Annotated in this window: 101 protein-coding genes and 1 riboswitch (2 of these 102 only partly in view); of the genes, 39 read left to right on the top strand and 62 right to left on the bottom strand. The window is 69.1% G+C overall.

The genetic code is table 11. The features are described 5' to 3' along the window. The 7 genes from HXX10_RS00445 to HXX10_RS00475 all read right to left on the bottom strand — a co-directional run. Nucleotides 1–118 carry the 5' end (the start) of a mandelate racemase/muconate lactonizing enzyme family protein gene (locus HXX10_RS00445; RefSeq protein ID WP_296519368.1) on the bottom strand. Its footprint begins 1,049 nt before the window's first position, so the window shows 118 of its 1,167 coding nt (coding positions 1–118); it begins with the start codon at nt 116–118; its stop codon lies off the left edge, out of view. Nucleotides 119–338: 220 nt separating this feature from the next. Next, the gene (locus tag HXX10_RS00450; protein ID WP_296519369.1) at nt 339–2,639 is read right to left on the bottom strand and encodes a xanthine dehydrogenase family protein molybdopterin-binding subunit; all 2,301 of its coding nucleotides are present in this window, start codon (nt 2,637–2,639) and stop codon (nt 339–341) included. A gap of 38 nt (nt 2,640–2,677) precedes the next feature. Beyond that, nucleotides 2,678–3,193, bottom strand: coding sequence for a gluconokinase (locus HXX10_RS00455; RefSeq protein ID WP_296519370.1), 516 nt, complete (start codon nt 3,191–3,193; stop codon nt 2,678–2,680). Then, nucleotides 3,190–4,569, bottom strand: coding sequence for a GntP family permease (locus tag HXX10_RS00460; protein WP_296519371.1), 1,380 nt, complete (start codon nt 4,567–4,569; stop codon nt 3,190–3,192). Before HXX10_RS00460 ends, HXX10_RS00455 begins: the two co-directional genes overlap by 4 nt. 184 nt (nt 4,570–4,753) lie before the next feature. Continuing rightward, nucleotides 4,754–5,737, bottom strand: coding sequence for a caspase family protein (locus HXX10_RS00465; protein ID WP_296519372.1), 984 nt, complete (start codon nt 5,735–5,737; stop codon nt 4,754–4,756). A gap of 413 nt (nt 5,738–6,150) precedes the next feature. After that, nucleotides 6,151–7,110, bottom strand: coding sequence for a D-2-hydroxyacid dehydrogenase family protein (locus tag HXX10_RS00470; RefSeq protein ID WP_296519373.1), 960 nt, complete (start codon nt 7,108–7,110; stop codon nt 6,151–6,153). 155 nt (nt 7,111–7,265) lie between these two features. Further along, the gene (locus HXX10_RS00475) at nt 7,266–7,484 is read right to left on the bottom strand and encodes a hypothetical protein (protein ID WP_296519374.1); all 219 of its coding nucleotides are present in this window, start codon (nt 7,482–7,484) and stop codon (nt 7,266–7,268) included. Nucleotides 7,485–8,125: 641 nt separating this feature from the next. On the opposite strand from HXX10_RS00475, the gene ettA reads away from it, so the two are divergent. After that, the gene (gene ettA / locus HXX10_RS00480; RefSeq protein WP_296519375.1) at nt 8,126–9,778 is read left to right on the top strand and encodes an energy-dependent translational throttle protein EttA; all 1,653 of its coding nucleotides are present in this window, start codon (nt 8,126–8,128) and stop codon (nt 9,776–9,778) included. 104 nt (nt 9,779–9,882) lie between these two features. Here ettA and HXX10_RS00485 read toward each other — a convergent pair whose 3' ends face one another. The 4 genes from HXX10_RS00485 to HXX10_RS00500 form a co-directional block, all read right to left on the bottom strand. Continuing rightward, entirely contained in the window at nt 9,883–10,272 is a 390-nt protein-coding gene (locus HXX10_RS00485; RefSeq protein ID WP_296519376.1) for a type II toxin-antitoxin system HicB family antitoxin, read from the bottom strand. A gap of 26 nt (nt 10,273–10,298) precedes the next feature. Further along, nucleotides 10,299–10,469 carry a type II toxin-antitoxin system HicA family toxin gene (locus HXX10_RS00490; RefSeq protein WP_367141918.1) on the bottom strand — a complete coding sequence of 57 codons (171 nt, stop codon included), beginning with the start codon at nt 10,467–10,469 and terminating at the stop codon, nt 10,299–10,301. A gap of 113 nt (nt 10,470–10,582) precedes the next feature. After that, complete coding sequence (locus HXX10_RS00495) at nt 10,583–11,554, bottom strand: PDR/VanB family oxidoreductase (protein WP_296519377.1); 972 nt, start codon at nt 11,552–11,554, stop codon at nt 10,583–10,585. A 7-nt stretch (nt 11,555–11,561) separates the two neighbouring features. Then, a complete protein-coding gene (locus HXX10_RS00500; RefSeq protein ID WP_296519378.1) occupies nt 11,562–12,638 on the bottom strand; it encodes an aromatic ring-hydroxylating dioxygenase subunit alpha in 1,077 nt (358 codons plus the stop codon). A 330-nt stretch (nt 12,639–12,968) separates the two neighbouring features. Between HXX10_RS00500 and HXX10_RS00505 the strand changes: the two genes are divergently transcribed. Continuing rightward, nucleotides 12,969–13,541, top strand: a complete 573-nt coding sequence (locus tag HXX10_RS00505; protein ID WP_296519379.1) for a TIGR00645 family protein — start codon at nt 12,969–12,971, stop codon at nt 13,539–13,541. A gap of 40 nt (nt 13,542–13,581) precedes the next feature. On the opposite strand, the gene HXX10_RS00510 is transcribed toward HXX10_RS00505, so the two are convergent. The 4 genes from HXX10_RS00510 to HXX10_RS00525 form a co-directional block, all read right to left on the bottom strand. Next, nucleotides 13,582–15,015, bottom strand: coding sequence for an MFS transporter (locus HXX10_RS00510; RefSeq protein ID WP_296519380.1), 1,434 nt, complete (start codon nt 15,013–15,015; stop codon nt 13,582–13,584). A gap of 351 nt (nt 15,016–15,366) precedes the next feature. Beyond that, nucleotides 15,367–16,278, bottom strand: a complete 912-nt coding sequence (gene prpB, locus HXX10_RS00515; protein ID WP_296519381.1) for a methylisocitrate lyase — start codon at nt 16,276–16,278, stop codon at nt 15,367–15,369. A gap of 51 nt (nt 16,279–16,329) precedes the next feature. Next, entirely contained in the window at nt 16,330–17,631 is a 1,302-nt protein-coding gene (locus tag HXX10_RS00520; protein WP_296519382.1) for an MFS transporter, read from the bottom strand. A 53-nt stretch (nt 17,632–17,684) separates the two neighbouring features. Beyond that, nucleotides 17,685–18,572: an amidohydrolase gene (locus HXX10_RS00525; RefSeq protein WP_296519383.1), complete on the bottom strand. Its 888-nt coding sequence runs from the start codon at nt 18,570–18,572 to the stop codon at nt 17,685–17,687. A gap of 155 nt (nt 18,573–18,727) precedes the next feature. Between HXX10_RS00525 and HXX10_RS00530 the strand changes: the two genes are divergently transcribed. After that, on the top strand, nt 18,728–19,678 hold the full coding sequence (locus tag HXX10_RS00530) for a LysR family transcriptional regulator (protein WP_296519384.1): 951 nt from the start codon (nt 18,728–18,730) through the stop codon (nt 19,676–19,678). Nucleotides 19,679–19,702: 24 nt separating this feature from the next. Here the strand turns inward: HXX10_RS00530 and HXX10_RS00535 are convergent, their stop codons facing one another. Then, nucleotides 19,703–20,464: an IclR family transcriptional regulator C-terminal domain-containing protein gene (locus HXX10_RS00535; protein WP_296519385.1), complete on the bottom strand. Its 762-nt coding sequence runs from the start codon at nt 20,462–20,464 to the stop codon at nt 19,703–19,705. 174 nt (nt 20,465–20,638) lie between these two features. Here HXX10_RS00535 and HXX10_RS00540 point away from each other — a divergent pair, with 174 nt between their 5' ends. From HXX10_RS00540 to HXX10_RS00555, 4 genes are all read left to right on the top strand, one after another. After that, nucleotides 20,639–21,106 carry a MaoC family dehydratase gene (locus HXX10_RS00540; protein ID WP_296519386.1) on the top strand — a complete coding sequence of 156 codons (468 nt, stop codon included), beginning with the start codon at nt 20,639–20,641 and terminating at the stop codon, nt 21,104–21,106. Between the two features lie 8 nt (nt 21,107–21,114). Next, nucleotides 21,115–21,555 (top strand): MaoC family dehydratase, encoded by a 441-nt coding sequence (locus HXX10_RS00545; protein WP_296519387.1) that lies wholly within the window; start codon nt 21,115–21,117, stop codon nt 21,553–21,555. Between the two features lie 191 nt (nt 21,556–21,746). After that, the gene (locus HXX10_RS00550; RefSeq protein ID WP_296519388.1) at nt 21,747–22,715 is read left to right on the top strand and encodes a tripartite tricarboxylate transporter substrate binding protein; all 969 of its coding nucleotides are present in this window, start codon (nt 21,747–21,749) and stop codon (nt 22,713–22,715) included. Nucleotides 22,716–22,763: 48 nt separating this feature from the next. Then, nucleotides 22,764–24,020 carry a CaiB/BaiF CoA-transferase family protein gene (locus HXX10_RS00555; RefSeq protein WP_296519389.1) on the top strand — a complete coding sequence of 419 codons (1,257 nt, stop codon included), beginning with the start codon at nt 22,764–22,766 and terminating at the stop codon, nt 24,018–24,020. On the opposite strand, the gene HXX10_RS00560 is transcribed toward HXX10_RS00555, so the two are convergent. Further along, on the bottom strand, nt 23,989–26,295 hold the full coding sequence (locus HXX10_RS00560) for an aconitate hydratase (protein WP_296519390.1): 2,307 nt from the start codon (nt 26,293–26,295) through the stop codon (nt 23,989–23,991). The two genes, HXX10_RS00555 and HXX10_RS00560, sit on opposite strands and share 32 nt — an antisense overlap. 118 nt (nt 26,296–26,413) lie before the next feature. On the opposite strand from HXX10_RS00560, the gene HXX10_RS00565 reads away from it, so the two are divergent. After that, nucleotides 26,414–27,373 (top strand): LysR family transcriptional regulator, encoded by a 960-nt coding sequence (locus tag HXX10_RS00565; RefSeq protein WP_296519391.1) that lies wholly within the window; start codon nt 26,414–26,416, stop codon nt 27,371–27,373. On the opposite strand, the gene HXX10_RS00570 is transcribed toward HXX10_RS00565, so the two are convergent. Beyond that, nucleotides 27,351–28,145: a M15 family metallopeptidase gene (locus HXX10_RS00570; RefSeq protein WP_296519392.1), complete on the bottom strand. Its 795-nt coding sequence runs from the start codon at nt 28,143–28,145 to the stop codon at nt 27,351–27,353. The genes HXX10_RS00565 and HXX10_RS00570 overlap by 23 nt on opposite strands. Nucleotides 28,146–28,532: 387 nt before the next feature. On the opposite strand from HXX10_RS00570, the gene HXX10_RS00575 reads away from it, so the two are divergent. Next, nucleotides 28,533–29,789 (top strand): lytic murein transglycosylase, encoded by a 1,257-nt coding sequence (locus tag HXX10_RS00575; protein ID WP_296519393.1) that lies wholly within the window; start codon nt 28,533–28,535, stop codon nt 29,787–29,789. 39 nt (nt 29,790–29,828) lie between these two features. On the opposite strand, the gene HXX10_RS00580 is transcribed toward HXX10_RS00575, so the two are convergent. From HXX10_RS00580 to HXX10_RS00590, 3 genes are all read right to left on the bottom strand, one after another. Continuing rightward, the gene (locus HXX10_RS00580) at nt 29,829–30,179 is read right to left on the bottom strand and encodes a hypothetical protein (protein WP_296519394.1); all 351 of its coding nucleotides are present in this window, start codon (nt 30,177–30,179) and stop codon (nt 29,829–29,831) included. Between the two features lie 668 nt (nt 30,180–30,847). Further along, on the bottom strand, nt 30,848–31,249 hold the full coding sequence (locus tag HXX10_RS00585) for a hypothetical protein (protein ID WP_296519395.1): 402 nt from the start codon (nt 31,247–31,249) through the stop codon (nt 30,848–30,850). Nucleotides 31,250–31,438: 189 nt separating this feature from the next. Then, nucleotides 31,439–31,831, bottom strand: a complete 393-nt coding sequence (locus HXX10_RS00590) for a hypothetical protein (RefSeq protein ID WP_296519396.1) — start codon at nt 31,829–31,831, stop codon at nt 31,439–31,441. A gap of 102 nt (nt 31,832–31,933) precedes the next feature. On the opposite strand from HXX10_RS00590, the gene HXX10_RS00595 reads away from it, so the two are divergent. Both HXX10_RS00595 and HXX10_RS00600 read left to right on the top strand, forming a co-directional pair. Next, complete coding sequence (locus tag HXX10_RS00595) at nt 31,934–32,200, top strand: PepSY domain-containing protein (RefSeq protein ID WP_296519397.1); 267 nt, start codon at nt 31,934–31,936, stop codon at nt 32,198–32,200. Then, entirely contained in the window at nt 32,197–34,977 is a 2,781-nt protein-coding gene (locus tag HXX10_RS00600) for an ATP-binding protein (protein WP_296519398.1), read from the top strand. The genes HXX10_RS00595 and HXX10_RS00600 overlap by 4 nt, the downstream gene beginning before the upstream one ends. 35 nt (nt 34,978–35,012) lie before the next feature. Here the strand turns inward: HXX10_RS00600 and HXX10_RS00605 are convergent, their stop codons facing one another. Beyond that, complete coding sequence (locus HXX10_RS00605) at nt 35,013–36,131, bottom strand: ATP-dependent RecD-like DNA helicase (protein WP_296519399.1); 1,119 nt, start codon at nt 36,129–36,131, stop codon at nt 35,013–35,015. A 276-nt stretch (nt 36,132–36,407) separates the two neighbouring features. Between HXX10_RS00605 and HXX10_RS00610 the strand changes: the two genes are divergently transcribed. Continuing rightward, nucleotides 36,408–38,186 (top strand): diguanylate cyclase, encoded by a 1,779-nt coding sequence (locus HXX10_RS00610; RefSeq protein ID WP_296519400.1) that lies wholly within the window; start codon nt 36,408–36,410, stop codon nt 38,184–38,186. An 82-nt stretch (nt 38,187–38,268) separates the two neighbouring features. On the opposite strand, the gene HXX10_RS00615 is transcribed toward HXX10_RS00610, so the two are convergent. Together HXX10_RS00615 and HXX10_RS00620 are read right to left on the bottom strand one after the other, a co-directional pair. Next, complete coding sequence (locus HXX10_RS00615) at nt 38,269–38,736, bottom strand: DUF1203 domain-containing protein (RefSeq protein WP_296519401.1); 468 nt, start codon at nt 38,734–38,736, stop codon at nt 38,269–38,271. A gap of 150 nt (nt 38,737–38,886) precedes the next feature. Beyond that, nucleotides 38,887–39,633 carry a hypothetical protein gene (locus HXX10_RS00620; RefSeq protein WP_296519402.1) on the bottom strand — a complete coding sequence of 249 codons (747 nt, stop codon included), beginning with the start codon at nt 39,631–39,633 and terminating at the stop codon, nt 38,887–38,889. Between the two features lie 247 nt (nt 39,634–39,880). On the opposite strand from HXX10_RS00620, the gene HXX10_RS00625 reads away from it, so the two are divergent. Both HXX10_RS00625 and HXX10_RS00630 read left to right on the top strand, forming a co-directional pair. Further along, nucleotides 39,881–40,546 carry a hypothetical protein gene (locus HXX10_RS00625; protein WP_296519403.1) on the top strand — a complete coding sequence of 222 codons (666 nt, stop codon included), beginning with the start codon at nt 39,881–39,883 and terminating at the stop codon, nt 40,544–40,546. A 118-nt stretch (nt 40,547–40,664) separates the two neighbouring features. Beyond that, entirely contained in the window at nt 40,665–41,060 is a 396-nt protein-coding gene (locus HXX10_RS00630) for a VOC family protein (protein WP_296519404.1), read from the top strand. A 13-nt stretch (nt 41,061–41,073) separates the two neighbouring features. On the opposite strand, the gene HXX10_RS00635 is transcribed toward HXX10_RS00630, so the two are convergent. Beyond that, a complete protein-coding gene (locus HXX10_RS00635) occupies nt 41,074–41,625 on the bottom strand; it encodes a hypothetical protein (RefSeq protein WP_296519405.1) in 552 nt (183 codons plus the stop codon). A gap of 280 nt (nt 41,626–41,905) precedes the next feature. Between HXX10_RS00635 and HXX10_RS00640 the strand changes: the two genes are divergently transcribed. Then, nucleotides 41,906–42,901 (top strand): NAD(P)/FAD-dependent oxidoreductase, encoded by a 996-nt coding sequence (locus HXX10_RS00640; protein ID WP_296519406.1) that lies wholly within the window; start codon nt 41,906–41,908, stop codon nt 42,899–42,901. Here the strand turns inward: HXX10_RS00640 and HXX10_RS00645 are convergent, their stop codons facing one another. From HXX10_RS00645 to HXX10_RS00680, 8 genes are all read right to left on the bottom strand, one after another. Next, nucleotides 42,902–43,438, bottom strand: coding sequence for a carboxymuconolactone decarboxylase family protein (locus HXX10_RS00645; protein WP_296519407.1), 537 nt, complete (start codon nt 43,436–43,438; stop codon nt 42,902–42,904). A 139-nt stretch (nt 43,439–43,577) separates the two neighbouring features. Further along, complete coding sequence (locus HXX10_RS00650; protein ID WP_296519408.1) at nt 43,578–45,302, bottom strand: thiamine pyrophosphate-binding protein; 1,725 nt, start codon at nt 45,300–45,302, stop codon at nt 43,578–43,580. A 94-nt stretch (nt 45,303–45,396) separates the two neighbouring features. Then, nucleotides 45,397–46,650: a phosphatase PAP2 family protein gene (locus HXX10_RS00655; protein WP_296519409.1), complete on the bottom strand. Its 1,254-nt coding sequence runs from the start codon at nt 46,648–46,650 to the stop codon at nt 45,397–45,399. Nucleotides 46,651–46,697: 47 nt separating this feature from the next. Continuing rightward, nucleotides 46,698–47,303, bottom strand: coding sequence for an NUDIX domain-containing protein (locus tag HXX10_RS00660; protein ID WP_296519410.1), 606 nt, complete (start codon nt 47,301–47,303; stop codon nt 46,698–46,700). A gap of 95 nt (nt 47,304–47,398) precedes the next feature. Beyond that, nucleotides 47,399–47,929: a CvpA family protein gene (locus HXX10_RS00665; protein WP_296519411.1), complete on the bottom strand. Its 531-nt coding sequence runs from the start codon at nt 47,927–47,929 to the stop codon at nt 47,399–47,401. A 74-nt stretch (nt 47,930–48,003) separates the two neighbouring features. After that, complete coding sequence (locus tag HXX10_RS00670) at nt 48,004–48,399, bottom strand: hypothetical protein (protein ID WP_296519412.1); 396 nt, start codon at nt 48,397–48,399, stop codon at nt 48,004–48,006. A gap of 35 nt (nt 48,400–48,434) precedes the next feature. Then, on the bottom strand, nt 48,435–48,887 hold the full coding sequence (locus HXX10_RS00675; protein WP_296519413.1) for a hypothetical protein: 453 nt from the start codon (nt 48,885–48,887) through the stop codon (nt 48,435–48,437). Continuing rightward, nucleotides 48,884–49,090 carry a hypothetical protein gene (locus HXX10_RS00680; protein ID WP_296519414.1) on the bottom strand — a complete coding sequence of 69 codons (207 nt, stop codon included), beginning with the start codon at nt 49,088–49,090 and terminating at the stop codon, nt 48,884–48,886. The genes HXX10_RS00675 and HXX10_RS00680 overlap by 4 nt, the downstream gene beginning before the upstream one ends. Before the next feature lie 220 nt (nt 49,091–49,310). Between HXX10_RS00680 and HXX10_RS00685 the strand changes: the two genes are divergently transcribed. Together HXX10_RS00685 and HXX10_RS00690 are read left to right on the top strand one after the other, a co-directional pair. Next, nucleotides 49,311–49,745 carry a hypothetical protein gene (locus HXX10_RS00685; RefSeq protein ID WP_296519415.1) on the top strand — a complete coding sequence of 145 codons (435 nt, stop codon included), beginning with the start codon at nt 49,311–49,313 and terminating at the stop codon, nt 49,743–49,745. A 93-nt stretch (nt 49,746–49,838) separates the two neighbouring features. Next, nucleotides 49,839–50,204, top strand: coding sequence for a hypothetical protein (locus HXX10_RS00690; protein WP_296519416.1), 366 nt, complete (start codon nt 49,839–49,841; stop codon nt 50,202–50,204). 136 nt (nt 50,205–50,340) lie between these two features. Here HXX10_RS00690 and HXX10_RS00695 read toward each other — a convergent pair whose 3' ends face one another. After that, nucleotides 50,341–50,586 carry a DUF2188 domain-containing protein gene (locus HXX10_RS00695; protein WP_296519417.1) on the bottom strand — a complete coding sequence of 82 codons (246 nt, stop codon included), beginning with the start codon at nt 50,584–50,586 and terminating at the stop codon, nt 50,341–50,343. Nucleotides 50,587–50,875: 289 nt separating this feature from the next. On the opposite strand from HXX10_RS00695, the gene HXX10_RS00700 reads away from it, so the two are divergent. Beyond that, nucleotides 50,876–51,541, top strand: coding sequence for an ankyrin repeat domain-containing protein (locus tag HXX10_RS00700; protein WP_296519418.1), 666 nt, complete (start codon nt 50,876–50,878; stop codon nt 51,539–51,541). A gap of 104 nt (nt 51,542–51,645) precedes the next feature. Here the strand turns inward: HXX10_RS00700 and thiC are convergent, their stop codons facing one another. The 5 genes from thiC to tsaA all read right to left on the bottom strand — a co-directional run bounded on the left by thiC (nt 51,646) and on the right by tsaA (nt 61,510). Then, nucleotides 51,646–53,613: a phosphomethylpyrimidine synthase ThiC gene (gene thiC / locus HXX10_RS00705; protein ID WP_296519419.1), complete on the bottom strand. Its 1,968-nt coding sequence runs from the start codon at nt 53,611–53,613 to the stop codon at nt 51,646–51,648. 44 nt (nt 53,614–53,657) lie between these two features. After that, nucleotides 53,658–53,816, bottom strand: a riboswitch (TPP riboswitch). A gap of 211 nt (nt 53,817–54,027) precedes the next feature. After that, a complete protein-coding gene (locus HXX10_RS00710; protein WP_296519420.1) occupies nt 54,028–56,697 on the bottom strand; it encodes an EAL domain-containing protein in 2,670 nt (889 codons plus the stop codon). Between the two features lie 194 nt (nt 56,698–56,891). Continuing rightward, nucleotides 56,892–59,600 (bottom strand): EAL domain-containing protein, encoded by a 2,709-nt coding sequence (locus HXX10_RS00715; RefSeq protein ID WP_296519421.1) that lies wholly within the window; start codon nt 59,598–59,600, stop codon nt 56,892–56,894. A 351-nt stretch (nt 59,601–59,951) separates the two neighbouring features. Beyond that, entirely contained in the window at nt 59,952–60,614 is a 663-nt protein-coding gene (locus tag HXX10_RS00720; RefSeq protein ID WP_296519422.1) for a L,D-transpeptidase, read from the bottom strand. A 344-nt stretch (nt 60,615–60,958) separates the two neighbouring features. Then, on the bottom strand, nt 60,959–61,510 hold the full coding sequence (gene tsaA / locus HXX10_RS00725; RefSeq protein WP_296519423.1) for a tRNA (N6-threonylcarbamoyladenosine(37)-N6)-methyltransferase TrmO: 552 nt from the start codon (nt 61,508–61,510) through the stop codon (nt 60,959–60,961). Between the two features lie 262 nt (nt 61,511–61,772). Here tsaA and HXX10_RS00730 point away from each other — a divergent pair, with 262 nt between their 5' ends. From HXX10_RS00730 to HXX10_RS00755, 6 genes are all read left to right on the top strand, one after another. Then, nucleotides 61,773–62,768, top strand: a complete 996-nt coding sequence (locus HXX10_RS00730; RefSeq protein WP_296519424.1) for a metalloregulator ArsR/SmtB family transcription factor — start codon at nt 61,773–61,775, stop codon at nt 62,766–62,768. Then, the gene (gene metF, locus HXX10_RS00735) at nt 62,769–63,716 is read left to right on the top strand and encodes a methylenetetrahydrofolate reductase [NAD(P)H] (protein ID WP_296519425.1); all 948 of its coding nucleotides are present in this window, start codon (nt 62,769–62,771) and stop codon (nt 63,714–63,716) included. 193 nt (nt 63,717–63,909) lie between these two features. Continuing rightward, nucleotides 63,910–64,224 (top strand): hypothetical protein, encoded by a 315-nt coding sequence (locus tag HXX10_RS00740; RefSeq protein WP_296519426.1) that lies wholly within the window; start codon nt 63,910–63,912, stop codon nt 64,222–64,224. Beyond that, nucleotides 64,221–67,976, top strand: a complete 3,756-nt coding sequence (metH, locus tag HXX10_RS00745) for a methionine synthase (protein ID WP_296519427.1) — start codon at nt 64,221–64,223, stop codon at nt 67,974–67,976. The genes HXX10_RS00740 and metH overlap by 4 nt, the downstream gene beginning before the upstream one ends. Before the next feature lie 19 nt (nt 67,977–67,995). Then, nucleotides 67,996–68,691 (top strand): VTT domain-containing protein, encoded by a 696-nt coding sequence (locus HXX10_RS00750; RefSeq protein ID WP_296519428.1) that lies wholly within the window; start codon nt 67,996–67,998, stop codon nt 68,689–68,691. Nucleotides 68,692–68,839: 148 nt separating this feature from the next. Then, nucleotides 68,840–72,001 (top strand): N-6 DNA methylase, encoded by a 3,162-nt coding sequence (locus HXX10_RS00755; protein ID WP_296519429.1) that lies wholly within the window; start codon nt 68,840–68,842, stop codon nt 71,999–72,001. 10 nt (nt 72,002–72,011) lie between these two features. On the opposite strand, the gene HXX10_RS00760 is transcribed toward HXX10_RS00755, so the two are convergent. From HXX10_RS00760 to HXX10_RS00775, 4 genes are all read right to left on the bottom strand, one after another. Next, nucleotides 72,012–72,614 (bottom strand): cysteine hydrolase family protein, encoded by a 603-nt coding sequence (locus HXX10_RS00760; RefSeq protein ID WP_296519430.1) that lies wholly within the window; start codon nt 72,612–72,614, stop codon nt 72,012–72,014. Between the two features lie 201 nt (nt 72,615–72,815). Further along, nucleotides 72,816–73,064, bottom strand: a complete 249-nt coding sequence (locus HXX10_RS00765; protein WP_296519709.1) for a hypothetical protein — start codon at nt 73,062–73,064, stop codon at nt 72,816–72,818. Next, the gene (locus tag HXX10_RS00770) at nt 73,033–73,497 is read right to left on the bottom strand and encodes a protease inhibitor I42 family protein (RefSeq protein WP_296519431.1); all 465 of its coding nucleotides are present in this window, start codon (nt 73,495–73,497) and stop codon (nt 73,033–73,035) included. The genes HXX10_RS00765 and HXX10_RS00770 overlap by 32 nt, the downstream gene beginning before the upstream one ends. A gap of 94 nt (nt 73,498–73,591) precedes the next feature. Next, nucleotides 73,592–74,899, bottom strand: a complete 1,308-nt coding sequence (locus HXX10_RS00775; RefSeq protein WP_296519432.1) for an amidase — start codon at nt 74,897–74,899, stop codon at nt 73,592–73,594. A 183-nt stretch (nt 74,900–75,082) separates the two neighbouring features. Between HXX10_RS00775 and HXX10_RS00780 the strand changes: the two genes are divergently transcribed. Then, nucleotides 75,083–76,540 (top strand): extensin family protein, encoded by a 1,458-nt coding sequence (locus HXX10_RS00780; RefSeq protein WP_296519433.1) that lies wholly within the window; start codon nt 75,083–75,085, stop codon nt 76,538–76,540. A 232-nt stretch (nt 76,541–76,772) separates the two neighbouring features. Here the strand turns inward: HXX10_RS00780 and HXX10_RS00785 are convergent, their stop codons facing one another. From HXX10_RS00785 to HXX10_RS00795, 3 genes are read right to left on the bottom strand one after another with little or no spacing between them, the layout of a single operon-like run. Then, a complete protein-coding gene (locus tag HXX10_RS00785; RefSeq protein ID WP_296519434.1) occupies nt 76,773–77,510 on the bottom strand; it encodes an SDR family oxidoreductase in 738 nt (245 codons plus the stop codon). A gap of 26 nt (nt 77,511–77,536) precedes the next feature. After that, a complete protein-coding gene (locus tag HXX10_RS00790; protein ID WP_296519435.1) occupies nt 77,537–78,532 on the bottom strand; it encodes an aldo/keto reductase in 996 nt (331 codons plus the stop codon). A gap of 44 nt (nt 78,533–78,576) precedes the next feature. Continuing rightward, on the bottom strand, nt 78,577–78,972 hold the full coding sequence (locus HXX10_RS00795; RefSeq protein ID WP_296519436.1) for a cupin domain-containing protein: 396 nt from the start codon (nt 78,970–78,972) through the stop codon (nt 78,577–78,579). Nucleotides 78,973–79,091: 119 nt separating this feature from the next. On the opposite strand from HXX10_RS00795, the gene HXX10_RS00800 reads away from it, so the two are divergent. Further along, a complete protein-coding gene (locus tag HXX10_RS00800; protein WP_296519437.1) occupies nt 79,092–80,003 on the top strand; it encodes a LysR family transcriptional regulator in 912 nt (303 codons plus the stop codon). On the opposite strand, the gene HXX10_RS00805 is transcribed toward HXX10_RS00800, so the two are convergent. Next, nucleotides 79,993–81,963: a tetratricopeptide repeat protein gene (locus tag HXX10_RS00805; RefSeq protein ID WP_296519438.1), complete on the bottom strand. Its 1,971-nt coding sequence runs from the start codon at nt 81,961–81,963 to the stop codon at nt 79,993–79,995. The genes HXX10_RS00800 and HXX10_RS00805 overlap by 11 nt on opposite strands. Nucleotides 81,964–82,113: 150 nt before the next feature. Then, entirely contained in the window at nt 82,114–82,701 is a 588-nt protein-coding gene (locus tag HXX10_RS00810) for a hypothetical protein (RefSeq protein ID WP_296519439.1), read from the bottom strand. Nucleotides 82,702–83,024: 323 nt separating this feature from the next. Between HXX10_RS00810 and HXX10_RS00815 the strand changes: the two genes are divergently transcribed. The 5 genes from HXX10_RS00815 to HXX10_RS00835 all read left to right on the top strand — a co-directional run bounded on the left by HXX10_RS00815 (nt 83,025) and on the right by HXX10_RS00835 (nt 89,313). Further along, nucleotides 83,025–84,005, top strand: a complete 981-nt coding sequence (locus tag HXX10_RS00815) for a tripartite tricarboxylate transporter substrate binding protein (RefSeq protein ID WP_296519440.1) — start codon at nt 83,025–83,027, stop codon at nt 84,003–84,005. Between the two features lie 8 nt (nt 84,006–84,013). Further along, a complete protein-coding gene (locus HXX10_RS00820; RefSeq protein WP_296519441.1) occupies nt 84,014–84,769 on the top strand; it encodes an MBL fold metallo-hydrolase in 756 nt (251 codons plus the stop codon). Further along, entirely contained in the window at nt 84,766–85,791 is a 1,026-nt protein-coding gene (locus HXX10_RS00825; protein ID WP_296519442.1) for an Ldh family oxidoreductase, read from the top strand. The genes HXX10_RS00820 and HXX10_RS00825 overlap by 4 nt, the downstream gene beginning before the upstream one ends. Nucleotides 85,792–85,948: 157 nt before the next feature. Then, the gene (locus tag HXX10_RS00830) at nt 85,949–88,162 is read left to right on the top strand and encodes a PAS domain S-box protein (RefSeq protein WP_296519443.1); all 2,214 of its coding nucleotides are present in this window, start codon (nt 85,949–85,951) and stop codon (nt 88,160–88,162) included. Nucleotides 88,163–88,308: 146 nt separating this feature from the next. Next, the gene (locus HXX10_RS00835) at nt 88,309–89,313 is read left to right on the top strand and encodes a TIM44-like domain-containing protein (protein WP_296519444.1); all 1,005 of its coding nucleotides are present in this window, start codon (nt 88,309–88,311) and stop codon (nt 89,311–89,313) included. A gap of 79 nt (nt 89,314–89,392) precedes the next feature. Here the strand turns inward: HXX10_RS00835 and HXX10_RS00840 are convergent, their stop codons facing one another. The 7 genes from HXX10_RS00840 to HXX10_RS00870 all read right to left on the bottom strand — a co-directional run bounded on the left by HXX10_RS00840 (nt 89,393) and on the right by HXX10_RS00870 (nt 96,887). Further along, on the bottom strand, nt 89,393–90,655 hold the full coding sequence (locus HXX10_RS00840; protein WP_296519445.1) for an FAD-dependent oxidoreductase: 1,263 nt from the start codon (nt 90,653–90,655) through the stop codon (nt 89,393–89,395). 78 nt (nt 90,656–90,733) lie between these two features. Further along, nucleotides 90,734–92,080 (bottom strand): YeeE/YedE thiosulfate transporter family protein, encoded by a 1,347-nt coding sequence (locus tag HXX10_RS00845; RefSeq protein WP_296519446.1) that lies wholly within the window; start codon nt 92,078–92,080, stop codon nt 90,734–90,736. 67 nt (nt 92,081–92,147) lie between these two features. Further along, the gene (locus HXX10_RS00850; protein WP_296519447.1) at nt 92,148–92,375 is read right to left on the bottom strand and encodes a sulfurtransferase TusA family protein; all 228 of its coding nucleotides are present in this window, start codon (nt 92,373–92,375) and stop codon (nt 92,148–92,150) included. Nucleotides 92,376–92,833: 458 nt separating this feature from the next. Then, on the bottom strand, nt 92,834–94,189 hold the full coding sequence (locus HXX10_RS00855; RefSeq protein ID WP_296519448.1) for an MFS transporter: 1,356 nt from the start codon (nt 94,187–94,189) through the stop codon (nt 92,834–92,836). Nucleotides 94,190–94,303: 114 nt separating this feature from the next. Then, on the bottom strand, nt 94,304–95,506 hold the full coding sequence (gene pcaF, locus HXX10_RS00860) for a 3-oxoadipyl-CoA thiolase (protein WP_296519449.1): 1,203 nt from the start codon (nt 95,504–95,506) through the stop codon (nt 94,304–94,306). A 23-nt stretch (nt 95,507–95,529) separates the two neighbouring features. After that, complete coding sequence (locus HXX10_RS00865) at nt 95,530–96,183, bottom strand: 3-oxoacid CoA-transferase subunit B (RefSeq protein ID WP_296519450.1); 654 nt, start codon at nt 96,181–96,183, stop codon at nt 95,530–95,532. A 26-nt stretch (nt 96,184–96,209) separates the two neighbouring features. Next, nucleotides 96,210–96,887, bottom strand: a complete 678-nt coding sequence (locus HXX10_RS00870; RefSeq protein WP_296519451.1) for a 3-oxoacid CoA-transferase subunit A — start codon at nt 96,885–96,887, stop codon at nt 96,210–96,212. Between the two features lie 415 nt (nt 96,888–97,302). Here HXX10_RS00870 and HXX10_RS00875 point away from each other — a divergent pair, with 415 nt between their 5' ends. The 4 genes from HXX10_RS00875 to HXX10_RS00890 all read left to right on the top strand — a co-directional run bounded on the left by HXX10_RS00875 (nt 97,303) and on the right by HXX10_RS00890 (nt 100,979). Next, nucleotides 97,303–98,040: an IclR family transcriptional regulator C-terminal domain-containing protein gene (locus HXX10_RS00875; RefSeq protein WP_296519683.1), complete on the top strand. Its 738-nt coding sequence runs from the start codon at nt 97,303–97,305 to the stop codon at nt 98,038–98,040. 15 nt (nt 98,041–98,055) lie between these two features. Then, a complete protein-coding gene (locus tag HXX10_RS00880) occupies nt 98,056–99,126 on the top strand; it encodes a maleylacetate reductase (protein ID WP_296519452.1) in 1,071 nt (356 codons plus the stop codon). Nucleotides 99,127–99,304: 178 nt separating this feature from the next. Then, nucleotides 99,305–100,240: a dihydrodipicolinate synthase family protein gene (locus HXX10_RS00885; protein ID WP_296519453.1), complete on the top strand. Its 936-nt coding sequence runs from the start codon at nt 99,305–99,307 to the stop codon at nt 100,238–100,240. Between the two features lie 304 nt (nt 100,241–100,544). Further along, nucleotides 100,545–100,979, top strand: coding sequence for a CBS domain-containing protein (locus HXX10_RS00890; protein WP_296519454.1), 435 nt, complete (start codon nt 100,545–100,547; stop codon nt 100,977–100,979). 123 nt (nt 100,980–101,102) lie between these two features. On the opposite strand, the gene murD is transcribed toward HXX10_RS00890, so the two are convergent. From murD to HXX10_RS00910, 4 genes are read right to left on the bottom strand one after another with little or no spacing between them, the layout of a single operon-like run. Further along, nucleotides 101,103–102,494: a UDP-N-acetylmuramoyl-L-alanine--D-glutamate ligase gene (murD, locus tag HXX10_RS00895; RefSeq protein ID WP_296519455.1), complete on the bottom strand. Its 1,392-nt coding sequence runs from the start codon at nt 102,492–102,494 to the stop codon at nt 101,103–101,105. A gap of 3 nt (nt 102,495–102,497) precedes the next feature. Then, entirely contained in the window at nt 102,498–103,583 is a 1,086-nt protein-coding gene (gene mraY, locus HXX10_RS00900; protein ID WP_296519456.1) for a phospho-N-acetylmuramoyl-pentapeptide-transferase, read from the bottom strand. Nucleotides 103,584–103,587: 4 nt separating this feature from the next. Next, entirely contained in the window at nt 103,588–105,033 is a 1,446-nt protein-coding gene (locus HXX10_RS00905; protein WP_296519457.1) for a UDP-N-acetylmuramoylalanyl-D-glutamyl-2,6-diaminopimelate--D-alanyl-D-alanine ligase, read from the bottom strand. After that, on the bottom strand, nt 105,030–106,487 hold the full coding sequence (locus HXX10_RS00910) for a UDP-N-acetylmuramoyl-L-alanyl-D-glutamate--2,6-diaminopimelate ligase (protein ID WP_296519458.1): 1,458 nt from the start codon (nt 106,485–106,487) through the stop codon (nt 105,030–105,032). The genes HXX10_RS00905 and HXX10_RS00910 overlap by 4 nt, the downstream gene beginning before the upstream one ends. A 268-nt stretch (nt 106,488–106,755) precedes the next feature. On the opposite strand from HXX10_RS00910, the gene HXX10_RS00915 reads away from it, so the two are divergent. The 4 genes from HXX10_RS00915 (at nt 106,756) to HXX10_RS00930 (ending at nt 109,385) form a co-directional block, all read left to right on the top strand. Further along, the gene (locus tag HXX10_RS00915; protein WP_296519459.1) at nt 106,756–107,148 is read left to right on the top strand and encodes a hypothetical protein; all 393 of its coding nucleotides are present in this window, start codon (nt 106,756–106,758) and stop codon (nt 107,146–107,148) included. 200 nt (nt 107,149–107,348) lie between these two features. Beyond that, nucleotides 107,349–108,236, top strand: a complete 888-nt coding sequence (locus HXX10_RS00920; RefSeq protein ID WP_296519460.1) for a transglutaminase family protein — start codon at nt 107,349–107,351, stop codon at nt 108,234–108,236. A gap of 68 nt (nt 108,237–108,304) precedes the next feature. Beyond that, nucleotides 108,305–108,592 carry a hypothetical protein gene (locus HXX10_RS00925; RefSeq protein WP_296519461.1) on the top strand — a complete coding sequence of 96 codons (288 nt, stop codon included), beginning with the start codon at nt 108,305–108,307 and terminating at the stop codon, nt 108,590–108,592. A gap of 319 nt (nt 108,593–108,911) precedes the next feature. Then, a complete protein-coding gene (locus HXX10_RS00930; protein WP_296519462.1) occupies nt 108,912–109,385 on the top strand; it encodes a hypothetical protein in 474 nt (157 codons plus the stop codon). A 171-nt stretch (nt 109,386–109,556) separates the two neighbouring features. Here the strand turns inward: HXX10_RS00930 and HXX10_RS00935 are convergent, their stop codons facing one another. From HXX10_RS00935 to rsmH, 3 genes are all read right to left on the bottom strand, one after another. Further along, complete coding sequence (locus HXX10_RS00935; protein WP_296519684.1) at nt 109,557–111,428, bottom strand: penicillin-binding protein 2; 1,872 nt, start codon at nt 111,426–111,428, stop codon at nt 109,557–109,559. 62 nt (nt 111,429–111,490) lie between these two features. After that, the gene (locus HXX10_RS00940; protein WP_296519463.1) at nt 111,491–111,895 is read right to left on the bottom strand and encodes a hypothetical protein; all 405 of its coding nucleotides are present in this window, start codon (nt 111,893–111,895) and stop codon (nt 111,491–111,493) included. A 1-nt stretch (nt 111,896) separates the two neighbouring features. After that, nucleotides 111,897–112,185, bottom strand: partial view of a 16S rRNA (cytosine(1402)-N(4))-methyltransferase RsmH gene (gene rsmH, locus HXX10_RS00945; protein ID WP_296519464.1) — the end only. The gene runs 752 nt beyond the window's last position; the window shows 289 of its 1,041 coding nt (coding positions 753–1,041); its start codon lies beyond the right edge, outside the window; it ends in the stop codon at nt 111,897–111,899.

The raw sequence follows: 112,185 nt of genomic DNA on the forward strand, positions 1-112,185 counted from the left end.
TCATCTTCACCAGCACATAGCCGCCGATCGGCTCGGTGAGGCCGGTCCATTTGTGCTCGCGCCTTGTGGGCAGGGCGATGTGCACGAGGTCGACGGAGGCGATGGGAGAGTCGGTCATGGGTTTCGCGGTGTGGTTGGCGGGGCGCAGGGCGGGAGCGGCAGCATAGGGGTGGGGGCGGGAGGGTGCAAACGTGGGGGCGCGGCGTCACCCATGCTCCGGTCATTCCGGGCGAGGCTGCGTCAGCAGCCGAGACCCGGAATCCAGCCGCACAGCGGGCGCCAGCGCACGGGGCTGGATTCCGGGTTCGCGCCGTTCGGCGCGCCCCGGAATGACGACATCATTCTGTCTCGGTCTCCGCCTCCTTGATCATCTGCCACACGCGCTGGGGCGACAGCGGCAGCGCGCACGGCTCGATGCCGAGATACGACAGCGCGTTCGCGACCGCATTGGCGATGACGCCGCCGACCGGGATGATGCCGCCTTCGCCGCCGCCCTTGGCGCCGAGCGGATTGCCGGGCGCGCGCACCAGATCGATCGCCTGCGCCGAGATCGGCGGCACGTCGGCCGCGGTCGGCAGCAGGTAGTCGGCGAGCGAGGCGGTCAAGAGCTCGCCGTCGTCGTTGTAGACGAGCTCTTCCAGCAGCGTGCCGCCGAGCCCCTGGACGATGGCGCCGACCGTCTGGCCGTGCAGGGTCGCCGGATTGATCACCCGCCCGACATCCTCGACGGCGACGTAGGAGATCACCTGCACGTGCCCTGTCGCGGGATCGACCGCGACCTGCGCAGCATGGGCGCCGTAGCTGTAGGCGCGGGCATTGGCCGCGAACGTGCCCTCGGCGTCCGGCACGCCGCCGGCGAGATTTTTCAGCGCGATGCTGCGGCCGTCGGGAGCGCGCACGATCTCGTCGTCGAGTGTCAGCTCCTCAGCTTTGCATCCTAGCTTTTCGGCCGCCGTGGTGCAGATGGATGCTCTCAGTATCTCGGCCGCCGCCAGCACGGCGGAGCCGCCCATCACCACCGAGCGCGACGAGTAGGAGCCGAAGCCGTCGCGCACCGCGTCGGTCGAGCCGTGGACGACGCGGGCGATGGCGGCGAGCGGCCGCTCCAGCGCGTCGGCGGCGATCTGCGCCATCACGGTCTCGAGCCCCTGGCCGAGGGCCGACGAGCCGACATGGACGCTGACGCGGCCATCCTGTTCCAGCCGCAGCATGGCGTTTTCGCGCGGACCCGGCGAGCCTCCCTCGAAATAGCAGCCGACCGCGATGCCGTGCCGGCGGCCGTCGATCAGCGCGCCTTGCAGCGCGGTCTTCTCGGCCCAGCCGAACTCTTTCAGGCAACGTGCGAAGGTCTCGGGGTAGTCGCCGCTGTCGCATTCGGAATCGAGGCCGAGCGGCGTGACGGTGGAAAGTCGCCACGGCATCTCGTCTCGGGTGACGAGGTTCCTGCGGCGGAATTCCACCCGATCGAGGCCGAGATCCTTGGCAGCCATGTCGATCAGCCGTTCGCGCAGGAAATCCGGCTCGAACCGGCCGGGTCCGCGGTAGGTGCCGACCGGCGTCTTGGTGGTGAGCATCAGGTCGACGTCGAGCGCGACATCGGGAATGCGATACGGCCCGGCCAGGAACTGGGCGAGGCTGCGGGCCGGGGTGGCGCCGGTGGTGCGCACATAGGCGCCGAGGTCGATGCTGGCGTGGCCGCGCAGCGCCAGCATGGTGCCGTCGCGCATGCAGGCGATCTCCAGATCACACTCCATCTCGCGCGCATGGTTGGTGGCCAGAAAATGCTCGCGGCGGTCCTCGATCCACTGCACCGGTCGCGCCAGCGCCTTGGCGGCGAACGGGATCAGAAAGTCTTCCGGATAGAACTCGCCGCGCACCCCGAAACCGCCGCCCACGTCATCCTCGATGAGCGTCACCGCGTCCTCGGCCAGGCCGAGCTGGGCAGCCAGGATGCGCCGGTTGGCGGACGGAACTTTCGCCGCGCCGTGCACCGTGAGACGGCCGGCCGCGGCGTCCCAGTCGGCGAGCAGGCCGCGCGGCTCCATCGGCATCGCGGTGTGGCGGTGAATCCGGAACGTTTCGCGGCGGGTGTAGTCGGCGCGCGAAAAAGCCGCGGCGGCGTCGCCGCGCAGGCCGTGCAGCGTGCCGGCCCGGTTGTCGGGGATTTTCTCGAAGAGCTGTGCCCGCATGTCGCGCGCCGCCGCGATGCTGGCGATGGCCGGCCGCGCCTCGATATCGAGCCCGACCAGCTCGGCCGCGTCCTCGGCCAGTGCCGCGCTTTCGGCGACGACCAGGGCCACCGGCTCGCCGACATAGCGGACATGGTCGCTCGCCAAGACCGGTTGCGCGGCGCGCACAAAGTCGGGCGAGGAATCCTGCCGCAGCGGTATTTTGGGAACGGCGCCCAAGTCGCGAACAATGTCGGCGGCGGTAATGACGGCGTGCACGCCCGGCGACGCGCGGGCGGCCCCGGTGTCGACGCCGCGCAAAACGCCGTGGGCGAGCGGGCTTCGCACCAAAACGGCGCACAACCGTCCGGGCACGGCGACGTCGCCGACATACTTGCCGCGGCCCGTGACGAAGCGGCGGTCCTCGAGGCGCGGAACGGGGCTGCCGATCAGGACGTTTTTCAGGGCCATGCGGGAGGCGGGCGCGAGGACAGGGCGCCCACCATGGATCACGCCGCCGGCGGCGACAAGCCGGGCTGCGCGATCCGGCCGAGCTTGCCCAAAATGTCGGCGACGATCTCGCCGGGGGTGCCGGCGATGTCGACCGTGAGGGCGCCGGCCGGCTCCTCGAGGGCCGCGAACTGGCTGTCGAGCAGCTTTGGATTCATGTAGTGGCCGGTACGCGCGGCGAGGCGTGGCCCGATCACGGCGGCCGATCCCTTCAGGTACACGAAGGTCACATCGTCGCGCGGCGCGAGGATGTCGCGATAGACCTGCTTCAGGGCCGAGCAGGCGACGACGCGGTCGACGCCCTCGCGTTCCCAGCCCTCGATGGCGGCCCGCAGCGCGTGCAGCCACGGCCAGCGGTCGTCGTCGGTCAGCGGGATGCCGGCCCGCATCTTCTCGACATTCTTCGGCGGGTGAAAGCCGTCGGCATCCGAAAAGCCGCAGCCGAGCCGTTCGGCCAACAGGAGCCCGACCGTGGTCTTGCCCGACCCCGAGACGCCCATCAGCACGACGATCATGGCGATGCTCCGGTTCCGACGACGGCGGCGAGCAGCAGCGTGAAGCAGAAGGCCGACACGGCGAGAATTGTCTCCAGCGCCGTCCAGGTCTTCAGCGTCTGCTCGACCGACATGTTGAAATACTCCTTGATCAGCCAGAAGCCGCTGTCGTTGACATGCGACAGGATGATCGAGCCGGCGCCGGTGGCGAGCACCAGCAGTTCCGGCCGCACCGTGCCCGGCACGGCGGCGGCGATCGGGGCGACGATCCCGGCCGCCGTGGTGAGCGCGACGGTCGCCGAGCCGGTGGCGACGCGGATCACCGAGGCGACCACGAAGGCGAGGACGAGCAGCGGCACCTGGAGCTGCAGGGCGAGGTCGGCGATCGCCTTGCCGACGCCCGAGTCGAGCAGCACGCGGTTGAAGCCGCCGCCTGCACCGATCACCAGCAGGATGGTCGCGGTCGGCGCGAGGCAGTCGGTCGTGAACTTCAACAATTGGTCGCGGTCGAAGCCGCGCCGCACGCCAAAAGTCCAGAAGGCGACCAGCAGGGCGACGAGCAGCGAGATCACCGGGTTGCCGATGAAGTTCAGCGTGTTGCGCAGCGGCGTGCCGGCCGCCAGCGTGAGGTCGGCGAGGCTCGATCCGACCATCAGGATCACGGGCAGCAGGACGGTGAAGACCGAGACGCCGAAGCCGGGAAGGTCTTCACGCGGCTGGCCGACGAGCTGCTCGGCGAGCGGATTGTGCTCGGGCAGTTTTATGCGCGGCGAGATCCATTTCCCATAGATCGGGCCGGCGAGGGCGGCCGCCGGCAGGCCGACGATGATGGCGTAGATGATGGTCAGGCCGACATCCGCCTTGAAGGCGCCGACCGCCAGCATGGCGGCCGGATGCGGCGGCACGATGCCGTGCACGATCGACAGGCCGGCGACCAGCGGCACCCCGACCATGATCAGCGACGTGCCGGTGCGCTTGGCGATGGCGAACACCAGCGGCACCAGGAGGACGAAGCCGACCTGGAAGAACACCGGCATGCCGACGATGAAGGCGACGAACATGATGGCCCAGTGCACCCGCTTCTCGCCGAACAGGTCGATCAAGGTCTTGGCGATGCGTTCGGCGCCACCGGATTCGGCCAGGAGCTTGCCCAGCATGGTGCCGAGCGCCACCACCACGGCGATGAAGCCGAGCACTCCGCCGACGCCGTTCTGGAACGACGTCACGATGGTCGGCAGCGGCATGCCGGCCGCCACGCCCATGGCGAGCGAGACGACGATCAGGGCGATGAAGGGGTTGAGCTTGAACCGCGCGATCAGGACGATCAGGGCGACGATCGCGAGAAAGGCGTAAAGGAGCAGGAGCTCTCCGTTCGCCAAAGCGGTCGCGGATGGCATCGTGTCGCCTCCTCCTGCACCGGGACGCAATCCCGGGCGACAAGGCGGAGAGAGACGTCTCCGGTCCGGCCAGGATGCGCGCCTTGTCGTTTGACGACATGATGCGCGTCCGGGGACCGGGCGCAAGAATTTCGACGGAACGGAAACTCGCCGCGGGCCTTGCGCGGCTGCAGAACGCCTCGGCTCAGCGGGCGCTCTGCCGGGTCGGGCCGGGCTCGGAGGCCTGGGCGAACGAGAAGTCGTCCGTCATGGCCGAGAACACGGCCGGCACCTGAGTGCCGCCGGTCGCGCGGGCGACCGTCACGCGGGTGCGGTTGAACACCTCCTCGACCGTCAGGCCGGGGGCGCGGATCTGGGCGATCAGCTCGCGGGCGAACACGCTGGTATCGCCGTTCTCCTGGTCGGCGACCTTGCCGGGGGCGACCGCGTAGAGCACCAGGGTGCCTTCCGGGCCGGCGATCGGGGCAAGCCCGCTGGAGAAGCCGCGCAGCCGCCGCTCGAACGGGTTACGGCGGGCGGCGTCGACGATCACCAGCTTGCGCACGGCGCCGCGGGTGTTCATCTCGGCGACCAGCGGCTCGAGGCCGACGCCGTCGCGGCGCACGTCCTCCGGCCGCCAGATCTGGGCGCTGACCGGGACGAGATAGTTCTCGCGGCCGACCTGCAGACCGTGGCCGCTGAAATAGACGAGCGCCGTGGCGCCGGGCGTGATCTTCGCCTCGAAGCGCTGGATGGCGCGCTCCATCGCCTGCTTGCTGAGATTCTCGCCGAGCTCGACGTCGAAGCCGCGGGTGCGCAGCTCGCCGGCGACTGCCCGGGCGTCGTTGATGGGGGCCGCGAGCGGCGCCTCGCCGTCCGGATAGGCGCCGTTGCCGATCACCAGCGCGAGGAGCGGACCCGCGACGGCGGTCTCCGCCGTGCTGGCGACTGCGACGGGCGCTGCCGCCCCGGTGGCCGGCGCCGCCTGCTCGGGGCTGCCGCCCCGCGCGGCCACGCGCCGCTCGTCCGTGCCGGCGTTTCCGCGGCTCGGGGCCAGGGCCAATCGGGTGCCCATCTCGGTGCCGGGCTCGAACTGTTGTCCGACCGCGGTCCGGATGATTTCCGCCGAAACCAGCGTCAGGCTCACAAATGCGAGCGCCGCTGCCCCGGCGAATTTCACTGTCCGCATGATCCCTCCAACTCGTCTATGGAGGGCGACATACAGACAAGCCGGACGGATGGCAAGCTTTAATGAATTTTGACAGGAATGGGGCATGGCGTCGTCGTCGCGTCCATCGTGTCGTGATCAAGTGTATCGATGTATAAATACGTTCTAACTGGTTAAAGTACGTTGTGGAGAATTTACTATACAGAATTATGGCAGTTGACCGGATCTCGGTACAATTCCGTGTGACGAGATGTCTGTGCGTGTTGCCTCCGCCGTCGCGTGAGCGGCTGTCGACCGTAAACATGAGGGGCGCGCGAGGCTTGTTGCACTGCAGCACGAGCCGGCGGCGCCGGCTCGCGGGGCCGCGGGGCCGCAATGCAGCCCCGCCAGGTCGGACGATGCGGTTGGAGGCCCGGGCGGAGCCGGGCCGATCCTCAACCGCCCAGCACCCGCACCGGCTTGCCGTCCAGGAAGGCGCGGATGTCCTCGACCATGTCGCGGAAATAGAGGGCGTAGTTCTGCCGTGTGACGTAGCCGAGATGCGGCGTGGTCACCACGCTGTCGAGCGTGCGGAAGGGATGGTCGGCCGGCAACGGTTCGATGTCGTAGACGTCGAGCCCGGCGCCGCCGATCTTTCCGGCCGTCAGGGCGGCCAGCAGGGCCGCCTCGTCGACGATCGGGCCGCGCGAGGTGTTGATCAGCAGTGCGTCCGGCTTCATCAGGCCGATCTCGCGGGCCCCGACCAGACCGCGCGAGCGGTCCGAGAGCTGGACATGGATGGTCAGGATGTCGGCGCGGGCGAACAGCTCGTCCTTGGACACCAGGGTGGCGCCGGCGGCTTCGGCCTTCTCGGCCGTCAGGTTGGGGCTCCAGGCGACCACGGGCATGCGGAACGCCTGGGCGATGCCGGCGACCCGCGTGCCGAGCTTGCCGAGCCCGAGAATGCCGAGGGTCTTGCCCTCGATGTCGTCGCCGACCGTCGCCTGCAGCGGCTCGCCGGCCTTCATGCGGGCGTTCTCGAAGCCGATCCGCCGGGTCAGCTCGAGGATCAGGCCGAACACGATGCCGATGGTCGGGTTGCCGAAGCTGGCGGTGCCGCACACCGTGATGCCGCGCTCGCGCGCCGCCGCAAGGTCGATCGCCCGGTTGGCCTGGCCCGTGGTGATCAGCAGCTTCAGGTTCGGCAGCGCCTCGACCATGCTGCGCGGGAACGGGGTGCGTTCGCGCATCAGGCAGACGATCTCGAACGGTTCCAGGGCTTTCTGGGCGGCGGCGGGGGATCCGAACGGCGCATTGAACACCGTGACGTCGACGTCGCCCGTGACGGGCGACCAGTCGGCGCTGGACAGCGCCACCTTCTGATAGTCGTCGAGGACGGCGCAGCGCACGCGCATGTGTCGGAACTCCCTTGTTCGGAAAGAGAACGAACGGCCGGTCCGCGAGCTAGCCCGCGGCCGGACCGGTGACAAGGGATTTCACGAGAAGAGGGGCGTGCCGGCAAGGCGGCCGCGGCGGTCGCGCGGCCAGCCGGCGAAACGGCGCGGGGCGATCAGATGCGGACGCGGATACGGGCGAGCTGTGGCCGCATGGTGCGGGACGGGCGCATCACGACGTGGTGGACCAGGTTCTTCTCGCGCCACTTCGGGCCGGGGCCGCGCATGTAGTGGCGCTCGGGATGATAGCGGACGAACAGATCGGTCAGCAGGGACCGGCACGCGGCGAAGAGAGTTGCGCCGAGGGGGGGGCCTGAGGGACTGGAGGCGTTCATGACACGCTCCGCGGTTTGGCGATCCTGATCCGGCGTTCTGCCCGTTGATCCCATGGACCGCTGTAAAGCCTTTTGTCGGTCATAATCGTTAAAAATGCGTTCATTTCCGCCGCCGGCAGCGACTTCCTCGCTCACCGTTACCCGGGCGTTACAGTCGGGCGTTGCCGCCGCGCGACAGTCGCGCCCGGATCGCCGGGCGGCTTTGTCGAGAAGGCTTGCGCGTTGCGGGACCGACACGGGCGTTGCTCCAACAGGACATGCTGATTGGAGCACGCAGACGGGTCCGCCGTTTGTGATTCGGGTCACGCAGGCGCGGGCTGATGCCTCGCCATCCGCTCGTCCGGGACGCCGCGGCGTCTCCCATCACCACGCGGCGACTGCTTCGGTTTACGACGCCGCGTGATTTATCAACGTCATCGCCGGCTTGACCCGGCGATCCATCGTCCTGCGAACAAAGGAATATTTACGTTTTGGATGGATGCGCGGCTCACGCCTGCGCATGACGCTTCGATGCATGGGCAGTCTGAGAGCATGCTGAGGCGTTAGCCCCGGAACGGCCCGCCGGCCCGGCTTGCCCTTTGGCCGGCCGCTCGCTACATCAGCCCTCGATCCCGACAACCGACGGCAAGGACGAAGCGGCGATGGCCCGGCAGTTCATCTACCACATGCAGGGTCTGTCCAAGACCTATCCGGGCAACCGCAAGGTGCTCGACAACATCCACCTGTCTTTTTACCCGGACGCCAAGATCGGCGTGCTCGGCGTCAATGGGTCAGGCAAGTCGACGCTGCTGCGCATCATGGCCGGGATCGACAAGGAATATGTCGGCGAGGGCTGGGTCGCCGAGGGCGCCCGGGTCGGCTACCTGCCGCAGGAGCCGCAGCTCGAGGCCGACCTGACGGTCCGCGAGAACGTCATGCTCGGCGTGGCGCCCAAGAAGGCGATCCTCGACCGCTACAACGAGCTGATGATGAACTACTCCGACGACACGGCGGAGGAGGCTTCGGCGCTGCAGGACAAGATCGACCATCAGAACCTGTGGGACCTCGATTCGCAGGTCGAGCAGGCCATGGACGCGCTCGGCTGTCCGCCCGACGACTGGGCGGTGGACAAGCTCTCGGGCGGCGAGCGCCGCCGCGTCGCGCTGTGCCGGCTTCTGCTCGAGCAGCCCGAGCTGCTGCTGCTCGACGAGCCGACCAACCACCTCGACGCCGAGACGGTAAACTGGCTGGAAGGCCATCTGCGCAGCTATCCGGGCGCCATCCTGATCGTCACCCACGACCGCTACTTCCTCGACAATGTCACGGGCTGGATCCTCGAGCTCGATCGCGGCCGCGGCATCCCCTACGAGGGCAACTACTCGTCCTGGCTGAAGCAGAAGCAGAAGCGGCTCGAGCAGGAGGGCCGCGAGGAGGAGACCCGCCAGAAGGCGCTCTCTCGCGAGCAGGAGTGGATCTCGGCCTCGCCCAAGGCGCGGCAGGCCAAGTCCAAGGCGCGCTACCAGCGCTACGAGGAGCTGCTGCAGAAGGCGAGCGACAAGGCGCCGACCACGGCCCAGATCGTCATCCCGGTGGCCGAGCGGCTGGGCCAGAACGTCATCAATTTCGAGCACCTCACCAAGGGCTTCGGCGACAAGCTCCTGATCGACGACCTCACCTTCAAGCTGCCGCCCGGCGGCATCGTCGGCGTGATCGGCCCGAACGGCGCCGGCAAGACGACGCTGTTCCGCATGATCACCGGCCAGGACAAGCCAGACAAGGGCACGATCGAGGTCGGCGAGTCCGTGCAGCTCGGTTATGTCGACCAGTCGCGCGACTCGCTCGACGCCGCCAAGACCGTGTGGGAGGAGCTCTCCGGCGGCCTCGACCTGCTGATGCTGGGCAAGCGCGAGGTCAACAGCCGGGCCTATTGCGGCGCCTTCAACTTCAAGGGCTCGGATCAGCAGAAGAAGGTCGGCAACTTGTCGGGCGGCGAGCGCAACCGCGTGCATCTGGCCAAGATGCTCAAGTCCGGCGCCAACGTGCTGCTCCTCGACGAGCCGACCAACGATCTCGACGTCGACACGCTGCGGGCGCTGGAGGAGGCGCTGGAGGACTTCGCCGGCTGCGCCGTGATCATCAGCCACGATCGCTGGTTCCTCGACCGCATCGCCACCCACATCCTCGCCTTCGAGGGCGACAGCCACGTCGAGTGGTTCGAGGGTAACTTCCAGGACTACGAGAAGGACAAGATGCGCCGTCTCGGCACCGACTCGATCATTCCGCACCGGCTGAAGTACAAGAAGTTCTCGCGGTGATTCGACCTGCCGCGTTTCTTAGATCACGCATTCCCACGGCAAATAAAGCTCGTGGCTTCCGCTTGCCAAAAGACTGGGCTGTATGACGCCATTTAATTCGAACGTCACACGCCCAGCTTCTCTTTCGCGGCGGCGGCCAGGAAATCCGCGCGGCTGAGGCCGGCGCGGGCCGCCGCGTCATCGACCGCGGCGACCAAGCCCTCGTCGAAGGTCACGTCGACGGGCACGGACTTGCCGGACAGGTCGACCGGCAACGCGACGATCATGCTGTCCTCGGCATCCTCGTGGAAGCTGGGATCGGCCTTGAGCCGGTCGAGCGTTCGCGGTGTCGGGACCGGCTCGCCATCCTCGATCAGGCTGTCGATATAAGCAGTCGCGGCGGCTGCGCCGCGCCGCAAGACCTCGTCGAGGCTGTCACCCGCAGCGATGCAGCCCGGAAAATCCGGAAACGAAATGCCATAGATGCCCGCTTCCTCGTGCACGATCGCGATCACGTGTGTCGTCATGCTCGGTCCCGCTGTCACCAGTCCCATCCAGCCATCCGGTATATCGATCGAAGCGTTCCGATCGGGATTTCCTTCTTTCCGGGGTCGACCAAGACACGGTCCGGCCGATCCGGATGACGAAAAACGATGTGATCACCCTTGCCGGGTCGCCGGACCCAGCCGTCGCGCTCCAGGCGGCGGATCAGTTACCGCGTTTCGTACAGCCGAGGCGACCGCGCCATGGCGACATGATACGTAATACGTCTGCGGCATACGTAATACGTCTACGGCGTGCAATTCAGGCCCGGAGGCCTGCCCGTCACCCCGGCCTGTCCGCCGTGTCCACCGTGATGCTGCCGCCGGCGACGCGGGACACGCAGGTACAGAGTTTTGCGTTGGCGGCTTTCTCGGCCTCGCTGAAGAACACGTCGCGGTGGTCGACGATGCCGTCGGCCTCGAGGATCGGCAGGGCGCACAGGCCGCACTCGCCGCGGCGGCAATCCGAGATCATGTCGACGCCGGCGGCTTCCAGCGCCGCCAGCATGGTATCGTTGCGCGGCACCTCGATCACCTTCCCGAGCCGCGGGATCGTCACGGTGAACGGCTCGTTGGCAAAGCGGCCGCTGTTGGCGAAGGTCTCGAAGCGGAGCTGATCGACCGGTCGCCCGCTCGCCTGCCAGGCGCGCTTGGCGTCCTCCAGCATGCCGATCGGGCCGCAGACATAGAGCTCTCCGCCCGGCGCGAGCGTCGCGATCTCCTTCTGGAAATTGATGCGTCCGGCGGTCTCGCTCACCACACGCGTCAGCCGCTCGCCGAGCACGCCGGCGAGATCGTCGGCGAACGCGAGATCGCTGGCGCGGCGCGCCGCGTAGAGGACGCGGACGCGGGCGCCGGCGTGATGCAGGGCCAGCGCCATGCCGCAGATCGGCGTGATACCGATGCCGCCTGCGACCAAGAGATAGTCAGGCCGGCCGAGCCCGAGGTCGAAGTGGTTTTTCGGGGCCGAGATGCCGAGGCGGGCGCCGGGCGCCAGGCTCCACATGTAGGCCGAGCCGCCGCGCGTGTGTGCCAGGAGCTTGACGGCGATCCGGTAGATGCCGTCCGTGCACGGGCCGACGAGCGAGTAGGAGCGCGTATCTGGCCGCTCGCCGATCCGCACCGCCACGTCGATGTGGCTGCCCGGGGCCGGCGCGACGAACCGCTCCGGCTCGATCTCGAAAAGCCGGATGTCGGCCGTCAGATTCTGCACGGCACGAAGCCGCGCACTTTGCCATTCGGTTTTTTCGGACATGGCTCGGCTATTCGGCGGCTTCGCTCGGCCGATGCATCTGGGTCTGCTCGGCCGCCAGCATGCGGTCGATCATCCGGCGCGCCCACAGGGCGCCGGCGTCGATGTTGAGGTTGTAGAACGGCATGCGCGGATTGCGGTCGATCGCCTTCTGCTGCGCTTCGAGCACGACGTGATCCTGGTCGTAGACGCCCTTGCCGTCGTTGACGTGGCCCGTCTGGATCGCCCGGGTGAGCTCGGCATCGTCGCGCCGGAAGTTGCGGACAAAATTCCAGTGGTAGTGGCAGCTCGTCTCGGTCGCCGGCGTGATCGCGGCCAGGAACGCACCGTTGACGCCCTGCGAGCGGTCGCCCTCGCGGGCGCCGGTGCCGGTCAGCGTCACCCCGACATCGCCGACGATGACGGACGGGGCCTGGAAATAGATGATCTGCCAGCGGTCGACAGGACCGGGTCGGCCGAGCAGCTTCGCCCAGAACGGCGGCGGCTCGATGCCGATCATCCACCGCGTCACGGTCGCAGTGCGGTCCGTGTGGGTGACGTCGAACGGACTCTCCAGAATGGCGTCGTGGCCGATGCTGCCGGCGTGGACATAGGTCTCGTGCGTCAGGTCCATCAGGTTGTCGATGACCAGCCGATAGTCACATTTGAGCCCGTAGAAGGTGCCGCCTTCGCCGACCCATTCGGTGCCGTCGTTCCAATGGAAATCTGGAACCAGCGCCGGGTCGGCGAGGGCCGAGTCGCCCGGCCAGATCCAGACCAGGCGATGGCGTTCGACGGCCGGATAGGCGTGCACGCAGGCCGACGGGTTGATGGTCTTCTGGGCCGGCATGAAGGTGCAGCGGCCGGCGGCGTTGAAGACGAGGCCGTGATAGCCGCAGACCACCTCGTCGTCCTGCAGGCGCCCCATCGACAGCGGCAGCAGGCGGTGCCAGCACGCATCCTCGAGGGCGGCGACCCGGCCGTCGGCGCGGCGATACAGCACCACGTCCTTGTTGCAGATCGTGCGCGCCGTCAGGGCGCGCGCGACCTCGTGCGACCAGGCGGCCGCGTACCAGGCGTTCAGGGGAAAAGGCTTTTGATCGGACATGGGGGTTTCCACCGGGTTCGAAGGCTTCTTGTGTTTAGCGCCATGCTACGCGATCGGCCGGCGGCGCTGCCAGTGGAAAGATGCCCATGATCGGGTGGGACTCGCAGCGACGCGGCAAGCATCGCGACGGATCGGGCGGGATGGGAAGCTGCCCGCAGACCGCGATGCGCCGGCGCGGGCCGGCCTGCGGCGAAACGCCCGCCGGGCCATCACGCCGATGCGGTTGTACTCTGATGGTCCACCGTTACTGTGCGGTGCGAGATCCGGCCGTCGGTGATCTCTTCGCCGGCAACGACCGTATGTTCAAAGCCGACCAGCGAGACACTCAGAATGACCGAGACCACGCCACCGACATCGCCCGAGCCCCTTCCGCGTGCGCTGCGCCCTTTGCCGACGCTGATCTTCAGCTCGCGGTGGCTGCAGCTACCGCTCTACATGGGTCTGATCGTGGCACAGGGCGTCTACGTGATCCTGTTTCTCAAGGAGCTGTGGCACCTCGTCTCGCACGCGCTCGACTTCAGCGAGCTGCAGATCATGCTGGTGGTGCTCGGCCTGATCGACGTGGTGATGATCTCCAACCTGCTCATCATGGTGATCGTCGGCGGCTACGAGACCTTCGTGTCTCGGCTCGGCCTGGAGGGGCATCCGGATCAGCCGGAGTGGCTGAGCCACGTCAACGCCAGCGTGCTGAAGATCAAGCTGGCGATGGCCATCATCGGCATCTCGTCGATACACCTGCTGCGCACCTTCATCGAGGCGGGAGCGCTCGACTCCGGTCGCGGAACCCTGACGGCGACCGGCGTGATGTGGCAGACCATCATCCACTGCGTGTTCATCCTGTCGGCGATCGGCATCGCCTTTGTGGACCGGCTGAGCCAGCCGCCGGCGCACGCGCAGCATTGAGCGCCTCGGCCCCGGTGCGCAGTGCCGCCGACCAGGACGGTCAGATGCGGCGAAGCGGGTTGGTGAGCGCGAGCACCACGCCCGCCGTTGTGAAGCAGGCGATCGCCGCGAACACGACCCGGAAGGCGTTCTTGATCTCGGCCTGGATAGCCGTCGGCACCGCAATGCCGGCGGCGGCGGCGTCGCGGCCGTGGTGGATCAGCGCCCCGAACAGCCGCATGGCCTCCGGGTCGCGCACCGCCAGATAACCGAACAGCACGGTCGCCACCAAGGCGGTGCCGAGGCCGGCGCCGATCGAGCGGGAGAACTGCACCGAGGCCGCCGCCTCGCCGAGCCGCAGCGGTCCGGCGGCGCTCTGCACCGTGACCTGCACGACGCCCATCACGGTCCCCATGCAGAGACCGTTCCACAGCATCATGGCGCCGAGCGCCCGGACGGTCATCTCGGGGGCCCAGACGGCGAGGACCACCAGATTGATCGTGGCGAGCGCCAGGCCGGCCGAGGGGAACACGGTGGTGAATCCGGTTCGGGCGACCATCCGGCCGGTCAGCAGCGAGCCGACGCCGATCCCGATGGTCAGCGGTACCAGCACCAGCCCCATGGTCGATGGCGAGGCCCCGTGCACCACCCCGAGAAAAACCGGCAGAAAGGTGATCAGCGACACCAGCGCGGCGCCGTGGCAGACCGCCATGGCGTCGCTGCGCCAGATCGCCGGCTGGCGCAGCAGGGCGAGCGGGATCAGCGGCGAGGGCGCGCGGCGCTCCTGCGCGATCAGCAGCACCAGGCTCAGCGCCGCGGCCGCGAACAGCGCCGCGGCGAAGGGGAGCGCCGCGATGTTGGCGCGCTGCACCTGCTCGAGCGACAGGAGTGTCGTGGTAACGAACACGGCGAACAGGATCAGCCCGGCCGGATCGGACTGCCATTCCACCCGCTCGGCCTTGCGGGCCGGCAGGCGGCGGACCAGCACGAGGGCGACCAGGCTGATCGGCAGGTTGACCAGGAAGATCGACTGCCAGCCGAAATGCTCGGTCAGGAAACCGCCGGCCACCGGGCCGAAGGAGTTGGCCGTGACGGCGACGGCGGCGAGCCAGCCCTGATAGCGGGCGCGCTCGCGTGGCGGCACGCTCTCGCCGACCAGGGCCTGCGACAGCGTCATCAGGCCGCCGCCGCCGAGCCCCTGCAGCACGCGCGCCAGCGTCAGCATCTCGACGGTCGGTGAGGCGGCGCACAGCAGCGACGACACGATGAAGACGACCAGCGCCACCTCCAGCATGCGGCGGCGGCCGAACGAGTCGCCGAGCCGGCCGTAGAGCGGCGCCGCGACGGTCGCGGCGATCAGGTAGGAAATGACGATCCAGGGCGCGCGCTCGATCTGGCCGGTCGCGCCGGCGATCGCCGGAAGAGCCGTCGCCACGATGGTCTGGTCGACCACGGCCAGGAACATCGGCAGCATGATCGAGGGAAACACGACCATGAAGGCCGTCTTGGCGGGCGGCTGAGCGGGAGGCGGGGGAGGGGCGGGCGGCAGAGGCTGATCGGGGGAGCTCGGCAACGGCCTGGTCCTGGCAATCCGAAAGCGGACCGAGACGTTCGCGGCTCGCAAACGGGAGGGTCGCGCTGGCGCGGGGGCACTCCCGTCCACATAGGAGCGTGGCAGGCGGATCCGCAAGGCGCAAGTCGCCGAGCGTAACGGAACAGCGCGATCCGATGCGCGGAATCCGAACGGCCATGCCGTAGCGGCCGCATGTCGCGCCGCCCGCAACGCTGGCATGCATGCACGGCCGCAGCCGCCGGGGGCGGCCGCGGCGTGTCCGGTCGACGGCTCTTACGCGCCGGTCGGCACGATGGTCCGGACGATCGAGGCGTCGAGCGCTTCGTAATCGGCGTAGCCGATGGTGGCGTAGAGCTCGGCGCGGGTCTGCATGCGGGGCAGCATGGCCTTGGTGCCGCCGTCGCGCCGGATCGCCGTGTAGAGATCCTCCTGCGCCTTGGCGGCGACCCGCAGCGAGCTGACCGGCCAGATCACGATTTTATAGCCGAGCGCCTCGAACTCGGCCGCGGTCAGGAACGGCGTGCGGCCGAACTCGGTCATGTTGGCGAGCAGCGGTACGCCCGGCAGTCGTTCGGCGAACTCGCGGAACATCGCGGGCGTGGTCAGCGCCTCCGGGAAAATCACGTCGGCGCCGGCCGCCAGATAGAGCCGCGCGCGGGCCACCGCCCCGTCGAGGCCCTCGCTCGCCGCCGCATCGGTGCGGGCGATCAGGACGAGATGCCGGCGGGCGCGCGCAGCGCCGGCGATCTTGGCCGCCATGTCGCGCGGGTCGGCGAGCTTCTTGTCGTTGAGATGGCCACACTTCTTCGGCAGGAGCTGGTCCTCGATATGGACGGCCGCCGCGCCGGCGTCCTCGAAGGTGCGCACCATGTGCATGACGTTGAGCACCTCGCCATAGCCGGTGTCACCGTCGACCAGCACGGGCAGGCCGGACGCCCGCACGACCTGCCGGATGAAGAACGAGACCTCGTCGACCGTGATGATGCCGAGGTCCGGCAGCCCCATCGAGGCCGTCATGGCGGCCCCCGAGAGGTAGCAGGCGGAGAAGCCCGCAGCGCGCGCCTGCAGGGCCGCCATCCCGTTGTGGGCGCCCGGCACCTGCAGGATTTCTGGACGGCCCAGCAGCGCGCGAAAACGTTCGCCGGCTGGGCGCTCGGGAAGGTCGGAAGCGACGAGGTACGGCATGGAACGGCTCCTGGTCCGGATGCGCTGCGGCGGGACTATTCGGCGGCGGGGTTATTCTGCGGCGGCCTGGGCCTGCCGCCGGAAGTGATGAAGCGGCCACACCATCAGGGTCGTCGCCAGCAGGATCACGCCCATGAAGGCGAGGCCCCAGGTGAACGAGCCGGTGACCTGCCGGGCCCAGCCGATGGCGGCGGGGCCGACGAAGCCGCCGAGCGCCGCGATGGTGTTGATGTAGGCGAAGCCCGCCGCACCGGCCATGCCGGTCAGGATCTGGCCCGGGATGGTCCAGAAGATCGCGCGGGCCGAGGTGACACCGACCAGCGCGAGCGTCAGCCCGATCATGGCGAGCGTCGGCGACGACGAGACGATCGAGAACGCCATGCCGACCGCACCCAGCAGGCAGGCGAGGGCGAGATTGCCGATCACCCGGCCGCTGCGGTCCGCATGCGCGGCCCAGGCCAGCATGGCGAGGCAGGCGAACACATAGGGGATCGCCGAGACGAAGCCGATCGTCAGAGGCTCGCTGAGGAACTGTTTGAGGATCAGCGGCAGCCAGATTCCGACCCCGTAGGAGCCGACCGTGAAGCCGAACTGGATGACGGCCAGCACGTGCACGCGGGGATCGCGGAGCGCCGCCATGATGTCCTTGCGCGGCTTGTCGCGGCGCTCGGCGGCGAGCATGTCGAGAATGGTCGTGCGCTCGTCGTCGGTGAGCCAGGTCGCGGTGGCGGGGCTGTCGGCGAGCGCCCGCAGGGCCCACAGGCCGACCAGGGCCGTCGGTGTGCCCTCGATGATGAACATCCACTGCCAGCCGGACAGGCCCCAGATCCCGTCCATGTGAAGCAGCGCGCCGGACACCGGGCTGCCGAGCAGCGAGGACAGCGGGATCGACAGCAGGAACCAGGCCATGATGCGGGCCCGGTACTGCTTCGGGAACCAGGTCGACAGGAAGAACGCGACGCCCGGGAAGAAGCCCGCCTCCGACATGCCGAGCAGGAGCCGCGCCGCATAGAAGCTGAACGGGCCGACCACCAGCGCCATGAAGGCCGACATGATGCCCCAGGTGATCATGATGCGGGCCAGCCACAGGCGCGCGCCGACCCGGTACATCACGATGTTGCTCGGCACCTCGAAGATGCAATAGGCGAAGAAGAAGATGCCGGCGCCGACCCCGAACTGGGCGGAGCTCAGCCCGATCTCGTCGTTCATGGTGAGCGCCGCGAAGCCGATATTGGTGCGGTCGAGATAGTTGAGGAAGTAACCGCAGATCAGAACCGGCAGGAAGCGATAGGCGATCTTGCGGATGATCGCCGCCTCGCGCGGATCGTCCGTCGCCTTGGTGGTCGCGTTCATGGTGGCAGTCCTTGTCTGTCCGCACCGACGCTCGTGGCCGGGTGCCGTACTTTTCAGAAGCCGAAGAACGCGCCCGGCGTGCGCCGGAAGACGATGTCGCGGGCGGCGGTGTCGGGGACCCAGCGCTGGAGATCGGCGAGGCAGCCCGGATAGGTGCGGCCGGTCTCGAACGAGACCCACGGCCAGTCGCTGCCCCACACCAGGCGATCGGGCCCGCCGGCCTTCATCAGCGCGTCGACATAGGGCTGCGGAGCGGCGCCGCCGAGCCGGTAGGGCGCCGACAGCTTCACCCAGGTCGAGCCGGCGGCGACGGCGTCGAGAACGGCGCGGAAGCCGGCGCCGTCGACGCCGGTGGCCGGTTCCGGCGAGCCGAAATGGTCGATGACGATCTTGGCGCCGCCCTTGCGGATGGCTGCCAGCACGTCCGGCATCTTGGCGCCTTCCAGATAGAGCTCGACATGCAGGTCGAGGTCGCGCGCGAGGCCGAACAGGCGCTGATAGTCGGCGCCGCCGGCATCCGGAAGGGTGTTGCGGTGGAACCAGTTGAGGCGCAGGCCGCGGATGCCGCCGCGCCTGAGCGCGGCAAAGTCCGCCTCGCTGATCGTCGGATCGACGATGGCGGTGCCGCGCAACCGTTCAGGATAGCGGCCCAAGGCCTGCAGCAGCAGCGAATTGTCGGTGCCGTAGAAGCTCGGCTGGGTGAGCACGCCGCGGCCGACGCCATGGGCGTCGAGGACGGCGATGAACTCCTCGACCGGGACGTCGCGCGCCGGCTCGGAATGCCGGCCGGGGGCGAGCGGCGCACTCTTCAGCATGATGTGGGCGTGGCAGTCGACGCCGGGTGTGCTGGTGGTTTCGGCCGGCATGGCGACATCTCCTGCGGCGGTGACGAGCGCCGCGGCACCCGCGGCGACGGCGAATTGACGACGAGACAGGTTCATCAGGCTCTCCTCCTCCGGGCCGAGGCCGCAGATGGCGGTCCGGTCGACTGGCGTCCTGAACGGATGACGGCGAAGGGGGTGCGGAGGGGACGCTAGCGCCGCGGGCACACATTGGTCCAATTGGAAGGTTGAGCGAAAGCTGATAGGAAATTCCTATGAGACGCTACACCATGGCCCAGCTCGAGGCGTTTGCGGCGATCGCCGATCTGGGCTCGTTTCGTCTCGCCGCCGAGCGGCTCGGCCTCACCCAGCCGACCATCTCGCTGCGCATCCGCGAGCTGGAGACCTCGCTCGGCTGCGCCCTGTTCGTGCGCGGCAAGGGCGGCGTGCGGTTGTCCGAGGCCGGTCAGGTGATGCTGCAATACGTGCAGCGCGGCCTCGACGTGTTCGACGAGATGACGCGGCACCTCGCGACCGGCGATCCGCTGCGCGGCGTGCTGCGGCTCGGCTCGTCCAACACCTTCGCGCTGAGCTGCCTGCCCGCCGTGCTGGCGGCCCTGGAGGAGAGCCAGCCCGGGCTCCGCGTCGCCCTGACGGTCAGTAACAGCACGACGCTCGGCGCGCTCCTCGGCGCGCGCAAGCTCGACGTCGCCTTCCTGGTCGACATGCCGGTGCCGGCCCACGTCAGGATCGAGCCGATCGCGCTGTCCGAGATCGCCTGGTTCGCCGGCGCCGGATCGCGCATCGGCCGGCGGACCGTGCGGCCGGGCGACCTCGTCGCCGAACGGATCGTCACGCTGCCGCCGCCGTCGCCGTTTCACACCATCATCAGCGACTGGTTCGCGACCACGCCGTCGCCGCTGCCGATGCTCAGCACCTGCAACGACATGGCGACCATCGTCCGCCTGGTCCGGGCGGGCGTCGCGGTCAGCGTGCTGCCGGCCTGCGTCGTCGACGTCGAGCTCGAAGCCGGCTCGATCGTCCGGCATCGGGCGACGCCGCCGCTCGCGCCGCTGACCCTCTGCGCGGCCTATCAGGCGGCGGTGCGGGGACGAACCAGCGACGTCATTCTCCGGGTGGCACGCGACGCGGTCGCCCGTGCGCGAGGACGCCTCGTGCCGACCCGGGACGGCCAGCCTCCGGCGGGGCGCGGTACGGCACTGTGATCGGGCGGCGAGGGCGCGCGGCGCTCACATGGCCGCGCGGATGCGAGCGGAGGCTTGGCGCAGCGCGGCGAGAAACTCGGTCTTGGCGCGCGCCTCGGTGAAGACGCCGGACGGAAGACTCACGTTCGCCGCCGCGACGACCGTGCCGTCGGCATCGCGCACCGGCACGGCGAGTCCGCAGATCGACTCGTCGAGCTCGGCATCGACCCAGGCGCAACCGGTCTCGCGGACCTTTTCGATCGCGGTGCGCAGCCGTTCCGGATCCGTGACGGTGGCGTGGGTGAGGCGCTTGAGCGGCGCCGTCGTGAGGTAATGGTCGAGCGCGGCCGGCGGCTCGGCGGCGAGCAGCACGCGCCCCATCGACACCGCATGGGCCGGCAGCCGGCTGCCGAGCGTCGGGCTGGCGCGCAGGATCCGATAGGTCGGCACCCGCACCACGTATACGATCTCGTCGCCGTCCAGCACCGACATGGCGCAGCTCTGGCCGATCTCGCCCGACAGCTCCTCGAGCGCGAGCTGTGCCTGCCGCCAGAACGGCAGGGCGTACAGATACGACAGACCGAGCTTCAGTACCTTCGGCGTCAGCCAGAAGCGCTTGCCGTCGCTCGCCGCGTAGCCGAGCTCGGTCAATGTCAGCGCGAAGCGCTTCACCACGCTGCGCGGCAGCCCGGCCGCCTCCGCGATGCTCGCCACGGTCTGGCGCGGCGCGCCCCGCCCCAAAACCTCGATGACGGAGAGGCCGCGCGCCAGCGCCCGGACGAAGGTTTCGCTCTCGGCAGTCGCCATGTCGCTCGGGATCCGGTCGGGGTTGGAAAGCTGCGGTTGCGTGTGGCGACCGCGCGCTTGACAGCGCCACGGCCCTCCCGCAAAGTTCGCAATACAGCTATAAAAGTTCGCTTAGCGGTCAATGTTAGCGGGTTCGGCGCCGAACCGCAAGCCCGGCCGCCCGACGGGGGAAACATGAACCAGGTCGCGATCGACTTCTGGAAGGACGAGAAGCTGCGCATGGCGTGGGACGACATCGTCCCGGGCGCGCCGCGCAAGACGGTGCCCTATGTGCTGACCAGGGAGGCGATCCAGGCCTATTGCCGCTCGGTCGGCGACCTGCATCCGCTCTACATGGACGAGGACCTTGCCAGGGCCTCGCCCCATGGCGGCCTGATCGCGCCGCCGTCGATCCACATCCTGCTGATGTTCGCCTGCACGCCGATCGACGACTGGATGCGCAGCCCCGGCACCGTCAATGCCGGGCAGTCGTGGAGCTACAACGTTCCGGCGCGGCCGGGCGACACCATCCGGATGGATGCGCGCGCGCTCGACAAGTTCATCCGCAAGGACCGGCTGTTCGTCATCCACGACAACGTGTTCTTCAACCAGAACGACGACGTGATCTGCTCCGGCCGCGGCTGGACGATCCGGCCGATGTGAGGGTGCCCATGGACAAGACTTTCGACACGATCGCGATCGGCGACACCATCGCGGGCACCCCGTTCGCTCCGACCCGCGAAACCATCCGCGAATTCTGCGACGCCTCGCTCGACTACAATCCGCTGCACTGGGACGACGACTACATGAAAGGCAGCTTCGGCAAGACCCAGTTCGGCGGCATCATCATGCACGGGATGACCAATTTCGGTATCATCACGAAAATGCTGACCGACTGGCTCTATCCGATGGGCGGCGTGCACCGTCGCCTGGAGACGCGCTGGAAGGCGCCGGTGAAACCCGGCGACACCATCGTGCCGACCGGCACCGTGACGGCCAAGAAGGTGACGGGAAAAGGCCGCTGGGCCGTGATCGCGGTGGAGATCAAGAACCAGCACGGCACGACCGTCGCGCAGGGGGAGGCGATGGCGGAGTTTCCGCCGGCCACCTGAGATAGTCTCGTCATTCCGGGGCGCCGCGCAGCGGCGAGCCCGGAATCCATATACACAGACAGGGGTTATGGATTCCGGGGCGCGGGCCTGCGGTCCGCGCCCCGGAATGACGCTGGACATCGAATCCGGCTGCGGCCGGGAAACACGACGAACGAAGAACAACAAGCCGACACATCCACGGGAGAAACACCATGAGACGCCTGTTCGTCGCCGCGTGCTTCGCGGCGCTGCTGGCCGCGACGCCATGTGTATCCGCGGAAACCTGGCCGAGCCAGCCGGTCAAGATCATCGTGCCGTTCCCGGCCGGCGGCACCACCGACATTCTGGCCCGCGTGGTCGCCGATCAGCTCGCGGCGAAATGGAGTCAGGCCGTCGTGGTCGACAACCGCGGCGGCGCCAGCGGTACGGTCGGCTCCGAGCAGCTCGTGAAGTCGCCACCCGACGGCACCACTCTGATGATCACGGCGACCCATCACGTGATCAACCCGTCGCTGTTCAAGCAGCTCCGCTACGACTCGCGCGCCGACTTCACGCCTGTCGCCCTGATCGCCTCGGTGCCCAACGTGCTGGTCGTGCATCCCTCGCTGCCGGTGAAGACCGTGAAGGAGCTGATCGAACTCGCCAGACGAGAGCCCGGCAGGCTGAACTTCGGCTCGGCCGGAACGGGCGGCGCCAACCACCTGTCGGGTGAGCTGTTCGCTTTCCAGACCGGCATCAAGATCACGCATGTGCCCTACAAGGGCGCGGCGCCGGCGCTCAACGACCTCTTGGGCGGCCACATCCCGATGATGTTCGACTCGCTGCCCGGCGTGGTCGGCCACATCCAGTCCGGCGGCCTGCGGGCGCTCGGCGTCACCAGCCTGACGCGGGCCGCGGCGGCGCCCGACATTCCCACCCTCGACGAGGCCGGCGTGAAGGGTTTCGACGCCACCGCCTGGTTCGGGCTTTACGGGCCGGCGAAAATGCCGGAGGCGGTGCTCCAGAAGATTTCCGACGACGTGCGCGAGGTGTTGCGCTCGCCTGTCGCGCAGGCGAAGCTGAAGGAGCTGGGTGCCGAACCCGGCACCATGTCGCAGCCGCAATTCGCCGCGTTCGTGCTCGCCGAGATGGACAAGTGGCACGACGTCGTTACCAAGGCCGACATCCGCGTCACCCAATAACGTCGCGGGCCGGCGGGCCCGCTCAACGCTCCGGACCAGCCTCACGTCATGACCAGTGCTCTCTCCCACATCCGCGTGCTCGATCTCTCGCGGGTGCTCGCCGGCCCGTGGTGCACTCAGAACCTCGCGGATCTCGGCGCCGACGTCATCAAGGTCGAGCGGCCCGGCTGCGGCGACGACACCCGCGCCTGGGGGCCGCCCTGGGTCGCCGATGCGAGCGGCGGGGCGTCGCGCGACTCGACCTATTTTGCAGCGGCCAACCGCGGCAAGCGCTCGATCGCCATCGACATCGCCCGGCCGGAGGGGCAGGCGCTGGTGCGCGAGCTCGCCGCGTCATGCGACATCGTCATCGAGAACTTCAAGGTCGGTGATCTCGCCCGCTACGGGCTCGACTATGCATCCCTGCAGACGATCAATCCGGGCCTCGTCTACTGCTCGATCACGGGCTACGGCCAGGACGGGCCGGCGGCGCACAAGCCCGGCTACGACTTCGTGTTCCAGGCGCAGGGCGGCCTGATGAGCGTCACGGGCGAGCGCGACGATCGGCCGGGCGGCGGGCCGCAAAAGGTCGGCATCGCCATCGCCGACGTGCTGACCGGCATGTACGCCTCGATCGCCATTCTGGCGGCGCTCAGCCATCGCAGCGTGACGGGGCGTGGCCAGTACATCGACATGGCGCTGCTCGACTGCATCGTCGCGCTCGGCGGCAACCAGGTGACGGGTTATTTGGCCAGCGGGAAGGTGCCGCACCGCTATGGCAACGCGCATGCGAGCCTGGTCCCCTACGAAGTGTTCGAGACTGCCGACGGCCATGTGGTGATCGCGGTCGGCAACGACACCCAGTGGCAGCGCTGCTGCGAGGTGCTGGGCCGCGCGGATCTTGCCGACGACGCGCGCTACAAGACGGTGACGGGCCGCATCCTCGGGCGCGAAGCGTTGACGGCCGAGATCGCCTTGACGTTGCGCGAGCGGACGACCGCCGACTGGATCGCGGCGCTGGAGGCGCGCGGCGTGCCGTGCGGGCCGATCAACGACTACGCCCAGGTCTTTCAGGATCCACAGGTGCAGCATCGCGGCCTGCGCGTCGATCTTTCGCGCGGCGACGGGGGACACGTCGCCACCATCGCCTCGCCGCTGCGGCTCGCCGGCACGCCGCCGCAGTACGACCGTGCGCCGCCGCTGTTGGGCGAGCACACGGCCGAGATCCTGCGCGACCTGCTCGGCCGGAGCCCGGCCGATATCGACGCGCTGCGCGACGCCGGCGTGATCGGACTCACTCGGCCGCTTCACGCGCCCGCCGGCTGACGATCGTGTTGAGGGCCGAGCCGGCCCGGAACCAGGCGAGTTGGGCCGCACTGTAGGAGTGGTGCAGCGACAGCGTTTCGACCGTGCCGTCGGCGTGCTGCACCCGGCAGGTCACCGGACGGCCGGGTGCGAGATCGGCGAGCCCGACGAGGCCGATGCGGTCGTCCACAAGAATGCGCTCGTAGTCGTCGGCATTCTCGAAGGTCAGCGCCAGCAGGCCCTGCTTCTTCAGGTTGGTCTCGTGGATGCGGGCGAAGCTGCGCGCGATCACGGCGACGCCGCCGAGCAGCCGCGGCGACAGCGCGGCGTGCTCGCGGCTCGATCCCTCGCCGTAGTTCCTGTCGCCGATCACCACCCAGCGCAGCCCCTGCGCCTTGTAGGCGCGGGCGATCGCCGAGAACGACGCGGTCTCGCCCGACACCACGTTGCGGCCGCGGCCGGCCTCGCCCGTATAGGCGTTGACGGCGCCGAGGAACATGTTGTCGCTGAAGCGGTCGAGATGGCCGCGCAGCCGCAGCCACGGTCCGGCCGGCGAGATGTGGTCCGTGGTGGTCTTGCCGCGCGCTTTCAGCAGCACCGGCATGTTCAGAAGATCGTCGCCGTCCCAGGCCGGCCACGGCGCCAGCCGCTGCAGCCGCTCGCTCGCCGGATCGATGTCGAGCGCGACGGCGCGGCCGTCCGCCGGCGGCGCGATGCAGGCGCGGGCGCGTGAAAAGCCCACGGTCGGAACGTCCGGTGCCGGCTGCGGCGGCTGCAGGCGGAACGGCCGCCCGTCCGCGCCGGTCAGCGTGTCGGTCAGCGGGTTGAACGACAGCCGCCCGGCGATCGCCAGCGCCGTGACGATCTCGGGGCTGGCGATGATGTTCATGGTGGTGGCGCGGCCGTCGTTCCGCCGCGGGAAATTGCGATTGTAGGAGGTCGCGATCACGTTCGGCGCATCGGCCGCAGGATCCGCCCGGCGCCACTGACCGATGCACGGCCCGCAGGCATTGGCGAGCGCGATGGCGCCGAGGCTTTCCAACGCGTCGAGCTGGCCGTCGCGCGCGACGGTCGCCCGCACCGTCTCGGAGCCCGGCGTCACCATCAGCGGCACGGCGGAAGCGAGCCCGTGGGCGCGCGCCTGTGCGGCGACGTCTGCGGCGCGGCTCATGTCCTCGTAGGAGGAGTTGGTGCAGCTTCCGATCAGGGCCGCGGACAGATTGTCGACCAGGCCGTCGTGGCCGTCGGCGACCGCGGCGGCAAGTGCCGAGATCGGGCGGGCAAGGTCCGGCGTATGCGGCCCGGAGACATGCGGTTCCAACGTCGAAAGATCGAGCCGGACGACGCGGTCGTAGAACTTCTCCGGCTCGGCCTCGACCTCGGCGTCGGGCGCGAAGAGGTCGCGGTGCCGCTCGATCACCGGCACGAGATCGGCGCGGCCCGTCGCGGCGAGATAGCGCGTCATCCAGTCGTCGTAAGGGAACATCGACGTGGTGGCGCCGAGCTCGGCGCCCATGTTGGCGATGGTCGCCTTGCCGGTGGCGCTGATGGTGCGGGCGCCGGGGCCGATATACTCGATGATCGCATTGGTGCCGCCCGACACCGTGAGGGCCTGCGCGACGGAGAGGATCACGTCCTTGGGCGCCGTCCAGCCGCTCAGGGAGCCTGTGAGATAGACGGCGATGCGGCGCGGATAGAGCAGCTCCCACGGCAGCCCGGCGATCACCTCGACGGCATCGGCGCCACCGACTCCGACCGCGCAGGCGCCGAGCCCGCCGGCGTTCGGCGTATGCGAGTCGGTGCCGATAAGGATCTGGCCCGGCACCGCGTAGTTCTCCAGCACCACCTGGTGGATGATGCCGGCCCCCGGCTCCCAGAAGCCGCAGCCATACCGGGCCGAAGCCGAGCGCAGGAACCCGTAGACCTCCTGGTTCTCGGCGAGCGAGGCGGCCAGATCGGCGCCGGCGCCGGTGCGGGCCTGGATCAGGTGATCGCAGTGGATCGTGGTCGGCACCGCGACGCGGTCGAGCCCGGTCTGCATGAACTGCAGCATGCCGCTCTGGCCGAGCACGTCCTGGAACACCACCCGGTCGGGCCGCAACGACAGATAGCTCCTGCCCGGATCGAGCTCCTGCGTCTCCGGCGCGTCGAGATGGCCGAGCAGGATCTTTTCGGCGAGCGTCAGCGGCCGGCGCAGGCGATCGCGCACGATCGCGAGGCGACGGCTCATCTCGCCGTATAGGACTTCGACGGAGGCGGGCGTGGGATCGATGGCGGCTGGGCTGGTCTCGGTCATGGCGGCGGCTCCGTGATGGTCGATGGACATCGCCGCACGCCTAAGGCGACATCGTCAGTCGATCCATACTATGGTAAAAGCAAAATCCATATCTATTCGATATGTATCGGAGACATGCATGGAGCTCCGCCATCTCCGCTATTTCGTCGTCGTCGCCGAGGAGAGCCACATCACCCGCGCGGCCGAGCGGCTGGGCATGCAGCAGCCGCCGCTGAGCCAGCAGATGAAGGCGCTGGAGCGCGAGCTCGGCGTCCAGCTCCTGCGGCGGCGACCGCGCGGCGTCGAGCTGACGGCGGCGGGCCGCAGCTTTCTGGCCGACGCGCGCGCCGTGCTGGCCCAGGCCGAGCACGCGGTGGCGGGCGCGCGGCGCACCGCCCGCGGCGAGCAGGGCCAGGTCTGCATCGGCTTCACCAGCTCGGCGCCGTTCCATCCGCTGGTGCCGCGCGTCATCCGCGCCTTTCGCGAGGCGTTTCCGCGTGTCGCGGCGACGCTGGAGGAGGGCGGGACGCTGGAGCTGGTCGCCGACCTGCAGAACGAGACCGTCGACGTCGGCTTCGTGCGCACCCCGGTCGACGCCGAGGGGCTGGTCGTGCATCCGTTGCTCGACGAGCCGATGGTGGTGGCGTTGCCGCGCGGCCATCTCCTTGCGCAAGGTCGGGCGAACGGGCCGCCGCTGGCGCTGAAGGCGCTGGCCGGCGAGACCTTCATTCTCTATCGGCGGCGCAGCGGACCGGGCCTCTACGACGCCATCATCGCGGCCTGCCGGGCGGCGGGCTTCAGCCCGACGGTCGGCCAGGAGGTGCCGCGGATCGTCTCCACCTTGAACCTGGTGGCGGCGGGACTCGGGCTGTCGCTGGTGCCGGAGTCGCTCGGCCGCATGCAGATGGACGGCGTCGTCTATCGCCGCCTGCAAGGCCGCGCCCAGCCGACCGCGCCGCTGCTGCTGGTCGCGCGCCGCGGCGATCCGTCCGGCACGGTGCGGCAGTTTCTCTCGCTGGCGCGTCGCGCCGCGAAGGACTTTGCGCCGGATGTGGCGCCGGTGATGCCGTCCCCCGTCACTTCGCGCCGGCGGAAATGAGCTCCGGCCGATACTCGAAATGCATCGTGTCGTAGTGATACCACTTGCCGCCCCAGACGAAGCCGTGGCGCTCGAACACGTCGACGATCTCGTGCGGCATGCGGTTCTTGTAGGGGATCGGGTCGGTCTTTTTCGTCCACAGCCAGTAGTCGGAGACGTCGAGATTGAGGTCGATGGCGGCGCCGTAGCCGTGCATGCTCATCTTGCCGGTGTCGGCGACCGGCCGGCAGGCCAGCACGCCGGCGATCGGGAAGGCGGACTTGCGGATCTCCGCCGGCAGCGCCTCGATCTCGTCCGACACAGCCTTCAGCTTCTCGGCGACACCGTTGACGCTGGTCACCGAGACCTTCTTGCCCCAGCTCTTCGGCAGCCAGGTGATCGACACCATGCGGGCCTGCACCTCGCCCTTCTTGCAGTCGCCGTACATCTTCTTGAAGAACGCCTCGTTGCGGAAGCGGCCCGGATCGTCGTTCAGGGGGGGCGGCGCGGCGAGGCGCCCGGTGCGGTAGGGCAGGCGGAGCTGATCGAGGATCGAGGCGTTGGCCAAGAGCTCCTTGAACGGCTTGTCGGCGCGGCCGTCGGAGGCCGGCATGGCGGTGCCGTCGCGCCAATAGACGCGCTCGCCGTCGTGGCGCGCCAGCGCGTCCGGATAGGCGGCGACCAGCGCGTCGAGCAGCTCCGTCGTCGATGCGGCGGGGGCGACGTGCGCGTCCGTCAGAACCAGCCCGAACGCGAGTCCGGCGAGAACGAATCGGGAGAACCGGCGGGACATGGGTGTCTCCTGAAAAAATCAGTTCGATGAAAGGATCGACGCCGTTCGACAATCGCGCCGGGCGCCGCGGCACGCAACGAATTCTTAACCGGCCACGCTCCGTTTCCGATTCGTGTTCGCGGACCGGAGCGGGAACATCGACGCGGTCGTCGCGATGCGCCTGCGGCGCAGCGATCGACGTGTCGCAATACTTTCTTAATCGCCCCCTGTCCGTTTCCGATTCGTCTTGTGTCACGGATTGTTCTTTTGCGCGGTCTGACCCGGCAGGAAGACGGCTATGACAATCAAAATAACGCGCCGAACCGTCTCCCCATTAAAACCTTGTTTACCGGACTCTCTCTGTTTCCGATTCGTCTTGTTTCACGGAACGTTCGTGGAGATGCCAGGATGATCCTCCTGTCCGCCGGCCGGACCGCCGTGGTGCTGGCCGTCACAATGATGCTGGCGTTCGCGCTGGCGCCGACCGCCGGCCGCGCCGCCGACGCCGCCTTCCAGCAATGGCTGCAGAGCCTGTGGCCGGACGCCCAGAAGCTCGGCGTGTCGCGCGCCACCTTCGAGCAGGCGGTGCGGGGGCTCGAGCCCGACCTGTCGTTGCCCGACCTGGTGATCCCGGGCCGCGCCCAGACGCCGCCGCGCGGCCAGGCCGAGTTCGTCCAGACGCCGGCCGAGTATCTGCGCGAGAAGACGCTCGCCAGTCTGGCCGGCCAGGGCCGCCAGCTCCTGGAGCAGCACCGCACGGCGCTGCAGGGGATCGAGCAGCGCTTCGGCGTGCCGGGCTCGGTCGTGCTGGCGATCTGGGGCCGCGAGACGGCGTTCGGCACCTACAAGCTGCCGCACGACGCGCTGCGGGTGCTGGCGACGCAGGGGTACTACGGCCGCCGCAAGGACATGTTCCGCAACGAGCTGCTCTACGCCATGAAGATGATGGAGGACGGCGTGGCGCGGTCCGACATGCGGGCCTCGTGGGGCGGTGCCTTGGGGCTGACCCAGTTTCTGCCGTCGGAGTTCTACAAGCACGGCGTCGACTTCGACGGCGACGGAAAGCGCGACATCTGGCGCTCGGTGCCGGATGCGCTCGCGTCCGCGGCCCAGCAGCTCGCCGCCAAGGGCTGGCAGGCCGGCAAGCACTGGGCTTACGAGGTCAAGCCGCCGCGCGGGCTCGACTGCACCATCGCGGATCCCGACAACCTCAAGCCGCTGCGCGACTGGCTCGCTGCCGGCTTCGTGCCGGCCGGCGGAAAGCGCCCGGCGGCCGCGGATCTGAACGAGCCGGCCTCGCTGCTGCAGCCGGCCGGGCTGCACGGCCCGTCGTTCCTGATCATGAAGAACTACTACGTGATCAAGGACTATAACTTCTCGGATCTGTATGTGCTGTTCGTCGGCAATGTCTCGGATCGCATCGCCGGCGGCGGTCCGTTCGAGCGCGCCTGGGATCCGGTGGTGCAGTTGCGCACCAAGGATCTGGAGGAGATGCAGAACCACCTCGCGGCGCTCGGGATGTACCGCGACAAGATCGACGGCAAGGCCGGCATGCGCACGCGGCTCGCGCTCGGCGCCTACGAGAAGGCCAACGGCCTGTCGCTCGACTGCTGGCCGGACGCCGCCGTGCTGGACCACATGCGGGCGCGAGCGTCGCGGCGATGAGTTATCGGGCGGTGGGAGGAGGCTGCGGCGCCTCGGGACTCAGAGTTCCGGATTATCGCGTCGCTGCCAAACGAGGGCGGCTTCGGAGATGCCGAGCTTCGACGTGATCAAATTGACGGCTTCACTGATCTCGTCCACGTCGTGAAACCGGCGAGGAAGATAGATTGTCGACGTCGCGGGCGGATGCCCTTCGTAGCGCATCACCGCGAACGGCATGTCACCCAGGACAAAGCCCGCACCGGCGTACCCGTCGAGATCGTCCCAACCGGTCTCGATCCCTGCGCCCAACTTGGACAGGAGCGGGCCGATCTCGGTGCCGATGACCGCTTGCGGAATCAGGTTTTCGCTCTCCAAGAGCTTGTGCAGGTTTGCGATCTCAAGGGGTCCCATGCGGTCCTCCGCCGGCCCGACCGGATCGTAAGGCTGCGCCCCACTGCGCGACGTGCTCAACGCTGCAAGCGCACCTCTTATACGAGCAAATCGTAAAGAACGAATTGTCATGGCTGTAAATTGGTGACCACCGCTGGAATGACGGCGAAGTCCTCGTTGTTCGAGTTCTGTCGCAGCGAAACACCCGGCGTGTCCGGATGGTACCAAGCTGCCTCAAAAGGGGAACCGCTCCCCGGGTGAGGAGGAATGGGAGTCGTGAATTGGATGCCGCGCCGGTCGGGCGGGAGCCGATCACGATATGCTTTGACGCTCGGGTTGAGGCCCCAGCGCGCAGTGCGACCCCAAATCTCTCCAGACGCGACCTGTTGTACGGCGTCCTGCGATGTCTGTGTCGGGCTCTCTCGCCGGTGAAATGGTCCGTTCGCCATCCGTCCCTTCGCCCCCCACGGAGATCGGACTTGGAAACAACTATGACGATAGCCGGCATTGTCTCTCCCGCGTGACAGTTGTCAACCGTGCCTGGCTCGATCGCCGCGGGACAAGTGTGTGCCATGACTTGCCGATTTTTCCGGTCTTCGGTCTGCCTCTGTATGTAGACACGAAAACGGCCGGTGGGAGGCCGGCCGTTTGGGCGTCGCGGAAACGTGTTGGAGGCGCCGCCTTGCCGTTCAGGGGCAGAACCAACGCGGCCGCGAATAGCCGATGAACCCGCCATAGGGGTCGTAGAGCGGCCGGCGCGCCCAGTAGCCGCCGGGGCAGCCGACCGGGATCGGGCCCGCATAGGCCGGGTAGGGCGCCCAGCCGGCGGCCGGTGCGTAGCCCGGATACGGGCCGGGCGGGGGAGGCGGGGGCGGCGCCGCATAGGCCGGGTCGTACGGATAGGCCGGCCGCGAGCTCGCGATCGCACCGCCGATGATGGCGCCGGCCGCGAGGCCGCCGATGATGCCGGCCGCTGCCGCGCCGCCGCCGCCGCCGCGGTGATAGTAGTACTGGGCCTGGGCGTCGCTCGCCGGCAGCGCCAGGACGGCAGCCAGCGCGGCTGCCGAAAGAGCAGTCAGGGTTCGGGTCATGGTCCCCTCGTGAGGCTCGGATGATGCGCCGCGCGCCCGGACTTGCGATGACAGGTCGGGGGTTCGGCTCGCCGGCAATCAGCCCCGTGCGGCTGACGTCACCAGCCGAATTGAGCACGCCCAATTTGTCGTTAGTTTGGCGGAGCGCCTGCGACCTGCCGCTAACGCGTTGGAACAGATGAACAATCGTTAATAGCAGAGCGGCGCCACGCGCCAGCGCCAGCCGTATTCGGTCCAGATCCGCTGGCGCTGCATGAAGCAGCCCGGCGCGACCGGCACGGCCGGCCCATAGAGGTTGCTCCACGGCAGCGGCGCGCCGGGTCCTGCGTAGGGGCCATAGGCGTAGTAGCCGTTGTTGGCGACGGTGCCGCCGATGATCGGGCCGGCGACCTCGCCAGCGTAACCGGCATAGCCGCGCGGCGCGATGTCGGCCGCATCGGCCCCGCCGGGCCATGTCGTTCCGAAGAGCGCGACGACACTGACGAGCAGGAGAGCCCGGATCGTCCGGCGCCACGATGACGGTCTAGTCCGTGCGGTCGTGCGCCGTGCGATCGCGCTCGTCGTGGGCCGGCTCCAGGTCATCGGCTGGTCCTTTCGGGTCTCCGACCGACGTAAAGATCATTTAATCGGCGATCGGTAGAATTGCATCAAAACGAATGCTCTCTCGCTCCATGCGGACCCACGATGATCCATCCCGCCAGCCTCGTCATCCTGATTCTGCTGGTCGGATCCGCCGACGCCGGCCCTGTTTGCACGACCGTGCCCGCCGACACGTGGCTGCCGCTGCAGGCGATGCGCGAGCGCATCGAGACGGACGGCTACAGGATCGTCGTGTTCAAGACGACGCCGGGACACTGCTATGAGATTTACGGGCGCGACAAGCACGGTCGGCGGGTCGAGATCTATTTCGACCCGGTGTCCGGCGCCCCGGTGAAGGCGAACGTCCGGTGAGCCGCGACCCCGATACAGTTCCGGCCGTAGCCGCACGAGCGAACTTTCGCGAGATCGCGCCCTACGCGATCGCGATCGGCTTGTTCCTTGCCGCGATCGTCGGCTCCGCCGGCTTTTACGCCCACGAGCTCGCCCACGGCAAATCCTCGGTCGTGTCCGTGGCGACCGACGTCAAGCGACACGATTTGGTGCGCGAGCTCGATCGCTATCTTGCGCACATCCTCGCTGGCGTGACGGCCGTGACGATCGGCTTCGAGGAGGAGGAGCGCTCCGCCATGGTGGCGGGCGCGGTCGTGGACGTGCGTCGCATGCTCGCCCTCGACTCGCCGCTCGACCGGCTGATCGGGGTCACCGGCGACGTCGTTTCCGCGCGCGACCACCTCGCCTTGTGGAACGCGGTGGTCGAGATCGGCGAAAGCCTCGATCACTTCGCCGCCTGGGAACAGATCGGTGCGACCGAAGAGGAGCGCTCGTTCCATATTCTGCGTACCTACGACAATGTACGGACAGCGCGCCGCGTGCTCGGCCACATCGACGACGTGCTCGACGACCGCATCAGGGCGACCCTCGAATCCTCCGCCGAGCTGTTCGGTGCGGCGGTGCCGACGCTGTGGACCATCGGGCTGGCGGGAGCGCTGATCGGCGCGGCGGTCGCACTTTTCGTGCTGGCCTCGATCCGCCGGCTGCAGCACACGCGGCACGCCCTCGAATCGAGCGAGGCCGAGCTGTCGGAGCAGAATCGGCTGTTCAAGGACGCGCTCGAGAGCATGAACCAGGGGCTCTCGATGTTCGATGCCGAGCGGCGACTGATCGTCTGCAACCAGCGTTTCGTCGATCTCTACGGCCTGCACGCATTGGCGCCGCGACGCGGAACGCGCTTCGACGAGATCGTCAGGGCGCGGCGCGATCTGGGGCTGGTGGTCGGTCCGGGCAGCCGTCTCGATCGCGAGCCGACTGCCGATACACAGTGGCTCGAGACCCTGGCGGACGGGCGCGTCATCGGAATCAACCCGCGACTGAACGCCACCGGCGGATGGGTCTGCACGCATACGGACATGACCGACCTCAAGCGCGCCGAGGAGCAGCGCGCCCGCGCCGAGGCCGAATCCGTCCGCGCCCGCGAGCACGAGCGCGCCGCCGAGGTGGCGAGCAAGGCCAAGTCCGCCTTCTTCGCCGTGATGAGCCACGAGATCCGCACGCCGCTCAACGGCCTGCTCGGGCTTGCCGCGACCCTGCTGGAGACGACCCTCGACACCGACCAGCGCAAGACCCTCGAGGCGATCAACCAGTCGGGCGAGTGCCTGCTCGCGATCCTCAACGACATCCTCGATCTGTCGAAGCTCGAGGCCGGGCGCGTGCAGTTCGAATGCGTCGCCTTCTCGCCGCGCGAGCTCGCCGACGACGTGGTCGGGGTGCTCGGACCGCAGGCGCGCGCCAAGGGCGTCGCGCTGTTCCTGTCGGTCGCCGGCGACGTTCCACCCCTGATGCTCGGCGATCCCGGCCGGATCCGCCAGGTGCTGCTCAATCTCGCCGGCAATGCCATGAAGTTCACGCCGACCGGCGGCGAGATCGAGGTCGTGGTCGGCTGCGCGGGCCGCGCCGCCGGCGGGGCGACGCTCGAATGGGCGGTGCACGACAGCGGCATCGGCATCGCGCCGGAACGCATCGGCACGCTGTTCTCCGACTACGTGCAGGCCGACAGCTCGATCAACCGCCGCTTCGGCGGCACCGGCCTCGGCCTTGCGATCTGCAAGCGGCTGGTCGAGCAGATGGGCGGCGACGTGGCGGTCCGCTCCGTGCTCGACGAGGGGTCGACCTTCACGGTGCGGCTGCCGCTCGCGGTCACCGACGTGCCCCGCGACCGCGGCGCCGGTCCGGTGTCGCACGCCGCCTTCACGGCGGTGCTCGGCCGGCTCGCCCGCCCGTTGCGGGTGCTGCTGGTGGAGGACAACGGCACCAATCAGATGGTCGTGACCCGGATGTTGAAGTCGTTCGACATCACCATCCGGATCGCCGAGGACGGCTTCCAGGCGGTCGCGGCCGTGTCGGAGTTCGCCTGCGACCTGATCCTGATGGACGTGCGCATGCCCGGCATGGACGGCCTGGAGGCGACGCGCCACATCCGCGCCCGCGGCGGACGCTGGGCCAGCATGCCGATCATCGCGCTGACGGCCAACGCGTTCCCGGACGATGTCCAGGCCTGCCGCGAGGCCGGCATGACCGGGTTCATCGCCAAGCCGGTGCGCAAGACCGTACTGATCGAGTCGCTCGCCCAGGCCGTGCAGGCGGTTGCCTATATGGGACTCGGGGTCGACGACAGCGATACGGCGGAGCCACCGCGGCCGGTCTCGCAGCGCGCGCCTCGGCCGGCCGAGTTCGGCCGCCACGGGCGGGCCAAAGAGGCAGGCGCGCACGCCGGTTCCAGCCTGCCGGTGCTCGACCTCGCGGCGACCGAGATCCTGCGCGACGAGATCGGCGACGACGGCTTCGCCGCGGCGCTCGACTGTTTCCTCGACGACGCCCGCCGCCGCCTCGCCGTGCTGCGCGACCTGGCCGCCGGGGCCGATCGCAAGACGCTCGGTATCGAGGCCCACACGCTCAAGGGCTCCGCTGGTGCGCTCGGCTTCCGCCGGCTCGCCGAGCTGGCGCTGGCGCTTGAGAAAGAGGCCGACGCGATCACGGCGGCGCGCGCGGCCGACCTCACGGCCCGGCTCGACGACGCCTTCACCGAGGCGCGCAGCGCCGCCGAGCGGCTGCGCGACACCCATGCGGCGTGACCGGCGCCGGCGTCCGTCGGACGACATCCGGCGGGTCACACCACCACGGTGAGGCGCTTCGCCGCGCGGGTGATGCCGGTGTAGAGCCAGCGCTCGCGCGTCTCCTGGAACGCGAAGCTCTCGTCGAACAGCACGACGTCGTCCCACTGCGAGCCCTGCGCCTTGTGCACGGTCAGCACGTAGCCGAAGTCGAACTCGTCGTAGACCTTGCGCTGCGCCCAGTCGAACTCCTCGATGTTGCCGAGGAAGCATTCGGCCCGGACCGTCACCTTCAGGAGCTTGCTGCGGATCGAGACGTCCTCGTCGGGCGCGATCCGCAGGGTGACGAGCTTTTTCGAACGGCCGATGGCGCGCTCCTTCACGGTCCACAGGCCGCCGTTGAACAGGCCCTTCTTGCGGTTGTTGCGCAGGCAGACCAGCTTGTCGCCGGCGAGCGGCAGCGCTTCGGTGAACCCGCGTCGCTCGCGCAGCCGGCCGTTGTAGGCGCGCCGCGTCGCATTGCGGCCGACCAGCACCTGGTCGGCGTCGAGCACGCGGGCCGGATCGAGGTCGCTGCGGCGCACCACCTGGCTGATGCCGTAGTCGCCGGGCGCCAGCCGGCCGCCCTCGCGGACCTGCATCGAGAGCCGCACGATCGGATCGTCCTGCGCCTGGCGGTGCACCTCGGTCAGCATGGCGTCCGGCTCGTGCTCGGTGAAGAAGCCGCCGCCCTGGATGGGCGGGAGCTGGGCCGGATCGCCCAGGACCAGGATCGGCACGCCGAACGACATCAGGTCGCGGCCGAGCTCGGCATCGACCATCGAGCACTCGTCGATGACGATCAGCTTGGCCTTGGAGGCGGGCGCGTCGTCCCACAGCGTGAAGCTCGGCTGCTCGCTCTCGGTGTCCTGCGGCCGGTAGATCAGGCTGTGGATGGTCGAGGCATTGCGGCAGCCCTTGGAGCGCATCACCTGGGCGGCCTTGCCCGTGAAGGCGGCGAACTTCACCTCGCCCTCGACCCCCTCGGCGAGATGGCGGGCGAGCGTCGTCTTGCCGGTGCCGGCATAGCCGAACAGGCGGAAGACGGGCGGCGTGCCGCGCGAGCCGGGGCGGGCGTCGAGCCAGCGGGCGACCGCGGCGAGCGCCTTGTCCTGGTGCGGCGTGAAGACGGGCATGCGGCGAATCGACTCGTTGTTGCGGGCATCGCGGACGACGCCATCGGCGGCACGGCCGGCTCGACGCCGGCCCGATCCGGACCCGATCGGGGCGTCTGGTTGACGATCCGTCGACGCGGAGCCGTCGCGGACTGCTCGAACTTTTAGCACGATAGTCGGAGAGCGTTAATCACTCGGTGGGGTGTTTCCGGTAGAGACGAAGGTCCGGACCCCCGAGCCGCCGACGACCTGCCGGGGATTCGGGAATGGGACAGGCCGGCCTGGGAAGACGAATCGATGCAGAGCGACGTTTCGGCGCTGCTGCGCGCGCTTCGCGAGCGCGTGACGGCGAGCCTCAAGACGCGGCTTCTCCTGCTCACGCTCGCGGTTTTCGTCGCCGTCTCGCTACCGGCCTATGTGGCGTTCGAGTGGATCGTGCGCACCACGGTCGTCAAGCTCGGCACGCTGTTCGCCGAGAAGCAGGTGCTGTTCGACCGCTATCGCGGCCTCGAGGCGCTGATGCGCGAGGTCTCGCTCGCCGAGACGCTGACGCGCTCGCCCGCCGTCATCGAATGGGCCACCGACGAAGCCGCCCCCGACAAGGCGGCGCGCGGCCTCGCCGAGCTCGAGCGCTATCGCCAGTCGTTCCAGGACCACAGCTACTTCTTCGTCGTCCACGCCTCCGGCAACTACTACTTCAACGACCGCGACGGCTCCTACGCGGGCGACCAGCGCCGCTACACCGTCAAGCCGGAAAACCCGCGCGATGGCTGGTACTACACCACGATCGCCGACGGACCGGGCTGCCGCCTCAATGTCGACCACGACGACAACCTCGCCGTCACCAAGGTGTGGATCAACTGCGTGATCGCCGAGGGCGGACGCGTGCTCGGCGCGATCGGCACGGGCGTGGATCTGACCGCCTTCATCCGCGAGGTGGTGGACATCCCGCAGGTCGGCGTGCAGAGCATGTTCGTCGATCGCGCCGGCGCCATCCAGGCGCATCGCGACGCCAGGATGGTGGACTTCCACAGCCTGACCAAGGACACCAAGGCGAAGAAGACCATCTACGCCCTGGTCGATCGCGATACCGACAGGGCGACGCTCGCGGCCATGATGGCGCGGCTCGGCGAGGGCCGGAATGCGGTGGAGTCGAGCTTCATCCGCATCGGCGGCAAGGACTATCTGGTGGGGGTCGGCTATCTCGACCGGGTCGGCTGGTTCAACGTGACGCTCATGGACGTGGACGCCATCATCGATCGTGCCATGTTTGCTCCGATCGCGGCGCTGCTCGCGTTGATCGCGGCGGCCGCCGTCGCACTGATGATGGTGTTCTTCCGCCGCGTCGTGCTCGATCGCCTGGCGCGGCTGGAGGGAGCGATCCGCCGCATGGAGGTGGGCGATTTCGCCGCCGAGGTCGATCGCGGCCGCGACGAGATCGGCCGGCTGTCGCGGGCGTTCGCCCGCATGGCGGCGGCGGTCGGGGACCACACCGGGCTGCTCGAGGAGATGGTGGCGGAACGCACCGATCAGCTCCGCCGGCTCGCTCAGGTGGATCCGCTCACCGGCATCTACAATCGGCGCGGCGTGCTGGTCGCGCTCGAGCCGATGCGCGCCGCAGCCGAGCGGGACGGCGTTGCGCTCGACCTGCTGCTGATCGACTTCGACCTGTTCAAGACCATCAACGACGCGCACGGCCATCACGGCGGCGACCGCGTGCTCTCCGAGGCGGCGTGCCGCCTGCGGGCGGCGCTGCGTCCCGGCGATGTCTACGGGCGTTGGGGCGGCGACGAGTTCATCGTGGTGGCGCGGCCGCGGCCCGAGACCACGATCAGGGCGCTCGCCGAGACGCTGCTCGCCGCCATCGGCGGCACGCCCGTGACGCTCGACGGCGGCGTCGCGGTGCGGGTGTCGATCAGCATCGGCGCCTGCCGGCTCACGGAGGGCGACACGATCGACGCTGCGCTCGGTCGCGCCGATGCGGCGCTCTACGAGGCGAAGCGCTCCGGACGCGACACCGCCGTCGTCCACGACCCGCTCCGCCACGGCAACGGTAACATCCTTCTCAGCGCGTGAGATCGGCGGTGCCGCGACGCTGCTGCAGCTTCTTCAAGAGCACGATGTGCTCGGTCGACCTGAAGCGGATCGCGGTTAGCCGTCACGCTCTCTCGACCCTTGCCGCATAGCAGCCCGGCGCGGCGAAGTGGATGTGCAGATAAGCGGCTTGCGGAACGGCGAACAGCCGCTCGATCGCGTCCTCGACAGCCCGGCCGTCCTCGAGCTCGCACCCGACCATCATGCCGGCTTCGTCGAACGCGCGGACCGCGAGTGTTCGGCATCGGAGCTGCTCGGGGACGATGTCGACCTCGTCGAAGGTTGTTTCGCCCTCCCGGACATAGATCGCGAAGCGCATTCGGTAGGGCGACGCAACCGCGTGATGCTCGTGATTGACGAGGATCAGCTCGTCCCCAGGCTTCGAATCCGTGAGGCTCACCCGGCACGGATAACCGGGCTCGCGCGCATCGGCGATGCGCCGCACGGCGCCGTGCGCGGCGAGCGCCGCATCCGAGAGCGCGAACAACGGGGCGAACGGTTCGGCCGGCAGGCCACGGATCCGGAAACTCATGTGGGGCTCCTCTTCTGCCGGTGCGAAGATGGAGCGCGGCGGAGGACGACACCACCCGATTTCCGAACGGCGACGGGCCGGCCCGACGCCGTTCGGCCGCGGGTTTCCTTTCGGCGGATGTGGAACCGTGAGGAGATCGCAGGCCGCGGCTCACGCCGGCTCGCGCGCGCTCTCGCCGCGGCGTCGCTCGCTGCGGCCGCGCGCCTCGTCGGCGCATTTCTCGACATGGACGTCGCGGTTGATCACCTGCAGGTTGGGCAGGCCCCAGAACCCCAGCAGGTCGGGCCAGGGCGTGTCACGATGGTCGCGCCAGACCTCGAACAGCGGCACGCGGTGATCGACCTCGGCTGTCCGCCACAGCCGTTTTCCGCGGGCGGCGCAGCGGCGCTGCTGAAGCTTTCTCAGGAGAGCGACATGCTCGGTCGGCGCCACCCAGAACTGCCAGGCGACCACGCAGGCGGCGTGCCATTCGGCGTTGCGGTTGGGTCCGCGATCCCACAGGTCGACATGCCAGCCGAAGCGGAAGACCGGCTGACCGCAGACGCAGCAGCGGCCGCCGCCGGGCGCGAAGGCCGGCTCGCGATAGGGCGCAGGCGGGGTGCGAAAGCTCGCCGGCAGGCCGCGTGCGCGGTCGGGCCGCTTGGTGCCGGTCTCGGCGATGCGCCACGTCCAGCCGACCGGCGTGCCGCTCTTTGCGGCGAGCGCGCGCGAGAGGCGGTCGGCGCGCAAGGGATGCGCCCGCCAGAAGCCGTCGATCGCTATGCGGGGCAGCGGCGGGATCAGGGGCCGCGCCAGCGCGCGGTCGAGCACGGGCGCAGGAAAAATCTCCGGCAGCGCCTTGCGCAGCCGCGCCAGCGACCGCTGGTTTCGTTCATCGCGCCATGCCGACGCCGTCATGCGGTGGTCGAGCCCCGTGTCCAGACACCCGAATCGTAGACCGCGAACGTAAACGATTCGGCCGCATGTCGGCGCCCGCCCGACTGGGGTGATTCTGGTCGGCAGCATTTTCCGGCCGGGCAACTCCTGACCAGTCTCGTCGTGCCATGCCGTGCAGGATAGGCCTGCGCCATAAGGACTTCGGCGATACAGGGACCGGCACCGGACTTGCAGATTGCGACCCCGGATCGTGAGTGGAGTTGGGGTCATGACCATATCTGCCGTCTCGGCGTCGCCGACGCCGAATGCCTCCGGGTCCCGCGCCGGCCGCACGGCCGACAGCAGCTTCGCCGCCGCGCTCGCCGCGGCCGAAGATGCGTCGTCGGCGACGGCGTCCGGTTCGACCACGGAAACGACTGCGACGCCCTCCACTGCGGCATCGCCGGCGATCGTGATGTCGCGCCGCGACGGCACCGTCGCCTATGCGATCGATCCCGCCTCGGTACGGCGCTTCGCCCCGCCGACCCGCGAGGGCGTGGAGACCATGACGGCCGACCTGGCCGAGGAGCTCGACACGGCCTTCGCCTCCGCGGGGCTCGCAAGCGAGCCGCCCGTCAGTTTCACGGTGGATGACACCGGTATCCATGCGGCGGGCGAGCGCGACGATCTCGCGGCGATCGACGCGCTGGTCGCCTCCGACGCGCACCTGCGGCAGTCCATCCGCATATCGCACGCCATCACGGCCCAGGCCTATGCGCTCGAGCACACCAGCCCCGAAGACTCCTATCGCGAGGTCAGCGACCCGCAGGTGGCCGTCGAGCGATTCGTCCGGATGATGGAGGCGCAGAAGGCCACCACGATGACCTTCGTTTATGGCGGCAGCGGCGTGTCGGTGACGGCGAACGGCACCGCCTGGCCGCCGTCTGGAACGTGAACGGCGCGGCCATGACAACGCGCGGGCACGCATCGAGGCCCGTCCAGTGAACCGTTTCCCACCTCGCCGGGACATGTTCTAAGGTGGCGCCGCCCGTAACCCATCCCGGAGCTTCCGCATGTCCGCCTTCGTGTTCGACCACGTTCATCTGCGCACCAGCGATCCCGAGGCGATGGCGCAGTGGTTCGAGCGCATGCTCGGCGCCGAGATTCTCCGCAGTGTCGAGCAGGGCAAGCCGCGCATCGACCTGAAGCTCGGCGGCGCCAAGATCTTCATCGCGCCGGTCGGGTCGACTGATGGCGTCCATCCGTCGCCGGCGCTGCCGTGCCGCGGGCTCGATCATTTCGGTCTGGTGGTCCAGGGCATCGATGCGGTCGCGGCCGAGCTGAAGCAGAAGGGCGTCGTGTTCACCAAGGAGCCGCACGCGCCGCGGCCCGGCATCCGCATCTGCTTCATCCGCGGCCCCGAGAGCATCTCGATCGAGCTTCTGGACCGCAATCCCGCCTACGGGTGAGCGCAGCGATCCGTCAGGTCGCAGGCCTGGCCGGCGCGCCGGCCGGCAGCGGGCAGGCCTCCAACACCGGGGCGAAGGCCGCCTTCGCGCCGACGATGCGGAACTCGGCGACGGTGCGGCCGGCGAACAGCGACTCGGTCCGCACCAGCAGCATGCTGCCGGCCGATACATCCTCGATGAACCTCGCCACCACGGCGGTGTCGTCGATCGCGATGGTCTTGCGATCTTCCAGGAAGGTGGCGTCGACCTCGCTGCCCGGCCGGTTGTCGACCCGGTACGCGAAGGTCGAGTTGCGGTCGGCGCCGACCCGCAGGTCGAACGAGAAGCGGACGATCGGCTTGTCCTCGAAACACATCACCTGGACGAGTGCCGGCCGGATCGCTGTCGTCTTGTTGTTCGACAGCATCGTGGTCACGAAGGCGGTCGGGGCGGGCTTGCCGGTGATGCGGTCGATCCGGTGCTCGATCCGCCAGCTTCCCGAGGTCTCGTCGGGCTTGGCCAGCACATAGGAGCGGTCCTGCACGAAGCAGCCGCCCAGCAGCAAGCCGAGAAGGCTGGCGCACAAGCCGGGCGTTCGCGCAGGAACTCGGGCTGGTCTGCGGCTCGCGCGAAAAGCCAGTTCGCTGATCCGCATACCCGTCCCCCGAACGCAACGCCGCACCACAACCGGAATGCTGGCATATTCCCGTAATGCGAGCAATCGGGTTGTACGCGTGCCGCGGGATGCCCCCTGGGCCTGAAGCCTGCGCGTCACCGATGGGGCGAGCCGGGCCGTGCGGACCCTGGCCCGGCGGTGCCGCCGGCGGCTTGCGCCGGGTCCGTGGTCCGTCGTATCGCTGCCGGCGATGCGCGAGGTCGAGACCATCATCGTCGGCGGCGGACCGGCCGGCAGCACCTGTGCCCGGCGCCTGGTGCAGCACGGGCGCGGCGTGCTCGTCCTCGACAAGGCACGCTTTCCCCGCCTCAAGCTGTGCGCCGGTTGGATCACCGAGAAGGTCTTGCGCGATCTCGAGATCGGGCCCGGCGACTATCCGTATCCGATGCTGCGGCTCGACATCCGAACCCATGTGCGCGGGTTGCCGTTCGCGCTTCGCTGGTTTCCGACGCCGGGCGAAAACTTTTCCATTCGCCGGGTCGAGTTCGACGCCTGGCTGCTGGCGCGCTCCGGCGTCGAGGTGGTGCAGCACGAGGTGCGCAGCATTCGCCGCGACGGCGAGCGCTTCGTCATTGACGACGCCTTCGCGTGCCGCTGGCTGATCGGTGCCGGCGGCACCATGTGCCCGGTGCGGCGGGGTCTGTTCGCGGAGCCGCGCCAAAAATCGCGCCAGATCGTCACGCTGGAGAAGGAGTTTTCCTATCCGGCGCGCGACGACGCCTGCCGGCTGTTCTTCCGCCGCGGCCTTGTCGGCTATGCCTGGGTGGTGCCGAAAGGCGACGGCCACGTGAACATCGGCCTCGGTGCCAAGGCGAAGTATCTGCGGAAAACCGGCACCAACATCCACGACCATTTTCGCGCGTTTCTGGACGACCTCGTTCGCGACGGCCGGCTCGATGCGGCGACCGCCGCGGGCCTGCACGAGACCGGGCATCCGTACTATCTGTTCACCCGCGACGGCGAGGTGAAGAGCGATCGCTGCCTGCTGATCGGCGATTCGGCCGGGCTCGCCACCATGGATCTGGGCGAAGGGATCGGCCCCGCCGTCGAGAGCGGCCTGATGGCGGCGAACGAGATATTGGGGATCGGCACCTACGACAAAAGCCAGGTGACGCTGTTCTCGCTGTCCGGCGTCGTCCAGCGGTTGATGCGGGCTGCCAACCGGCGCCACCTGCCGGCGGCGTGATCAGGTGTGCGGCGGCAGGCCGATCCCGAAACCCTGATTGATCGCCGCGAACATCTGATAGAAGCCGGACAGCACGACGATCTCGACCAGGCCCTCGCGCCCGAACTCTTTTACGGCCGCCGCCTGCAGCGTGTCGGGCACCTCCTGCCAGGTCAGTGTCTTGGCCAGGATCGCGCTCAACAGCCGGTAGGGATCGGGCAGCGCGTCCGTGCCGCCCGAGCCGACCGCGTCGATCACGCCGTCCGGCAGCCCGGCGGCACGCGCGTGCTGAACGTGGTCCTGCCATTCGAAGGCGGCGCCGGTCGAGCGCGCCACCGACAGCACGATAAACTGATAGGCGGTGCGCGGCAGCACGCCGTCGAACTTCAGGAAGAAGCCGAGGTCCTCGATGCGGCGCGCCAGCTCCGGATGATTGAGCAGCGCCAGATACGGGCCGCCGAAGCCCTCGCCATGCGCCGTGCGCTTCGCCGCGATCTGATCGTAGAGGGCCTTTGCCGCCGGCGGCAGCGCGGCCGGATCCATGGTCAGGATGGTCATGGGGGCTCCCTCAGCTCTCCGTCATTCCGGGGCGCTGCGGAGCAGCGAACCTGGAATCCAGCGGCAAACCCCGACTGCGTGGCAGGATTCCGGGTCCGGCGCTTTGCGCCGTCCCGGAATGACCACGGAAGCCGTCTCATCACTCGTGATACGACCACGCCTTCGCGCCGGCCGAGAAATCGTAGACGGGCGTCGGGCAGTCCTTGTCGGCCTTGACGTCGACCACGGCCGTGGTGCCGCAGGCGAGCGCCTTTTGGAACGTCTCCTCCAGTGCTGCGGGGTCGTCGACCGTGAACCCTTCGGCGCCGAGCGATCGCGCAAATCCCGCCCAGTCGTGATCCGGCAGGCTGGTCAGCGCCGCCGGCACCGGCCCTTCCTGGTGGGCGCGCAGCCACACATTGCCGAGTGCGGCGTTGTTGAGCACCACATAGACGATCGGCAGCCGGTGGCGCGCCGCCGTCTGGATCTCGATGCCGTGCATGTGCATGCAGCCGTCGCCCGTCACCACGGCGACGCGGCAGTCTGTTCGCGCGCACTGCACGCCGACGGCCGCCGGAATGGCCCAGCCCATCGGGCCGAGATTGGTGGCCGAGACATAGGTGCCGGGCTCGTAGGCGGTCCAGTAGTGGCCCATGAAGGCGCGGTGCGCGCCGGAGTCGACCAGCACGATGCCGCCGCGCGGAAACGCTTTTCTCAAGGCCGTGACGGCTGCCGCGGGATGGATCGGCCGCGTTTCGCGCGCGCAGTTCTCGGTGTCGTAGAGGCGGCGGCCGGCCTTGATCCGATCCACCCAGGCGCGCCGCTCCGCCTGCGCGGCGCTCGCCGCCGGGCCGGCGTCGAGGCGCTCCGCCATCAGGCGCAAAAATGCGCCGGCGCCGCCCGGCACCGCATGGGCGGCCTGGCCATGCGCCGTCAGCTCGTCCATGTCGGTGTTGACGTGGATCATCACGGCCTTGGTGCGCTCGCGCAGCGTCCAGTGCATGGTGTCGCGCTCGTTGAGCCCGGAGCCGAGCACGAGCAGCACGTCGAGGTCGTCGGCGAAGACCGCCGCCGTCGCGTGCCGCGTGCCGGCATAGCCGAATACGCCGAGCGACAGCGGATGGTCCTCCGGGAACACGTCCTTGGCGCGCAGCGTCGTGGCGACAGGCATGGCCCAGCCCTCGGCCACTGTCTTCAATGCGGCGGCCGAGGCCGGGTCGGCGACGCCGGCGCCGGCCAGGCAGACGATGCGCAGGCCGCGGCCGTCCTTCGCCGCCGTGAGTGTCGCCAGCGCCGCCTCCGCCTGCGGCAGGCTGAGCGGCGCATCACCGGCGAAGAAGGGCGACACCGGCACGTAGGACGCCGAGCAGTCGTCGACCAGCGCGTCGCGGGTGAGCGACAGATGCACGGGCCCGCGCGGCCGCGACAACATCGTGGTGAGCGCGTGGCGCAGCCAGTGATTCAGGTTCTCGGCCTCGGCGACCGTCGCCGAGAGGCGCGTCAGCGGCTTCATCACGGCGGTATCGTCCAGCGTCGCCTGGCTCGCATCCTGGAAGGCGCCGAGGCCCTCCATGGCGCGCGCCACCTCGCCGCTCAGCACCAGCACGGGAGCGGAGTCGGTCTTCGCCGCGGCGATCGCGGTCGCCATGTTGGTGAGGCCCGGGCCGCCGATGCCCAGGACAGCGCCGAAGCGGCCGCTCGCCCGCCCATAGCCATCCGCCATGTAGGCGGCGCCGCCTTCGTGGGCCGCGACGATCGGCGTCAGGCCGCGCTGCCGGCCGATCGCCGGCAGGAACGGATCGACCAGCCCGCCCGGCACCATGAACAGATGGCCGAGTCCTTCGGCGGCGAGCGCCTGCAGAATGAAATCCGTTCCTTGCGCCATGGCGGCCCCCGGTGCTGCGAGCGGTGCCTCGTGGGGAGCATTGAACGGCAGGCTGCGCGCGCCAGCAAGCCCGTACCGGCACGCCGGGGAGACATCACGATGGCGGCCGGCGTGACCGCGCCCGGACCGGCCAGTCGACGACGCCGGCGCAGAACAGCGCGGCCCATACCAGCACGGGCTGAAAGGCGAGTCGTGGCGCGTGATACCACCAGGTGTCCGGCACGGGCGGCAGCGCGATGCCCTCGACGGCCTGCTTGATGTTGGCCGGCAGCACGCAGACCGCATAGAGGGCCAGCATCACGCCGGCGAGCTTTCGGGTGCGCGGCACCAGCAGCGCGACGGCGCCGGCGATCTCCAGCGCGCCGGTCACCAGGATCACGTCGTGCGGGTGCGGCACAAAGGCCGGCGTGATGGCGATGAACGGCTCAGGCCGCATCACATGGGCGACGCCCGCTGCCGCATAGGCGGCGGCGAGCAGGATGCGCAGGGCGCGCCGCACGCCCGGATGAGGCACGGCGTGGTCCTGTGCGGGCAGCGGGGCAGGGCGTTCGGGCATGCCGGACATCGACGTCGCCGCCGGCGAAGCGTTCGCGGTGTCGTCGTGGCGGGGCTCCTGCTCCGGTGCCGGCTCGGACGGCTTTTCGATCCGGCCGCGGCGCTGCAGCCATACGCCGACCTGGCCGCACAGCAGCGCCCAGGCGGCGCCGAGGCACCAGCCGGCCAGCACGTCGCTCGGCCAGTGGACGCCGAGATAGATGCGGCTGACGCCGATCATGAGGGTCAGGGCGACGGCCGTGCCGATCACATAGGCCTTCAGGCGTCGCCGGCTTTGCACCCGCGCCAGCAGCACGCCCAGCGTGAGGAACGTGACGGCCGAGGCGGTCGCATGGCCGCTCGGGAAGCTGGAGGTGTGGACGTCGACCAGATGGGCGACGAGATCCGGGCGCGGGCGGGCCACCACCAGCTTGACGGCCTCGACCAGCACGCCGCCACCGGCGATCGAGACGAACACCAGCAGGGCCGCGGCGCGCTTGCCGTCGACCACGAGGAAGCCGAGCACCACCGCGGTCAGCACGGTGAGCACCGTGACGCTGCCGAGCGAGGTCAGATCCCGGACGATGATCTCGAACCAGGGCGGGCCGATCGGGTCGCCGAGATCGGCCGGGTTGCGCAGCAACGTCAGGATCGCCGCGTCGAGCGCGTGGGTGTCGCCCTCGCGCACCTGGTCGGCGATCAGGATGAAGCCGAACAGGGCCGCGGCGATCAGGAACAGGATCAGCACGGGTCCGAGCTCGGCCGGTGCCGGCAGGCGGGCTCGCATCGACGGCGGCATGATCCGGTGCAGCACGCGACCTCCGCGGTGTCAGGGCGCCGGAGAGGTGGCCGCGGCGATCGTCACGGATGGCGCGGTGAGGTCCAACCCTGGACGATGCGGCGCAGCAGCCCGGGCGACGGCACGCTGGGTTGACTGTTGGCGGGCGGCAGGTCGGCAGCGGTCGCCCGCACGATCGCCGGCGGCTCGGCGGACGTGATCCGGCCCGCCGCGCGGACCGGCTCTCGCACGGCCGCCCGCTTGGCGCGCTGCTGTGCCCGCACCGAGGCGAGGGCCGCCGGGCCGACGCCGCCGAGAAAGACCTGCTCGTGCGGCACGCTGAGCCGGGCGACGGCTTCCGACAGCGGCAGCCAGTCGACGGCGCGGATGTCGCGCGCCGGGTCGTTCACCGTGCCGTCGAGCGCCTGCATGCGCCAGAACTGGGCGAGCTTGACGGAGCCGCGCACCGGATAGGCGATGACGCCGAGGAACTCGTGCACCGCGACGTCGTGGCCGGTCTCCTCCATCACCTCGCGCAGCGCGCCCGTGATGGGGTCCTCGAGCGGCTTGAGCTTGCCCTTCGGCAGCACCCAGCCGTTGTCCTTGCGCCGCTGGACGATCGCGACCAGCGGCTTGGATCCATGGCGGACCACGATGCCGCCGGCTGCCAAGACATGTGTGCGCGCCATTCCGCTCTCCCGGCCCGGCCGATTCGGCGAATCAACGGGACCATACAGCGCAGCGCCGCGTCGGCGAAGCGCGCCGTCCGGCCCGACGTGGCCGCTCAGAGGCCGCGCTCGCGCTTCAGCCGGTCGATGAAGGTCTCGACCTCGGGCGGCAGGGTCTTGAGCCCGGCGGCCGCAGCGGTGGCGAGCACCGGGCGCAGGCGCGACTCGGCGAGAAACCGCGGCTGCAGATGCGGCGGGATGATCCGGTCGAACACCAGCACCAGCACGACGGCGACGAGGCCGATGCGACCGGCCCCCAGCATCGCGCCGGCGAGCCGGTCCGGCAGGCCGACGATCGGGCCGATCACGGCCGCGACGGCGGTGCGCATCAGCGCGCCGAGCGCGATCCCGCTCGCCACCAGGACGCCGGCGAAGATCACGGCCGGCGGCACCTCGGGCGCGCCCGGCTGGCCGGCCAGCATGGCTGTCACGATCGGGGTGGCATAGATGGCGACGGGCGCCGCCGCGACATAGCCCAGGATGGTCGCCAGGCTGCGCATCAGGCCCGTGGTGAAGCCCATCAGGGCGGCGAGCAGCGCCAGCGCCCCGATCACGGCGTCGAAGCTGTTGATGGCGGACGGGTCCACGGGCGGTCTCGTTCGGGTGAGCCGCCATGATAGCGCAAGCCCGCCGCGGCCGGGGCGCGATCCGCCGACAAGGTTTACGGCTGGGCGTGGCGCAAGAACAGCCAGTGGACCGGCACGGCGGCGGCGGCGGGCAGCAGGATCGCGAGATCGACCAGCACGGCGAGATCCTCGGCGATGCGGCCGCCGAGGCCGGGGCCGCTCATCAGGGTGCCGGCGGCCCAGAGGCCGAGCCCGAGCACCAGCAGAACAGCCAGGATCGCCAGGGCGGTCCGGCGGATACGGGCGGCCGACCAGCGATGCCAGACCACCAGCCCGAACACGGCCGTGATCATCGCGACGAGGCCCGCGAGCGCGACCAGGGCCGCCGTGGCATCGCCCCCGCCATAACCGGCCAGCACGGCGTGCTGAAGCCCGGCGGCGACGGTGAGCGACAGCACGAAGCCGAGGGCGAGGCGGGCAGGGGCGCGCATGGTTCGTGTCCCGAGGGTGGAGCCGTGCCGGGTGGTCATGCGGTCGACGTCGGCAGGCGGGTCCGCGGCGCGGTCCTTCGAGCGGTCCGGGTCCGGCGCGGTTGCGGCCGGCGCAAGCCATCGTCGACGTCCGGCGCCGGCCCATAGCCGCGCGTGCCGTCGGTCACCGGGACGAACACCCAGTCGAGCCGGTCGAGATAGGCCTGTAGGCGGCGCCCCGGACAGCGGCGTATCCGGGAGCCGTCGTGCGGGCTGAGATGGTGGATGACATGCATCAGGATCGCACGATGCACGAACGCCGCCGCGCGGCGTGCCGCCGCACGCTGCCGCGGCGGGGCGGCGGCGATCACCGCCATGGCGTCGAAGAGCTCCCAGAACGCGGCGGCGTCGAAGCGGTCGCGCTCGTGCAGGGCGTACAGGAACGACACCTCCGCCGCCGCTTCGTTGGCGACGAGAACCGCGAGAGCGTTTCGGTATGACGGCGTCATCCTCGGCGATCCGGCAGGTCGGCGGGCGCCGCGCCGCCGCCCTTCGAGGAGCGAATCTCCTCCGTCAACGCCGCGATCTGCTGCTCGAGCTTTTCGAGCTGCGGCTTGTCGCGCGACGAGAGGTAGGACGTGCCGCCGCCCAGCACCGCGACGATCCACCAGATCCAGAAGAAATCCCAGAAGCCGAGGACCGTGTCCGACATTTCGCGCCTCCTCTTCGACGCAGGGCGACCCAACGCGACGTGAACGGTAGTGTGGCGAGCGGCGATCCAGGTTCTCGCGACGAAAGGGGAACGCGATCGGCAGGACAGGTTACCGTCCGTGTCGTTGATCGTTCTGCTCGCCGTCCACCACAGTGTCGTACCGCTTTCGTGCGATGGATCGGCGATTCGGGCGCCGGGCGCCCTGGGGAGAACTTTTGGCATGCGGCTCACATCGGGATTCCGGATCGCTCTCGTCGCTCTCGCGGCTCTGTTTTGCGCGGCCCCGGTGGCCCGCGCCGACAGCGGCAGCATCTCGCTCACCATCTACAAGGGCGGCTGGTTCATCGGCGGCTCGGGCGGCGGCGGCACGCTGACGTTCCAGGGGCGCAAGTATCGGCTGTCGATCGGCGGGCTGTCCGCCGGCCTCGTCTTCGGCGCCTCGAAAGCCAATCTCCACGGCCGGGTCAGCAATATCGGCCGGCCCTCCGACGTCGCCGGGGTCTACGGCGCCGCCGGGGCCGGCGGCGCCATCGGCCCGGGCGCCCAGGCGATCGTGCTGCGCAACCAGAAGGGCGCCGTGCTCGAGCTGCAGGGCCGCCAGGTCGGCCTGATCGCCAATCTCGACCTCAGCGGGATGGCGCTGTCGTTGAAATAGCGCCGGCCTGGGGCCGTCGGCGCGTCGCGACCCGGGCGTCGGCGGCTGGACATCGCCTCGAACCGCTCGGCCCCTGGTCGATACCAAGGACCCATGAGACGCTTCGCCGCCCTTCTACTTCTGGCCACCCTGAGCACCGCGATCATGGCTGGCGGGAGCCGCGCGGCCGAGTTCCGCGCCGGCGCCACCGTGCAGGTGAAGCCCAATTCGATCTGGTTCGACGACGCCGCCGGGCTGGCGCAGTGGCGGCGGGTGAAGAAAGCCGCCGGTGCGAAAGCCGTCGCCGCCTACGAGAGCAGGATTCTCGGGCGGCGCGAGGCCTGGCAGTTCATCAATCCGCTCGCCGTCAAAATCCTGCGCCATGATCCGAGGACCAACCGGGTCACCGTGGAGATGATCACCGAGGGCCGGCTGCAGGGCAGCACCTGGGTGCTCGCCGCCGATGCGCTGGCGCCATAGCGCGTGGCGTGGACGGGTCGGGCTGCGAGGCACATGCGTCTCGGGCTAGAGCCCCGCGCGGGAACGCGCGATGTATGAATCGCTGCTTGCCGAAGACCGACCATGGCCGGCGTCCGGTACGCGCCGGCTACGGTTGCTACGGGCTGTCCTCCACCTCGGTGTCCGGACGATCGCCGCCCATCGCGGTTTCGGTGTGCCACTTGCCGGCGGCGTCTTCGTATTCGATGACCTGGGTCTGGTCCGGGATGCGCTGCTCCTGTGCGGCTCGTTGCGCGGCAGCCAGCGCATCCGCATGGCTCGGGAACGGCTCCGAGAACACGTCGTCGACCTTGTAGGCCCAGCCTCCGTCATGCTGGACGATCCGATAGGTGATGTGCGCCATGGTCCACCTGGGGGTTGATGTGCCGACCCGGAGGGTAGCGCAACGAGCGGCGAAGCGCACGCGCCGGCGAGCGGGGCGGAGCTTTCGGCTGGCCCGGAGGAGCCTGTTGAGCGCACAGGGACGGCGAAGCCCGCAGGATGGCTCGAGTGGAGCGAAACCTATTCCAAGATCGACGCGTGCTTGTCGGAAACGTGAACGGCGTTCGGTATCTTGCACCTTCGTTGGGACGGTACGATGGCGGCCGACGGCACGGAGGCCAATGATGCGCGGCGCCATGGCGATGATCATCATGACTGTCGCGCTTGCCGCGGTCATCGGGCCGGCGCGCGCGCAGGTGGCTCCCTCGTCCGAGGAGATCGCTCGTTACGCCGGCCTGCATGCGGCGGCCGCCGCAGGCGACGTCCCTGCGCTTACTGCCGAGCTGGCGCGCGGCGCGGCCATCGACGCGCGTGACCAGAATGGCCGCACGCCATTGCACGTCGCCGTGTTCCGCACCCATGCCGAGGCGGCGCGGGTGCTGGCCAAGGCCGGTGCCGACGTGCGCGCCCTCGATCGCCAGAGCTACGACATCGTCACCATCGCGGCCGTGGCGAACGATGTGTCCATGCTGCGCCTCGCCCTCGAGCTCGGTGGCGACGCCAAGCTGGTGACGAGCCCCTATCGCGGGACGGCATTGATCGCCGCCGCGCATCTCGGCCACGCCGAGGTGGTGCGCTTGCTGATCGCCGCCGGCGCGCCGCTCGACCACGTCAACAATCTCGGCTGGACGGCGCTGATCGAGTCGATCGTGCTCGGCGACGGCGGCCCGAATCATCTCGCCTGCCTGACGGCGCTGCTCAATGCCGGGGCGACTCCAAACCTCGCCGACCGAGACGGCAGGACACCGCTCGCCCTCGCCAAGGCCCGCGGTTTTCGCGAGATGGCGGCACGTCTGGAGGCGGCGGGCGGTCGGTGAGCAGGCGCGGGGCGAAATAGCGAAGCGCATTCCCCTCTATCGAAAGAAAAGGGCGGGTCGGCGTTGCCGGACCAGCCCTTCATCTCACGAAATCAAGCCAAGCCTCACAGCGCCTTGTTGCTGGCTTTCACGGCATTGGTCTCGACATAGACCTGCCCGCCCATCTTCAGGAATTTTTCCGACATCTCCTTCATGCCGGCGGCGGCCTCGTCCTTCGAGATGGGCGCTCGCACGCCCTCCTCAGGACGAGGAGAGTGGCCGGAGCCGGCCGCTCCGTCCGTCGGGTAGAGCGCCGCGCGCTCATTGTCGCCCAGCCCGGCCGCATAGTCCCGCACATCCTGGGTGATCTTCATCGAGCAGAATTTCGGGCCGCACATCGAGCAGAAATGGGCGACCTTGTGGGCGTCCTTGGGCAGGGTCTCGTCGTGATAGGCCAGCGCCGTATCGGGATCGAGGCCGAGGTTGAACTGATCCTGCCAGCGGAACTCGAAGCGGGCGCGGGAGAGTGCGTCGTCGCGGACCTGCGCGGCCGGGTGGCCCTTGGCGAGATCGGCCGCGTGCGCCGCGATCTTGTAGGTGATCACGCCGGTCTTGACGTCGTCGCGGTTGGGCAGGCCGAGATGCTCCTTCGGCGTCACGTAGCAGAGCATGGCGCAGCCGAACCAGCCGATCATGGCGGCGCCGATGCCGCTGGTGATGTGGTCGTAGCCGGGGGCGATGTCGGTCGTCAGCGGGCCGAGCGTGTAGAAGGGCGCCTCGCCGCACTCCTTCAGTTGCTTGTCCATGTTGATCTTGATCTTGTGCATCGGCACGTGGCCGGGGCCCTCGATCATCACCTGGCAGCCTTTCTTCCAGGCGATCTGGGTGAGCTCGCCCAGCGTCTCCAGCTCGGCGAACTGGGCGCGGTCGTTGGCGTCGGCGATCGAGCCAGGCCGCAGGCCGTCGCCGAGCGAGAACGAGACGTCGTACTTGCGCATCAGGTCGCAGATCTCGTCGAAGCGCTCGTACAGGAACGACTCGCGGTGGTGCGCCAGGCACCACTTCGCCATGATGGATCCGCCGCGCGAAACAATGCCGGTGACCCGGCTGGCGGTCAGCGGCACATAGGCGAGCCGCACGCCGGCATGGATGGTGAAGTAGTCGACGCCCTGCTCGCACTGCTCGATCAGCGTGTCCTTGTAGACCTCCCAGTCGAGTTTTACGGGATCGCCATCCACCTTTTCGAGAGCTTGATAGATCGGCACGGTGCCGATCGGCACCGGCGAATTGCGGATGATCCACTCGCGGGTGTTGTGGATGTTGCGGCCGGTGGAGAGGTCCATCACGGTGTCGGCGCCCCAGCGGATCGCCCACACCATCTTCTCCACCTCCTCCTCCACCGACGAGGTCACGGCGGAGTTGCCGATGTTCGCGTTGATCTTGGTGAGAAAGTTGCGGCCGATGATCATCGGCTCGAGCTCGGCGTGATTGATGTTGGCCGGGATGATGGCGCGGCCGCGGGCGATCTCGCTGCGCACGAGCTCCGGCGTGACGAAGGAGGGCAGCGCGCCGCCGAACTGCTCGCCGTCGGCGAGCGCCGCCTCGGCGCGCTCGAGCATCTTTTGGCGGCCGAGATTCTCGCGCTCGGCGACGTAGACCATCTCCTTGGTGATCACGCCGGCCTTGGCCCACTCGTATTGCGTCACCGGCTTGCCGTCGAGCGCGCGCAGTGGAGCGTGCTGGTTCGGGAAGGCGCGGGCCAGATGCGCGCCCGTGACGTTGCCGTTGTCGACCGGCTTGATGTCGCGGCCCTGATAGGTCTCGACGCCGCCGCGCTCCTGAACCCAGGCGGTGCGCAGGCGCGGCAGGCCGGCCTCGACGTCGATCGTCGCGCTCGGGTCCGTGTAGGGGCCGGAGGGGTCGTAGACCGGCACGGGCGGCTCGCCGGAGGCCTCGGTCAGCACGATCTCGCGCACCGGGACCTTCAGGTCCGGTGCCGCGGCGGGCGACGTGTAGGTCTTGCGCGAGCCGGCAATCGGGCCGGTGGTGACGGTCGGAACGGCGAGCGCGGTGGCGGGCGTGTGCTTGTTCATTCGGAGCCTCCCGTGAATGGGCCGTCCGGAACCAGCATGCGTCGGAGTGGGAATGGTCCCTGTCCCTTCGCCGGCATGACCCGGATCAGGTTCAAAGGGTTTCCGTGGTGCCTGGCGGCGTGTCCGCAACCGGATGGTTGCTCGGTAGCGCCGCGTCGGCCGACGGTCTCTCAGCTCCTTCCGGAGCACCCCTCGGAACGAAGTCTCAATTTAAGGCAGAACGGACCTGTGTCAATGCGAGGCTGTCGCGATCCAGGGCCGGCGCCGGGACTGTGGGCTCCGAGTCGGTTGCCCCATACCCGCATGCGGGCGCCGGCGTCCGCCAGGCGCGATCCGTCGGCCTGGTGCGTCAGGTGGTCTGCGGAGCCTGGATGCCGGACGGCCCGGCGAAGCGGGGACGACCGCCGGGGAGGGTCATGCCACCCGGTCGCGCGCCGATGCCGCCACGCGGCCCGGTCCGCGCGCGGCGAGCGGGCGGTCGAGCGCAAGCGCGCTGGCGAAGCCCGGCCGGCCGAACAGATAGCCCTGGGCCTCGCGGCAGCCGGCGGCGCGCAGCAGGTCGACCTGCTCCCAGGTCTCGACGCCCTCGGCCGTGGTGTCCATGTCGAGCGCCTTGGCGAGGTTGATCACGGTGCAGACGATGGCGGCGCAGTCGGACCGGCTCGACAGGTCGGCGACGAAGGATCTGTCGATCTTGATCTTGCTGAACGGGAACATCTGCAGATAGCTCAGCGACGAGTAGCCGGTGCCGAAATCGTCGAGCACGATGCGCACGCCGAGCGCGGCGAGATCGTGCAGCACCGCGAGACCGCCATGGTCCTTCTGCAGCAGCACGGACTCGGTGATCTCGAGCTCGAGCCGCGTCGCCGGCAAGCCGGAGCGCGCGATCGCATCGCGCACCACATCGACCAGATTGCCGCTGCGGAACTGGACGGCCGAGAGATTGACGGCGAGGCGCACGTGATCGGGCCAGGCGGCGGCGGTGCGGCAGGCGGCGTTGAGGATCCACTCGCCGAGCGGGATGATCAGGCCGATCTCCTCGGCGACGGGTATGAACTTGTCGGGCGGGATCAGGCCATGCTGTGGATGGCGCCAGCGGACCAGCGCCTCGACGGCGCAGGGCCGGTGGGTGGCGATGTCGACGATCGGCTGGAAATGGATCTCGAACTCCTCGCGGACCAGGGCCTCGCGGAGTTGGAACTCGAACTCGCGCTGCTGGCGGACGTCGGCGTCCATCTCCGGCTCGAAGAAGCGGAAGCAGCCGCGGCCGTCGGCCTTGGCGCGATAGAGGGCGAGGTCGGCGTTCTTGAGGATCTGGCTCGGCTCGGTGCCGTCGCGCGGCGCGACGGCGAGGCCGATGCTGATGCCGATCGCGATACGCTCGCCGTCGATCTGGTAGGGCTTGCGGATCTCGTCGAGCAGCCACTGCGCGAGCGTTGCCGCCGCGGAGTCGACTTGCGCCCCGTTGTCGACGATCTGAATGACGGCGAACTCGTCACCGCCGATGCGGCCGATCGTATCGTTCGGCCCGGCATGCGGCCGCAGCCGTTCGGCGACCGCTTCGAGCAGCGCGTCGCCCCCCGTGTGCCCGAGCGAGTCGTTGACCGACTTGAACAGGTCGATGTCGAAGATCAGGACGCTGAAGCCCTGGCCGGTGCGTTCGAGCCGCACGATCGCCTCGTCCATGCGCTCGCGGAACAGCATCCGGTTGGCCAGATCCGTGAGGGCGTCGTGCCGGGCCATGTGGGCGATCCGCATCTCGGCCCGGGTGCGCTCGGTGATGTCGTCGTGCACCGATACCCAGCCGCCGTCCTTGATCGGATCGTTGAGCACGGCGATCACTCGCCCGTCGCTGAGCCGGGTGGTGACCTGCGTGGTGGACTTGCAGGCCATCGCGGCCGAAATATCCGACAGATAGGACTCCGGGTCGGCGCAGACGGTGCCGGCCACGGTCCGGAGCCGCAGCAGATCGCGCAGCGGCGTGCCCGGACGCGCCAGATCCGGATCCAGCCCGTACATCTCGAGATAGCGGTCGTTGTGCACGAGCAGCCGGCCGTCGCGGTCGAACATGCACAGGCCGTAAGACATGTTGTTGAGCGCCGCGTCGAGCTGGGCGCTGGTCTTCTCGAGGGCGCGCGACTTGCCGACGAAGCTGCGCAGCAGCACGGCACAGCACAGCACCGCCAGCAGCGTGCCGAGGCCGATCCATGCGGCCCGGCGCTCCCAGGTGGCGAGCGCCGCCTGCTCGGTCAGGGTCACGTCCACGAACAGCGGCAGCCCGGGAACCGGCCGCACCGCGACCAGACGCTTCATCTGGTCGATCATGCCCGGCGAGACAAAGAAGCCGCGGCCCTTCGCCGCCGCATCGTACCATGGCGAGCCGTCGGCCATGCGTTGGCCGACGGCGAGGAAGTCGTTGGGAAAGCGGGCCAGCACGGTTCCGTCGCCGCGAACGAGGGAGAAGGACCGGCCGGCCAGCGCGGCGATCGATTCGTAGACGTTGCGGAAGTAGTCGACCGGGATCCCGATGCCGACGACGCCCGAGAAGGCCCCGTCGGGGCCGGTCAGGCGGCGGGTGAACAGGACGATCTGCGTGTTGCTGCTGTGGCTCAGCAGTGGCCCGCTGACATGGAGCGCGTCGGTGTCGGCCCGACTCAGATCCTTGTAGAAGGCACGATCGCGGAAATCGAACGGCCGCGGTGGCCAGTCGCGCGTCCAGTTGAGCAGATCGCCGTCGGCGCCGACGACGACGATCGCGGTCGCCTGCGGAAGTGTGGCGGCGCGGTCCTGCAACTCGTCGTAGAAGCGTGCGCTCCCGAGCAGGCGGCGCACCTCGTCGGGCGACAGGCGATGTCTGGTGAGATCGACGAGCCCGTCGTCGATCGGCTTGATGACCCTGCTGATCTGGTCGGCCAGCACCACGGCCAGGTTGTCGGAGTCCTCGTTCGCCGACGCGATCGCATCGCTGCGGAGCTGCCAGACCGCGAAGCCGATCGCCAGCACCGAGGCCGCGATCACGATCGCCGTGACGGCGATGAGGGCGCGGAAGGAAAGCCAGTGTCGGTGCGACGAAAGATGCGGCATGGGCGGTGAAGCGCCTGGCGGATGGGCCGTATGCCGTTCCGTCGGCCGTCGGCCGCGGCCCTGTTACATCGTCCCAGGTGAATAGACGCTTCGCGCTACCATTCGGTTAATACGCCGTCGGGTGCAGGTGCTGTTCCGCATCTCATTATCTCATTATTTGCGGCGACTGTGGCTCCGCGTCGCCTGACGATGCGCTACGCCGCGACGTCCTGGATCGCGGCGGGCTGGGCCTCGAACGACAGGGCCGCGGCCGGGCCCGGCCGGCCGAACAGCCAGCCCTGGGCCTCGCGGCAGCCGGCGGCGCGCAGCAGGTCGACCTGCTCCCAGGTCTCGACGCCCTCGGCCGTGGTGTCCATGTCGAGCGCCTTGGCGAGGTTGATCACGGTGCAGACGATGGCGGCGCAGTCGGACCGGCTCGACAGGTCGGCGACGAAGGATCTGTCGATCTTGATCTTGCTGAACGGGAACATCTGCAGATAGCTCAGCGACGAGTAGCCGGTGCCGAAATCGTCGAGCACGATGCGCACGCCGAGCGCGGCGAGATCGTGCAGCACCGCGAGACCGCCATGGTCCTTCTGCAGCAGCACGGACTCGGTGATCTCGAGCTCGAGCCGCGTCGCCGGCAAGCCGGAGCGCGCGATCGCATCGCGCACCACATCGACCAGATTGCCGCTGCGGAACTGGACGGCCGAGAGATTGACGGCGAGGCGCACGTGATCGGGCCAGGCGGCGGCGGTGCGGCAGGCGGCGTTGAGGATCCACTCGCCGAGCGGGATGATCAGGCCGATCTCCTCGGCGACGGGTATGAACTTGTCGGGCGGGATCAGGCCATGCTGTGGATGGCGCCAGCGCACCAGCGCCTCGACGGCGCAGGGCTGGTGGGTGGCGATGTCGACGATCGGCTGGAAATGGAGCTCGAACTCCTCGCGGACCAGGGCCTCGCGAAGCTGGAACTCGAACTCGCGCCGCTGCCTGGCATTGGCGTCCATCTCCGGCTCGAAGAAGCGGTAGCAGCCGCGGCCATCGGCCTTGGCGCGATAGAGGGCGAGGTCGGCGCTCTTGAGGATCTGGCTCGACTCGGTGCCATCCTGCGGGGCGATCGCGACTCCGATGCTGATGCCGATGACGACGCTTTCGCCGTCGATCTCGTAAGGCGCCCGGATCTTCTCCAGCAGCCGTGCGGCCAGTGCAGTGGCGGCGGCACGCGGGTTGTCTTCGACGATCTGGATGACGGCGAACTCGTCGCCGCCGATGCGACCGATCGTGTCGGTGTCCTTGACGCAGTGCTGCAGCCGCTGCGCCACCGCCCGCAGGAGCGTGTCGCCGGCGCCGTGCCCGAGCGAATCGTTGACCGACTTGAACAGGTCGATGTCGAAGATGAAGGCGGCAAAGCCCTTGCCGGTGCGCTCGAGCCGATCGAGCGCCTCGTCCATGCGCTCGCCGAACAGGAGCCGGTTGGCGATGTCGGTTAGCGGGTCGTGGCGGGCCATGTGGGCAATCCGCATCTCGGCCCGGGTGCGCTCGGTGATGTCCTCGTGCACCGAGACGAAGCCGCCGTTCGGCATCGGATCGTTGAGCACGGCGACGATGCGTCCGTCGGTGAGCTCGGCGGTGAACTGACCCGTCCGCAGGCCCTGGCTGGTGCGTCGCACCTCGGCCACGTAAGTGTCGGGATCGCCCGAGAAGGTGCCGGCGGCGACCCGTGCGCGCATCAGCTCCAGCAGCGATGTGCCGGGCCGCGTGGCCTCGCGCGACAGCCGGTACATGCGGCGGTAACGGTCGTTGCAGACCCGCAGCCGGCCATCGCGGTCGAACATGCACAGGCCGTGGGACATGTTGTTGAGGGCCGCGTCGAGCCGCATGTTGACCTGCTCGACCTCGGTCGACTTCTCCTGCAGGCGCGCCTCACGCTCGGTCAGCGAGGCCTCGGAGGCGAGGACGCGGCCGACCTGGCGGTTCAGGGCCCAGAGAAGACCGAACCCGCACAAGGCGGCCAGCAGCGCCCCGGCACCGATCCGGATCGCGTGGTTGCGCCAGTCTTCGAGCGCCGTGCTCTCGAGGATCGCGGCGCTGACCACGAAGGGTGTGTCGGGGATGGGACGGACGGCGACGATTCTCCGGCCGTGGTCGGCGTCGCCGCCTGCCCAGCGGAATGTTCCGCCCCCGCTGGCCACCACGTCGTACCAGCGCGTATCGAACGGAATCGTGGGACCGGTGACGCCGGTCAGGGTCGGCCGGTTGGCCAGGATGGTCCCGTCGCGGCGCGCGATGATGAAGGATTGCCCGGCGAGCGCCGAGAACGTGTCGTAGACCCGGTGGAAATAGTCGAGGTTCACGCCCACCGCGACCGTCCCCACGAGATCCCCATCGCTGCCCTTGATGTGTCGGCTCAGGTAGATCAGCCGCTCGTCGGCCGATCCGGATCGGACCGCCGCACTGACAAAAAGGCCATCCGTTTCGATCGACGCGGCCGGGCGGCCGGCAGCGCCGGGCGGAGCCTGCGGATCGTCGACCGGAACCGGGTAACTCGATTGCAGCAGCGCGCCGTCGTCCGAGAAGATGCGCATCACCTTTGCGGTGGGGACGCGGACCATGCGGTCGTGCAGGAGCTGGATGATCGGCTCCTTGCTGAAATAGGTCCGGAACTCCGTCGCGGTCGCGATGCCGAGCTCCGGCACCACGTCGCGCAGCTCGGTCAGCAGCTTGTCGACCGGCTCGATCGAGCGGATGAGCTGGTCGGCGACCATGAGCGCGTTGGTGGTGCTCTCCCGCTCGGCCACCCGGATCGCATCCTTGCGCAAATACTCGATCGTGATCCCGATCGCACCGGCGGACAGGCCGATCACGACCCCGGCGGAGACGATCAGGAGCTGCAATGGGAGCGGCTTCTTTGGATGAGTCATGGTCGGGATATGTTTGCACGGCACCGTCGGGATTTAGACGGAGTCGAATTAATGGATCCGGAAAGGAAACGCAGTTCTCGTGAGATGATTAAAAGATCGTGCGCGACTAAACTTTCAGAACGAGTATTAGCCCGCGGCTCGACGGTCCGAATGTCGCCGTTATGCACGGCTGGCGGCCCTTTTTCTCGGGCCCTCCATGAAAAAGGCCGGCCCCGGGGGCATCCGGGGCCGGCCAAGTGGAGTGAGGCTCAGAGAAGACGAGTGTTGTGAGACGTTTTGCTGTTCAGGACAGTAGAACCGATTTGTTCTTCGGCGCGGGCCGGCACGGGCCCGCTCCGTCTCGCGTGAAGCTCAGCCGCGGGGGGCGCTGGTGCTCTCCACGTGGCGGTCGCGGCCCGACAGGACGATCACCCGGGTGCCGACAGTGACGCGCGAATAGAGGTCGATGACGTCGGCGTTGACCATGCGGATGCAGCCCGACGACACGCGCTCGCCGATCGTCTCGGGCGCGTTGGTGCCGTGGATGCGGTAGATGGTGTCGCCGAGATAGAGGGCGCGGGCGCCGAGCGGATTGTTGGGGCCGCCGGCGACGAAGCGCGGCAAATAGGGCTGGCGCCGCACCATCTCGGTGGGCGGCGTCCAGTCGGGCCACTCGGCCTTGCGGGTGATCGACTGCGTGCCCGACCACCGGAAGCCGTCGCGGCCGACGCCGATGCCGTAGCGGACCGCGCGGCCGTTGCCGAGCACGTAGTAGAGATAGGTGTTGGCCGTATCGATGATGATGGTGCCGGCCGGCTCGCTGGTCTTGTAGTCGAGGGTCTGCCGGCGGAAGCGCGACACCTGCTCCAGCGGCGCCTCGTCGCGCGGGATCACGGTGTCGGTCGGGGCGACGGCGGCCTGCGGCGTCAGCACGGGCGCGAACAGCGCGAATGGATTGGCCGACGCCGCACCGGTCAGCAACAGGCCGGCGACGGATGCGGCGATGATGGAACGAGCTAGAGCGAAGTTTGTCATGACACCCCCCGTGTTCCCCGCCTTTGTGTCAGATGAGGTCTTCAGGCGGTTCAAACCGGAAAGGCGCAAATTTAATTGCAATTTAAGACATCTCGGGAGAGCCGCGCGGCGGCGCCCCGGCCGATGGCCGCCGGCGCCGGTCGCCTTCAGATAGAGGCGATTTTTCGGGGCTTTTTGCGCATCAGATGGCGGACCGCGCGCCGCCGCGCCGGCAATGATTCGTCAACCACGCCGCGAAATCGCCCGGCGATCGCCATGAACCCGACTGTCCCGACGGGCGACGCGGGGGGGGCGACACGCCGTCATACCCAGGTCGCGCCAAGCTCCGGCATGGGATGCGCCGGTCAGCTCTTGCGGGCGGCGTGCCAGCCGACCACGGCGTCGGCGACCGCGTCGGTCGAGGCGAAATAGGGTTTGAGGTCGAGGAGCGGCGTGCCGTCGAGGCAGTCGAGCCCGATCACCGTGAGACGGGTGCCCTCGACTGCGACCAGCCGCGCCACGCTGGCGGCGATCGGGTTCGGCCGCACCGGCGAGCGCAGCGCGAAGGTGCCGCGAGGCTCGCCGTAGTGTCGCGGCGCCTGCACGACCAGGTCGCGGCGGGCCTGGTGCATCCAGTAGAGCACCAGCAGATGCGTGCAGGTCTCGACCCCGGTCAGCCCTTGGGCGTAACGCGGGTCGAGCTCGATCGTGCAGACGGCATCCGACTGGCGGGCGTTGCGCGGGCAGTCGCCGCGGTGGTGCCAGGGCGTGCGGACGCGGCCGATATAGAACAGCCCGGCATCAAAGCCCTCCGGAAGCGGAACGGCGACCTCGCCGGGCCGCATTCGGTCCTCCTCGCTCGCCTCCGGATCGTGGCCGGCCGTGGCGGCGAAGGGGCGGTCGGGCGGGGAGGTCATGCGACTGGGTCCTGTCGGCGCTCGCCCCGGCCCCCGTGCGTTGCGGTAACAAGGAACCGCCGTGCGGGTCCGCCGGTCGGCGGCACATTGCGGATTTATTAGCAAATGAGCGGGCTTTTCAATGTCGGCGGAGGCGAGCCGCAAGCCTCCGACACGGGGTCATTCAAGATCGCCCTGTTCAAGGCATAAAGATATCTTTATGTCTGGAGCGATACGTGCCTATATGAGGCCGAACCGGAACCCAGTCTCGGGACATGTCCGCATGGGCGCACGCTTGAGCTTCGACGACCTGAGCACCGCCCTCAAGGCGGCGGCCGAGGAGACGCGGTTGAGAATCCTCGCGCTGCTCGTCGAGAGCGAGCTGACGGTCTCGGACCTGACCGACATTCTGCGCCAGTCGCAGCCGCGCATCTCGCGCCACCTCAAGTTGTTGGCCGAGGCCGGCTTGGTCGAGCGCTTCCGCGAAGGCTCGTGGGCCTTCTTCCGCGCCGCCGAGCAGGGCGAGGCGGCCGCGCTGGTGCGGGGTCTCCTGGCCCGGCTCGACTCCGCCGACCGGACTCTCGGGCGCGACCGCGAGCGCCTCGCCGCAGTGCGGGCGGCCCGCAACCAGGCCGCCCAGGCGTATTTTGCCCGCCACGCCGCCGAGTGGGACCGTATCCGCCGCCTGCATGCCGGCGACGAGGCGGTCGAGCAGGCGATCGCCGAGGCGCTCGCCGACAAGCCGTTCCGCTCGCTGCTCGATCTCGGCACCGGCACGGGCCGCATGCTGGAGCTGTTCGGGCCGACCATCGAGCGCGGCCTCGGCATCGACCTGTCGCGCGACATGCTGGCGCTCGCCCGCGCCCGGCTCGACCGCGCTGGCTTGCGCAACGTCTCGGTGCGCCACGGCGACCTGTTCGACCTCGCCATGCCGCCCGACTCCTTCGATGTCGTCATCCTCCACCAGGTGCTGCACTTCCTCGACGACGGCGGCCGCGCGATCCGCGAGGCGGCGCGCGTGCTGCGGCCGCAGGGCCGGCTGCTGGTAGTCGACTTCGCCCCGCATACGCTCGAGTTCTTGCGCGAGCAGCACGCCCATCGGCGGCTCGGCTTTCCGCGCGAGACCATCACCCAATGGCTGGAACAGGCGGGCCTCGAGCCCGGGCTGCATCGCGTGCTGCCGCCCGAGCCGGGGTCCGACGGACAACTGGCCGTCACGTTGTGGCTGGGCCGTGATCCGCGGATCGCGATCGCCGCCGAAACCCGCGAGGTCGCCTGAATGCCGTCCGCACCCGAACCCCGCGCCAGCCGCGTCCCGCATCGCGGCGCCGGCATCCGCGTCTCCTTCGAGTTCTTCCCGCCCAAGACCGAGGAGATGGAGAAGACTCTTTGGGAGTCGATCGAGCGGCTGGCGCCGCTGCGTCCCGCCTTCGTCTCGGTCACATATGGGGCCGGAGGATCGACGCGAGAGCGCACGCACGCGACCGTCAAGCGCATCCTCGACGAGACGGCGCTGACGCCGGCCGCGCATCTCACCTGCGTCGCCGCGACCCGTGACGAGGTCGACGACGTCGTGCGCGGCTATCTGTCGGCGGGCGTGCGCCATATCGTGGCGCTGCGCGGCGATCCGGTCGGCGGCATCGGCACGGCCTATGCGCCGCACCCGGGCGGCTATGTCAACGCCGCCGATCTGGTCGGCGGCATCAAGCGGCTCGCCGCCGCCGAGCAGGCCGACATCGAGGTGTCGGTCTCGGCCTATCCGGAGCGCCATCCAGAGAGCCCGTCGGACGCCGTCGATCTCGACATGCTGGCCGCCAAGGTGGACGCCGGCGCGAGCCGCGCCATCACCCAGTTCTTCTTCGACAACGATCTCTATCTTCGCTACCTCGACCGCGTGCGGGCGCGCGGCATAACCATCCCGATCGTGCCCGGCATCCTGCCGGTGCAGAACTTCAACCTGACGCGCTCGTTCGCCGGCAAGGCCGGCGCCTCGATCCCGGCCTGGCTCGCCGACCGCTTCGCCGGCCTCGACGACGACCCGGCGACCCGCAAGCTGATCGCCGCCGCGGTCGCGGCCGAGCAGGTGTTCGACCTGGTCGATCGCGGCGTCACCGAGTTCCACTTCTACACGATGAACCGCGCCGACCTGGTCTACGCGGTCTGCCATCTGTTGGGCCTGCGGCCCGTGGCGGCGGCCGTGGCAGCGACGGCCGAGGCAGCGGCGTAAGCCCCTCCTTCACCTCCCCCTGGAGGGGGGAGGTCGGACCGCGTAGCGGTCCGGGTGGGGGTGACAGCGTCGCCGGTGCGTGGGGCCTCACCCCACCCCGGTGCGCGCTTCGCGCGCCCCGACCCTCCCCCTCCAGGGGAGGGTGAAGCGAGCTTCCCTATTTATAGGGGGGGGTGAGTTTCGGGAGAGCGCGATGACCGAAATGGAGAATGCGGTGTTGTCGGCAGTGCGTGAGATGAGGGCCGAGATGGATCGCGGGTTCCGGGATCTGAAAGGCCAGATCCGTGACCTGGAGGCGCGCATCGTGGCGTTCGATCTCGAGATTGGCGCGGTCAGGAAATTCGCCGCTGGCGACTCCCTGGTCGGTCGCTATGCGGCCGCCGCCGTGGAAAATCGTCTCGCCGCCATCGAAGCGCGTCTGTCGACTCTCGAGCATCGCACCTTATCCGTGGTTTCAATCGTCAACCGAGCCTCTCGACCGCGAGAGGAGAGAAAGCCAGAAGAATGACCAAGCTCCTTGCCCCGTCCGAAACAGAGACCGCGCTGCGCGCGCTGGCGCGTGAAAAAATCCTGGTGCTGGACGGCGCCATGGGCACGCAGATCCAGGATCTGAAGCTCGACGAGGCGGCCTTCCGGGGCGCGCGCTTTGCCGACTTTTCGCGGGATCTGCGCGGCAACAACGATCTCCTGATCATCACCCGGCCCGACGCGGTGCGGGCCATCCATCTCGCCTATTTCCGCGCCGGCGCCGACATCGTCTCCACCAACACGTTCTCCTCGACCCGCATCGCCCAGGCCGATTACGGCCTGGAGGAGGTGGTCACCGAGCTCAACGAGGCCGGCGCCCGGCTCGCCCGCGAGGCGGCCGTCGCGGCCGAGAGCGAGGACGGGCGGCGCCGTTTCGTCGCCGGCGCCATCGGCCCGACCAACCGCACCGCCTCGATCTCGCCCGACGTCTCCAATCCGAGCTTTCGCGCCATCACGTTCGACGAGCTGCGGGTCGCCTATGCCGAGCAGGTGAGGGGCTTGATCGCCGGCGGCGCCGACCTCTTGCTGATCGAGACCGTGTTCGACACGCTCAACGCCAAGGCGGCGATCTTCGCCATCGAGGAGGTTCTGGAGGAGCTCGGCCGCCGTGTGCCGCTGATGATCTCCGGCACCATCACGGATCTGTCGGGCCGCATGCTGTCCGGCCAGACGCCCGAGGCGTTCTGGAACTCGGTGCGGCACGCCAAGCCGCTCACCATCGGCCTCAACTGCGCCCTCGGCGCCAAGGAGATGCGCGCCCACATCGCCGAGTTGTCGCGCGTCGCCGACACCCTTGTGTGTGCCTATCCCAATGCCGGCCTGCCCAACGAGTTCGGCCTCTACGACGAGAGCCCGGAGTTCATGGCTGGGCTGTTGGCCGAGTTCGCCAGTGCCGGCCTCGTCAACGTGGTCGGCGGCTGCTGCGGCACCACGCCGGCCCATATCCGCGCGATCGCCCAGGCCGTCGCCGGCAAGGCGCCCAGGGAGGTGGCGCAGCCGAAACCGTTTCTGCGGCTCGCCGGGCTCGAGCCGTTCACGCTGACGCCCGAGATCCCGTTCGTGAATGTCGGTGAGCGCACCAACGTCACGGGCTCGGCCAAGTTCCGAAAGCTGATCAAGGCGGGCGACTACGCGGCCGCGCTCTCGGTCGCGCGCGATCAGGTGGAGAACGGCGCCCAGGTGATCGACGTCAACATGGACGAGGGCCTGCTCGACTCGCAGGAGGCGATGACGACCTTCCTCAATCTGGTCGCTGCCGAGCCCGACATCGCCCGCGTGCCCGTGATGGTCGACTCGTCCAAGTTCTCCGTCATCGAGGCCGGCCTGAAATGCATCCAGGGCAAGGCGATCGTGAACTCGATCTCGATGAAGGAAGGCGAGGAGGCGTTCGTGCGCCAGGCCCGCACGGTGCTGCGCTACGGCGCCGCAGCGGTCGTGATGGCGTTCGACGAGCAGGGCCAGGCCGATACGGTCGCGCGAAAGACCTCGATCTGCAAGCGCGCCTACGACATCCTGGTGAGAGAGGTCGGCTTCGCGCCCGAGGACATCGTGTTCGATCCGAACGTCTTCGCGGTGGCGACCGGTATCGAGGAGCACGACGGCTACGGCCTCGCCTTCATCGAGGCGACCCGCTGGATCAGACAGAACCTGCCGGGCGCTCATGTGTCGGGCGGCGTCTCGAATCTCTCCTTCTCGTTCCGCGGCAACGAGACGGTGCGCGAGGCCATGCACTCGGTCTTCCTCTATCATGCCATCCAGGCCGGCATGGACATGGGCATCGTCAATGCCGGCCAGATGGCCGTCTACGACGACCTCGATCCGGAGCTGCGCGAGGCCTGCGAGGACGTGATCCTCAACCGGCGGAAGGACGCGTCCGAGCGGCTGCTGGCGGTCGCCGAGCGTTATCGCGGCCAGACCCGCGAGGCGAAAGAGGCGGTCCTCGAATGGCGCGGCTGGCCGGTCGAGAAGCGGCTGACGCATGCGCTCGTTCACGGCATCACCGATTTCATCGCCGAGGACGTCGAGCTGGCCCGACAGGCGTCGAAGCGCCCGCTCGACGTGATCGAGGGGCCGCTGATGGCCGGCATGAACGTCGTCGGCGACCTGTTCGGCGCCGGAAAGATGTTCCTGCCCCAGGTGGTGAAGTCTGCGCGCGTGATGAAGCAGGCGGTCGCCTATCTGATGCCGTTCATGGAAGAGGAGAAGGCGAAGAGCGGCGACACCCGCAAGAGCGCCGCCGGCAAGATCGTGCTCGCCACCGTCAAGGGCGACGTCCACGACATCGGCAAGAACATCGTCGGCGTCGTGCTCCAGTGCAACAATTACGAGGTGGTCGATCTCGGCGTGATGGTGCCGGCGACGAGGATCCTCGAGGCCGCCAAGGCCGAGCAGGCCGACATCGTCGGCCTCTCCGGCCTGATCACGCCGTCGCTCGACGAGATGTGCCATGTCGCCGCCGAGATGGAGCGCCAGGGCTTCGATGTGCCGCTTCTCATCGGAGGAGCCACGACGAGTCGTGTCCACACGGCGGTCAAAATCGATCCGAACTATCGGCGCGGACAGGCCGTCTATGTCAACGATGCGAGCCGCGCCGTCGGCGTGATGTCGGCGCTGCTGTCGAAGGAGCAGAGCGGGCCCTATATCGACGAGGTGCGGCGCGAATACGCAAGGCTCGCTGCCGCGCATGCCCGCGGCGAGGAGCAGAAGAAGCGACTCACCCTCGCCGATGCGCGGAAAAACGCGCTGAAGCTCGATTGGTCGGCCTACGCGCCGCCGAAGCCGAGCTTCCTCGGCTGCCGCGTGTTCGAGGCCTACGACCTCGCCGAGCTGGTGCCCTATATCGACTGGTCGCCGTTCTTCTCCACCTGGGAGCTGGCGGGAAAGTACCCGGCGATCCTCGACGACGGCAAGGTCGGCGAGGCGGCGCGGGCGCTGTTCGCGGACGCCCTGAAGATGCTGGATGCGATCGTGCGCGAGGGCTGGTTCAAGGCCTCGGCCGTGGTCGGCTTCTGGCCGGCGGCGGCGCAGGGCGACGACATCCTGCTGTATGCGGACGAATTGCGTGAAAAGCCGGTCGCGACCCTGCACACGCTGCGCCAGCAGCTCGCCCGGCGCGAGGGCCGCGCCAATGTGGCGCTCGCCGATTTCGTCGCCCCGCTCACCAGCGGTGTGCCCGACTATGTCGGTGGCTTCATCGTCACGGCCGGCCTCGGCGAGGATGCGGTCGCCGACCGCTTCAAGGGCGCGAACGACGACTACTCGTCCATCATGGTCAAGGCGCTGGCCGACCGTCTCGCCGAAGCCTTCGCCGAGCGCATGCACCAGCGCGTGCGCCGCGATTTCTGGGGCTACGCCCCCGAGGAGAGTTTTGCGGCCGGCGACCTGATCGCGGAGAAATATCGTGGCATCCGGCCGGCGCCGGGCTATCCGGCGCAGCCCGACCACACCGAGAAGGGCACGCTGTTCGAGATGATCGGCGGGGCTGAGATCGGCGTGTCGCTCACCGAGAGCTTCGCCATGTGGCCGGGCGCCTCGGTGTCTGGGCTCTATTTCAGCCATCCGGAGGCGCATTACTTCGGCGTCGGCAAGATCGAGCGCGACCAGGTCGAGGACTACGCGGCCCGCAAGGGCTGGACGGTGGCGGAGGCCGAGCGCTGGCTCGCGCCGATCCTCAACTACGACCCGGGCTCGCTCTCCGACGCGAAGCGCGCCGCTTCGGTCGCGGCCGAGTAGGGGAGCCGGCGCGAGCGCGATGATGGGACCGGCTCGCGCATCGCGGCTGCCCGGCGTGGTCAAGGCCGCGGCCGCGATCCTGGTCGTCGCCGCCGTGGCGCTGGCCTGGCGCTTCACGCCGCTGTCTCAGCTCGCCGACATCGAGCGCCTGCGCGGCGTGCTGGCCGGATCCGGCCCCATGCAGGCGCCTCTCGTCGTGCTGATCCTTTTCGTGGTGGCCGGCCTGCTCGCCGTCCCGGTCATGCTGCTGATCGCGGCGACCGCGATGGTGTTCGGCTTGTGGCTCGGGCTGCTCTATTCCGGCGTCGGCCTGCTGGTGGGTGCGACGGTCGGCTTCGCCGTCGGCGCGGTGCTCGGGCAGAAGCCGTTCATCCGCCTGCTCGGGCCGCGTCTCGACCGGATCCGTCGTGCGGTGACGCGGCGCGGTGTGCTCGCTGTCGCCGTCATCCGGGTGCTGCCGGTCGCGCCCTTTGCGGTGATAAATCTTCTGGCCGGCGCGAGCGGCGTGCGGTTCGTCGACTTCATCGGCGGCACGGCGCTCGGCCTCGCGCCCGGGCTGGTCGCCATGTCGGCCTTCGGCGAGCAGCTCGTCGCCGCCGCACGCGAGCCGACGCCGGGGCACGTTGCTACGGCCGTGGCGGTGCTCGCAGTGTGGATCGGCGTCGTGGTCGGCGTACAGGCGCTCGCTTCACGGATCGGCAGCCGTGCACCGTGAGACCGCCGGCCGTCAGTCCGTGGACGGGGCGGGCCCGGCCTCCTAACCTGTCGCCGCCATGGTTCTCTTCGCAGCAGCAGGACTCGACCTCGGCGATGGGGAACGGGGCGGGCGGACTCGGCGGTTCGGGCTGCCGCGGGCCCTGCGCGTGCCGCTTCTCGACCACAAGGTCGTATCCGAAGCCCGGACGCGCTTCGCCTTCAATCCGACCGAGCGCCAGCTCTCCGCGGCGGCGAGCTACGCCAGGACGGCCAGAAGCCCCAAATTCGCGGTCCAGAAGGAAACCGCTGTCCGGAACCTGTTTTTCGAGAAGGTTCTGGGCGACATCCTCGGTTACACGCCGTTCGATCCGGAAAACCCGTACACGCTCGCGTTCGAGCGGCCGATTCGCCGCGGAGCCTTGGATGTCGCGCTTGGTCGGTTCGGAATGCCGGGCAGCGCGGACGAACTCGTCGCTCCATTCGAGCTGAAGGGCCCTGGAACGGACGACCTGGACGCCGTGATGCCCGGGCGCGGCCGCAGCCCTGTCCAGCAGGCTTGGGACAACGCCATCGATGCGCCGGGCTCGCGATGGGTGCTGGTGTCCAATTGCGTGGAGATTCGCCTTTACGGCTTCGGGCGCGGGCGCGACGCCTACGAGGTGTTCGATCTCGGCAAGCTCGACGATCCCGACGAGCACGCGCGATTGTGCCTCCTCATGTCCGCGGAGCGCCTTCTCGACGGTGCGACGGACGATCTGCTGCGGAGGACAGACAGCGCCTACAGGGACATCACCAATACTCTGTACGTCGAATGCAAGGCGCTGCGGGACCGGTTGATCGCGTTTCTCGTCGATTCGTCCGACGGGCCGGGTCTCTCGACGCCGGCAGGGATCGAGCTGGCCCAAAAGCTCCTCGACCGCATCCTGTTCGTCGCTTTTGCGGAGCGCACGGCCCTGTTGCCGGACAAGCTGCTGGAACGCGCGACGACGGCGAGCAACGAGTTCGATCCGAAACCGATCTGGACGAACTTTCAAGGACTGTTCCGTGCTATCGACCGCGGCAACGCCCGGCTCGATATCTGGTCGTACAACGGCGGTCTGTTCGCACCCGATCCTGTCGCGGATGCGCTGGTCCTGCCCGATCCGCTCGCCACCGACCTCGCCTCGCTCGGGCGCTGGGACGATCGCAGCGACGTGCCGGTCACCGTGCTCGGACACATCTTCGAGCAGTCCATCACCGACTTGGAGGCTCTTCGTGCCGAGAGCCGCGGCGCGGCGCCACCGAAAGTCTCCAAGCGCAAGCGCGAAGGGGTCGTCTATACACCGGATGTCGTCACCCGGTTCCTGGTCGAGCGCACGGTCGGAAAGACGCTCGACGAGCGGTTCTCTACTCTGCTCTCGGTGCATGCCGCCACGTCCGAGCTGCCGTCCGACGGCGACCCCATTCCCTGGCGTATGGAGGACTCGGAACGGGCATTTTGGCGCGACTACGCGACCGCGTTGCGGGGCCTCACGGTGATCGATCCCGCGTGCGGCTCGGGGGCGTTTCTGGTGGCCGCATTCGATCTGCTCGCGGCCGAGTATCGGCGGGTTTCAGAGCGGCTTCTCGCGCTCGGCGAGGCGGTCGAATTCGATTCATTCGACGAGATCGTCACGCGGAACCTGCATGGCGTCGACCTCAATGCGGAGTCGGTGGAGATCACGCGGCTCGCCCTTTGGCTCGAGACGGCGCGCAGCCGGCACCCGCTGTCGAATCTCGAGGCGACCATCAAGGTCGGCAACAGCCTGATCGATGATCCCGCCTTCACGGATCGTCCGTTCGATTGGCGGGCGGCTTTTCCGGACGTGTTCGCGGCGGGTGGCTTCGACGTCGTGATCGGCAATCCGCCCTATGTGCGGATGGAGCTGATCAAGCCCATCAAGCCGTATCTCGAGGCGCACTATGGAGTGGCGGCCGACCGTGCCGACCTCTACGCCTACTTCTTCGAGCGCGGTGTCCATCTGCTCAAGCCGGGCGGGAGGCTCGGCTACATCTCCTCGTCGACGTTCTTCCGCACCGGCTCGGGCGAGAACCTGCGGACCTTCCTGGCGGCCAACGCGGTGGTCGAGGCCGTGGTCGATTTCGGCGATCTCCAGGTGTTCGAGGGCGTCACGACCTATCCGGCGATCCTGACGCTGCGCAAGGGCTCGCCCGGTGCAGCCGACGCCCTGTCTTTCATGAAAGCAGATGCACTGCCGAAGGACCTGGAGGCGGAGTTCGTCGCCCGTGCTCTGCCGATGCCGTGCGCTCGGCTCGGCACCGGGTCCTGGCAGTTCGAGGACGCGCCGCTTGCGGCGCTGCGCGACAAGATCGTGCAAGGCAAGCGGACGCTCGGCGAGGTCTACGGCGCGCCGTTGCGCGGCGTCGTCACCGGGCTCAACGATGCCTTCGTGATCGACACGGCGACCCGCGACCGGCTGGTCGCCCTGGACCCGCGGTCGGCGGAGCTCCTGATGCCGTTCCTGCGCGGCGAGAACGTCAAGCGCTGGCGGGTCGAGCCGGAGGGCTTGTTCCTGATCAACATTCCGAAAGGCAAGATCGACATCGACGCCTATCCGGCGATCCGCGACTGGCTGCGGCCGTTCAAGGAGAAGCTGGAAGAGCGTGCGACCAGGCAAGAATGGTTCGAGCTGCAGCAGGCCCAGCTCGCCTACCAACCGAGATTCGCCGCTCCGAAGATCGTCTGGCCGCACTTCCAGATCGAGGCGTCATTTGCTCTCGATCGTTCGACTGCGTTCTTGAACAACAAGTGCTTCTTTGTCCCCCGGGACGATGGGTTTCTGCTTGCTTTTCTGAACAGCCGTTGTGCCTGGTTTCAGCTCTTCGCGTCGGGGCGCTTGAAACGCGGTGGCTATGTCGAGGCGGAGGCACAATACATCGCGCAGCTTCACCTCCCCGATCCCGCACCGCTCGATCGCGACCGGCTCGTCGAGCTGGCGGCGGTCTGCTCCGAGCGGGCGGTGGCGCGACTTGGGATCGAGGCTTCCGTGCAGCGTCGCATCCTCGACTTGGCGGGGACGCTCGACGCTCCGCTCTCCCGCAAGCTCGACGAATGGTGGACGCTCGACTTCGCCGCCTTTCGCGCCGAGGCGAAGCGGGCGTTGCACGCCGACGTCCCGGTGCGGGAGCGAGCCGAGTGGGAGGCCTATCTCGCCGAGAGCCGCGCCGCCGTCGACAGGCTGACGGCCGAGATCACAACGGCGGAACGCGAGATCGACGCGATCGTCTACCGCCTGTTCGACCTCGCGGCCGACGAGATCGCGCTGTTGGATGCATCCGTCGCCGGTTAGGACCGCCTGCTCACTCCGCCAGCAAGTCGGACGTGGCCACGATGGTGGCGAAGCGGTCGGCGAGCGCGGCGAGCGCGTTGCGGTGAACCTCGGCGGCCGGGATGGTGGCGCCGGTCAGCGGATCGCGCAGGTCGCGGGTCGCAGTCGCGGTCGATACCACGGTCGACTTGAGGCCGAGATCGATGGCGGCGCGCGCGGTCGCCTCGATGCACATGTGCGTCATGAAACCGGCCAGCACCAGCGACGAGCGGTGCAACGCGTGCAGGCGGTCGGCCAGATCGGTGCTGGCGAAGGCGTTGGGCAGGCTCTTGGTCAGCACCGGCTCGCCCGGCGCCGGCGCCGCCGGCGAGGCGATCTCGACGCCGCGGCTGCCGGGCGCGAAGACGCCACCGCCGCCCTTGCCGTGGTGAACGACGTGAATGATCGGGGTGCCGAGCGCGCGGGCGCGGGCGAGCAGCCGGCCGATCTCGTCGAGCGCGGCATCGACGCCGGCGAGCGGCAGATGGCCGTCGACATATTCGCGCTGGGCGTCGATCACCACCAGCACGGCGTCGGCGAGGCGGGCCGGAACCGGCGTCACGCCGGCGAATTCGAGGAGGGTTTTGGGGGGCATCGCGGACTCCGAGGGTCATGCAGCAGCATGTCTCGATCGAACGGCGCCGGAACACAAGGCTCCGCCAAGAAAACAATCTCCCGAGACAAACCGACGCCGGAGAAAAACAAATGGCCCTAAAAATACAAACACCGGAGAAACGCGTTCTCCGGTGTCCCTGCGGCGGTGCTGCCCGCCCTTGTCTCGAAATGCGTTAACCGATCAGAACGCGCCCAGCACGATCGCCGTGACAAAGACGAACACGGCACAGATCGCGACGCGGTTCATGTCGATCGTGTAAACCACAGTGGTCTCCTCGGTACCATTGACCGGAGCGGACCATAGCACACCGCCAAAGCGTTCTGAAGTCGGAAACGATTGCGCACTGCACCACCACAGTGCGCTGCGGGAGTTGTTTTTCTCACTATTTGCCAAGTGATCAGCGCACGTCGACGGAGACCAGATGCTCACGCACCGGATGCTGCTCCCACGGGCGCTGATAGACGAAGCGCAAATCTGCGTGACAGACCGACTGGGCGCGCAGTTTCCAGCGATGCAGGCCGGCGGCCCCGATCGCGGGCGCGTTGCCGCCGCGCTGCTGGTGGCCCAGATCCGTGATCACGACACAGGACGGTGCGCCGCTCGCTGTGTCGAGACGCCACGCATAGCCGGTGGTGAGGTTCTCCTCGAGCACGATCGTGGTCTCCTCGCCGGGCGCCAGCCGGAGCGGAGCCGCGGTGCTGCGCATCACCGGCGGCAGAGGGCTCGTCTGGGCGGCGGCCGGCATCGCGGACGGTGCGGTCGTCACCAGCAGGCCGGCGAGCAGCAGGGCGGATGCCGGCTGTGCAAACGCGGAACGACTTGTCGGGATCGCGGCCGAGCAGGCCGTTCGGATGACACCCATCATGTCCTCGTCGCGCGCACGCGCAGTGCACGCCATGTTTACGCAAAATGCACACCAAACCGTCGTCGCGCGCCGCCTTACGACGCGCCCAAGGTCACGCGCCCGAAGCCGCGCGGCCGGAAGCGATGACGCGCTCGACGAACAGCGCCGCTTCGAGGGCCGCCCGGTCACGTCCGAAGCGGCCGACGACCTGGACGCCGAGCGGCAGGCCCGACTCGTCGATCAGGCCCGGAACATTGATGCACGGTGTCCCCATCAGGGTCCATAGTCGGTTGAATGTCGACTGTCCTGTCGTGGCGAGCCCGCGCGGTGCGGCGCCGGGCGCCGACGGTGTCAAGAGCACGTCGACCTCCTCCATCAGCGTGGCCAGCGCGTGACGGGCCCGCTCGGCGATCCGGCACGCCTGGTCGTAGTCGTCGGCGTGCAGCGTCGCGGCATCGTCGAGGAGCTGGCGCAGGTTGGGGCCGAGCTTTTCGCGATGATGGTCGTACTCGTAGGCGAGCGCCCGATAGGCCTCGTAGTCCTGGACGATCGCATGGGCCCGGAACGCCTCCTCGAGCACCGGAGGCAGCGTCACCTCGCGCAACGTGGCGCCGGCTGCCGCGGCGGCTCGTGCCGTGCGCTCTACGGCCGTCTGCATGGCGGGGCTCGCCTCCGGCCAGACATGGGTGCGGGCGAGGCCGATGCGCGGCGCCGCCGGCGCGTCGCCGTCGACCCGCAGGTCCCGCCCGGTCAGGGCGGCGGCCGCGTAGGCGACATCGGCGACTCCAGCCGCGAACAGGCCGGGCGTGTCGAGCGACCACGAGAAGGTTTTGACGCCGACCGTCGGCAGCACCCGGAAGGACGGCTTGTAGGCGGCGACCCCGCAGAAGGCGCCCGGACGCACCACCGAGCCGCCCGTCTGGGTGCCGATGGCGATCGGCACCATGCCGGCCGCCACGGCGGCCGCCGAGCCGGAGGACGAGCCGCCCGGCGTGTGCTCCGGATGGTGCGGATTGCGGGTGCCGGCCGGGTCCAGGAAGGCGAACGGCGTCGTCACGGTTTTTCCCAGCACGAGCCCGCCGGCCCGCTTCACCATCGAGACGAGGGCGGCGTCGGCCCCCGGCCGGTTTTCGGCGTGGATCGGGGAGCCGTGGCTGGTCGGCAGATCGGCGGTATCGAAAATGTCCTTGATGCCGACCGGCAGGCCGCGCAGCGGTGTCGCGGCAAGCCGCTCGGGGGCGGCAGCGGCGCGGGCGCGGGCGCCGGCGAGGTCGAGGCTGGCGAAGGCGCCGATCCGCTCCTCGTTCGCGGCGAGCGCGGCGGCACAGAGCTCGACCACGTCGGCCGGCGACATCTCGCCCCGCTCGATGCGGCGGGCGAGGTCGAGCGCCTTCAGGGGCTGCACCGGCGGCTGCGGCATGGGCGCTGTCCTTCGTGGCGGGGGCTTTTTGGCGGCGTCGGGTGTGTGTGGCGAAAAGCGGCGGCGCCGGCAAGCCGCTGGGCCGGTTTCCGGCGACGGGGCGTGGCGCAAAAACCGCATGGGCGGTGCAACCGTAGGGTAACGTTGAGGGGTCGTTAACGGACGAGACCGCAAACTCGTGCCATGACGCGCGACGTTCGTTGGTATCTCGTCGGCTCGCTCGTTCTCCTCACGCTCGCCGGTTGCGCCCGCAACTTCATGGCGCAGCGCGAGCCATGGCGGCGTGAGGCCGAGGTTTCGTGCCTGAAGGGCGGCTCCGTGAAGCAGGGGCCGGCCGTCGCGTTGCTGTCGCCGATCGACGGGCCCGGCATGTGCGGGGCCGATTTTCCCATGAAGGTCGGGGCGCTGGGCGACAGCCAGGCGCTCGGCTATGCGGACGACCCGGTGCGGCCGCCCGGCGGCATCCCGCAGGGCTCGCAGGGCGCGCAGAGCGCGCCGCCCGGAAAAATCCTCGGCGCGCCGCCCGGTTATCTGCGGGTGCCGTCCGGACCGCCGCCTGCCACCCGCCCGTCCGGCTCCTATGGCGGCACTGGTGGCGGCGAGGCGAGCGGCCCGACGCCGCTGACGCCGCCCGGCGTGGCGCCGCCGCCGCCCGATTCCCCCGGCGCCTATGCGCCGCCGATGCCGTCCTATGGGGCTGCCGCCGAGCCGCCGCGCAGCCGCTCCGCGGTCGGCCGCGGCCAGCTTCCGCCGGTGCGGGAGACGAGCCCGGCCCGGTCCGCGCCGGGTGGGCTCGACTACGAGGAGCCGGGCTTCTCGCCGACCCCGATCGATCGCGCCTCGCCTTACCGTGACGCGCCGCGGGCGAGCCGTTCAGCCCCGCCGCCGGTCGCGCCGCCCCGCACGACGCGCGAGAGTGCGCCCGCCCGCGAGCCGCCGCGCGACACCGCCTCGATCTATCCGCCGAGCTATCCGAGCATGGGCGAGCCGGTGTCGGTCGGCCCGTCGCGTCCCGAGCCGCTGACCACCGGCGCGACCGCCGCCGCGGTGTCGCCGGCCGCGACGCTCGCCTGTCCGCTGGTGTCCCAGCTCGACCGCTGGGTGCTGGAGGGCGTGCAGCCGGCGGCGCAGCGCTGGTTCCGCCAGCCGGTGGTCGAGATCAAGCAGATCTCCGCCTATTCGTGCCGCGGCATGAACGGCAATCCGCGCGCCCGCATCTCCGAGCACGCCTTCGGCAATGCGCTCGACATCGCCGGCTTCGTGCTGGCCGACGGCCATGTGATCACGGTCAAGCGCGGCTGGCGCGGCACGCCGGAGGAGCAGGGCTTTCTGCACGACGTGCAGACGGTCGCCTGCGAGATGTTCACCACCGTGCTGGCGCCTGGCTCCAACGTCTTCCACTACGACCACATCCATGTCGACCTGATGCGGCGCGATTCCGGGCGGCGCATCTGCCAGCCGGCGGCGATCCCGGGCGACGTGGTGGCGGCGCGCGCCCGCGGCGGCAGCGGCTACGCCGCGCAGCGCCCGGACTTCGGCGCCACCGGCTCGATCGCGGCGCGCAAGCGGGCGGCGCGTGCCCCCGAGTCGCGCTTCGACGAGGACCGCGACCTGCCCAGGGCGGTGCCGGGCGAGGACTGATCTCGGACGCCGCCGCTCGATGCGCGCGAGCAGGATGGCGATCGCCGTCCGCGACATCATCGAGCGGAACGGTGGGATCTCGCCGGCTAGAGCGGTTTTCGCTGACGTTGACCCACGCTCCGCTCATTCCCGCGAAAGCGGGAATCCAGGGTATCTCTGCCGTGTCGCCCCTGGGTCCCCGCCTTCGCGGGGACGAGCGGAAACGATTGATTCATCGACACAGGAACCGGCCCTAGATCTCCTGCCGGGTCGACCTGAACAGGATCTCGTTGATGTCCACACTCTCCGGCTGGCTCATCGCGAACAGCACCATGTCGGCGAAGGCGTCGGCGGGAAGCGCGATCTCGTAGATCTTGCGCACGCTCGCAGCGATGTCCGGCTCGGTGATGCTGTCGGGCAGCTCGGTCGCCACCGCGCCGGGCGAGATGACGGTGGTTCGGATGCCGTAGGGCTTGACCTCCTGCCGCAATCCCTCGGAGATGACCCGGACCGCGTGCTTGGTCGCCGCGTAGACGGCGCTGCCCGGCCGCACGACGTGGCCGGCGACCGACGAGACGTTGATGATGTGCCCGCTCCTCTGCGCCGTCATGTGCGGCAGCGCGGCGGCGATGCCGTAGAGCACGCCCTTGATGTTGACGTCGATCATGCGGTTCCAGTCCGCCACCTTGCCCCGTTCGAGCGGTGAGTGCGGCATCAGGCCGGCATTGTTGATGATCACGTCGATGCGCCCGTGCATCTGCACCGCACCGTCGACCAGATGCTTCACCTGCTCGTAATCCGTCACGTCGGTCTTCACCGCGGCGGCCTTGTCCAACCCCAGCTCTCCCGCCAGCGCCTGAAGCCGGTCGAGGCGTCGCGCGCCCAGCACCAGCTTGGCCCCGTTGCGGGCGAGCCGCCGCGCCGTGGCCTCGCCGAGGCCGCTGCTCGCGCCGGTGATGACGACCACCTTGTTCTCGATGTTCTGTGTCATGCGTCTCGCTCCTGATGCAGCATTGCCTACAGTCCGGTCATCTTCTCCAGGTGCTCGGGATAGCGATCTCCCTGCACCGGGATGTTTGCCGCCGCCGCATCGATCTCGCGCAGATCGTCGGCCGTGAGCACAAGGGCCGCCGCGCCCATGTTCTCGTCGAGCCGCGACAGCTTGCGGGTGCCGGGGATCGGCACGATCCACGGCTTCTGGGCGAGCAGCCAGGCGAGCGCGACCTGGGCCGGCGTCGCCTTCCTGCCGGCTGCGATCCGGCCGAGCAGGTCGATCACGGCCTGGTTCGCCTTGCGCGCCTCCGGCGTGAACCGCGGCAGGGTGGTGCGGAAGTCGGTCGCATCGAACGTCGTCGTCGCGTCGATCTTGCCGGTGAGGAAGCCCTTGCCCAGCGGGCTGTAGGGAACGAAGCCGATGCCGAGCTCCTCCAGCACCGGAAGCACCTCCGCCTCCGGCTTTCGCCACCACAGCGAATACTCGCTCTGCAGCGCCGTGACCGGCTGGACCGCATGGGCGCGGCGGATCGTCTGCGCGCCGGCTTCCGAGAGGCCGAAATGCCGGACCTTGCCGGCCCGGATCAGATCCTTCACGGCGCCCGCCACGTCCTCGATCGGCACATTGGGATCGACACGGTGCTGATAGAACAGGTCGATGACGTCGGTCCGCAGCCGCTTCAAGGACGCCTCGGCGACCTCTTTGATGTGCTCCGGCCGGCTGTTGAGACCCGCCCACATCCGCTCGCCCTTGGGATCGAGATCGAACCCGAACTTCGTCGCGATCACCACCTTGTCGCGCACCGGCGCGAGGGCTTCGCCGACCAGATCCTCGTTGGTGAACGGGCCATAGACCTCGGCGGTGTCGAACAACGTCACGCCGCGGTCGACGGCCGAGCGGAGCAGCGCGATCATCTCCTGCCTGTCGGCGGCCGGGCCGTAGGAAAAGCTCATGCCCATGCAGCCGAGGCCGAGCGCCGAAACCTCCAGGCCGCTGCGTCCGAGTTTGCGCTTCTGCATGTCTTTGGTTCCTTTTATGATCAGGTTGGACCTTTTGTCCGCGGTCAGGCGCCGTATTGTGCGTCGTCGACGTGCTCCATCCAGTCGACGGTCTTGCCGTCGTGCTGCTCCTGGATGGCGATGTGGGTCATGGCGGTCGTCGTCGAAGCGCCGTGCCAGTGCTTCTCGCCGGGCGGAAACCGGACCACGTCGCCGGGGTGGATCTCCTCGACCGGGCCGCCCCAACGCTGGACCCGGCCGCAGCCGGCCGTGACGATCAGGGTCTGCCCGAGCGGATGGGTGTGCCAGGCGGTTCGGGCGCCGGGCTCGAACGTGACGCTGGCGCCGACGACGCGGGCCGGATCCTGCGCCGGGAACAGCGGGTCGATCCGCACCGTCCCGGTGAACCAGTCGGCCGGGCCCTTGCCGGACGGCTGCGTGCCGCACCGCTTGATCTCCATGATCGGCTCCCCTCACCCATCGCCACCTCCGAACCGGCGGCCACGGCCGGAAGATAGGGCTGGCGGCAGTCAGCGTTTAGGCGGTAAAATGAGATTGAACTTATATTCTGGATTCATAAATGCGGCGCGAAGAGCTCGGCGACCTGACGGCGTTCCAGGCGGTGGCGGAGCAGCGGAGCTTCACCCGCGCGGCCGCCAAGATCGGCACGTCGCAGTCGGCTCTCAGCCATACCGTGCGCCGGCTCGAGGAGCGGCTCGGCGTTCGGCTGTTGACCCGCACGACGCGGAGCGTCGTGCCGACCGAGGCCGGCGAACGCCTGCTGCGCACGCTGGCGCCGGCGCTCGACGGCATCGAGGCGGAGCTCGCCGCGCTCGGCGACCTGCGGGAGAGGCCGGCCGGCACCATCCGCATCACGACCGGCGAGCACGCCGCCCAGGCGATCCTCTGGCCCGCCCTCGAGCGGCTCCTGCCGATGTATCCGGACATCAAGGTCGAGGTCGCCGTCGACCAGCGACTGACCGACATCGTCGCCGAGCGCTACGACGCCGGCATCCGGCTCGGCGAGCAGGTGGCCAAGGACATGATCGCCGTGCGGATCGGGCCGGAGCTGCGCATGGCGGTCGTCGGGTCGCCGGACTATGTCGCGCGGCGGCCGCCGCCGAAGACGCCACGCGATCTCGCCGACCACGCCTGCATCAATCTCCGCCTGCCGACGGCGGGCGGCCTCTACGCCTGGGAGTTTCGCAAGGGCCGGCGCGAGCTGAGGGTGCGGGTCGACGGTCCGCTCGTCTTCAACCGCATCGACCTGATCCTGAGCGCCGCCGCGAAGGGCTTCGGACTGGCCTGCCTGCCGGACGACTGTCTCGCGGCGCATCTGGCCGACGGCCGGCTCGTCCGCGTGCTGGCCGACTGGTGCCCGCCGTTCCCCGGTTATCACCTCTATTATCCGAGCCGCCGCCAGCCTACGCCGGCCTTCGCCCTGCTGGTCGAGGCGCTGCGATATCGCGCCGGCTCCCGTCTCAGCGGCTGAGGACGACGTCGCCGATCAGCGAGGAGTGGTCCCACGGCAACTGCTTCTGCCGGGTCGCCTGGTAGACGTCGGCGCGCACCCGCTTCATCACGGCGCTGATCTCGAGGCCCGGCGTGCCGATGTGCTTGAGCAGCGCCGCCGTGAACGGGCTGTTGCGGCCGTCGCCGTCGAGGGCGACGTTCTTGGGCTGGGTGGCGTAGACGATCATGGTGCCGACCGCGCTCTGGATCGGGGCGAGGCCGCTGCCGACCGAGGTCGAGCGGGTGCCGAGCGTGGAGGCGAACGAGCGGGCGAGCGGATTGTCCCGGCAGGCGTCGAGGAAGACCAGGTTGACCCGGCGCTCGCTCTCCATCTGGGACAGCACGTCGTCGACCGTGACGGTGTCGAAGGCGAGATCGCCCTGGCGCTCGAGCTTGGCGTCGATCGGTACCAGATAGTTCTTGTCGGCGACCTGCAGGCCGTGCCCGGCATAGAAGAACAGGGCGAGGTCGGCGCGATCGAGCTTGCGCCCGAACTCGCGGATCTTCAGCTCCATGTCCTGCTTGCCGAGATTGATGCCCTCGACCACGTCGAAGCCGATCGTCCGCAGCGAGCGCGTCAGGTCGCCGGCGTCGTTGGGTGGGTTGGGAAGCGTGGTGGCATACTTGTAGGTGCCGTTGCCGATCACCAGGGCGACGCGGTTGCCGGGCGTGGCGACCGTCACGGGAGCGCGCGGCGGCTCGGTCGACGGTGCCACGGATGCGGCCGGCGGCGAAGCGGTGGGCGGCGACGCAGTGGTCGGCGGGGATGGACTGGCGGCGTCGATCGCGGCGAGATGCGCGCGCGCGGTCTCGCTCCAGGCGCTTCCGGAGAGCCACGTCCTCACCGGCGCCGCGAGCGCCGCCTTGAAGTCGTCGCGGGCCCGCGCCGTGTCGCCGCGGGCCTCGAAGGCCAGGCCGCGGCTCGTCAAGGCCGGCGAGAGGTTCGGGTCGATCCGCAACGCTTCGCCTTGATCGGCGATGGCGCGGTCGAGATCGCCTTTCAGGCGCCGGGCCTCGCCGCGGTTGCTGTAAGCCACCGACATCTTCGGGTCCAACCGGATCGCCTCGTCGAGATCGGCGAGTGCGCCGTCGAGGTCGCCACGCTGCCGGCGGACATAGCCGCGCAGGTTGAGCCCGTTCGTGTGCCGCGGAGAAAGTCGGATCACCTCGTCGAGGTCGATCAGCGCGCGGTCGAGATCGCCGCGCTTCACCAGTGCCAGGACGCGGTAGATGTGAGCCTGGATGTTCTTCGCATCGAGCCGGATCGCCTCGTCGTGATCCCGCAGCGCGCGATCGAGGTCTCCCTTGGTGGCCCAGGCGTCGCCCCGGAGCGTGAAGTAATCCGCATCCTTGGGGTTGATGGCGATCGCCCGGTCGAAGTCGGCGATGGCGCGATCAGGCTCGCCGCCCCGCCGGAAGGCCAGGGCACGTGAGTAGAGCGCGAAGTGGTACGTGGGATCGAGCTCGATGGCGCGGGTGAAGTCTTCGATCGCTCGGGCTCGGTCGCCCTTCTTGTCGTAGGATACCCCGCGTCCACTGTAAGCCCCGGCCTGCTTGGGATCGAGTTCGATGGAGCGCGAGAGGTCGACGATGGCCCCGTCGTGGTCGCCGTTCTTCTGGAGCAGCAAGCCCCGGCCGCGATACGCCCACCCGGCCGCGGCGTCAGCCTCGATCGCCTTGGTGTAGTCGTCGATCGCGAGCTGGCGTTGCCCTTTCTCGGAGCGGGCGATGGCACGATGGCCGAGGAGGCGTGCGCGTTCCGCCGCCGACAGCTTGCCGCGGCCCTCCAGCAGGCGCGTGCAGGCGGCGATCGCTGCCTCCGCATCCCGGCCGATGCAGACCTCGCGGTCACGGGCGGTCTGGGCGGAGGCCGGTGCGACGGGAAGAAGGACGGCGGCGGTCAGGGCGAGAGCGGAAACGACCAGTCGGGTCGGGACCATGGGAGCACCACTGCGGCGATCGCATGGGGCGATCGCGAAAGCAAAATCATAAGATCACGAAATCGTCGGCGCGACTGTGATCTCCATCACGGTCTGCCCACCGTCCCGCGGAGCGGCCGGCGGCGCACGCCGCGGGTTTCGTCGCGCGTTTCATCGCGCGTTTCGTCGTCCGGCGTCCGGGATGCCGCGGCCGGCAGGCGTCTGCAGGAAGCGGGCGAATTCCACTCTGACTTCTGCCCGGGGCGCATCGATGAAGGCGTAACCCATCGAGACGGGCTTTTTGTCGAGCCGAAGCGAGAGCTTTCTGCCCTCGACCCATTCGACCTTGTCCCAGGATGTCTTGCGGCCAAGCCCGATAAACGGCCGCCATGTCACGCCGGACACGTCGAGCAGGATGATCGGCCTTCTGCTCGAGGCGTCCCACACGAGGCTCCCACCCATCGCCAGCATGAGTCCGCTCATGAGCAGGGCCAGTCCGAACCGGAAGACCGGAGGAAGGTCCTCGAAGATCCGGCCGAGCAGCCGTGAGGTCTCGTTGTGCCAGTCGGGGTCGAGCATCTCGGGCGAGAGCCATATGAGGCCGGCGCCGATCACACACAGCATCAGGCTGACCCCCGCGGTCGGCCATTTGGCCCGCCGGAAGGCGACGGGCGAGAGCGGAGCGTCGGCGGCGGCGTCGGGTGACGACTGACGCATGATTCGGACTCCTTCTCGACGGGTCCGGTCGCCCGGAGACATTCGCTCCGGCACCTCCCGTCCGGGTCGTCGCGGTGCCCTTGTTCGCTCGGGGACCGCCGCCGGATCGCCGCGACACCGACTGACAGCCGACGAGATTGAGAGGGTCTTTTACCAGTACAATGATACCGATCAAATGCCTCTCGGGATTGTGCGCGTCGATCCGTGTCTCCGACCTCGCGGAAACGGGTTCGGAGCCCGGACCGGGTCGCCCCCGTCCTGTCGTCTCCATCCCCGCGCCCCTTGCGCCGCGGCGGCCCGGTGACATAGTCGGGCTCCTGCCGGTTCCCTCCGAGAATTCCCGTCATCCGCAACGGAGAATCCCCGTGATCACGCGCCGCGCCGTCACTGCCGGTCTCGCGACCGTCGCCGCAGGGTCTCTGGTTCGCGCCCAGGGCGGCTTTCCGGATCGTCCGATCCGCATCGTCGTCGGCTATCCGGCGGGCGGCGGCGTCGACATCGTGGCGCGCATGTTCGCCGAGCCCATGAAGGCGGCGCTCGGCCAGCCCGTGATCGTCGAGAACCGCACCGGCGCCGCCGCCATGATCGGAGCGCAGTCGGTCGCCCGCTCGACGCCGGACGGCTACACGCTGCTGATGGCGGCCTCCGGCGAGGTCGCCGTCAACCAGCACATCTACAAGGAGCGGATGACCTACGATCCGCTGAAGGAGCTGGTGCCGGTGGCGCTCGCCGGCATCGTGCCCTGCGTCGTCGTGGTCGACGGCAAGTCACCGATCAGGACGCCGGCCGATCTCGTCGCGACCGCCAAGGCGAACCCCGGAAAGCTGTCCTTCTCGTCGTCCGGCGTCGGCAACCCGCAGCATCTCGCCGGCGAGCTGATGAACCGCATGGCCGGCATCGACGTGCTGCACGTGCCGTATCGCGGCTCGGCGCCGGCCGTCACCGATGTCGCGGTCGGCGCCGTCACGATGAGCTTCTCCAGCCTCGGCGCGGCGCTGCCGCTGATGCAGGACGGCCGGCTGCGCGCCGTCGCGGTGACGTCGCGCGAGCGCATGCCGCAGCTCCCCGACGTGCCGCCGCTGAGCGAGGGCGCACCGGGGCTCGCCGGCTACGAGCTCCTCAACTGGTTCGCCATGTTCGCGCCGACCGGCATCCCGGAGCCTGTGCTGCAGCGGCTGCACGACATCGTCACGGCCGCGATCGCCGACAAGGGCATCACCGAGAAGCTGATGATTCAGGGCATCGTGCCGAAGCCCATGTCTCTCCCCGAGCTGAGGACATTCGTGCGGGCGGAGTCGGAAAAATTCGGCAAGGTCGCCGAGGCGGCCCAGATCAGGGCCGAGTGAGAGGTCAAATGTATCGTCTCGACGTTCTGGTGCAGGGCTTTCCCGGCAAGGCGGTGTGCCATGGCGGGCTCGGCTGGAGCACCATCGCGCTGCTGCGGTCGCAGGAGCGCAAGATCCTGATCGATGTCGGCGCCTTCGGCATCCGCAAGCCGCTGGCCAAGCTGCTCGCCGCCCATGATGTCCGGGCGGACCAGATCACCGACGTCGTTCTCACGCATGCGCATTACGACCATGCCGTGAACTTCGTGCTGTTTCCGAACGCGACCGTATGGATCGGCCGCGACGAGCTGGCCTGGGCGGCGGCGCAGCCGCCCGGCTTCGATCCGCTGCCGGAGCTTTATGTCGACGCGCTCGACGCCGATCCGCGGGTGCGCCGCGTCGCCGACGGCGACGAGTTCTTGCCGGGCCTGCGGGCGCACGCGGCGCCCGGCCATACGCCGGGCTCGATGATCTTCCATCTCACCACCAATCCCGTGCCCGTGATCTTCACGGGCGACGCCGCCAAGAACCGCGCCGAGCTGATCTCACGCCGCGTCGACGCCAGCGAGGACGATGCGGCGAGCCGCGCCTCGATCGAGATGATCTGGCGGCTGTGGCGCCAGACGTCCGGCACCATCGTCATCCCGGGGCACGATCTCTCGATGCGGCTCGGTGACGACGGCGCGCCCGTCTACACGGCGAAGCGGTGCGCCGGCATCAGCGCGTGGTTCGCCGAGACGCTGGAGGATACCACCGTGTTCGATTTCGCCGGAGCAGCCTCATGAGCGAGGCCGTGATCTCCGAGGCGGCGCTGTTCGCGCTCGCCACCAAGGCGCTCGCCGCGGGCGGCATGGCCGACGCGGACGCTGCGCTCGCCGCCCGCGTGCTGGTGCTCGCCGACATGTTCGGGCTGCGCACCCACGGCATCAGCCGCATCCCGCAGTATCTCGACCGCGTCCGCCTCGGCGGCATCGACGTGAAGGCGGCCGTGACGACCGAGCGGGTCGCCGCCGGCCTCGCTCGCGTCGACGGGCGGAACGGCATCGGCCCGCTGGTCGGCATGCGGGCGCTCGAGGCCGCCATGGAGGGGGCGCGCGCCGCCGGCATCGGCGCCGCCTTCGCCCGCGGCAGCAATCATTTCGGGCCGATCATGCCGTATGCGTTCCTGGCCGCGCAGGAAGGCTTCGCCTCGATCATCGCCAGCAACGCGACGACCACGATCGCGCCCTGGGGCGGCCGCGACACCCGCGTCGGCAACAATCCGATCGGGCTGTGCGTGCCCAATCCGGGAGGCGATCCGATCCTGCTCGACATGGCGCTCAGCGTCGCGGCGCGCGCAAAAATCCGCAAGCTCGCCGAGCAGGGGCTGCCGATGCCGGAGGGCTGGGCGGCCGACCGCGACGGCAAGCCGACCACCGACCCCAAGGCCGGCCTCGCCGGCTTCCTGCTGCCGGTCGGCGGCCACAAGGGCTACGGGCTCGCCGTGATGGTCGACCTGTTCGCCGGCCTCTTGTCGGATGCGGCCTACCTCACCCATGTGCAGGCCTGGGACAAAAATCCCGGCGTGGCGCAGAATCTCGGCCATGTCTTCGTGCTGATCGACGTGGCGAAGCTCGGCGGCGCGGAATGGTTGCACGCCCGGATGGAGGACTTCGGCTCCATCCTGGCGAGCACGCCGGCGGCCGATCCGGATGCCCCCGTGATGGCGCCCGGCGCGCGCGAGTTCGCCGCCTATGCGCGCCAGCGCCGCGACGGCGTCAGCGTGCTGCAGGCCGATCTCGATGCGGTCGTCGCGCTGGCTGGCTAGACCGGCCGGCGGCTTGCGCACCGTCGCGAAAAGGACAGACTGTTGGCGAACCGCTAGGAGGAGTGGCGAGATCGAATCGGATGTCCCCGGGGCCGACCCGGCGGCGCAGGGGAGGGTACCAGGCTTGGCGGCGATCGCGTCGGGACGGACGGCGGGCTTGCGACGGTCCAAGGCGCTCGCGCATCGGCCGGTGCCGTTGCGGGTGGCGCTCGCGCTGCTGGCGCTCGCGGGCCTGCTGCCGAGTCTCGCCTTCTTCGCCATGGAATATCGCGTCGTGGTCGGCGAGAAGCAGGCCGAGGTCGAGCGCCAGGGCCGCCTCTATGCCCGTGCCATCGCCGACGACATCACCCGCGAGGTCGCCGTCAAGCAGGCCCAGCTCGCCGTGCTCGCCACCTCGCCGCATCTCGCCGCAGACAATCTCGCCGGCTTCCACGGCCAGGCGCGCCGGAGCGTGGCCGCCGTGCCGGGCTGGATCGTGCTGCTGCGCAACGACGGCCAGCAGATCCTCAACACGCTGGAGCCGTTCGGCCAGACGTTGCCGGTGAGCCGCACGCCGGCGCTGGTCCAACGGGTCACCGAAAGCGGCGAGTGCGAGACCTCCGATCTGTTCCGCTCGCTGGTGTCCGGCCGCTCGGTCGTCACGCTGGTCTGTCCGGTGTCCGGGACACCTTACGTGCTGTCCGGCACCATGCCGGTCGAGCACCTCAGCGGCGTGATCGCCCGCCAGACGCCGGACGGATGGGTGTCGACCCTGGTCGACCGCAACGGGCTGGTCATCGCCGGCAGCGAAAGCGCGGACGCCGCCACCGGGACACGGATGCCGGACGAGATGCGCAGCCGCACCGCGGCGGGCCTCGGCGGCTGGGCCGACTACCGTCTCGACGGCGAGGCGTTCCACGCTGGATGGCAGCGCGTCTCCAACGGCTGGATCGTGCTGACCGCGGTGCCGCGGGCGACCGTCGATGCCCCGACGGCGCGGTGGAAATCCGAGGTTCTGTGGAGCCTGGTGGTCTTCTCGGTGCTGGCCTGCCTGTGCTCGGCGCTGGTCGGCGAGTGGATCATCCGCTCGATGAGGGAGCTGTCGCGCGCCGCGGCCGTGATCGGGGCCGGCGGCGTCATCGACACGGTCGAGTCCGGCATCCGCGAGGTCAACGAGGTGGGGCAGGCGCTCGCCCAGGCCTCGCACGATCGCGCCAAGGGCGAGATCGCCAATGCACATCTCGCCGCCTTGGTCTCGTCCTCCGGCGACGCCATCATGAGCGTGTCGCTCGACGGCGAGATTTTGAGCTGGAACACCGCCGCCGAGGAGCTCTACGGCTACCGCGCCGAAGAGGCGGTGTGCCACTCCCACGCCATGCTGCTGCCGCCCGACCGGCTCGAGGAGCTCGATGCCAAGGTCGAGGCGGCCCGCGCCGGCCGCAGCCTGCGGCTGGAGACCATCCGGCTGCGCCGCGACGGCATCCCGATCGAGGTCTCGCTCGACGCAGCACCGATCCGCAGCGCCGACGGGACGCTGGTCGGCATCTCGGTGATCGCCCACGACATCAGCCAGCGCAAGCGCGACGAGGCGCACATCCAGTTCGTGATGCGCGAGCTGTCGCATCGCACCAAGAACCTGATCACCGTGATCATCGCGATGGCGCGCCGCACGGCGCGACAGAGCGACGACTTCACCGACTTCGAGGACAAGTTCACGGGCCGGCTGCACGGGCTGGCGCGGTCGCACGACGTCCTGGTGCACATGGACTGGATGGGGGCGACGCTCGACGAGCTGGTGCGCTTCCAGCTCGCGCCCTTCGTCGGCGAATCGTCCTCCCTGACGATCGACGGGCCGAGCCTGATGCTGCGGCCCGAGGCCGTGCAGAATCTCGGCTTCGCGCTGCACGAGCTCGCCACCAACGCCAACAAATATGGGGCGCTCGGCCAGGCCGGCGGGCGGGTCACCATGAGCTGGACGGTCGCGACCGGGCCGAACGGCGACGACCGGGTCCGGCTGTGCTGGCAGGAGACCGGCGGTCCCCCGGTCCAGCCGCCGCGCCGAGCCGGCTTCGGCACCACCGTGATCCAGAAGCTCACCGAGGCCTCGCTCAACGCCACCGTCACGATGGCCTACGACCCGGAGGGGTTCCGCTGGGAGGTCGACATGCCGGCGGCCGAGATCCTCAGCGAGACGCCGCCGCCCCCGGCCGCGCCGGCCCCGGCGCCCGAGGCGCCCGCCGCCGCCCATCCCGCTGCCGCCACCCAGGCGGCCGTCCCAGAAGCCCCCGACGGCGGTCCGGCGGGAGCCGCGGCAGCCGATAAAGCGGCCGCAGCCGATCAGGCCGCGGCGTCGGCGTCGGCGTCGGATGTCGAGGTCGCCCGCACCGGGTGAGCCGCCGCTTTTGTCGGCCGGGACAGGGGAGCGAACCCGCCGGGCGGGGCTAGCGACAAAGCGCCACTTCCCCTGGCCGACGGCAGGCCCGATATAAAGCTCCGAGTATTGCCTCTGCAATGAGCAGCAGGCTGTGGAGGAGACATATGTTCGGATCGCGCACGCGCCCGATTTTACTTTCACTCGCCGTGGCTTGCGCCCTGGTCATGGTGGCCGGTGACGCTGCCTGGTCGCGCGCCGGCGGCGGTTCCAGCTTCGGCAGCCGCGGTACCCGCACCTATTCGGCCCCGGCCCAGACCCGTACGGCGCCGACCGCGGCGCCGGTGGAACGGTCGATGACGCAGCCCGGCACGACGCGACCGAACGCCGCGGGCCCGGCCACCACCGGCATGGCGCCGAGCCGGCCCGGCCTGTTCGGCGGCTTCGGCGGTGGCATGCTGGGCGGCCTGGCGGCCGGCTTCCTGGGCGCCGGCCTGCTCGGCATGCTGACGGGCCACGGCTTCATGGGCGGCCTCGGTGGCTTCGCCTCGATGCTCGGCTTGCTGCTGCAGATCGGTTTGGTGGCTTTCCTCGGCATGTTCCTGTGGCGGATGTGGCAGAGCCGCCGGGCCCAGCAGCCCGCGATGGCGAGCGGCCCGCATCTGCGCGACATCGGCGGCGGCCAGCAGCACGGGATCGCCGGCATGCCGCTCGGCCTCGGTGGCCTCGGCGGCGGCGGCGGCGCCGCGGCGCCGGAGCGTTCCGACGAGGTCGGCATCGGCCCGGCCGAGTACGATGCCTTCGAGCATCTGCTCGGCGACGTGCAGGGCGCCTTCTCGACCGAGGATCTGAGTGCGTTGCGCACCAAGGTCACGCCCGAGATGCTGTCCTACTTCTCGGAGCAGTTCGCGGAGAACGCCAGCCGTGGCGTCATCAACCAGGTGTCCGACGTCAAGCTCGAGCAGGGCGACCTCGCCGAGGCCTGGCGCGAGGGCGACACCGACTATGCGACGGTGGCGATGCGTTTCTCGCTGGTCGACCGCATGGTCGACCGCGCCTCCGGCAAGGTGGTGTCGGGCGGCGAGGGCCGCGAGACCGTCACCGAGCTGTGGACGTTCCGGCGCGCCCGCGGTGGCGCCTGGATGCTGTCGGCGATCCAGCAGGCGCGCTGACGGCGCGCTCCGCTTCCACTGCGCTTTCGGCGGCCGCGGGCACTGTCCCGCGGCCGTTTTGATTCGGGCGCCGGGCGCGTTACTCCGCCAGCTCCGGCTCCCGGTGATCGACCAGGGCGTCGAGGGCGCGCTCGATGCGATCGGGGTCGAGCACGCGGGTCTTGGCCACCACCTTGCCGTCCTGGGTGAAGACCAGCGACGGGGTGTCCACCGCGCCGAGCCGCGCCGCCAGGCATTCGCCCTTGTAGGTGTCGACCAGCCCGAGCCGCACCCGCCCGGCATAGTGCCGCTCGATCTCGCGAATGGTCGGCAGGAAGTCGCGCGAGCGCTCGTCGATCGGCGAGTAGACGTAGATCATGCCGGGCAGCTCGCATTGCAGGAGCTGGTTCTCGAACACGTCCAGCTCGGCGATGTAGCGCTCGGCCTCGAATCCCGCGATGGCGCCGTCGCCGACCGCGGTCGCCACCTGCCTGAGGCAGGTCTGGCGGACGTCGCCGGCCGCGAACACCCCGTCGAGATTGGTCTGCATCCGCGTGTTGGTCGGGATGTAGCCGCGCTCGGTGAGCGTCACCTGGCCCTGAAACAGCTCGGTCGCCGGCAGATAGCCGATGAAGTAGAAGCAGCGGTCGACCGGCACCGGCACCAGCTCGCCGTTGCTCGTGTCCTTCAGAATGACGGCCTCGAGCCGCTCGCCGCCTTCGAAGTGGTCGACCACGGTGTTCCAGCGGAACTCCATCTTGGGCTCGCGCATCGCGTCCGCCTGGGCGGCGGCGTTGGCGTCCATGTGGCCTTCCTCGTGGATGACCGACATGATCACCTTGGAGGCGAACTTGGTGAGGAACAGGCCCTCCTCGACGGCGGCGTCGCCCGAGCCGATCACCATCACGACCTTGTCCTTGCAGCTCGCGGCGTCGCAGGTCGCGCAGAACGAGATGCCCTTGTCGTAGAGGAAGGCCTCCTCGCCGGGCGCGCCGAGCAGGCGCGGCTTGCCGCCGGTGGCGATGATCACGGCCTTGGCGTGATAGACGGTCCGGAAGGTCTCGATGATCTTGTCGCGGCCGCCGAGATCGACCCGTTTGACCGGCGTGTTCTTGAACTCGGCGCCGAAATGGCGGGCCTGCTTCTCGAACTTCCTGGCGAGCTCGAGCCCGGTGATGCCCTCCGGGAAGCCCGGATAGTTGGCGATCTCGTTGGTGTAGGTGGCGAGGCCGCCGATCAGGCCTTTCTCGATCACCAGGGTCTTCAGCCGCGCGCGGCCGCCATAGAGGGCCGCCGTGAGGCCGGCCGGTCCGCCGCCGATGACGACGAGATCGTAATACTGGTGGTCCTTGGTGATGGGCATGTGCGGTGAGCTTCCAGTGGGTCGGCGAAATGGCGACAGGCGGCGGCGCGGGCCTGGCGGCCCGCGCCGTGGACGGGCTCAGGCGTTGCTGCGCTTCGACCACCAGTCGGCGAGCAGCCAGATCGCGAACAGGCCGGTGAGCTGCACCGCGAGGGCCGGGACGAAGCCGCCGAGGATGTTCGGCAGGTAGACGGCGCCCTTCATGTCGACCATCAGGAGGTCGCGCCAGAGCGGCCATGCCGCCGCACCGATCAGGCCGCCGATGCAGAAGAATGGCAGCACGATCCACTGCTGGACGAAACCCTCGCCGACCCGCATCAGGGTGCCGGAGGCGCAACCGCCCGAGATCACGGCGCCGATGCCGAACAGGAAGGCGCCGACGGCGGTGTGGACGCCGACCGGCGAGATCAGGCCGATCTTGAGAGCCGCTTCGAGGTTTCCGGTCCGGATGTAGGAACCGAGCTGCAGGGCCGAGACCAGCACGGTTGCCAGTGCCAGCGCCACCATGACGGCCTTGGTCAGGTTGGTGCCGCCGGTGAGACAGGGATCGCGCATCGCCGCCGTGAAGCAGAACCGCGCCCGCTGCAGCGTGAAGCCGAGCGCAATGCCGATCACCCAGAAGACCGCCAGCCGCGGCGCCTTCTGTATGTCGACATAGTAGTAGGCGATCATCCCGAGTCCGAGCAGCAGGGCGAGCCCGATCGGGAATTGGGTGACGTTCTCCTTCTTCTCGACGCGGGTGCGCTGGATGCGCCGGATGCCGCCGCCGGGCTTGCCCGGCGCCGACGCGGCCACCGGAGCTGCCGCCGGCGAAGGCGCGACCGCCACCGCCGTGCTCTCGCCGATGAAGACGGAGACCAGCAGCTTCGACCCGACGAAGGCGCCGATGAAGATGAACAGCATGAACACCCAGCCGTGCAGCGACATCGACGGGACGCCCGAGAACATCGCCCCGATATTGCAGCCGAACGACAGGCGGGCGCCGAAGCCCATCAGCAGGCCGCCGATGATCGCGGCGGCGACTTGTCTGCTCGATTTGATGTTTTTGATCTTGAACTGACTGGCCAGCAGGGTCGCGAGCAGCGCGCCGAACACCAACCCGACGTCGATCAGGGTGCCGGCGTCGGTGAAAAAACCGACCTGCGGGTTGTTGAAGGCGGGCGCCACCTCCTTGAAGTACGTCCAGGTGTGGGGATCGCCGCCGACCAGGCCCCAGGCCCAGGCGCCCCAGAAGGTGAGGGCGGTGGTGACACCCCAGACCGAGCCGGTGGATTCCAGCAGCGATGCCGCCAGCACGGCGAGCAGGACGGCGCCGGTCAGATAGGTCCAGGGCTGAACGAGAATCGCCCTGAACGTCGTGGTCTGGCGAAGGGCCTTGAGAAGGGAGGTTTCCGGAGGCCGGGGGAGGGCGGTGATGTCGGTCATGGCGGGTCTCGCAATCCCGTCCTCGCCGTCGGGGACGGGCGTTGGGTGGATCGGATGGTCCGCACGCTCAGTGGCTCTTCTCGATGACGATTTCCCACTGCCCCTCGCTCACCTCCTCGATCTCGAAATTGTGGCCTTCCTTGTTGGCCCATTCCGGGATGTTCTTCATGGCGCAGGAATGGTCGATCGCGACCACGAGCACGTCGCCGACCACGAGCTCGCCGAGCGCCTTCTGGGTGCGGATCAGCGGGACCGGGCAGGCCTCGCCGAGGCAGTCGAGCGTCTTCTCCGTCATCTGGCAGTCTCCATTGGGATGTGAACGCAGCGGCAGGCGTCCGGCGGCCGGCATCGACTGCCGGGGGCCGAATGTCGAGCCGTGGGGCGAATGGCGGCGTACGACCGATACGGGTCCGGCCACGGATCAGCCGGTCCCGCAGCAGCGACGAGAGCAAAGGATGGGATGTCCTGGTCACGGCATCGAACCATTCGCGGTCGAAGCAGCCGAGGATCATATTAGTAAACGTGAATGATATTGATCGCCATCAAACCGGATAGCCGATATCGCGGCGACGCGGTCCCGCTATGCGCGCAACGTGGGACTCGTCCCGGCGACGGCACACCGAATGCCTCCGCCTCGGCCTTGCTGCGTGCGCCTTCCACCGTGGTGACGCGCCGGCGCCGTCGCGCCCCGGCGACAGCAAAACGGGGCGCCGAAGCGCCCCGTTCGATCGTCGCAACCGTCGTGGTCCGGCCTCAGGCCTCCTTGACGACCTTGGCCACCTTGTCCAGCACGGTGCGGCGCTCGCGATAGATCATGTAGACCGTCGCCAGCGCGCCGAGGATGCTGGTGATGATGCCGAGATACCAGATGCCCACGAACTCGGTGTAGAAGGCGCCGCCGGCGAACGAGAACTTCGCCGCCATGAAGCCCGAGACCGACAGCGCGATGGCGCCGGCGAACTGGCCCACCATGTTGATGATGCCCATGGTGAAGCCGGCCGATCGGACCGACCAGATCTCGGCCGCCGAAGCATTGATCAACGGGAAGATGTTGATCACCACGCCGGCGAAGAAGGCGAGTGCCGCGAGCGAGAAGGTGTTCGGGATGTGCAGCGTGAACAGGAAGAAGGTGAGGCCGATCAGCACCAGGCCGCTCCCGATCACGACGGCACGCGGAATGCCGTGCTTGAGCAGCTTGTCGGAGAGCCAGCCCACGCCGGGCGTGCCGACGACGCGGCCGATCACGTAGACCGACGCCATGCCGCCGCCCGCGATGATGGCCGCCTCCTTCGACATGCCGGCTTCCTGGATGTAGAAGTCGGTGGCGTAGAGCGGCAGCCAGCCGGGTACCAGGCGGGTCGCCACCATATAGGCCGACCAGACCAGCGACATGATCCACAGGGCCGGATCCTTGGCGATCAGGCCGAGGGTCTGCCTGTAGGAGAGCTGCTGGTGCTCCTCCTTGTCCTCCTTCTGCTGGACCGACGGAAGGCCCATGTCGGTCGGCGAGGCACGCAGCAGCAGCAGTGCGAGCAACGCGATGGCGAAGACGACGATCGCCATCAGGATGGTCGACGCCCGCCAGCCGGTGACGCCGAACAGGCCGCCCTTCGCCAGCACCACGGCGAACACCGGGATGAGCAGGAAGGTCATCACCTCGCCGAGGCCGCCGCCGGGCCCGGAATACATCTCCATGGCGAAGCCGCGCTCCTTGATGGAGAACCATTTCGCCAGCGCCGAGGTGATCGGCACGTAGCCGGCCGCGGCGACGACGCCCATCGCGGCGCGCCAGACCAGCGCCTCCGTGAAGGTGCCGCTGAAGGCGAAGCCGGCGAGGAACAGCGCCAGGATGCCGATGCCGATCGGGATGACGCGGCGGCTGCCCCAGACGTCGGCGGCCGTGCCCCACGGGATCTGGGCGACCGCATAGGCGTAGAAGAAGGCGGAGCCCAGAAGTCCGAGCTCCGGCTTGCCGATGTTGAGGTCCTCCATCAGGTATTTGGTGATGGAGGCGTAGTTCCAGCGGACCAGTTGCGACGTGCAGTAGACCAGCATGCACGCGATCAAGATGACCCAGCGATAGTTCGCCTTGTTCTTCAGGAACGTCATGGCAGGGTACGAGCCCGGGGGGTGTGTAAGTGTACGCTGTCGTGGGCGGCGCAGGCTTGCGTCTCCGCTCGTGCCTTTCAGGCCCGGGCGGAGACGAGAGAACTCGCGCCGGTCTCAGACCCGCTCGATCAGCATGGCGAGCCCTTGGCCGACGCCGATGCACATGGTGCACAGGCCGTAGCGGCCGCCGCTGCGCTGAAGCTGATGGACCGCCGTGGTCACCAGCCGGGCGCCGCTGGCGCCGAGCGGATGGCCGAGCGCGATCGCACCGCCGTAAGGATTGACGCGCGGGTCGTCGTCGGCGACGCCGAGCTGGCGGAGCACCGCCAGGCCCTGCGCCGCGAAGGCCTCGTTGAGCTCGATCACGTCGACGGCGGCGATATCCACCGACAGGCGGGCGAGCAGCTTGCGCACCGCCGGCACCGGGCCGATGCCCATGACGCGCGGCGGCACGCCGCCGGCGGCCATGCCGACGATGCGGGCCTTGGGCGTCAGACCGTGGTGGCGTGCCGCCTCCTCGCTGGCGACGATCACGGCGCAAGCGCCGTCGTTGACGCCCGAGGCGTTGCCTGCCGTGACGGTGCCGTCGGGCCGCACGATCGGCCGCAGCTTCGCCAGCGCCTCCAGCGTGGTGGCGCGCGGATGCTCGTCGCGATCGACGCGGATCGGATCGCCCTTCTTCTGCGGGATCTCGACCGGGCAGATCTCGCCGGCCAGCGTGCCGTTCTGCTGGGCGCGGCTGGCCTTGTCCTGGCTGCGCAACGCGAACAGATCCTGGTCGGCGCGCGAGATCTTGAAGTCGGTGGCGACGTTCTCGGCCGTCTCCGGCATCGAGTCGGTGCCGTAGAGCTTCTTCATCAGCGGATTGACGAAGCGCCAGCCGATCGTGGTGTCGTAGATCTGGGCCTCGCGCGAAAACGCCGTGGTCGCCTTGCCCATCACGAAGGGCGCGCGCGACATGCTCTCGACGCCGCCGGCGAGCGCCAGCTCCATCTCGCCCGAGACGATGGCGCGGGCCGCCTGGCCGATCGCCTCCATGCCGGAGCTGCACAGCCGGTTCACGGTGACGCCCGGCACCGCCTCCGGCAGCCCGGCGAGCAGCAGCGCCATGCGGGCGACGTTGCGGTTGTCCTCGCCGGCCTGGTTGGCGTTGCCGAAGAACACGTCGTCGACCGCACCCCAGTCGACCCCGGTGTTGCGCTTCATCAGCGCCTTCAGCGGCACGGCGCCGAGGTCGTCGGCCCGTACCGTGGCGAGGGCACCGCCGTAGCGGCCGAAGGGCGTCCGCACGGCGTCGCAGATGACGGCTTGTCTCATGTCGATGAGCCCCTTTTGAAGAGTCAGTCTTTGCGGAGAAGTTTGAGGCCGCAGATTTTTTCGAGGGCCTCGAAGGAGAGGCCCGGCACCAGGTCGTGGGCGACGACGCCCGCCGGCGTGATGTCGAAGGTGGCGTGGTCCGTGTAGACGCGCCTGACGCAGCCGATCCCGGTGAGCGGGCTCGAGCAGCGCTCGACCAGCTTGCTGACGCCCTTCTTGGTGAGCAGGTCCATCATCACGAAGACCGACTTGGCGCCGATCGCCAGATCCATGGCGCCGCCGACCGCGGGAATCGCGTCCTTGGCGCCGGTGTGCCAGTTGGCGAGGTCGCCGGTGACGGAGACCTGGTAGGCGCCGAGCACGCAGTAGTCGAGATGGCCGCCGCGCATCATGGCGAACGAGTCGGCGTGGTGGAAATAGGCGGCGCCGGGCAGCGCCGTCACATATTGCTTGCCGGCATTCATCAGGTCGATGTCCTCCTCGCCGGGCGGCGGCTTCGGGCCCATGCCCAAGAGGCCGTTCTCGGTGTGGAGGATGATGGTGACGCCCTCGGGCAGGCAGTCGGCGACCTCGGTCGGGGCGCCGATGCCGAGATTGGCGTAGGAGCCGTCCGGGATGTCGTTGGCGATGCGCTCGGCGAGCTCTCGCCGGGTCAGGCGCTGGATGTCTTGGCTCATTTTTGGAGTCTCCGGAACCATGCCGCTCAGCCGTGGGTCGGGGTGGGCTTCACCTCGACCACCCGCTTCACGAAGATGCCGGGCGTGACGACGGTCTCGGGATCGAGATCGCCGACCGCCACCACCTCGGACACCTGCGCGATCGTGCACTTGGCGGCGGTCGCCATCACGGGTCCGAAATTGCGCGCCGTCTTGTGGTAGACGAGGTTGCCGAGTGCGTCGCCCTTGTAGGCCTTGATGAAGGCGTAGTCGGCCGAGATCGGATACTCGAGCACGTAGTGGCGCCCGTTGATCTCGCGGGTCTCCTTGCCCTCGGCGAGCAGCGTGCCGTAGGCGGTCGGCGTGAAGAAGGCGCCGATGCCGGCGCCGGCGGCGCGGATGCGCTCGGCGAGATTGCCCTGCGGCACCAGGTCGAGCACGAGCTCGCCGGACAGATAGCGCTCGTCGAACGCCTTCGAGTCCGCCTGGCGCGGGAACGAGCAGACGATCTTCTTCACCCGCCCGAGCTTGATCAGCGCGGCGATGCCCTCGCTGCCCGTGCCGGCATTGTTGGAGATGATGGTGAGGTCCTTGGCGCCCTGCGCGATCAGGGCGTCGACCATCTGGAACGGCACGCCGGCATCGCCGAAGCCTCCGATCATGATCGATGCACCGTCCGGAATGTCGGACAGCGCCGCCTCCAAGGATGGGCAGATTTTGTTCATGGGATCTCCACGCGATGGTGCGGGCGACGATCGGCCTCGCACAGTCGTTCGATTAGCGCGCGGAAACCTGCGCCGGCTTTCAATGTCCGTCAAGTTCTATAATCGCACGACTGTGCGAAAACAGAGCTGGTCTGCACGATGCGCTGCTCCGTTGACGACCGCGGATACCAAAGTCGTGTGCCAGGGCTGGCAGAACGGCTCCACATCGGCTACGACTTGCGCGATAATCGAACGAGGTGGCGCCCTTGTGCTGCGGCGACGACGCTGTGTCCTGATCGGCGGGCGCCGGAACAGGGTGTCAGAGCGGCAGGACGTGATGACCGACACCGATTTCGACGACGACGGGACTGCGCCGGCGCCCGGTCGCGGATTGCCCGAGGCCGGCGAGGGGCCGGTGCCGGGCGATCCCAACATCATGACGTCGCTGGTGCGCGGGCTCGCCGTGATCCAGGCGTTCTCCCGCGAGACCTCGTCGATGACGATCTCGCAGATCAGCCAGAAGACCGGCATTCCACGCGCCGCCGTGCGGCGCTGCCTCTACACGCTGCGGGCGCTCGGCTTCGCCGACACCGAGGACGGCCGCCGCTACGTGCTGCGGCCCCGCATCCTGGCGCTCGGTCACGCCTATCTGGGCTCGATTCCGCTGACCCGGATCGCCCAGCCGTTGCTGCGGCGGATCAGCAACGCGCTCAACGAGTCGTGCTCGATCGCCATCCTGGACGGCGACGACATCGTCTACATCGCCCGCGCCTCGGTCTCGCGCATCATGACCATCGACCTGCATGTCGGCAGCCGGCTGCCCGCCGCTTTCACCTCGATGGGTCGCGTGCTGCTCGCCTATCGGCCGAACGAGCTCGAGGAGCGGCTCGCCCGCGTAGGCTTCGGGGCGTTCACGCCGAACACCATCAAGGATGCCGCGGCACTGCGGGCCGAGATCGCTCGGGTGCGCGAGTCCGGCTACGCCATCATCGACCAGGAGCTCGAGCTCGGGTTGCGCTCCATCGCGGTGCCGATCATGGCGTCCGACGGCACCGCTTTCGCGGCCCTCAATGTCGGCGTCCACGCCTCGCGCATGTCGACGGCCGAAATGATCGAGAAGATCCTGCCGCTGCTGCGGCAGGCCGCCGCCGAGCTGTCGCTCTGCGTCGGGTAATCGAAGAGAGTTGGAATGACATCGTTCGTCTACACGTCCCATCCGGTCCGCGTCGTCTTCGGCAGCGGCACCGTGCAGACAATCCCGGAAGAGGTCGAGCGGCTCGGCCTGTCGCGCGTGCTGATCGTCACCACGCGGTCTCAGGCGGCGACCTCGGCCGCGGTGGCGGCCGCGCTCGGCCCGCGCCTGGCGGGGATCTTCCCCGGCGCCGTGATGCACACGCCGGTCGCCGTCACCGAGACCGCGATGGCGATCGTGGCGGAGAAGCGGGTCGACGGCGTGCTGGCGATCGGCGGCGGCTCGACGGTCGGGCTCGGCAAGGCGATCGCGGTGCGGACCGACCTGCCGCAGATCGTCGTGCCGACCACCTATGCGGGCTCGGAGATGAGCCCGATCCTGGGCGAGACGAAGGACGGGCAGAAGGTCACGCAGTCGAGCGAGAAGATCCGCCCCGAGGTGGTGGTCTACGACGTGGATCTCACGCTCGCGCTGCCGCCGGCGCTCTCCGGCACCAGCGGCATCAACGCGCTCGCCCATGCGGTCGAGGCGCTCTATGCGCGCGACCGCAATCCGATCGTCGACCTGATGGCGCTGGAGGCGATCGGCGCGCTCGTGAAGGCGCTGCCCCGCATCGTGCGCGATCCGCAGGACCGCGAGGCGCGCGCCGCCGCGCTCTACGGCGCCTGGCTGTGCGGCGTCTGCCTCGGCAGCGTCGGCACGGCCCTCCACCACAAGCTCTGCCACACGCTCGGCGGCAGCTTCGACCTGCCGCATGCCGAGACCCACACGGCCGTTCTGCCGCATGCGCTCGCCTACAATGCCCCGGCCGTGCCCGACGTGATGGCGCGGCTCGCCGCGGTGCTGTCGACCGACGATCCGGCCCGTGCGCTCTACGACCTCGCCGGCGCCGTCGGCGCCAAGCGCGCGCTGCGCGATCTCGGCATGCCGGAGGCGGGCATCGATGTCGCCACCGAGCGGGCGCTGGCCAATCCCTACTTCAATCCGCGGCCGCTCGACCGCGACGCCATCCGGGCTCTGCTCACCCGGGCCTATGCCGGCGAGCCGCCGCTGCGCGAGCGTCCGTGAGGGCGCCGGCGCGACGGACCGAAGCCCGGCGCGGTGCGGCCATGCGGGCGGCGCCGCCTCGTTCGGCTGGACCGGCGGCCGGCAACGCGCAAAACTCCGCGCCGTCCGAGACGATCGTCGCGGGCCGGACGTTCATCCCTGAAAGCACGCGGCGGTTGCACAGCGAGGAGGCGACATCGTGAGTCTGACGGCAGCCATCAAGGGCGTCATCCCGATCTCCCCGACCCCGTTCCATGCGGACGGTCGCGTCGACGCGGCCTCGATGGACAAGCTCACCGACTACTTCGTCGGCTGCGGGGTCGACGGCATCACCATCCTGGGCCAGCTCGGCGAGGCGCCGAAGCTCGAGTTCCAGGAGGCGCGCGCCATCGTGGCGCAGGTCGCCAAGCGCACCAAACTGCCCATCGTGGTCGGCGTCTCGGCGCCCGGCTTCGCCGCCATGCGGGCGCTCGCCCGCGAGGCCATGGAGCTCGGCGCCAGCGGCGTGATGATCGGCCCGCCCAACACGCTGCGCACCGACGACCAGATCGTCGGCTACTACCGCCAGGCCGCCGAGGCGATCGGCCCCGACGTGCCGTTCGTGCTGCAGGACTATCCGCTCACCTTCTCGGTGGTGATGACGCCCGCCGTCATCAAGCGCATCGTCACCGAAAACGCGTCCTGCGTCGTCCTCAAGCACGAGGACTGGCCGGGCCTCGACAAGATCACGGCGCTGCGCGGCTTCGAGCGCGACGGCGCGATGCGCCACATCGCGATCCTCACCGGCAATGGCGGGATCTTCCTCGACTTCGAGATGGAGCGCGGCGCCGACGGCGCCAATACGGGCTACGCCTTCCCGGAGATGCTGGTCGACGTGGTCAAGCTCTCGGCCGCCGGCAAGCGCGACCAGGCGCACGACCTGTTCGACGCGCATCTGCCCTATCTGCGCTACGAACAGCAGCAGGGCTCGCTCGGCCTCGCGGTGCGCAAGTACGTCTACATGCGCCGCGGCCTGATCTCCTGCGACGCCCAGCGCAAGCCGTCGATCGCGCTGAACGCGCCGGGCAAGGCCGAGGTCGAGTATCTGCTCGCGCGCATCGCCCGCGTCGACCAGCGCGCCAGGCTGGCGGCGTGACGAGCACCGTCGTCATGCGCGGGTCCTTCGCCCGCGCATGACGAGTCGAAGCGTCTGAAGACTGGTATAATTCTCACAAAGCGGTGCTTCGTCGATCCGGTGTTTGCAGCGCATCACGACTTTTCACGTTGTGGTGCGCTGCGCTCGGGAAGCCATATTTTGCAGCGCGGTGCGACCGTGCCGGCCCCGGGGCCTGTGGCCAGGGCGTCGATCGTCGATTATCATGAGAGTGGTTCGTCCCTGACAGGAACGGGTCTGCTGCCGTTGCAAGACGGTGCGGCGGATCGTTCGAGGAGAGCCTTCCATGCGTGTTGCGGACCTTTTGAAGGGCAAGAACGCCACCGTCATGATGGTGGAACCGACGCTGACCGTCCAGGCGCTGGCGGAACGCCTGCGCTCGGCCAGGGTCGGCGTCATGATCGTCAGCCACGACGGGCATGCGCTCGACGGCATCATCTCGGAACGCGACGTCGCCTATGGGCTGGCGGAGCACGGCGGCACCCTGCCGGTGCTGCATGTCTCGGATCTGATGACCAGGAGTGTGATCACCTGCGTGCCGAGCGACAGTGTCTCGGAGGTCGCCAAGGTGATGACGCTGCGCCGCATCCGCCATCTTCCGGTCAAGGAGGGCGATACGATCGTGGGCGTCATCAGCATCGGCGACGTGCTGAAATCCCGGATCTCCGAGATCGAGCTCGAGGCCAACGTCCTGCGCGACATCGCCATCGCGGTGCGGTAGGGCGGCACCCCGCATCGAGCGTGTAGGGCGCAATGAGCGGAGCGAATTGCGCCGCTAAAAGTAGTTATATCGGCGCAATTCGCTGCGCTCATTGCGCCCTACGAAGTGAGCCGCCAGCGCGGATCACTTCACCCCGGGCAGCGCCTTCACCAGCTTGCGGAAGACGTCGCCGCGGACCTCGAAGTTCTTGAACTGGTCGTAGGACGCGCAGGCCGGCGAGAGCAGCACCACGGCCTGCTGCAGGCCGGCGGCGGCGGCGTCCTCGGCGGCCTGGGCGACGGCGCGCTCCAGCGTGCCGGCGATCGTCCAGGGGGCCTTGCCGTCGAGGGTCTCGGCGAACTCGTTCGCGGCCTCGCCGATCAGATAGGCTTTTCGCACGCGCGGAAAATAGCCCTCCAGCGGCGTGATGCCGCCGCTCTTCGGCTTGCCGCCGGCGATCCAGAAGATGTCGGAGAAGCAGGCGAGCGCGCGCGCCGCCGCGTCCGCATTGGTCGCCTTGGAGTCGTTGACGAACAGGATCGAGCCGTAGCGGCCGACCTCCTCGATGCGGTGCGGCAGGCCCGGATAGGTGCGCAGTCCCGCCTGGATGGCCTTGGGCGCGACGCCGAGGGCGAGCGCGGCGGCGCTGGCGCAGGCGGCGTTCTGGGCATTGTGGGTGCCGCGCAGCGTGGCGATGCCGCCCAACAGCGCGATCTCGCTCAGCGCCGCGGCCTCGGCCTGCAGAATGCGGCCGCCCTCGACGAAAATGCCGTCGGAGAGCGGACGGCGCACCGAGACGCGGACCACCCGACGGCCCGTGTGGGCGATGTGGTCGGCGGCGGCCTGGCACCAGTTGTCGTCGACGCCGACGATGGCGGTGCCGTCCGGTTGCACGCCGGCGACCAGGCGCTCCTTGAGGCCCGCATAGGTCGCCATGGTGCCGTGGCGATCGAGATGGTCCTCGGTGACGTTGAGCAGGATGCCGACCGAAGGATCGAGGTTCGGCGCGAGGTCGATCTGGAACGAGGAGACTTCGATGACGTGCACGAGCCCGGGCCGCGGCGGCTTCAGCGACAGGATGGCGGTGCCGATATTGCCGCCGATCTGCACCTCGTGGCCGGCGGCGGCGAGCAGATGCGCCGTCAGCGCCGTGGTGGTCGACTTGCCGTTGGTGCCCGTGACGGCGACGAACGGCGCGTTCGGCGCATGCGCGGCGCGCTCGCGGCAAAACAGCTCGATGTCGCCGATCACCTCGACGCCGGCCGCACGCGCCAGGCCGACCGTCCAGTGCGGCGCCGGATGGGTGAGCGGTACGCCCGGCGCGAGCACCAGGGCGGAGACGCGCGACCAGTCGATATCGCGCAGATCGGCGGTCGGGATCCCGGCGCTCGCCGCGTAGGCGATGCGCTCCTCCGAGTCGTCCCAGCCGACCACGTCGGCGCCTCCGGCGAACAGCGCGCTGGCGGTGGCGAGCCCGGAGGTCCCGAGCCCGAAGATCGCCACCTTGCGGCCTTCCAGCGTGGTGACGGGAATCATGGCTCACCTCAGCTTGAGCGTGGAGAGGCCGGCGAGCGCCAGCACGACCGAAATGATCCAGAAGCGGATCACGATTTGCGGCTCGGTCCAGCCGAGCTGCTCGAAGTGATGGTGCAGGGGCGCCATCTTGAACACGCGCCGGCCGGTCAGCTTGAACGACACCACCTGGACGATCACCGAGACGGCCTCCAGCACGAACAGGCCGCCGATGATGCCGAGCACCACCTCGTGCTTGGTGATCACCGCGACGGTGCCGAGCAGGCCGCCGAGCGCCAGCGAGCCGGTGTCGCCCATGAACACCGAGGCGGGCGGGCAGTTGAACCACAGGAAGCCCAGCCCGGCCCCCAATATGGCGCCGCACAGCACCGCGAGCTCGCCGGCGCCGGGGACGAAGTTGAGCTGCAGATAATCGGCGAACACGGCGTTGCCGACCACCCAGGAGATGCCGGCGAAGCTGCCGACCGCGATCATCACCGGCACGATGGCGAGCCCGTCGAGCCCGTCCGTCAGGTTCACGGCGTTGCCGGCGCCGACGATGATGAAGCCGCCGAAGATCAGGAAGAACCAGCCTAGGTCGATCACCATGTCCTTGACGAACGGCAGGGCGAGCGAGGTCGTCAGCGGCGCGCGGCCCAGCATGGCGAGGGCGAAGCAGGCCATCACGGCGATCAGCGTCTCCAGCGCCAAGCGCGTGCGGCCCGAGAAGCCCGCGTGGGTCTGCTTGGTGACCTTCAGGTAGTCGTCGTAGAAGCCGATCAGCCCGAAGCCGAGCGTGACGCCGAGCACCACCCACACATAGGGGTTGGCCGGGTTCGCCCACAGCACGGTCGACACGACGAGGCCGGACAGGATCATCAGCCCGCCCATGGTCGGCGTGCCGACCTTGGTGAGCAGATGCGACTTCGGCCCGTCGGTGCGGATCGGCTGGCCCTTGCCCTGCTTCAGCCGCAGCATGCGGATGATGGTCGGACCGAACAGGAACACGAACAGGGCCGCCGTCACGATCGCGCCGGCGGCGCGGAACGTGATGTAGCGGAACACGTTGAGGACGTTGATCACGTCCGAGAGGTCGGCGAGCCAGTAGAGCATTCGGTCAGCCTCGCGCTGGAATGTCGTCGTGCGCCGCCGCAGCGGGATAACGGCGCGCCAGCGACTTGACGATCGGCCCCATGCGCGAGCCGAGCGAGCCCTTCACCATCACGGCGTCGCCGGGATGCACGGCGGCGAGCACCTGGGCCTCGAGCTCCGCGGCGCTCGCCGCATGGCCGCCGCGCCGCTCGGCCGGCAGCGCCTCCCACAGCGCGGCCATCAGCGGGCCGGCGCAGAAGACGAGATCGATGGTGTTCTCGGCCACGGCGGCGGCGAGGCCGCGGTGCAGCTCGGTCGCCGCGGTGCCGAGCTCCAGCATGTCGCCCAGCACGGCGATCCGCCGGCCGCGCGCCCCGACCGTGGCGCGGCCCAGCACGGCGAGCGCGGCGCGCATCGAGGAGGGGTTGGCGTTGTAGCTCTCGTCGATCAGCAGGGCCTGGCCGCTGCCGACGAACAGATCGATGCGGGTGCCGCGCCCGGTCGCCGGCCGCTGGTCGGCGAGCGCGAGGGCGGCGAGGGCGAGGTCGGCGCCGACCAGGCTCACGGCCGCCAGGACGGCGAGCGAGTTGAAGACGAAGTGGCGGCCCGGCGCGCCGATGCGGTAGTCGGCGAGCGTGCCGAGGATCGAGGCCTCGACGGTCGAGCCGTCGTCCTGGAGGGCGTATTTGAGCAGCCGCGAGTCGGCTTTCGAATGCTCGCCGAACGACACGATGCGCGCGACGCCGGCCTGCGAGGCGTGCCGCTTCAGGCGCTGCCAGTGCGGGTTGTCGCGGTTGATCACGGCGGCGCCGCCGGGCTCGATCCCGGAAAAGATCTCCGCCTTGGCGTCGGCGATGGCGGCGACCGAGGCGAAGAACTCCAGATGCACGGGCTCGACCGTCGTGACGATGGCGACGTGCGGCCGCACCATCCTGACCAGCGGCGTGATCTCGCCGGCGTGGTTCATGCCGATCTCGAACACGCCATAACGCGCCGTCTCGGGCAGGCGGGCGAGCGACAGCGGCACGCCCCAGTGATTGTTGAACGAGGCCGTCGAGGCATGGGTCTCGCCGTCGGCCGAAAGCGCGATGCGCAGCGCCTCCTTGGTCGACGTTTTTCCGACCGAGCCCGTGACGGCGACGATTTTTGCGGGCGACCGCGCCCGTGCGGCGCGGGCGAGGTCGCGCAGTCCATCGAGCACATCCGGCACGACGAGCAAAGGCGCGTCGGCGGGAAACTCGCTCCGCCGCGCCGCCGACACCACTGCGAGTGCGGCGCCATTGGCAAATGCCTTGGCGACGAAGTCGTGGCCGTCGAGCCGGTCGCCCGCGATGGCGAAGAAGGCTTCGCCCGACGACACGGTTCGGCTGTCGATCGACAGGCCGACGATCGCGTCCGGCAACGGACCGGCACGCGTCGCCGACATCGCGGCGGCCATGTCGGCGACGGTCCACAGCGGCGGGTGGGTCATGCACTCTTCTCCCGCAGGGCGGACGTCACCGCCTCGTGGTCGCTGAACGGCAGCGTCGTTCCCTTGATGGTCTGGCCGGTCTCGTGGCCCTTGCCGGCGACCAGCAGCACGTCGCCCTCGGCGAGCTCTTCGACGGCCCGCTGGATCGCGTGGCGGCGGTCGCCGATCTCGATGGCGCCGGGCGCGGCGGCGAGGATTTGTGCCCGGATGGCGGCCGGCTCCTCGCTCCTCGGATTGTCGTCGGTGACGATGACGCGGTCGGCCTTTTCGGCCGCGATGGCGCCCATCAGGGGCCGCTTGCCGGTGTCGCGGTCGCCGCCGGCGCCGAACACCACGACGAGCTTTCCCCGCGCATAGGGGCGCAGGGCGTCCAGGGCTTTCGCGAGGGCGTCCGGCTTGTGGGCGTAGTCGACGAAGATCGGCGCGCCGCGGCGGTGGCCGACCAGCTCCAGCCGTCCCTTGGCGCCGACGAGGCCTTCGAGCTGCTCGAACACGGCCTCCGGCTCGCCGCCCGTCGCGATCACCTGGCCGGCGGCGACCAGCGCGTTGTCGACCTGGAAGGCGCCGACCAGCGGCAGCCGTACCCGGTAGGTGTGCCCGGCATGGACGATCGTGACGGTCTGGGAGAAGCCGTCGATCTCGATCGCGGCGGCCCGGATGTCGGCGGCCTCGCTGCACCCGACCGTGAGAATTCTTACGCCGCGCGCCTTGGCGGCCGCCTGCACGGCGTCCGCATGGACGTGGTCGATGTCGATCACGGCGGTGCCGTCGGCGGCCAGCAGTCGCTCGAAAAGTCCCAGCTTGGCGGCCAGATACGCCTCGAAGGTGACGTGATAGTCGAGATGGTCGCGGGTGATGTTGGTGAAGCCGGCGACCGCCACCCGCACACCATCGAGCCGGTGCTGCTCGATGCCGTGCGAGGAGGCCTCCAGCGCCAGATGCGTCACGCCCTCGCCGGCGATGCGGTCGAGCGTGACATGCAGCGCCACCGGGTCCGGCGTGGTGAGCGAGCCGTACTGCTCCTCGTCGGGCGTCACCAGCCCGATGGTGCCGATGCTCGCCGCGCGATGGCCGAGCCCGGCCCAGAGCTGGCGCGTGTAGGAGGCGACCGAAGTTTTCCCGCTGGTGCCCGTGACGGCGGCGATGGTGGCGGGCTGGCGCGGGTGCAGGCGGGCGGCGGCGAGCGCCAGCGCATGGCGGACGTCGTCGACCAGCACCAGCGCGACCTCGTCCGGCAATGGGGCCAGGGGGGCGCGCTCCGCCAGCACGGCGGCGGCGCCCTTGGCCAGCGCGGCCGGCACATAGTCGAGCCCGTCGGCCTTGCTGCCCGGCACGGCGGCGAACAGGGAGCCCGGCGCGACGGTGCGGCTGTCCGCCGTCACGTCGGTGATCGACTGGTCTCCGTGCCGCGCCTTGTATCGGGCGCCCGGATCGAGAAGATCGCGCAACCGCATGTCCGCCCCGCCGTGCGTTTTGTCGGACCGAAGGTTCGGCCGCCGGGCCAACGGTCCGGCCGCCGAAGCACTGCCCCGGCGGCTCCGGTTTAGCATGTTCGCAAGGGGTGGGAAGCAAGCCGGCGGCGGAAATGCTGCAACGCAACATGAATGTTCGGCTCCAAGTGCTTGAGCCCAAATATTAAGCGGCGTAGACTTTTGCCCAATTAGCAATCATTCGCAAGTTCTGGTAGCATGCTCACGGGTGGACGTTTCTTTGGGGATGACGATGGCTTCGCTCGCAAACGCAGTGTTCACCGGGCGGTCCGGACGGGACTACGAGTTCCTCGCCTATGGGCGGGACACCGAGTTCAAGTCGGCCGGCGCCGTCTATGTGATCGCCATTCGGTATGAGGTGCCGAGCGGCATCTCCTACCGGCACGTCTATGTCGGCGAGACCCGCGACCTCGCCGACAGTCCGCTGACCCATTGCCGCACGGCCTGCTTCGAGCGCATCGGCGCCAACAGCATCTTCATCTGCCTGGAGGGCAACGAGGAGCGCCGGCAGGCGATCGCGCAGGACCTGGCGGAAAAGCTCGATCCGCCCTGCAACAGCGACCGCAGCGGCGTCTGCGACTATCCGAGCACCGAATGCCCGCTGGTCTGGCCGCTGGGGCTGTGAGGGGCGCCGCAACCGTGAACAGCCTCGCTCCGCCGACATCCTGAGAGGCCCGCGCAGCGGGCCGTCGCGAAGGACTGGCGGCGCCTCGGTCGAGGCCTCATCATTCGACCGGACGCGACGACGGCGTCACCCACGCTGGCGCCGGTCCGCGCCCGCATCCCGGATGTCGTCGCGTTCCGTTCCGGTGCGGAGGATGGTCCATGGCCAGAATCGAAGTCGTCCACACGACCGAATACACCTACCGCAACCCAGTCGGACTCGGGCGCCATCGATTGATGGTCCGGCCCGACGAGAGCCACGACCTGCGCCTGCACCGGGCCAAGCTGATCGTCGATCCGGCTCCGGCCCTGGTGACCTGGAAGCACGACATCTTCAACAATTCGATCTGCTTCCTCGACTGGAGCGACGCCACGCGGACGGACCACCTGAAAATCGTCTCCACGCTGGACCTGACGCATCATCCCGACGGGCCGCCGCTGCCCCGATACATCCTCGATTTCGACGCGACGGCGTTTCCCTTCTCCTACACCGCAGGCGACCTCGCCGATCTCGGACCGCTGACGGTGCAACAGGAGCCGGATCCGGACGGCGTGGTGGCCGCCTTCGCCCGGCGCATTCTCGGCGACGCGGGATCCTCCGAGACCCTGGACGTCCTCGCAGCGATGACACGCGCAATCAAGGAACAACTCGGCTATCGGGCGCGGTACGAAGAGGGGACGCAGACCGCCGCCGACACCATCCGGCTCGGCAGCGGAACGTGTCGCGACTTCGCCGTCCTCATGATGGAGGCGTTGCGCAGCTTCGGCGTCGCGACGCGCTTCGTCACCGGTTATCTCTACGATGACACGTCCGGCGCCACCCGCGGCGGCGGCAGCACGCACGCATGGTGCTCCGTGTACCTGCCGGGCGCCGGCTGGATCGAGTACGATCCGACCAACGGCCTGCTCGCCGGCTCGAACCTGATCCGGGTCGGCGTGACCCGCGAGGCCGCGCAGGCGAGTCCGATCTCGGGAGGCTTCGACGGCCGTTCCGACGATCCGATCGGCCTGCATGTCGACGTGTCGATCACCGCTGCGCCGGCCGACTGATCCGGATTTTTCGCGCGTTCGCAGAGGCGTCGTCGCGGCCCTCACCGGGCCGCAGGGCGTAGGATGGGTTGAGCCGAAGGCGAAACCCATCACGCCTCCGCCGTACGACCAGGCGATGGGTTTCGCCTTCGGCTCAACCCATCCTACGGGCTGCGCTCTACCCGGGCTACGCTTGCTGCTTCGAGCGCATCGGCGCCAACAGCATCTTCATCTGCCTGGAGGGCAACGAGGAGCGCCGGCAGGCGATCGCGCAGGACCTGGCGGAAAAGCTCGATCCGCCCTGCAACAGCGACCGCAGCGGCGTCTGCGACTATCCGAGCACCGAATGCCCGCTGGTCTGGCCGCTGGGGTTGTGAGGAGGAGGGGCGCAGCCGCAGTTCGTAGCCCGGACTGAGCGCAGAGGCTGGGCAAGAATTGGCTCACGTCCTGAACAGATAGACGATCGTTCTCTGTCGCGGCCTGTATGGACCAGCTCGCAGAATAGATCAGGCCACCCGGGCCCTTCTCGGGCAAAGAATTCTGCTTGTCTTCCGTGGGCTCGAATTCTTGCCCAGCCTCGCAGCGAAGTCCGGGGATTTCTTGCTCGGTCTCGGCGGAGGATCCCGGCTTTCGCCTTCGGCGAAACCCGGGCTACGCTCACTCATGGCATCCTGCGGATGTCTTGGAGCACCTCGGATGCAAAAGCACCTCGTCACGCTTTCGATCGCCGTGGTCATCTCGATTGCTGCCACACGCGCCTGTCTCGGAGCGCCGGCCGGCGAGTGGAACGAGGACCTCCGCCGCTGCCTTGTAACCAAGGACATCCAAGGCGGCCGGGTGGTTCTCGCGAACGACGAGGGAATCATCGAGATCGACGTCCAGCGGGGGACGGACTCCGATTCCGAAGCCTACACGATCTCGTTCGATGGTCAGCCGCCGATCGACACGACTCCGCCGAAGAACGCCTCCGGAGTGTACGAGCATCGGCTGGGACCCTTCGGAACCGTAGCCCCCGTGTTTTCGAAAGCCAGGAGGATGGCGATTTCCATCACGACGGCGGACAAGCGGGCCGAGACGCTCACGATCGAGATCGGGAACGGCGCGAAGGCGATGGCCTTTCTCAAGAAATGTAACGACTACTGGGAGCGCCAGAACCGGAAGAGGCGCTGAGGCAGCCGCGTCGTCGGTTGCTGATCACTTCGGGGCGCGCCGCAGGCGCGAGCCCGGGACTCATACGCCCTGTCTGTCGTGAGTCACCGGCCCCGGGGTTATAGATTCCGGGCTCGCGGACCTTTCGGTCCGCGCCCCGGAATGACGGCCATCGGTGCTTAGGAACGGTCCTCACCGGTCGACGCCGGTGGCCTCCAACTCGGCGGGGGCGGCGGCGCGGGTTGCGGCGGCGCGCGATCCCGACGCGGCCGTGGCCGCCCCGGTGCTCGGCCGGGCCTCGCGGCGGGTGACCGAGGAGGTCACGTCGGCGCCGGCGGTGCGGCCGCCGCGGCCGAGGATGAGCTGGTCGGCGGCCGGCAGGTCGAAGCGCGGCTCGAGGCCGAGGAGCGGCGCGATACGGGTGATCACCTTGGCGGCGACCGGCGCGGCGTTCCAGCCGGCGGTGGCGTAGCCGTGCGTCTCGGGCGTCGCCTGCGGCTCGTCCAGCATGATCAGCACGACATAGCGCGGCTGGTCGGACGGCAGCACGGCGATGAAGTCGCACAGAAGCTTGGTCTTGCTGTAGCGGCCGCCGACCACCTTCTCGGCCGTGCCGGTCTTGCCGCCGACGTAATAGCCCTTCACGTCGGCGGTGCGGCCCGAACCCTTCTCGGCGTTGAGGCGCATCAGATAGCGCATCGCCACCGAGGTCTCGGGCTTGACCACCCTCTTGGAGACGGCGCGCGCCTCCTGCTCGGTGCGCTTGAGGAAGGTCGGCGGAATCAGCCAGCCGCCGTTCATCAGCGCGCCGACCCCCATCAGGGCCTGCAGGGGCGCCACCGACAGGCCGTGGCCGAACGCGATCGTGATGGTGTTCAGCTCGCCCCAGCGTTTCGGCACGATCGGCTCGGCGCTCTCCGGCAGCTCGGTGCGCAGCCGGTCGAGCTGGCCGATTTTTCGCAAGTACTGCTTGTGCCCTTCGACGCCGACCGCCAGCGCCATCTTGGCGGCGCCGACATTCGACGAGTAGGTGAAGATCTCCGGCACCGACAGCACGCGGTTCTGGGCGTGGTAATCGCTGATCTTGAACTTGCCCCAGTGCAGCGCGCCGCGCGCGTCGAAGGACGAGTTCAAGGTCGCTTTGCCCGAGTCCAGTGCCATCCCGACGGTCAGCGCCTTGAACACCGAGCCCATCTCGAACACGCCGGTGGTGAGGCGGTTCATGCGGTTGGGGTCGAGCGCTTCCTTGGGATTGATCGGGTCGTAGTCGGGATGCGACACCATGGCGACGATCTCGCCGGTGCGCACGTCGAGCACCACGCCGGCGGCGGCCTTGGCCTTGTACTTTTCGCGCGCCGCGCCGAGCTCGTCGTGCATGGCGTGCTGCACCCGGAGATCGACCGAGAGGCTCAGCGGCTCCTGCTGACGGTCGGAGGCGAAGCCGGCGCGATGGAGGTCGGCCAGCCCGCGGCTGTCGAGATACTTCTCCAGCCCGGCGATGCCCTGGTTGTCGATGTTGACGTGGCCGATGAGGTGCGAGACCTCGCGGCCGTTCGGATAGACGCGCTTGTTCTCGGGCAGGAAGCCGACGCCCGGGATGCCGAGGCGGTGGACCTCCTGCTGCTGCTTGGGCGTGATCTCGCGCTTGAGCCAGGCGAAGCCCTTGCGCGATCCGAGCCGCTCGCGCAGCTCGCCGGTGTCGAGGTCGGGCATCACGGCGGTCAAGAGCTCGACCGCCTCGTCGGCGTCGATCAATCGCTTCGGCTCGGCGAACAGCGACGGAACCTTGACGTCGGTCGCCAGGATTTCTCCGGTGCGGTCCAGGATGTCGGGGCGGGCCGTGGCGACCGCGTCGCTGCCGCCGCCGCGCCGGCCCGCATGACTGTCGGGGGCGACCGCGTAGACGACCAGCCGGCCCGCGATGATGCCGTAGACGGCGCCGAAGGCCAGCACGGCGAGGCCGATGCGGGCCCGCGTCTTGCGGCTGCGGTCGATCGAGCGGTCGTAGAGCAGCGCCTGGATCAGCCGCCGGTGCCACGGCGCACGCGGCGCCGCCGCGACCACGGCGGGGACGCCGGCGGAAGGCGCGGGAGGATCGGCGGGCGCGGCGGCGGTGGTGTGATCCGTCACGGCTGCCTCCTCGGCGTCACGCTGCCGGTCGGCTCGCCCGGATGGCCGGTGCCCGGCTGGCCGGATCCCGGCACTGCCGCCTCGAGCATGGCGGCGATCGGATCGCTCTCGGCGGGCGCCGGCTCCGCCGGCCGCGCCGGCAGCGCGTCGAACGTGTCGATCTGGGCCGGGTCGAGGAGCTGCAGCTTGAGGTGGCGCTGCGCCAGCGCCTGGATGCGGCCGGGATTCTCCAGCTTGGCGGCCTCGGCGCGCAGCGCCGCCGCGCTGTTGCGCTCGCGGGCGATCTCGGTGCGCAGCTTGGCGACGCGCTCCGCCTCGATGGTCGCCTCGAACTTGATCTTGTAGACATAGGCGGCTGCGACGACGAGCAGCACCGCGACGATGAGGTTCAGGAGCCGCATCTCAGCCTCCCCGCAGCATCGCGTCGAGCGTCGGCAGCGACGGCAGGCCGGCCGGTTCATCGGGCAGGGGCGGCGCGTCGGTACGCTCGCCGGCGCGCAGCTTGGCCGAACGAGCGCGCGGATTCTGCTCGAGCTCGGCGTCGTCGGCCGTCACCGGACGCTTGGTCAGCACCGAAAAGCTCGCCGGCGGCCGCACCGTCTCGGGCAGGTGGCGCGACACGCCGCCGCCGCCACCACGGGCGGCCAGAAACGTCTTCACCACCCGGTCCTCGAGCGAGTGGAACGACACG

Origin of the sequence: Rhodoplanes sp., assembly GCF_013377085.1 — a bacterium.
GTDB lineage: Bacteria > Pseudomonadota > Alphaproteobacteria > Rhizobiales > Xanthobacteraceae > Rhodoplanes.

Bases quoted from the DNA above. Each gene is read 5' to 3' on its own strand.
- HXX10_RS00450 (WP_296519369.1), bottom strand. From the start codon at position 2,639: ATGGCCCTGAAAAACGTCCTGATCGGCAGCCCCGTTCCGCGCCTCGAG.
- HXX10_RS00455 (WP_296519370.1), bottom strand. From the start codon at position 3,193: ATGATCGTCGTGCTGATGGGCGTCTCGGGGTCGGGCAAGACCACGGTC.
- HXX10_RS00460 (WP_296519371.1), bottom strand. From the start codon at position 4,569: ATGCCATCCGCGACCGCTTTGGCGAACGGAGAGCTCCTGCTCCTTTAC.
- HXX10_RS00465 (WP_296519372.1), bottom strand. From the start codon at position 5,737: ATGCGGACAGTGAAATTCGCCGGGGCAGCGGCGCTCGCATTTGTGAGC.
- HXX10_RS00470 (WP_296519373.1), bottom strand. From the start codon at position 7,110: ATGCGCGTGCGCTGCGCCGTCCTCGACGACTATCAGAAGGTGGCGCTG.
- HXX10_RS00475 (WP_296519374.1), bottom strand. From the start codon at position 7,484: ATGAACGCCTCCAGTCCCTCAGGCCCCCCCCTCGGCGCAACTCTCTTC.
- ettA (WP_296519375.1), top strand. From the start codon at position 8,126: ATGGCCCGGCAGTTCATCTACCACATGCAGGGTCTGTCCAAGACCTAT.
- HXX10_RS00495 (WP_296519377.1), bottom strand. From the start codon at position 11,554: ATGTCCGAAAAAACCGAATGGCAAAGTGCGCGGCTTCGTGCCGTGCAG.
- HXX10_RS00500 (WP_296519378.1), bottom strand. From the start codon at position 12,638: ATGTCCGATCAAAAGCCTTTTCCCCTGAACGCCTGGTACGCGGCCGCC.
- HXX10_RS00505 (WP_296519379.1), top strand. From the start codon at position 12,969: ATGACCGAGACCACGCCACCGACATCGCCCGAGCCCCTTCCGCGTGCG.
- HXX10_RS00510 (WP_296519380.1), bottom strand. From the start codon at position 15,015: ATGGTCGTGTTTCCCTCGATCATGCTGCCGATGTTCCTGGCCGTGGTC.
- prpB (WP_296519381.1), bottom strand. From the start codon at position 16,278: ATGCCGTACCTCGTCGCTTCCGACCTTCCCGAGCGCCCAGCCGGCGAA.
- HXX10_RS00520 (WP_296519382.1), bottom strand. From the start codon at position 17,631: ATGAACGCGACCACCAAGGCGACGGACGATCCGCGCGAGGCGGCGATC.
- HXX10_RS00525 (WP_296519383.1), bottom strand. From the start codon at position 18,572: ATGAACCTGTCTCGTCGTCAATTCGCCGTCGCCGCGGGTGCCGCGGCG.
- HXX10_RS00530 (WP_296519384.1), top strand. From the start codon at position 18,728: ATGAGACGCTACACCATGGCCCAGCTCGAGGCGTTTGCGGCGATCGCC.
- HXX10_RS00535 (WP_296519385.1), bottom strand. From the start codon at position 20,464: ATGGCGACTGCCGAGAGCGAAACCTTCGTCCGGGCGCTGGCGCGCGGC.
- HXX10_RS00540 (WP_296519386.1), top strand. From the start codon at position 20,639: ATGAACCAGGTCGCGATCGACTTCTGGAAGGACGAGAAGCTGCGCATG.
- HXX10_RS00545 (WP_296519387.1), top strand. From the start codon at position 21,115: ATGGACAAGACTTTCGACACGATCGCGATCGGCGACACCATCGCGGGC.
- HXX10_RS00550 (WP_296519388.1), top strand. From the start codon at position 21,747: ATGAGACGCCTGTTCGTCGCCGCGTGCTTCGCGGCGCTGCTGGCCGCG.
- HXX10_RS00555 (WP_296519389.1), top strand. From the start codon at position 22,764: ATGACCAGTGCTCTCTCCCACATCCGCGTGCTCGATCTCTCGCGGGTG.
- HXX10_RS00560 (WP_296519390.1), bottom strand. From the start codon at position 26,295: ATGACCGAGACCAGCCCAGCCGCCATCGATCCCACGCCCGCCTCCGTC.
- HXX10_RS00565 (WP_296519391.1), top strand. From the start codon at position 26,414: ATGGAGCTCCGCCATCTCCGCTATTTCGTCGTCGTCGCCGAGGAGAGC.
- HXX10_RS00570 (WP_296519392.1), bottom strand. From the start codon at position 28,145: ATGTCCCGCCGGTTCTCCCGATTCGTTCTCGCCGGACTCGCGTTCGGG.
- HXX10_RS00575 (WP_296519393.1), top strand. From the start codon at position 28,533: ATGATCCTCCTGTCCGCCGGCCGGACCGCCGTGGTGCTGGCCGTCACA.
- HXX10_RS00580 (WP_296519394.1), bottom strand. From the start codon at position 30,179: ATGGGACCCCTTGAGATCGCAAACCTGCACAAGCTCTTGGAGAGCGAA.
- HXX10_RS00585 (WP_296519395.1), bottom strand. From the start codon at position 31,249: ATGACCCGAACCCTGACTGCTCTTTCGGCAGCCGCGCTGGCTGCCGTC.
- HXX10_RS00590 (WP_296519396.1), bottom strand. From the start codon at position 31,831: ATGACCTGGAGCCGGCCCACGACGAGCGCGATCGCACGGCGCACGACC.
- HXX10_RS00595 (WP_296519397.1), top strand. From the start codon at position 31,934: ATGATCCATCCCGCCAGCCTCGTCATCCTGATTCTGCTGGTCGGATCC.
- HXX10_RS00605 (WP_296519399.1), bottom strand. From the start codon at position 36,131: ATGCCCGTCTTCACGCCGCACCAGGACAAGGCGCTCGCCGCGGTCGCC.
- HXX10_RS00610 (WP_296519400.1), top strand. From the start codon at position 36,408: ATGCAGAGCGACGTTTCGGCGCTGCTGCGCGCGCTTCGCGAGCGCGTG.
- HXX10_RS00615 (WP_296519401.1), bottom strand. From the start codon at position 38,736: ATGAGTTTCCGGATCCGTGGCCTGCCGGCCGAACCGTTCGCCCCGTTG.
- HXX10_RS00620 (WP_296519402.1), bottom strand. From the start codon at position 39,633: ATGACGGCGTCGGCATGGCGCGATGAACGAAACCAGCGGTCGCTGGCG.
- HXX10_RS00625 (WP_296519403.1), top strand. From the start codon at position 39,881: ATGACCATATCTGCCGTCTCGGCGTCGCCGACGCCGAATGCCTCCGGG.
- HXX10_RS00630 (WP_296519404.1), top strand. From the start codon at position 40,665: ATGTCCGCCTTCGTGTTCGACCACGTTCATCTGCGCACCAGCGATCCC.
- HXX10_RS00640 (WP_296519406.1), top strand. From the start codon at position 41,906: ATGCGCGAGGTCGAGACCATCATCGTCGGCGGCGGACCGGCCGGCAGC.
- HXX10_RS00645 (WP_296519407.1), bottom strand. From the start codon at position 43,438: ATGACCATCCTGACCATGGATCCGGCCGCGCTGCCGCCGGCGGCAAAG.
- HXX10_RS00650 (WP_296519408.1), bottom strand. From the start codon at position 45,302: ATGGCGCAAGGAACGGATTTCATTCTGCAGGCGCTCGCCGCCGAAGGA.
- HXX10_RS00660 (WP_296519410.1), bottom strand. From the start codon at position 47,303: ATGGCGCGCACACATGTCTTGGCAGCCGGCGGCATCGTGGTCCGCCAT.
- HXX10_RS00670 (WP_296519412.1), bottom strand. From the start codon at position 48,399: ATGCGCGCCCCTGCCCGCCTCGCCCTCGGCTTCGTGCTGTCGCTCACC.
- HXX10_RS00675 (WP_296519413.1), bottom strand. From the start codon at position 48,887: ATGACGCCGTCATACCGAAACGCTCTCGCGGTTCTCGTCGCCAACGAA.
- HXX10_RS00680 (WP_296519414.1), bottom strand. From the start codon at position 49,090: ATGTCGGACACGGTCCTCGGCTTCTGGGATTTCTTCTGGATCTGGTGG.
- HXX10_RS00685 (WP_296519415.1), top strand. From the start codon at position 49,311: ATGCGGCTCACATCGGGATTCCGGATCGCTCTCGTCGCTCTCGCGGCT.
- HXX10_RS00690 (WP_296519416.1), top strand. From the start codon at position 49,839: ATGAGACGCTTCGCCGCCCTTCTACTTCTGGCCACCCTGAGCACCGCG.
- HXX10_RS00695 (WP_296519417.1), bottom strand. From the start codon at position 50,586: ATGGCGCACATCACCTATCGGATCGTCCAGCATGACGGAGGCTGGGCC.
- HXX10_RS00700 (WP_296519418.1), top strand. From the start codon at position 50,876: ATGACTGTCGCGCTTGCCGCGGTCATCGGGCCGGCGCGCGCGCAGGTG.
- thiC (WP_296519419.1), bottom strand. From the start codon at position 53,613: ATGAACAAGCACACGCCCGCCACCGCGCTCGCCGTTCCGACCGTCACC.
- HXX10_RS00710 (WP_296519420.1), bottom strand. From the start codon at position 56,697: ATGCCGCATCTTTCGTCGCACCGACACTGGCTTTCCTTCCGCGCCCTC.
- HXX10_RS00715 (WP_296519421.1), bottom strand. From the start codon at position 59,600: ATGACTCATCCAAAGAAGCCGCTCCCATTGCAGCTCCTGATCGTCTCC.
- HXX10_RS00720 (WP_296519422.1), bottom strand. From the start codon at position 60,614: ATGACAAACTTCGCTCTAGCTCGTTCCATCATCGCCGCATCCGTCGCC.
- tsaA (WP_296519423.1), bottom strand. From the start codon at position 61,510: ATGACCTCCCCGCCCGACCGCCCCTTCGCCGCCACGGCCGGCCACGAT.
- HXX10_RS00730 (WP_296519424.1), top strand. From the start codon at position 61,773: ATGGGCGCACGCTTGAGCTTCGACGACCTGAGCACCGCCCTCAAGGCG.
- metF (WP_296519425.1), top strand. From the start codon at position 62,769: ATGCCGTCCGCACCCGAACCCCGCGCCAGCCGCGTCCCGCATCGCGGC.
- HXX10_RS00740 (WP_296519426.1), top strand. From the start codon at position 63,910: ATGACCGAAATGGAGAATGCGGTGTTGTCGGCAGTGCGTGAGATGAGG.
- metH (WP_296519427.1), top strand. From the start codon at position 64,221: ATGACCAAGCTCCTTGCCCCGTCCGAAACAGAGACCGCGCTGCGCGCG.
- HXX10_RS00750 (WP_296519428.1), top strand. From the start codon at position 67,996: ATGATGGGACCGGCTCGCGCATCGCGGCTGCCCGGCGTGGTCAAGGCC.
- HXX10_RS00760 (WP_296519430.1), bottom strand. From the start codon at position 72,614: ATGCCCCCCAAAACCCTCCTCGAATTCGCCGGCGTGACGCCGGTTCCG.
- HXX10_RS00770 (WP_296519431.1), bottom strand. From the start codon at position 73,497: ATGGGTGTCATCCGAACGGCCTGCTCGGCCGCGATCCCGACAAGTCGT.
- HXX10_RS00775 (WP_296519432.1), bottom strand. From the start codon at position 74,899: ATGCCGCAGCCGCCGGTGCAGCCCCTGAAGGCGCTCGACCTCGCCCGC.
- HXX10_RS00780 (WP_296519433.1), top strand. From the start codon at position 75,083: ATGACGCGCGACGTTCGTTGGTATCTCGTCGGCTCGCTCGTTCTCCTC.
- HXX10_RS00785 (WP_296519434.1), bottom strand. From the start codon at position 77,510: ATGACACAGAACATCGAGAACAAGGTGGTCGTCATCACCGGCGCGAGC.
- HXX10_RS00790 (WP_296519435.1), bottom strand. From the start codon at position 78,532: ATGCAGAAGCGCAAACTCGGACGCAGCGGCCTGGAGGTTTCGGCGCTC.
- HXX10_RS00795 (WP_296519436.1), bottom strand. From the start codon at position 78,972: ATGGAGATCAAGCGGTGCGGCACGCAGCCGTCCGGCAAGGGCCCGGCC.
- HXX10_RS00800 (WP_296519437.1), top strand. From the start codon at position 79,092: ATGCGGCGCGAAGAGCTCGGCGACCTGACGGCGTTCCAGGCGGTGGCG.
- HXX10_RS00805 (WP_296519438.1), bottom strand. From the start codon at position 81,963: ATGGTCCCGACCCGACTGGTCGTTTCCGCTCTCGCCCTGACCGCCGCC.
- HXX10_RS00810 (WP_296519439.1), bottom strand. From the start codon at position 82,701: ATGTCTCCGGGCGACCGGACCCGTCGAGAAGGAGTCCGAATCATGCGT.
- HXX10_RS00820 (WP_296519441.1), top strand. From the start codon at position 84,014: ATGTATCGTCTCGACGTTCTGGTGCAGGGCTTTCCCGGCAAGGCGGTG.
- HXX10_RS00825 (WP_296519442.1), top strand. From the start codon at position 84,766: ATGAGCGAGGCCGTGATCTCCGAGGCGGCGCTGTTCGCGCTCGCCACC.
- HXX10_RS00835 (WP_296519444.1), top strand. From the start codon at position 88,309: ATGTTCGGATCGCGCACGCGCCCGATTTTACTTTCACTCGCCGTGGCT.
- HXX10_RS00840 (WP_296519445.1), bottom strand. From the start codon at position 90,655: ATGCCCATCACCAAGGACCACCAGTATTACGATCTCGTCGTCATCGGC.
- HXX10_RS00845 (WP_296519446.1), bottom strand. From the start codon at position 92,080: ATGACCGACATCACCGCCCTCCCCCGGCCTCCGGAAACCTCCCTTCTC.
- HXX10_RS00850 (WP_296519447.1), bottom strand. From the start codon at position 92,375: ATGACGGAGAAGACGCTCGACTGCCTCGGCGAGGCCTGCCCGGTCCCG.
- HXX10_RS00855 (WP_296519448.1), bottom strand. From the start codon at position 94,189: ATGACGTTCCTGAAGAACAAGGCGAACTATCGCTGGGTCATCTTGATC.
- pcaF (WP_296519449.1), bottom strand. From the start codon at position 95,506: ATGAGACAAGCCGTCATCTGCGACGCCGTGCGGACGCCCTTCGGCCGC.
- HXX10_RS00865 (WP_296519450.1), bottom strand. From the start codon at position 96,183: ATGAGCCAAGACATCCAGCGCCTGACCCGGCGAGAGCTCGCCGAGCGC.
- HXX10_RS00870 (WP_296519451.1), bottom strand. From the start codon at position 96,887: ATGAACAAAATCTGCCCATCCTTGGAGGCGGCGCTGTCCGACATTCCG.
- HXX10_RS00875 (WP_296519683.1), top strand. From the start codon at position 97,303: ATGACGTCGCTGGTGCGCGGGCTCGCCGTGATCCAGGCGTTCTCCCGC.
- HXX10_RS00880 (WP_296519452.1), top strand. From the start codon at position 98,056: ATGACATCGTTCGTCTACACGTCCCATCCGGTCCGCGTCGTCTTCGGC.
- HXX10_RS00890 (WP_296519454.1), top strand. From the start codon at position 100,545: ATGCGTGTTGCGGACCTTTTGAAGGGCAAGAACGCCACCGTCATGATG.
- murD (WP_296519455.1), bottom strand. From the start codon at position 102,494: ATGATTCCCGTCACCACGCTGGAAGGCCGCAAGGTGGCGATCTTCGGG.
- mraY (WP_296519456.1), bottom strand. From the start codon at position 103,583: ATGCTCTACTGGCTCGCCGACCTCTCGGACGTGATCAACGTCCTCAAC.
- HXX10_RS00905 (WP_296519457.1), bottom strand. From the start codon at position 105,033: ATGACCCACCCGCCGCTGTGGACCGTCGCCGACATGGCCGCCGCGATG.
- HXX10_RS00910 (WP_296519458.1), bottom strand. From the start codon at position 106,487: ATGCGGTTGCGCGATCTTCTCGATCCGGGCGCCCGATACAAGGCGCGG.
- HXX10_RS00915 (WP_296519459.1), top strand. From the start codon at position 106,756: ATGGCTTCGCTCGCAAACGCAGTGTTCACCGGGCGGTCCGGACGGGAC.
- HXX10_RS00920 (WP_296519460.1), top strand. From the start codon at position 107,349: ATGGCCAGAATCGAAGTCGTCCACACGACCGAATACACCTACCGCAAC.
- HXX10_RS00930 (WP_296519462.1), top strand. From the start codon at position 108,912: ATGCAAAAGCACCTCGTCACGCTTTCGATCGCCGTGGTCATCTCGATT.
- HXX10_RS00940 (WP_296519463.1), bottom strand. From the start codon at position 111,895: ATGCGGCTCCTGAACCTCATCGTCGCGGTGCTGCTCGTCGTCGCAGCC.